This window comes from Nocardia sp. NPDC056952, assembly GCF_042674185.1.
GTDB lineage: Bacteria > Actinomycetota > Actinomycetes > Mycobacteriales > Mycobacteriaceae > Nocardia.
Map to the genome: position 1 here is coordinate 281,503 of NZ_JBHURA010000004.1, position 112,539 is coordinate 394,041.

Here is a 112,539-nt window from a genome sequence, read left to right on the forward strand (position 1 = left end):
CACGCCGAACACAAAGCGCCCTTACCGGACCACTATCGCGCCGCCGACTATCATTCGGCGACTGTTGGAAGCGCTCGACTGGTGGGACACGACCAGCAAGCGGGCGTCATGAGCGGCGCGATACAGCCCGACCTATGCGAGCTCACCAAGCGGGCCGCGCTGCGGTCGATGGCGATTCGGAAGGCGCACGAACCGCCGTACGGGTGGGAGCTCTACAGCCCGTTCCGGGTGGTCGTAACCGGTTCGCTCGATAACGTCGCCGATTGGCTCACGGCCGCCGAAGCGCGCGACGACGAACCGCACTCGATCCGCCTCGCGGGCGTGAGGGCCGACGGGTGATCGCGCTCGGTTTCGCGCTGGCGGTCGGCCTGCCGCTGTTCGTGCTGTTCGCGTCGATCGTTTGGCCGGAACCGATCCCGCCGGACCAGACGGTGGCCGCGATTCGCGAGCGCGTCGAGGCCGAACGCCGCCGGGAGATCGACCGACTCGGCCGACGCCGTCTCGACTACTAGTGAGATCGAAATATCAACGGCTACAGCCGATCTCGCCTAGCGGTGGTTGTCGGGACAGGATCTACGCCGACGGCATAGGTACGGCGACAGGCTCGGCCTGTCCCTCCCATGTCAGATACAACTCGGTCGGTAGCGGCCCCGAGCCCATCTCGATAAACAGCATGAAATCGTGGCCGCCGTTTCTAGGGACGGTCAGGCCGTCAGGCAGGTTTTCGTTGGTGCACAGAACCCGCGACGAGTCGGCACACACATTGGCCGCTGTCTGAGTGCCGATGTTCCGCAGGCGAAACCGGTACTCATTCACCCCCTCGATTTTCCAGTCGACGTCGGCGGGCCGACTGGCCGCAAGCGCTTCTTCGGCTATCCGGTTCGACTCCTCGGCCGCGTCCGCACTGCGCTTCGCCTCGATGGCGGCCTTGTCGGCGGCATCGGCCGATTTCTCGCCAGCGGCGGCGGCGCGGCGTGACTCGGCGAGAGCTTGCTTAGCCGTCTCGGCCTGACTACGGGCGTATTTCAACGCCCACCCTGCTACGCCGGTGCTGCCGAACGCCATCACGGCGGCGACGGTGGCGATGATGTCGGATGTGTCCACGACGCAGAGAATAGGGACGGGCCCCGACACGTCCCGTTTCCACACCTAGGTGTGGAAGCCGAAGCGCGGCCGAGGGTTAGCAGTCCGCGTAACACCAGGTCGGAGGTGGCGATAGGTAGGAACGCGGTGAGAAACCGGCCCGAATGGAGTAACCGACATGGTCTCTGATCAGAGTGACGCCCGTGGTCAGCGCGCACTCAGCCGACGCCGCCGGACAACGGTAATCGTTGTCGTCCTTGTCGCTGCATTGGCCGCAGCTGCCGTCATTTGGTACCGGATTCAGTCCGACGAGACGAGATTGCGCGATGACCGCGTTCCGCGATCACTCGACTGTGCAACGGTGGCCGGTGGCCGGTTCAAAACCCCACCGATCGAGATGGAAGCGTTCGAGATCGCCCAGAACAGCACTGACTACGTAGAGTTTCGCGCCACGTTCTCATCGCCACCTGCTCAGCACGCGGTACCGAACAAGGATGTGGTCAGTCAGCCGCGCACCACCCTGGAAATCAGGATGCACAAGAAGTCGGCGGTGATACCGGTGGAGAATGAGCGCTTCGCGCCGCGAAGTGACGACACCTACTCACTTGCGTTTGCGCTGGAAGACAGGTACGACCTCACGGTGTACAACGAAGGAAATTCGCCGGTAGTCCCTCCCCGGCATGTTTCTGTGGAGCAGCGCGGCGATGAAGTCATCGTCCGTATTGATCCCGACGAATTTCCTGGCCTGCCAGCCGGAAAATCCTTCGGACTCTGGGCAGGTGCTTACTACGACGCCCACACCTTTGGAGGCCCCTACAACAGGGTCGCCTGTCGCTAACTGTCCTTAGTTCTGCTCTGGCGATCTCCACGTTCTACAGCGACGCCGACCAGCACAGAGCTCCAGGACAGGCACTAGGCATGGAAGCCGAAGCGGGGCCGACGGTTCGACAGTGTCACCTCATGGCGGCCGGGGTAGTAGTCGGCGAGTTCGTAGGTCCCGCCGGTGAGGTCGGCGGCCCCGGTGGCGTCGCCGTCCTCACGTCCGATGGCGAACACCTCGCGGCCGAACACTCGCACGACGATCACGCCCCGGCGCCGAACCGTGCTCGACGATATGCCCGGTACGCCTGCGTCTGTCGCCACCCCTCCCATCCGAGCGCCTCGGCCTCGGCCCGCTCGGTGTCGGTCGCGGGTCGCCGGTGCGGGTCGTAGTGCGCGCGCCATCCCATTGCGACACTGACGGTTTCGCGCTCGACAGCGGAGAGGGCTACGCGCGCCGTCGGGTCCGATCCGCTGGTACCCCACTTGCGGCTCACGCGCTCACCACCGACCCCAGGTCGGCCGCGAACCGCTCGCGCAACCGGAGCGGTCGCGGTCCGGGGGTTTGGGTAGTCCGGCCCGCCGACGAGCCTGTTCAGCGCGACAGGTTCGGCAGAACTGGCGGCCGTCGCTCGCGACATAGACACGGTCGGGGAGTTGACGGTGTCCGTTGGCGCACACCTCATCACGCGCGACAGCGGCTCGGAGTTCGGCGACCCGTGCGGCGCGTAGGTCGGGGGTCGGGTCCGGGTCGGCGTACTACCACCCCGACCGGAACTCGACGCGGTGTGTCCAGCCGGCGGGACGGCCGTCCATGGTCGCGCTTGTTCGACATGGCGGGGTTGGATGACGCGCTGGAGGTGAACTCGTTCGATCGGACGACGCAGAGCACCCGAAGCGCACCCCGGCCGCGAGCGTTCGCCGTGGAGCAGTACGCGCAGTATCGCCAGCTCGAAACCGGCTACTTCGCGCGTCCTCGGTGCCGGACCGACCGCCGGTTTCTGGACATCACCGAACTGACCTACGAACTCGCCGGGCGCTCGGCGAGGCGCTCGCGGTGCGGTGGGAAGACATCGACTTCGACGCGGGAACGGTCGAGAATACCGGGACGATCGTCGACAAGGACGACACCGGCAAGAAGAAAGTCCGTCGCCAGGACTACCCGAAGACCGACGAGTCGGCCAGGGTGGTCAAGGTGTCGGCGGCGTGCCTGTCGATGCTGCGTAAGCGCAAGCTCGCGGCTCGGCCGGGCGCGGTCCTGGTGTTCGAGGACCGCCAGGCGGGCCGATCAACCCTGACGATATCCGGGGTGTGGACCGGAAGATTGTCGCCGGGACCGAGCTCGATTGGTCGACCCCCGGAGACTTTGCGGAAGACCGCTGTTACCCGCGTATTCGCCGCGCACGGCCTCGGCGCGGCCCAGGAGATGGCGCGGCACAAGCCGGGCAGCAAAGTCACGCAGACGCACTACATCGACCGGGACGGGACCGTGGTCGACTACTCCGCCGCACTGTCGCCTAGGTCTGGCCATAAGTCGCGGAGAGGCGGATCAGCGCCTTCTTGTCGATCTTGCCGACCGCGGTGATCGGCAGCGCGTCCGCCTGCCGGACCAGGTCGGGGAGCTTGTAGGTGGCCAGGCCGCGTTCGGTGAGGAAGGTCTTGATCTCCCCGAGGGCGGGCAGTTCGCCGGTGACTACCAGGACCACACAGGCCTTTTCGCCCAGCGAGGCGTCGGGCAGGCCCACCGCGGCGGCATGGCGGACGGCGGGGTGGGCGAGCAGGTGCTCCTCGAGTTCGTCGCAGGAGATGTTCTCGCCACCGCGGTTGATCACATCTTTGATCCGGCCGCTCACGACGAGGTGGCCGCTGGGCAGCTGGCGGACGAGGTCGCCGCTGCGGTAGAAGCCGTCGGGAGTGAAGGCGCGCGCGTTGTGTTCGGGCGCACGGTAGTACCCGCGCAGCGTGTAGGGGCCACGGGTGAGCAGTTCGCCCTCTTCGCCCTGGGCGACGTCGTTGCCGTCGGCGTCGACGACGCGCAGTTCGTCGGCGGGGGAGAGCGGGCGGCCCTGGGTGGTGTACACCAGTTCTTTGTCGTCGTCGAGACGGGTGTAGTTGAGCAGCCCCTCGGCCATCCCGAACACCTGCTGCAAGGTGCAGCCCAGCGCGGGCTCGACCTCGCGGGCGTTCACCTCGGCCAGTCGCGCGCCGCCCACCTGCAGCAACCGCAGCGAGCTCAGTTCGGCGTCTTCCCAATCCACTGCCGCGCTCCACAATTGGGCCAGCGGCGGTACGACGCCGGTGACGCTCACCCGGTGCTTCTCGATCGCGGCGAAGGCGGCCTCGGGGCTCGGGTCGAGGGTGAAGGCGACGGCGCCGCCGGTCGCGACGGTGCCGAGGATGCCGGGGCAGGCCAGCGGAAAGTTGTGCGCCGCAGGCAGTGTCGTGAGGTAGACGTCGTCGGGGGTGAGCTCGCAGATCTGCGCGCTGGCGGTCGCGTTGTAGACGTAGTCGTCGTGGGTACGCGCGATCAGCTTCGGCAGGCCCGTGGTGCCGCCGGAGACCAGCATCACCGCGATATCGGACGGATCGATCTCGGGCAGCGAATCACCGTCGCGAGCAACCGAATCCAGGGCGAGGAATCCGGATGTGGTGCCGTCCCCGGTGTTCGGATCTCCCGCTACCAGTACGTGGCGCAGGCTCGGCACCGCCTGCTGCACGGTGGTGGCCAGTTCGCGGTAGTCGAAGTCGCCGACGTGGTCGGGGATGAGGTAGGCGACCGCTTCTGACAGCGCGGCCAGGTGCTCGATCTCGGCGCGGCGGTGCGCGGGCAGGGTGAGGACGGGGATGATCCCCGCGCGCAGCACACCGAACAGGGCCGTCGCGAACTCGGGGATGTTCGGCAGCTGCACGATCACGCGGTCGCCGGGATTGATGCCGAGGGCCAGCAATCCGTGCGCCATCCGATCGGCGGCGGCATCGAGTTCGGCGTAGGTCTGCGCACCGGCGTCGCTGAGCACCGCGGGTCGCTGCGGCTGGGTCCGCGCGGTGTCGCGGAGGAGGTCGCCGAGCGTTCGCCCGGTCCAATAGCCCGCGGCCCGGTACTCGTGCGCGGCGGCCTCGGGAAATGGGACGTAGCCCTCGCGGTGGCCGGTTGCCGATGTCGACGTCACGTACTGCCTCACTCGAGTCTCGCTACACTTGCAAAGGTTAGGCAACCCTATCTCAATGGAGTAGGCTGCCGCCGGGCAGTACCGAATCCGTCCCGGCTGGGCGGCGAGCAAGGAGTGATCGGCAGATGGAGACAGCACCCGCAGGCGGCGCCGGGATCGACCGCGCCGAGATCCGTGCCGCGATCGCCCGCCATCTCGACATCACTCCCGAGGCCGTCGCCGAGGCCGACGACCTGATCCAGCTCGGCCTCGACTCCATCCGCACCATGAAGCTCGCGGGCGCCTGGCGCAAGCGTGGCATCGCCGTGAACTTCGCCCTCTTAGCCGCCCATCCCACGGTCGACGCCTGGCACGCCCTGCTCAACGGGGCGGACCCCGAGGACCTCGCGGCACGTGGCGGCGTCCCGGACGCCGTCGATCCGGCCGCCGGGGAATCCGCCCACGCGGTCGACACGTCCGCGAGCGAACCCCTGATCGTTCCCGACGCCGGCACGCCGTTCGCGCTCGCGCCCATGCAGCACGCGTACTGGATCGGGCGCTCCGACGCGCAGGAACTCGGCGGTGTCGCGGCACATCTCTACGTCGAATTCGACGGTGCCGATGTGTATCCCGAGCGGCTCGAGCAGGCGGTCGAGCAACTGCTGTCTCGCCATCCCATGCTGCGCACCAGGTTCCTGCCCGACGGCACCCAGCAGACTCTCGACCGGCCCGGCCGCGCGGTGTTCGGCGTGACCGACCTGCGCGAAGCCTCCGCCGACGAAGCCGAGCGGCGGCTGGCGCAGTTGCGCAGCGCGCGGACGCATCAGCGGATGGCGGTGGAGGACGGCCAGGTGATCGATATCGCGCTCACCCGCCTCGCCGACGGCCGCACCCGCCTGCACCTCGATGTCGACATGCTCGCCGCCGACGCGATGAGCTACCGCATCCTCATCACCGACCTCGCCCGGCTCTACCACGGCGAACAGCTTCCGCCGCAGGACTACACCTTCCGTCAGTACCTGGCCGAGCACCGGCAGCCCGACGCGGCCGCCGGCCCCGGGCAGGGCGCGAGCGCCCTCGCCGACGAGCGGGCCCGTGACCGTGCCTGGTGGCAGGATCGCCTGAGCGAGCTGCCGGGTGCGCCGGAACTGCCACTGGCCCAGCACATCTCGGAACCCAACCGGACGATCCGCCTGCACCGCTGGCTCTCCCCGCAGGCCAAAGCGCAGGTCTTCGACGCCGCCCACGCCCGCGGCATCACCCCGGCGATGGCCCTGGCCTCGGTGTTCGCCGAAACCATCGGCGGCTGGTCGGCCCAGCGCCGCTTCCTGCTGAATCTGCCGCTGTTCCACCGTGAACCGGTGCACCCGCAGGTCGACGGTGTCGTCGGCGACTTCACCTCCTCGGTCCTGCTGGAAGTCGATGTCACCGCGCCCGCCACCGTCGCCGACCGTGCCCGCGCCCTGCAGCAACGCCTGCACGAGGCGGGCGCGCACTCCGCGTACTCGGGCCTGGAGGTCCTGCGCGACCTCGGCCGTCACCGCGGCGAACCGGTCCTGGCTCCCATCGTCTACACCAGCGCCCTCAACCTCGGCGAACTCTTCCCCGACACCGTCACCGACACCTTCGGCGACCCCGTCTGGATCATCTCCCAGGGCCCGCAGGTCCTCCTCGACGCCCAGATCACCGAGGTCCGCGGCGGTCTGCTGCTGAACTGGGACATTCGTGAATCCGCGTTCCCCGAGGGCGTGGTCGACGCCATGTTCGCCCGCTACATCGAAGCGATCGAACGTCTCGGCGGCCAGCCTGCCGAACTCGCCGAGGCGTCGGCCGATTCATCGGAGTCCGGCGGGGCGCAGCCGACAGCAGTCGAGCCCACTGGGACCGAGGAGACCTCGCCGGTGGTGCCCGCTGACGCTGCCGGGGCTGCGGCCGGGCGCACTCGATTCGCGGGGGGAGCGGGGTGGCAGGCCGAGGCCGGTGTGCGAATTCCGGTGGAGCAGGCCGCTACTCGGGCGCGCGTGAACGCCACCGCGGGGCCGGTGAGCGGCGGGCTGCTGCACACGGGGTTCTTCGCGAACGCGGCCACGAATCCGTCCGCGCCCGCCGTGCTGTGGGAGCCGACCGGGCAGCTGACCTATGGCGAGCTGGCCGCCGACGCGCTGGCGGTGGCCGGTGCGTTGCGGGAAGCCGGTGTGACGCCTGGTGATTCGGTCGCGGTGCAGCTTCCGAAGGGTCCCGACCAGGTCGTCGCGGTGCTCGGTGTGCTCGCGGCGGGTGCGGTGTACGTGCCGATCGGGTTCGATCAGCCTGCCGCTCGTCGCGCCGAAATCCTCAGCACCGCAGACGCTGTCGCCGTGCTCACGGTCGGCGGTGCGCGGATTCCCGACGCGCGCGCGATCGACCTCGCCGAGGCACGCACGCACGCGGAACCGTTGGCGCGCCCCGTCTTCGGCGATCCGGAGAACATCGCCTATGTGCTGTTCACCTCCGGCTCCACCGGCAAGCCCAAGGGCGTCGAGGTGCCGCATCGCGCCGCGATGAACACGATCGACGACCTCAACGAGCGCTTCGGCCTCGGGCCGGCCGACCGGGCTCTCGCCCTCTCGGCGCTCGAATTCGACCTCTCCGTCTACGACATCTTCGGTCTGCTCGCCGCGGGTGGTGCGGTGGTCACCGTCGACGACGCGCAGCGAACCGACCCGGCCGTCTGGGTCGAACTCGTTCGCCGCCACCAGGTTTCGCTGCTCAACTGTGTTCCGAGCCTGCTCGACATGCTGCTCACCGCCGCCCCGGCGTCGCAGCCCGACCCGCGCATCGGGTCCACTACCGCCACGCCGGCCGAGCCCCTCACCTCACTGCGCACGGTGATCCTCGGCGGTGACTGGGTTGACGTCGCCCTCCCCGCACGTCTGGCCGCAGTGGCCCCGAACAGCCGTTTCGCCGGTCTCGGCGGCGCCACCGAAACCGCGATCCACTCCACCATCTGCGAGGTCGTCGACGCGCGGGTCCCAGTCGAATGGACCGCCGTCCCCTACGGCACCCCGTTGCGCAACGTGCAGTGCCGCGTCGTCGGCCCGGCGGGCAACGACTGCCCCGATTGGGTCAGCGGCGAACTGTGGATCGGTGGGGACGGTGTGGCCACCGGTTATCGCGGCGACCCGGAACGCACCGCCGACCGTTTCGTCACCCACGAGGGTCTGCGCTGGTACCGCACCGGCGACCTGGCCCGCTACCTGCCCGACGGCGGTCTCGAGTTCCTCGGCCGCGCCGATCACCAGGTCAAGATCCGGGGCTACCGGGTGGAGCTGGGTGAGGTGGAGAGCGCACTGCGTGCCGTGCCCGGTGTTCGCCACGCGGTCGCCGCGGTGGTCGGAACGGCCGCCCCGAAGCTCGTCGCGCTGGTGGTGCCGACCCCGGGCACGGTCCTCGACGTCGACACGGTGCTCGCCGCGACCGCCGAGCTGGTGCCGGTCTACATGGTGCCGACCCGGCTCGAACTGCTGGCCGAGCTGCCGCTCACCTCGAACGCCAAGCCGGATCGCAAGGCCATCCGCGCGGTCCTCGACAAGGGCGAGGGCAGCGAGGAGTTCGTCGCGCCGCGCACTGATCTCGAACGTGCGCTCGCCGCGGTCGTCGCCGAGGTACTGGTCACCGAGCAGCTCGGTGTCACCGACGATTTCTTCGCGCTCGGTGGCGATTCGGTGCTCGCCACCACCGCGGTGGCCCGCATCCGCGAATGGCTCGATGCCCCCGACACCATCGTCGCCGACCTGTTCACCGCCCGCACCATCGAAGGTCTCGCGGCGCGGATGCTGTGGCGGGAAGCGGAATCCGGTGACAGCGGCAGGCTCGACACGGTCGCCACGATGTACCTGGAGGTCGCCGCGATGACCGACGACGAGATCCTCGCGCAGTCCTGATGACGGCACGCGACGCTGGGGCGAACCCCGCACCGGCACTTTCCGATTCGCGCATTTCCCCAGCGTCGCTAGACTTTCGCCAGTGAGCAAGTGGACTACCGCGAACCTGCCGGACCAGACCGGCCGCACGATCATCGTCACCGGTGCCAACAGCGGTCTCGGCGCCGCCACCGCGCGGGCGCTGTCCGAGGCGGGTGCGCGCGTGATCCTGGCCTGTCGCGACACCGCCAAGGCCGAGCGGGTGGCGGCGGGGCTGCGCGGTGCGACCGAAGTCCGTGAACTCGACCTGGCGAACCTGAACTCGGTGCGCGCCTTCGCCGATTCGATCGAGCGCGTGGACGTGCTGATCAACAACGCCGGTGTCATGGCTCTGCCGTTGCGTCGTACCGCCGACGGTTTCGAAATGCAGTTCGGCACCAACCATCTCGGCCACTTCGCGCTCACCAACCTGTTGCTGGATCGCCTCACCGATCGTGTGGTGACGGTGTCGAGCGTCGCGCACCGGATCGGCAGGATCGATCTGGCCGATCCCAACTGGGAGCAGCGCCGATACGACCGCTGGCTCGCGTACGGCCAGTCCAAGCTGGCCAATCTGATGTTCGCCTTCGAGCTCCAGCGCCGCCTCGCGGGTGAGGGCGCCGCGGTGATCTCGGTGGCCGCCCATCCCGGCTACGCCGCGACCGAACTCATGTCGCACACCGAGTCCATCCAGGACGCGATCATGTGGCTGGGTAACCGCACGCTCGCTCCCACGGCGGCCGAGGGTGCGCTGCCAACGCTGTTCGCCGCCACCGCCGATGTAGTGCCCGGCGCGTTCTACGGCCCCGACGGCTTCCTCGGGCTGCGCGGCAACCCCGCCCTCGCGGGCAGTGCGCGGTCGGCGAAGGATCGTAAGGTCGCCACCGAATTGTGGGAGCTCTCCGAGAAGCTCTGCGGCCTGATCTGATTCGGTGATCGGCGTCACACGCGCCGATGTCACACCGCGCGCGGCTGCCTCGTCGTCTCTGTGAACCCCACGACGAAGGAGTCATCATGGAAGCGCGCTTCAACCTCTACGGCAACGCCATCGCCGCGAGCTTCAGCAAGCGAATGGTCATGGCGGGCAAGGTCATCGACGATTCACCGCTGCCCAAGGCCACCTACGAACTGGTGAAGATCCGGGCTTCGCAGATCAACGGCTGCAGCTACTGCGTGGACATGCACACCAAGGACGCCGCCCACGCGGGCGAGACCGCGGTGCGGATCAACCTGGTCGCCGCCTGGCGGGAGGCCAATGTCTTCACCGAGGCGGAGCGGGCCGCCCTCGCCCTCACCGAGGAAGCGACCCGCACCGCCGACGGCGGTCACGTCTCCGACGACACCTTCGACCAGGTCCGCAAGCACTACGACGACGACCAGATCGCGGGTCTGATCGCCGCCATCGCGATGATCAACGCCTGGAACCGGCTCAACGCGATCGCCCACACCCCCGCCGGTGACTACGTCCCCGGTCAGTGGAGCTGATCAACCGAACAGGTGCCCGTGCTCGGCCGCCCACTGCGCGAAGGTGCGCGCGGGTCGGCCGAGCACCTGTTCCACTGTCGGGTCGACCGTGTACGACTCGGGACTCGACTCGGCGTACCAGCCGATCACGTAGTCGGCGTCGGCCTGTGAGACACCCGTCGCCATCAGCCGCTCGACCGCCTGCTGGTGGCTGATCGTGGTGAAGCCGATCTCGCGGCCCGCGGCCTTCGACAGGATCGCCAACCGTTCGTGCGGGGTGAGCGCCTGTGGGCCGGTGAGGTTGTACGCGCGGCCCGCGTGCCCGTCTTCCAGCAGTGCGACGGCGGCCACCGCGCCGATATCGGCCTCGTGCACCAGCGCGCTCGGATGGGCGTACGGCTCACGCACCACGCCGTCGGTGCGGATCGGATCGAGCCAGGTCAGCGTGTTCGACATGAATTCCTGTGGCTCGAGCCGCGTCCACTCCACGCCGGACTCCGCGATCGCCCGCTCGACCGGGCCGACCCCGCCACCCCAGACGACGGTGATGCGGCGTACGCCGGCGTCGATCGCCTTGCCGATCAGCTCGGTCCCCACGTCGGCGAGACCGTTGGTCACCGTCACATGCAACCGGTCGACGCCGTGCCACGCATCGTCGAGCGTCGACGGCACGGTGTGCGTCCCGGTGAACAGTTCCACCCCCGGGCCGAGCAGCACGCGTGCGGCGTCGGCGTCGCGGGTCACTGCCCTGACCTTCTCGCCCCGGCTGACGAGTTCCCGTACCACCTGGCGGCCGGTGTTGCCGGTCGCGCCCGTAACCAGTGTTGTCACAGTCGTTTTCCTTTCCTCGACCACCGACCCTAGAAGCTCGAGCAAGGTAGAGGTCAAGGACTTCGCGCCGGTTCGGCGGAGGGGCGCGATGTGACGGTCCACACTTCGGGCAACCATGGCTCACCTTTCGGCGTTTTACCGGTGGTACAGTCCACGGCATGCAGCGCGCATATTTCTGGTTTAGCTATCCGGCCCTGGGTGGGCCGGTCTGCGACCCTGCGCGCTGACTTCCTCCACCTCGAGCCGGATAACGCCCGGCTCGACGGTAGCGATTTCCGTGGGTCGGCCTCTTAACGCAAAGGACCCACATCTCATGACCACCGCAGCCGATGTCGACTCGCGGCATTCCGATCTCGACGACCAGCGCACCCTCAGCGTGAGCCCTCTGCGCTCGCCCGCCGAGGTCCGCATGGTCCACCAGATCACCGACGCCCTCGCCGACACCGTCCGTTCGGGCCGCAAGGCCACCGTCGACGTGCTCAACGGCGACGACGACCGCCTCATGGTGATCGTCGGCCCGTGCTCGGTGCACGACCCCGCCGCCGCGCTGGAATACGCCCGTAAGCTGGCCGAGAAGGCCGCCGAGTTGAGCGACCGGCTGCACATCGTGATGCGGGTGTACTTCGAGAAGCCGCGCACCACGCTGGGCTGGAAGGGTCTGATCAACGATCCCCACCTGGACGGCTCGTTCGACGTGAACACCGGCCTCGGCATCGGCCGCAAGGTGCTCGTCGACATCACCGCCCTCGGCCTGCCGGTCGCGTGTGAGTTCCTCGACCCGATCACCCCGCAGTACATCGCCGACCTGGTCTCCTACGGCGCGATCGGTGCCCGCACCGCTGCCAGCCAGGTGCACCGGCAGCTGTCCTCGGCGCTGTCCATGCCGGTCGGCATCAAGAACGGCACCGACGGTGACGTGCAGGTCGCGGTCGACGGTGTGCGCGCCGCCGCCGCCAGCCACGTCTTCCCCGGCACCGACCTCGACGGCCGCTCCGCGCTGATCCGCACCTCGGGCAACCCCGACTGCCACGTCATCCTGCGCGGTGGCAGCAACGGCACCAACTTCGACGCCGCGTCCTGCGCCGAGGCCAAGCTGCGCCTGGAGAAGTCGTCGCTGGCTCAGCGCCTGGTCGTCGATGCCAGCCACGGCAACAGCAACAAGGACCACAACAAGCAGGTCGACGTCGTCACCGACATCGCCGACCGGATCGCCGCGGGCGAGCAGGGCGTGGTCGGCGTGATGCTGGAGTCGTTCCTCGTCGCGGGTCGCCAGGACCTGACTCTCGGCAAGGCAGGCGACCTGACCTACGGCCAGTCCATCACCGACGCGTGCATCGACTGGAACACCACCGCTACCCAGCTCGACCGTCTGGCCGACGCGGTGGCCACCCGCCGCGGGTAATACCGTCGATCGACAGTGCGGGCCTCGGATTCCGGGGCCCGCACTGCTGTGTCTACTGGTTCTGTACCGCGAGGCGTCCCGCGAGGGCGACGAAGGAGACACCGAACACCCGCCGCATCCACCGGACCACCACCGGTCGCGACAGCACGTAGGTGCGCATCGCGGCCGCGACTGCCCCGTAGCCCGCGAACACCACGAACGTGGCCAGCATGAACAGTCCGCTGAGCTCGAGCATGCGGCCCAGCGCGTTCGGTGCGCCGGTCGGCACGAACTGCGGCAGGAACGCGAAGAAGAAGATCGTCAGCTTCGGGTTCAGGATATTGAGCAACACCGCCGAGGTGACGACCTGCCGCGCCGAGGGCTCCACCGCGGTGCGCTCCTCCGGAATCGCCAGTGCGCCCTTGTCCCGCAACGTATTCCACGCCATGTACAGCAGATACGCGACACCCAGGTACTTCAATGTCTGGAACGCGACCGCGCTGGTGTTCAACAGCGCGGCCAGTCCCGTGACCGCCGCGATCATGTGCGGAACGATCCCCAACGTGCACCCGAAGGCAGCGATCACGCTCGCCCTCGTCCCTCGGGAAAGCCCCGCCGCCAGGGTGAACAGAACGCCGGTACCGGGCGTGGCGACGATGACAAGCGTGGTCAACGCGAACTCGATGCTCATCTCCCGCAGGGTAACCAGCGATCGCCGATCGGGACACACCTTCCGGCAGACTGGTCGGTGATGAAGCTTCCCGAACTTCCTGACCTTCCGGTGCGGCCGGCGCTGGACCGGATCACCGCGACGCTGGCCGAGCGCGGTGTCGCGGTGCTGGTCGCGCCGCCCGGCACCGGCAAGACCACGTTGGTGCCGTTGGCGCTGGCAGCCGGGTCGGCGGGGCGGATCGTGGTGGCCGAGCCGCGGCGGTTGGCGGCGCGGGCGGCGGCGGCGCGAATGGCGGCATTGCTGGGGGAGCGGGTGGGAGAGACCGTGGGGTACGCGGTCCGCGGGGATCGGAAGATCGGCGCGCGGACGCGGATCGAAGTGGTGACCTCGGGGTTGCTGGTGCGTCGGTTGCAGAGCGATCCGGAATTGGCGGGGGTCGGCACGGTGGTGCTCGACGAATGTCACGAGCGGCATCTGGACGCCGATCTGCTGTTGGCGCTGCTGCTCGACGCGCGGTCGGGGTTGCGACCGGATCTGCGGGTGCTGGCAACGTCGGCGACAGTGGCCGCGGATCGTCTGGCACAGCTGCTCGGCACCGGGGAGACCGGGCCTGGAGATCGGCGTGCCCCGGTTCTGGAAGTACACGGGCGGACCTATCCGGTCGAGGTCGATTACCTGCCCGCCCTGCCCCGCGAGCGGATCGAAGCGCAGGTCGCGAGGGCTACCCGCACGGCGCTGGCCACTGTCGACGGTGATGTGCTCGTCTTCCTGCCCGGTGTCGGCGAGATCAACCGCACGGCAGGACTGTTGCGCGAGCTCGACGGGGTCGACGTAGTCCCGCTGCACGGCAGACTCGCGGGCGCGGCCCAGGACCTCGCGCTCCGGCCGGGATCGCGGCGGCGCGTCGTCTTGTCCACCGCCGTAGCCGAATCCAGCCTCACCGTTCCTGGCGTGCGCGCTGTCGTCGACTCGGGACTGTCCCGTGTCTCCCGTGTCGATCACCGGCGCGGGCTTTCCGGCCTTGCGACAGTACGTGTTTCGGCTGCCGCGGCCGAGCAGCGGGCGGGCCGCGCGGGCCGCGAAGCGCCCGGCCACGCGTGGCGTTGCTGGCCCGAATACGAACACCAAACCCTGCCCGCCTATCCCGAACCCGAGATCCGGACCGCCGAACTCACCCGTCTCGCACTGGAATTGGCTTGCTGGGGCACCCCCGACGGCACCGGCCTCGCCTGGTGGGACGCACCGCCCGAAGGTGGCCTCGCGGCCGCCCGCACCGTCCTGCGCGCCCTCGGCGCCCTCGACGATGCCGACCACATCACCCCGCGCGGCAAGGCCATGGCCGAGCTCGGCCTCCACCCCCGCCTCGCCCGCGCGCTCCTCGACGGCGCCGCCCGCGTCGGTGCGAAAGCCGCCGCCGAGATGGTCGTCCTGATGGACGACGACTCCCTCGCCGGCACCGCCGACGCGGCGGCAGCCTTGCGTACCCTTCGCATCGAACGCCCACCCCGCTGGACCCGCGAAGTCCAGCGCCTGACACGACTCATCACGAACACGTCATCGGGCGACGAGCCCGGCCAACCGGTTGCCGGCGGCACACCGGCTGACGTCTCGCGGGGGGCAGGTCGGCGCGCGGGGTCGAGCTCCGGCGGGCCGCGGGTCGATGCCTCGTCAGGTGGGTCGAACTCGGGCTCGGTGGCCGGTCGGCCGGGTGATGGTGACGAAAGTGCTGGTTCCGGAACGGATGTCGCGGCGCTGTTGATCGCGCTGGCGCAGCCGGAGCGGCTGGCTCGACGTCGGGCGAGCGGGTCGTCCACCTATCTCATGGCGGGTGGTACCGCGGTGACGCTGCCGCCGGGGTCGGGGCTGGCGGCGGCGGAGTGGCTCGCGGTGGCGGTCGCCGATCGTGACCCCGGTCGGGCCGAGGGGCGAATTCGGTTGGCGGCCGTCGCCGATGAAGATCTCGCTCGGGAAGCCGCGCCGGGGTTGGTGGTCGTGGCCGATGAGGTGCGGTGGGACGGCGGTGATGTGGTGGCCCGGCGGGTGGAGCGATTGGGCGCGATCATCCTGTCGGAGAAGCCGTTACGTCAGCCCCCGAAGGCACTGATGGAACAGGCTGTGCGGCAAGGACTTCAGTCGGAGGGAGTGGGCCTGCTGCGCTGGAGCGATGACGCGCGGAGCCTGCGTCACCGTCTCGGCTTCCTGCATCGCACCCTCGGCGCGCCATGGCCCGCCGTCGACGACGACGCACTCCTCGCCGACCTCGACACCTGGCTCGGCCCCGAACTGTCCACCGCCCGCCGCCGTGCCGACCTCGCCCGCGTCGACGCGGGCACCGCGCTGCGCCGCCTGCTCCCGTGGCCCGCCGCCGCACGCCTGGACGAACTGGCCCCCGAACGCCTGGAAGTCCCCTCCGGCAGTCGCGTCCGCCTCGACTACTCCGCCGATCAGCCGATCCTCGCCGTCAAGGTCCAGGAGATCTTCGGCTGGACCGACCCGCCCACCCTCGCCGACGGCCGAGCCCCCATCCTGCTGCACCTGCTGTCCCCAGCTCAGCGCCCCGTCGCCGTCACCGCCGACCTGGCCTCCTTCTGGAAGAACGGCTGGCCCCAGGTCCGCGCCGACCTACGCGGCCGCTACCCCAAACACGCCTGGCCCGAAGACCCCACCACGATCTCCGCGCACCGGGGAACGGCCCGCCGAGCCACCAACCGCCCGACCTGACCGTTCACCGCAGGGTTTCGCCGAGGCCGCCACTGCCGCCGGACGCGAGCCACGCGAGAGGGCTGCTTCGCCGCTGGGCGATCGATCACCACGCATTGGCGCAAGCATTGCCCGGGTGGGGTTTCCGCGAATGGTGCTGTTGATCTTGATCGTCAAGAGAGCGGCGTGGCTCGGGCGGCCAGGAGGGTGTCGGTGGTGACCGTTGTGCACTGGTAGCCGGCGGCGGCGAGGCGTTCGGTGAGTTTCGCGGTGGGTGGGGTGGGGCTGTCGGTGGTGCCGTAGCCGTAGCAGAGCCAGATGCGGCCGCTGGGGGCGAGGCATTCGCGGATCGTCGACCAGGCGGCGGTGGCGGGGCCGGTCCAGAACAGGTTGACGTTGACGGCGAAGATCAGATCGAATCGCCGGCCGGGGTCGAGCTGGTCCAGTAGCCGGTCTGCCCTGACCTTTCCGATCTCACCGTCGACCAGGCGGACGCGTCCGTCGGCGATCTCCGTGGCGCAGCGGCGCCCGGCCTGCGTGAGCGCGGTCGCCGAACGGTCGACGCCGACGATCCGCCCGCTTCCCAGCCGGGCCGCGATCCGTGTCAGCGAGGCGCCGGAACCCGGCCCCAACTCGAGCACATGCTCGCCCGCCCGCACGCCCATGGTGTCGGCGAACCAGTCGAACCGCGCGTCATCGGCCATCAGCGCCGACCTCGGTCGGCCACCCGCCGACCGGCACGGCGGGGTCGGTGGGCAGGCGCGCCGCGACCCATTCGTCGACCCGCGCTCCGCGCTGCACCCCGCCCGATCGAGCCACGCCCTCGTAGTGGAAGCCGTTGCGGCGGACGGCGGCGGCCGAGGCGATGTTGCCCACGATCGCGCGCCACATGATCCGGTCGAGAGCGAGACCGTCGGCGGCGAAACCGAAGTCGCAGACCAGGTTGATCGTCCGCGACATCAGCCCGCGCCCACGGTGCGCCGGGGTGAGCCAGAAGCCGATCTCGCAGGCGCCGGGCCCGCGCGTATGCAGGCCGACCATGCCCTCGACCCGGCCGTCCTCGGCGGTGCGGATCGCCCAGACCGGCGCGTTGTCCGCCCAGCCGGGGGCCACGACCCGGTCGAGGAATTCCTCGGTATCGGAGCGGTGGTACGGGACGGGGACCGTGGTCCAGCGCTGCACATCAGGGTCCTGACAGCACTCGACGATGCGGTCGATATCGGCCCCGGTCGGGCGGGTGAGCCAGACGGTTCCGTCGGTGAGCGTGTGCTCGTACATCCGGCCATCCTGACAGTCGACGCCGAAATTCTCGCCGGATTTTCACGGCCTGCCCGCACCGGGCGCGGGCGCGGGAAAGACGATGACCTGTCCGGTGGGGCCGGTCGCTTCGGCATCACCCCAGCTCTGCCCGACGACGTACAACCGAGGATCCCCGTCCCGGCTCAGCGTGCACGAGAACGCACCACGGTCGAGCCGGACCCGCGCCGACACCTCGCCACCTTCCCGAACCCGCACGCAGTGCTGGTTGCCCACATCCGCGTACCAGATCTGCCCCTCGGTATCGAGGCAGATCCCGTCGGGGTGGTCACCCGGAGTCGCCGCCCACACCCGGCGATCGCTCAGCCCACCGTCGGCCGCGATGGCGTAAGCGGTGAGCTGATTCGCGTACGACTCGGCCACGATCAGCGTCGCGCCGTCCGGGGTGATCGCCATGCCGTTGGGAAAGGCGAGCCCGTCGGCGACCCGCCGCACCTCACCGGCAGGCGTGACGCGCGCGATGAAGCCGGGCACGAACTCCCCGCCGGGGAAGTCGAAGCCGATGTTGTCGACGTAGGCGTTGCCCCGATCGTCGATGACGATGTCGTTCCACGGCTTGTCCGACACCGGTGAGAGATCGGCGTAGGCCACCAGCGATCCGCCGGGGTCGCGGCGCAGGAGTCTGCGGGCCGCGGAGTCGACGATCACCAATCGCCCGTCGGGGAGAAAATCGATGCACATCGGAAACGACGGGATCTGGGCGACGACCTCGGGTCGGCGATCCTCGTCGAGGACGATCACCTGGTTCGCGCCCCAGTCCGAGAACCACAGTCGACCGTCGTGCCAGCGCGGTGACTCGCCGAACACGATTCCCTCCAGCACAACCTCGGGTGTAGTCACGCAGCGCCGTCCTTCGCGTAGGCAGTAGTAGTTGTACAGACGAGATGACGTGTGCGAAATCACCGGTGCCGACCCGTGGGGCCGAGCGCGAGTGGGTACTCCGTAGGATCTGACCCGATGGTTTCCCCGTTTCTCGCCGACCTGTTCGAATCGCATCGAACGCACTTGCTTTCGGTCGCCTACCGGCTCACCGGAAGCGTCGGCGACGCCGAGGACGCGGTGCAGGAGAGCTGGCTGCGGATGGCGGGGGTGCACCAGTCCGAGATCGACGATCTGCGTGCCTGGCTGACGACCGTCGTCAGCCGAATCTGCCTCGACCACTTGCGAAGCGCCGCCGTGCGCCGCGAAACCTATGTGGGGCAGTGGCTTCCGGAACCGATCGTCTCGGCGGCCTCGTCTTCGCGCACACCCGATCCCCTGGACGTGGTGGTGCGCGATCAGGACAGCCGGATGGCGGCGATGGTGGTGCTCGACGCGTTGACGCCGCAGCAGCGGGTGGCGCTGGTGCTCCACGAGGGATTGGGTGTGCCCTTCGGCGAGATCGCCGAGGTCCTCGGCGTCTCCGCCGATGCCGCAAGACAATTGGCGGTCCGCGCGCGCCGGGCGGTGGCCAAGGCGCCGGAACCGGTCGCCGACGATGTGCACGATCGGGCGGTGCAGCGGTTCCTCGCCGCACTGGCCACCGGTGATGTGGCCGCGGTAGCCGCGACGCTGCATCCGGACACGACATTCACCGCCGACGCGGGCGGCACCACCAAGACCGCGCTGAATATTGTTGCCGGACAGGAGAAGGTCGCCCGATTGGCGCTCGGTCTCTGGCGCAAGCATCAGGAAGAACCCGGCCTGGAGTTGGGCGCGGCCACGGTGAACGGGCAATCAGGGCTGGTGCTCACCGATCCCAACTCCCCGTTCGGGCGACCGGTGCGGGTGCTCGCCTTCTCGGTTCGAGACGGAAAGATCTGGGCGGCTTACGATTTCGCCAACGTGACGAAACTGTCCGGCGCCCGCCTCCGCTGACCCCGCAGCACCGTCGAGGCGTGCGAGGTCAGCGGTTCACTTCACAGCGCTGAGCTGATCGGCGTAGCGATGCGGACCAGCGTGCATCGCGGACTTTCTACGGGTAAGTGGAGCCCCAGTTGTGATCGCCGGTCGACGACCCGAGGTTGAAGTCCCCCGTCGAGGAACCCATGTTGTTGTCCGGCGTCGCCGAACCGGTGAACCAGTCGACGATCGGACTGGCGACGTGATCGTGGATGAATCGCAGGGCCGAACCGGCTACCTCCGACGCAGCCGGTTGCAGGATGAAGTCGAGCAGAGGTGAGGCCATGTGAGCCCCTTTCGATATACCACCACGCAGTGGTGTGTGAGGTAGAACACGGCGAGGCTAGCTGAGGTTGGGGAAACGCACAATAGCGCAGGTCAAAGCAGGAAAACGTTTGTGAAACATGCGTGTTCGCTATCGCTGGGCAACGTCGGCGAATAGTGGGATACGCTGCGGAGATGCCGCCTGTGCCGCCCACCGTCGCCCGCCTGCGCCCCTTCGGATCGACCATCTTCGCCGAGATGACCGAACTGGCCGTCCGCCACGACGCGGTGAATCTGGGCCAGGGCTTTCCCGATACCGACGGACCCGCACGCATGCTCGAGGTGGCCCGCGCGGCCATCGCCGACGGGCTCAACCAGTACCCGCCCGGCCGCGGGATGCCGGTGCTGCGTCGAGCGATCGCCGATGACCGCGCCCGCCGCTACGGCACCGCCTACGACCCGGCCACCGAAATTCTGGTGACCGTCGGCGCGACCGAGGCGATCAGCGCCGCCGTACTCGGTCTGGTGGAGCCCGACCAGGAAGTGGTGCTGATCGAGCCGTATTACGACTCCTACGCCGCCGCGATCGCCCTCGCCGGGGCGCGGCGACGAACGGCTCGCCTGGTGCCCGACGGCGACCGGTTCGTGCTCGACCTGGACAGTTTGCGTGCCGCGATCACACCGAAAACCCGCATGCTGATGGTCAATTCGCCGCACAATCCCACCGGAGCCGTACTCGACCGCGCCGACCTCACCGCGATCGCCGAGCTGGCTGTCGAACACGATCTGCTCGTGCTGACCGACGAGGTGTACGAGCATCTCGTCTACGACGGCGCCGAGCACATCAGCATCTCCACGCTGCCCGGGATGCGTGAGCGCACCGTCGTGGTGTCCAGCGCGGCGAAGACGTTCAATGTCGCCGGGTGGAAGATCGGGTGGGCCTGTGCGCCCGCGCCGCTGCTCGACGGTGTGCTCGCGGCCAAGCAGTTCCTCACGTTCGTCGGCGGCGGGCCGTTCCAGCCTGCTGTCGCCCAGGCGATCGATGAGGAACTGGACTGGGTGCATGCCCAGCGGGACGGTCTGGCGGACAAGCGAACACGGCTCTCGGCGGCGTTGCGCGACACCGGTTTCACGGTCTCGGCCAGCGATGGCGGCTACTTCGTCTGCGCCGACATCCGGCCGCTCGGCGCGCAGGACGGGCTGACGTTCTGCCGTGAACTACCGGCGCGACTCGGCGTTGCCGCGGTACCGGTCAGCGTCTTCGCCGATCACCCCGCTGACTGGAAACACCTGGTGCGCTTCACCTTCAGCAAACGCGACGAAACGATCGACGAAGGGGTACGGCGGCTTCGGGCCGGAATGATGGTGCGCTGACAGCTGATCGGCGCTGGGTCGCCGGTGCCGGTCAGTCGCGGGCGTGGCGGGCCAGCGGCGCGTGCCACTGGTAATGGCGGGCGAGCAGGCGAAAACCCACAACGCCCGCGGCGGCGAGAAGTCCCGTCCAGGCCTGGTACAGGTCGAACGAGAGCAGTGCGGCGGTCGCGGCCGCGCCGAACAGGGCCGGGATCGCGTAGAGGTCCTGGTCCGGGCGCAGGACGGTGGGCACCTCGCCACTGAGCACATCGCGGATGACGCCGCCACCGATGGCGGTCGTCATGCCGAGCAGGGCGGCCGTGGGTGCGCCGAGCCCGGCCGAGTCGGCGATCACGGTCCCGGTGACGCAGAACAGTCCGAGCCCGATCGCGTCGGCGATTTCGAGCGGTCCCTTGGTGAGCCGGCGCGAAGGCGCGATGAAGTACAGGACCAGTGCGGTGACTATCGACGCGGACAGGTAGGTCAGGTCGGTGAACGCGGCCGGGGGAGTTCGCCCGATCAGCAGGTCACGCACGATGCCGCCGCCGAGCGCGGTCGCACACGCCAGCACCACCATCCCGAACAGATCGAGCCGCTTGCGCACCGCGACCAGCGCACCCGACGCGGCGAAGGAGATGACCCCCATCATCTCGCCGCCCCGATGCACCGCGTTCACGGCCGAGTCCAGCTCGCTGACCGAAGGCCCGGCCAACGCCGCCACCAGCACACCAACGCTCACTGCGCAATCCTTCCGCCTCGCTACTCCGAAGCAGCGTGACACGCAGGCGCGCGGCGACGGCGACCGGCCCACACGCTGGTGGCGATCCGATTCCGCGGGCGACCGCGACGGCGGCACGTTTCTCAGGCGGGGGTGGGGCGGGCCTTGTCGGTGGCGAGCAGGACGGCGATGGTGCCGAGAGCGGTGCCCATGAGGTAGCGCTGGGTGCGCAGCCACAGGGGGCGGGCGGTGAGGAAGGTGGCCAGGCCCGCGGCGCCGAGGACGATCATGGCGTTGACGGTGAGCGCGACCGTGATCTGGATGGCGCCCAGCGACAGGCTCTGCAACCAGAGGGCGCCGCGAGCGGGGTCGACGAACTGGGGGATCAACGCCATGTACATGATCGCGATCTTCGGATTGAGCAGGTTGGTGGCCAACCCCATCGTGAACAGGCGCCGCGCGGGGTCGTGCGGCAGGTCGGCGGGCGCGAACACCGACACCCCACCCGGCCGGATCGCCTGCCAGGCCAGCCACAGCAGATACGCCGCACCCGCCAGCTTCACCGTCAGATACAACCCGGGAACAACAGCGAACACCGCCGTGATCCCCGCCGCGGCCGCCATCAGGTACACACCGAAGCCCGCGGCGACCCCCATCAGCGAGATCATCCCCGCCCGGCGGCCCTGCGCGACGGTGCGCGAGACCAGATACATCATGTTCGGTCCCGGCGTCAGCACCATGCCGAGCGCCGCCGCCGCGACCCCGAGAACCGCCGTTGTCTGAAGCATGCACCGAGTTTGCCCCGGTCAGGAACGCCTTGTCGCGGTCCAGTCGACACCTGCTGGACCGGCCGACCATCGCTGTCGCTGTTTGTCCGCCCAGGTCATGTCGGTCCTGGTCCGTACAATCGACAAAAGCCACGTTTCCTCACCCGGGATCCGGGGTTCCCGCACGAGTGAAACGCCGCACCCGACGAGCCCACCTACGGACTCCCAACTCGCCCACCACGTTTTCGGCCGCCCCGGATCCGCGGGGGCGAGACGTAACGGCGAAGCCGGAGTATCGCCCCTCGGATCCTGGGTTACGAGGCCGAAAACCCGCGGCGCCCGCCGCCGACAATCACAGGAGCAACGTGTGACCGACGGTCCGCTGATCGTGCAAAGTGACAAGACTCTGCTGCTCGAGGTCGACCACGAGCTGGCAGGTAACGCCCGGCAGGCCATTGCCCCGTTCGCGGAGCTGGAACGCGCCCCCGAGCATGTGCACACCTATCGGATCACGCCGCTGGCGCTCTGGAATGCCCGCGCGGCGGGCCACGATGCCGAGCAGGTCGTCGACGCGCTGGTGAACTTCTCGCGGTACGCCGTACCGCAGCCGCTGCTGGTCGACATCGTCGACACGATGGGCCGCTACGGCCGGTTGCAGCTGGTCAAACATCCCGCGCACGGGTTGTGCCTGGTGAGCCTGGATCGCGCGGTCCTCGCGGAAGTGCTGCGGCACAAGAAGATCGCGCCCATGCTCGGCGCCCGCATCGACGACGACACCGTGATCGTGCATCCGTCCGAGCGCGGCCACATCAAGCAGATGCTGTTGAAGATCGGCTGGCCCGCGGAGGACCTGGCCGGTTATGTCGACGGCGAGGCGCACGACATCGGCCTCGACTACACCGAGGGCAAGTGGCACCTGCGCGACTACCAGGAGATGGCCGCCGATTCGTTCTGGGCGGGCGGTTCCGGTGTGGTCGTGCTGCCGTGTGGCGCGGGCAAGACGATGGTCGGCGCGGCCGCGATGGCCAAGGCCAAGGCGACGACGTTGATCCTGGTCACCAATACCGTGGCGGGCAGGCAGTGGCGGCGCGAGCTGCTGGCGCGGACCACCCTCACCGAGGAGGAGATCGGTGAGTACTCCGGCGAGCGCAAGGAGATCCGCCCGGTCACCATCGCCACCTATCAGGTCATCACGCGCAAGTCGAAGGGCGAGTACAAGCACCTCGAGCTGTTCGACAGCCGCGACTGGGGCCTGGTGATCTACGACGAGGTGCACCTGCTGCCCGCGCCGGTCTTCCGGATGACCGCCGACCTCCAGTCGCGCCGCAGGCTCGGTCTCACCGCCACGCTCGTGCGTGAGGACGGTCGCGAGGGCGATGTGTTCTCGCTGATCGGCCCGAAGCGCTACGACGCGCCGTGGAAGGACATCGAGGCGCAGGGCTGGATCGCGCCTGCCGACTGCGTCGAGGTGCGGGTGACGCTCACCGACGCGGAGCGGATGGCCTACGCCACCGCCGAGCCGGAGGAACGCTACAAGCTGTGTTCCACCGCGCGCACCAAGATCCCGGTGGTCGAGTCCATCCTGGCCCGGCACCCGGGTGCGCCGACCCTGGTGATCGGCGCCTACCTGGATCAGCTCGACGAGCTCGGTGTCGACCTGAACGCCCCGGTCATCACCGGCGCCACCAAGAACCGGGAACGTGAGGCGCTGTTCGACGCCTTCCGCTCCGGTGAGATCCCCGTGCTGGTGGTGAGCAAGGTCGCCAACTTCTCCATCGATCTGCCGGAAGCCTCGGTGGCGGTGCAGGTTTCGGGAACCTTCGGTTCCCGGCAGGAAGAGGCCCAGCGCCTCGGCCGGCTGTTGCGGCCGAAACAGGATGGGGGACAGGCGCATTTCTATTCGGTGGTCGCGCGCGACACGCTCGACGCCGAATACGCCGCGCACCGGCAGCGCTTCCTGGCCGAGCAGGGCTATGCCTACCGCATCGTCGATGCCGACGACCTGCTCGGTCCGCCGATCGGGGACGGCGTGTAGCACTGTTCGCCAGGTCAAAGGGGGGTAGCGTGCGGTGTGTGAACCCCTCGGCAGATAAGTGGAGGCAATTCCTCCGCAACTTGTGCTAGGAAGGAAGGCGTGCGCCGCTTCGAATTCGTGGTCGACCGTGAACACGCTCATGCGGTGAACGAGACGTTCACCGGATTACGCAGGTTGCGCCTGGTGGCCCTGCTGGTCGCCGGTCTCGCCATCGCGGCCACGGCGGCGCTGGTGTGGAGCGGGCAGGCGTGGGGATTTCTGCTCGCGGTGGTGTGCGTGCTCATCGCGGGCATCGCGCTGTGGGTGGCGTTGTGGACGCCGCATCGCTCCAGCATCGAAAAGCTCTACCACGACGGGGTGCTCGTCCCCGCCGTCGTCAGCGATGCCGAGCCGGGCGCGATCGTCTTGCTCGCCCTGGTCGATATCGCCGAACCCGCTGCGCCGGAGCGCAGTTGGGCTCTGATCACCCGCAAGGTGCGCACGCTGCCCGGACACACGCCGCAGCGCGGTGAGCGGGTGCCCGCCGTCGCGGTGCGCACCGACCGTGCTCCGCGTCAGGTCGGCGAACGCTGGCAGCTGGTCACCGCCATGCCGATCGCCTGGGGCACGCGCGACGACGCGGTGATCGAGCGCGCGTGCGACGCCATCAACGAGGTCGAATGGCGGCTGCTCGCGCAGAACCTGGCACTGGCATCGCGGGTGAAACGCACCGCGACCAAGCGCCTGCTGCTCGACCCACAGCACCTGCCCTCCGACCTGGGCTAGGGGCGCACCTGCGACGATGGTTCGGTTCGTGCGATCCGGTCGACGAAAGGTGTCCTCGACATGCGCTGGTCGGCCGGGTTGTGCGTGGTGTTCGCGCTGGTGGCGCTGGGAGTTCCTCCGGTAGCGGCGGATTCGGCCTTGATCGGGGCTCCGGGGCTGGGTGATCCCTACTATCCGCTGGACGGGAACGGCGGCTACGACGTCACCCACTACGACGTGTCGATCGACTACGAACCCGGTGCTCACCACCTGCGCGGCACGGCCCGCATCGACGGCCGCGTCACCCAGCCGCTGGCACAGTTCAACCTCGACTACAGCGGACCCGAGGTGCTGATGGTGACCGTCAACGGTCAGCCCGCGGGGTTCGCCCACGACGGTGAGCACGAGCTCGTGGTCACGCCACTGCTACCGCTGCCGCCGGGGCTGCCGATGCGGGTCATCGTCGACTACGCCGGCGCGGCAGCCGACACCGAGGGCGAAGGCTGGACGCACGCGCCCAACGGTGGTGCGTTCGCCGTCGGTGAGCCGCACAGCGCGAGCACCTGGTACCCGCTCAACGACACCCCCTTGGACAAGGCGACTTTCACGCTGCACGCCACGGTGCCCGCCGACTGGGAGATCATGTCGATCGGCGACCGCACCGAGCACGTGGTGCGCGACGGCCGGTTGCACACCACGTGGGAGACCCGACAGCCCACGATCGGCTATCTGACCACGGTCGCGGTGGACCACTTCACCTTCCTCGAACAGCGGCGCGCGAACGGCACCGCGGTGCTGAGCGCGTTCGCGCCGGAATCCGGCGACAATCGCGAAGACGAGCAGCGGCTGCCCGAGATCCTCGACTTCCTCGAAAGTCTGTACGGTCCTTACCCGTTCGATGTGGCCGGTGGGATCTATGTGGATACCGAGCTGCCGTTCTCGCTGGAGACCCAGACCCGGCCGACCTACGCGCCGTGGACCGATCTGAACACCGTGGTGCACGAGCTGGCCCATCAATGGTGGGGCGACACCATGTCGGTGCGGCAATGGTCCGACATCTGTCTCAACGAATGCTTCGCCAGCTATACCGCCGATTACCTGTGGCCGGAGCGGATCGACCAGGCCGACGTGGACACCGAGTATCGCGAGACCATCGCGAAATACCTGGACGATCCCAGGTTCTGGAAGATCGCGCTGGCCGCGCCGGGCGCGGGCGACGAGTTCACGTCCGTCTACTATCGCGGGCCGCTGTTCCTGCACGCCCTTCGCAAGTTGCTCGGTGAGGACGTGTTCTTCGCCGCGGTCAAGGATTTCGTGAACGCGCATCGCGACGGTCACGCCTCGATGCCGGAGTTCCGGGAATTCCTGCAGAGCAGGACCTCGATGCCGCTGGGCGAGTTCCTGGCCGAATGGCTGGACGGGACGAGACCACCGCGCGACGCGTTCCTCTACCCGGGCACCCTGCATCCCTAGTCGTCGGTGAGCCGAGCGCGGGCGCGCTCGACCCAGCGCTGCATGCGATCGAATTGACTGCGCGCAGCCGTGAATTCGCCGCGCGCTCGATGTTCGGCGGTGTGGGCGAAGTGGCGTTGCTGCTCCGCGTGCTCGAGTTCGGCGCGGAGGTCGGCGATGCGGGTTTCGACCTCGTCGAGGTCGGACTTCGCCCGCGCGGCAGCGGCTTCGGCCTCATCGCGATCGGTGCGGGCGGCTGCCAGACCGGATTCGGCGTCGTCGAGTTCCTGCTGGGCCTGCGCGCGACGCTCGGCTTCGGTGTCCTTCGGTGCGGTGCGGGGTGTGCTCGCGCGCTTGGGGGTGGCCTTGCCACCGGTGATCGCGACCAGACCGGCCGGGCCGAAGCCGTCGTAGGTGACCGTGGTGGGCAGCACTCCGGCGCGAACCAGATCGGCGACATCGGGGTCGGCCAGCGCCGCGGTGAGAGTTTGACCGACCTCGCGCAGCACCTGCTCACTCGCCGGGCGATCGTGCTCGGCGGCCAGTTCGGCGGCGCGCTTGGTCATCGCGTTCACGACCTGTTGACGCTGGGTGCCCAGCGCGCGCAGCTTGTCGCCGGAGAGCTGACGCTGGGCCGACCGCAGGGCGTCGCCCAGATCGAGCAGGGCGGCGATCTCCTGCGGTGCGTGCCGGGCCAGCAGGTTGACCGTCCAGGCCGCGACCGTGGGTTTGCGCAGGGCGGTGATGGCCTTGGCCAGGTCGCGGTCACCGTCGGCGCGGGCCTGGGCGGCGCGTTCGGCGCGGGTCGACACGAAGTCGCCGGGGTCGAGGGTGTACAGCTCGCCTGCGACGTCGTCGAGGGTCATCTTTGTGATGGTAGACAGGTTGCGCTAGGGGGGAGCGCGGGCGCGGGGCACTTGGGTATCGTCACCGGCGGTTGTGTTCACCCTGAACCGTTCGGTGAGTGAGGTTTTCAGTGATTTTCCCGGAGAAGCGGCTGTTGGCGCGGATCGTGCTCGGGCCGGTGGCCGCGATGGCCCTGGTCGGAGCGGTGGTTTCGTGCTCCTCCGATGATTCGTCGTCGGCCGGTGCTGTCGCGGTGGGGTCGTGCGTGGAGGTCAGTGACAACGCTGCCGACGCGATGAAGGCGACGGTCGGTGACTGCTCGTCGGCGAAGTCGAACTACCGGATCGTGAAGGTCGGGGCGGACTGCGCCGCCGACAACGCCGCGTTCAACGGCACGGTCGGGGACGCGAAGAGCACGCTGTGCTTGGCGCCGAATTTCGCCGAGGGCAGCTGCTACGCGGAGGCGGGGAAGCGGCCCGCGGAGTCGGTCGACTGTACGGCGGCCGAGGCTTCGTTCAAGGTGGTCAAGCGGATCGACGGGCAGACCGACGAACTGCTGTGTGGCGCGGACGCCACGCAGTTCCGGACGGTTCCCGACCCGAAGACGACCTTCTGCATGGCCAAGCCCTAATCGAGCAGGGCCACCGACGCGATGCGGTGGAGGGTGAAATGGCGGGTTGCCCCGCTCACCGGGTCCACCGCGTCCAGTTGGCCGTTGCCGACCCGCAGCGGCTCGACCACCCGCTGGGTGGCCACGCCCTGGGCGTCCACGTAGCCGATGTTCACCGGGCGGCCGACTCTCGCCGCCAGCTGGAGCAGCGCGAGGGTGGCCGCGGTGCCGGTGCGGGTGCCGTCGGTGCGCACCGAGCGACCGGTGCGGGCACCCGCGGCGCGTTCGCCCGCGCGGAGTTCGGTGACCAGCTGGGCGAGCTGGTCGTCGTTCGGCGGGGTGGGGCGGTAGGGCCTGCGGGCCAGCGGGCGGACCGAAATCCGCGCGCCGCGAGGACGCAGGTCGACGATGGCGCCGCCGGAATCCTCGCCCGCGGGGGCGAAGCCCGCTTTGCGGAGCTGGTCGAGCATTTCGGCCAGGGGCGCCAGCGCAATCGCCACGGTGGGGGCGATTGCGCGCAGCGCCAGGGTTTCGGCCACGGGAGCGGCGAGGACCTGGGCCAGCAGCGCCGGGTCGTCGCTGCGCAGGAACGACTGGGCCATGCCGACCCGGAGCTGGCCGTGGCGGCGGGCCACGTCGTCGATGAGGTAGGTCAGCGACTGTGGCACGGGGGTGCGGGAGTGGGTGGCGAACAACGCGTGCAGTTCGGCGGCGGTGAGGCCGGCGTCGAGCGCGCGGCGGACCGTGGCGTCGCTGACCCGGTACACCGTTGCCGCGCCCGCTGATTCGACATCGGCGACCAGGCCGATCTTGGCGCGCAGTTCCGGTACCAGCGGGCCGGGGGCGATCACCGTGAGATCGGCTTGGACCAGGACGTGGTCGACCGGTTTCGGCAGCGCCGCGGCCATTTCCGATTCGGCGTCGGCGACAGAACCGTGCAGCAGGGCCCGGCCCGCCGAGTCGAGGGCACCACGGCCGAGCAGGCCGACGACCGCCGCCTCGGCGAGGGTCGCGGTGACGGCATCGAGGCGGAAGTGCCTGCGCCGGCGCGGCATTCGCCAAGCCAGCAGTTTGCCGATATCGGCGGGAGTCACCGCGGTGCCGGTCGGATACTCGGCGAGCAGGCCGAGGATCGCCGCACGATCGCGCACCGCGTGGGGCACGCGCAGCTCCGCCGACAGGGCCGCGATCGGCTTGTCCGCGGCATCGCGCAGGCCGATCATCCACGGCATCCGATCCAGCTCCAGCCACGCCTGCGCGAGTGTCACCCAGCGGGTCGCGGGCGGGGCGTCGAGCCAGGAATCCGCGGCGGGCGTCGGGGCCCAGAAGTCGTCGGTGGAGTCGAGGTCGGGGGTCGGTTCTGGCAGGCCCTTCTCGACGAGTTTCGCGGCGGCCAGCAATTCGAGCAGCAGGCCGGTGCGTTGCTCGTCGATGCCGGTCTGCTTGGCCAGCCTGCGCAGTTCGCGCACGCCGAGTCCGCCCGCGCGCAGGGCGGGGGCGGGCAGCGCGCCGAGCGCGTCGATCAGGTCGCCCGCGTCGCGCAGCAGTTCGCCGACCTCACCCGCGCCGACGGCGTTCACCTCGGTGGCGGCGTTCTTGCCGAGGGCGGGTTTGGGTGGGGCGAGCGCGTGCGGGTCGGTGACGGGTTCGCCGCGCAGGATCTGGCCCACGGTGACGGGCAACTCCACGGTCTCGTCGTCGATCCGGTGCAGCAGCCGGGCGGCGAGCAGGCGCGGCACGGGCCGGTCGGGATCGGTGCCGGGGGCGGCGTCCCTGGTACGGCCTCGGGGCCCGGTGGTGGCGAGTTTGTCCAGCAGCGCGCGTTCGGGCGGGCTCACCCTGGCCAGCGCGGCCGATACCTCGGGCTCGGTGAGCGCGTCGGGGAGCGCTGTCGTCGCGCCAAGCGGCCAGGGCAGGGCTTCGGCGGCGCTGGGTGTCAGGTCGAGGTGGTCGCCGACCTGCCACACGAGGGCGCGGTCGAGCAGGCGGGTCAGCGCGGTGGTGAACGCGGTCTTGGTGACGCGATCCTTGAGCTGCGCGTGCAGGGTGGTGCGAGTCAGCGGCGTGAGTTCGGCGCCGATCGTGCGGGCGTCCTCATTGGCCGTCAGCGCCTCGATGATCGCGAACTCGAGGGTGTCCAGATCGTCGGCGGCACGCAACACCGATGCGCGCTGCTGAGCGCGCACGGCGAGCACCGACATCGACGCGGGCAGCGGTACCGCCAGGTCCGGCCGCAACTGCAGCAATTTCACCAGCTGGGCATCGGTGCGCGCACCGAGCCAATCGGCGAGAGAGTCTGTCGCGATCACCGATCGAGCCTACGTGGTTGGGTATGCCAGAATGAGCCGGTGGTGAACAAATCGAAGAAACCCTACGTCGACAACGGCTGGCCCGAGGTGGCCGACGGCGAGCACGCCGTGACCGAACTGTCGTCGACCCGCGCCGGTAATCTCTCGCCTTTCGGTGAGGACACCGAGTTTCCCGTCCCGGCCGCGACGCTGCCGTACGTACACCCTCAGACCACCATCAACCGGGTGTAATTCGGACGAGAAAAACAAGAGCCCGCATCCTCGAGGATGCGGGCTCTTGTTGTGTATGCGGGCGATCAGGAGGGCAGCAGACCCTTGTTCGCCTGGAAGAAGTCGATCACGGCCGGGTCCAGCTGAGAACCCTTGGCGGAGTTGACGAAGTCGAGAGCCTGCTGCGGCACGGCGATGCCCTGCTGCTGCACGACGGTGAGTGCGCGGTCGACGGCCGAGAACACTTCCTGGCTCGGATCCTGGACCTGCGGCACGTTGACCTGCGGAGCCCAGCTCGGCGCCGAGGGAGCGACACGCTCGGACGGTCCGCTGCTCAGACCCAGCTGCGAGGAGCAGGACGGCCAAGCGCCCCAGCCCTGGGAAGCGAGAACCTTTTCGGCGACCACGATCTGCTGTTCGCGGGTGGCCTGGTTGGCGGAGGCGGCGTACTCGCCACCGCCGTGTGCGGTCCAGGTGGAGGGCGAGAACTGCAGCCCACCCTGAAAACCGTTGCCGGTGTTGATGCCCCAGTTGCCGCCGGCTTCACACTGTGCGAGGCGATCCCAGTCGGAGTCAGGGGCCGCGCTGGCGTTTCCTGCGAGGGCAGCGGCTGCGGTGCCGAAGATCGCGCCGGTGACGGCGACCTTGGCAGCAGTGCGCCCGGTGGAAGTCGGCTTGCGGTGGCGTCCACTCATATCGGGTTTCTTCCTCTCGTTCGCACCTGCATGTGGCCCGGACTGAGAGGTCTCCCGGTCCGCCCTCATCCCTTGTTTCCAATCGGGGTCCGGTACCCGCGGGGTGAGGTTCGGTGCGGCGGGCCGGTGGTTCCGGGGGTTACCCCGGCTGAGAGAAACGGTACGACGGTCAGCGGCGAATGTCACTATTTGGTAACCGGCGGGTCCCGGTGGGTCTCGGGGTCGTCTCAGGGTGATCCCTGATGTGTCCGCGCAGGTAGTCGCGGTGCCGAATGTGCGCGACAGCTGTGCGCTCACTTCGTGACCGCGCCGTTATGTGACGAAGGTCACATGTTTGGCTGGATGATATTCGGTGGGGTATTCGGTTGACGCGTCAACGCGCGCGTCGGCCCGACCACAACGCGAAAACCAGCGCGAGCAGGAAGCCGACGGGTGCGAGCATCGCCAGGCTGTAGAGCCACAGCCCCGGATCGCTGTCGGACACGATCGGCGTCACGAAGATCGCGACCACCGCCAGAATTCCGATACCGAACAGGACGAGGGCCACGTGCAGCAGGCGATCGCCGGAGCGTCGCGGACCGGGCGAGGCCGGATCTGGTGAGTTCGTCACCGATGAACCGTAAAACTGATGTGCTCGCGATATAGCCACCGGGGTAGACTCGCAGCACATCGCGTCCCGCCTTGTTGGGGGGCGCGTTCTTTTCGCGACAAGCAAGATTGTGTAACCCGGGCCACAAGGGTTCGGGTGCCGAATGATGAACGGGTGAGCGCAGTGCCGACCGGCCGGGTGAAGTGGTACGACGTCGAGAAGGGCTTCGGCTTCCTGTCTCAAGACGAGGGCGAGGACGTCTATGTCCGCTCGTCCGCGCTGCCCGAGGGCGTCGAGGGACTCAAGCCCGGACAGCGTGTCGAATTCGGCATGGCCGCCGGTCGCCGTGGGCCGCAGGCGCTCAGCGTGACGGTGCTCGAGGCGCCGCCGACCGTCGCCCGCGATCGTGACCGTGGGCAGGCGCCCGCGCGCAAGGACGCCGGGCCGCGCAAGTCGCCCGACGAACTGCACGGCCTGGTCGAGGACATGATCACGCTGCTGGAGAGCACTGTGCAGCCGGATCTGCGGCGGGGTAAGTACCCGGATCGCAAGATGTCCCAGCGTATTTCCGAGGTCGTGCGGGCCGTGGCTCGCGAACTCGATCACTGAGGTTTTCGCGCAACCGGCCCCGAACGAATGTCGTTCGGGGCCGGTCGCGTTTCTGGCTCAGGACTCGCGAGGTTCGGGCTCGGGCGTGACGATCGACCAGGCGGCGTGCGGGATGTAGCTTTCCTGCCCGGTGGCGATGTCACGGGCCAAAATCGGCAGCTGCACCTCGATGCCGATCAGGCGCAGGTCCGGTTCCGGCTTCGACTCGATGGTGAGAGCCCTGGCGCGGTCCGGGTAGTCGGCGAAGCTGAGCACCCGGTCCAGCTGCTCGCCGCTGGGGCGCTGGTAGATCAGCTGGATGAGCCAGGGAGATTCGGCGACCGCGTCGGGCAGCGAGAGCTGTACGGGGTCACCGGCGGGGACCTCCAGCGGCGTGGTCTCGCCGTACCGGCAATTCTCCATCCGCACCGTGCAGTACATGAACGGGTCGACCGTGATGGTCGTGCCGTGCGCGTACGCGGTGAGCTGCGGGGTGTGCGCGGGCGCCTTCGATACCGCCACCCCCACCCACACCGCGGTCACCGCGATGACCGCGAACAGTCCGGCCGCGACCAGCGCGACGATCGTTCGAGCGTTGAGCTTGCTCACCAGGTGGGGTCTCCTGTCCCTCTCGGATGGGTGTTGGGCACTTCCTGCTCGACGTGCTGGGGGCGATTGCCGCCAAGGCCCGGCAGCAGCGAGTGCCCGGTATAGCTGACGAACGTCTGGAGCAGTCCGGCCAGCAGGATCACGCTGATCAAGGCGAAACCCTTCCAGTATTCGATCGGCATCAGCACACCGGCCGCCCCGCCGACGACCCAGCTCAGTTGCAGCACGGTCTCCGAGCGGCCGAACCCGGACGCGATCGATTCCGGTGGGAGGTCGTCCTGGATGGCGGCATCGAGGGAGACCTTCGCGAGCGCGCTGGCCGCGGAGGCCACCAGTGCGGCTACGGCGGCGCCGAACAGATTCCCGGTGAACGCTGCGAACAGCGCGACCACCGCGCACGCGCCGGTGCAGCCGAGGACCACCGGCGACGGCCTGCCCAATTGCAGCCGGGCGCCGGTCGCGTTGCCGCCGAAGTTGCCGATGGCCGCCGCGGCGCCGACCAGACCGAGCATCGCCGCCTGTTCGCTGGGACTGCCGCCCGAACCCTTGGCGACGAAGGCGATGTAGAAGGTGAGGAAGCCGGTGAGCACGCGAATCGAACTGTTGCCCCACAGGCCGGTCACTACGGCTCGGCCCAGCGGCTGACGCCGTTTGCGCGGCGGCACCGCGGACTGCTCGCCGCGGTGGATGACCTCGGTGTGCGCGTCGGGGCCGTGGTAGGTCAGCGTCGCGGGGACCTCTCCCTCGGTCACCTCGACCCAGCGCGGAATCCGCAAGCTGAGGAACACCCCCGCGACGGCGATGCCGGTGGCGAAGATCAACGCGCCGGTGGAACCCGCGATCAGGGCGGTGAGCGCGGCCAGGGCGCCCGCGCCGATGGTGCCGCCGACCAGACCGAACACGGTCAGCCGGGAATTGGTGCGCACCAGGTCGATATCCGGTGGGAGCACGCGTGGCGTCACCGCGCTCTTGAGCACGGCGAAGGATTTCGAACCGACCATCATGCACAGCGCCAGCGGATACAGGCCCCAGGTGTCGATGTTGAAGATCAACAGCAGCGCGAAGCCCGCGCGCAGGCCGAAGGTCGTCGCCAGCGCGAGCCTGCGACCGCGTTGCAGCCGGTCGAGCAGCGGGCCGATCAGCGGCGCGATCAGCGCGAACGGCGCGATGGTGATCAGCAGGTACAGAGCGACCTTGGTTTTGGATTCGGCGGTGGCGCTGGCGAAGAACAGGGTGTTGGCCAGGGCCACCGCGATCGCGGCGTCGAGCGCGAAGTTCGCCATGGTGGCGTAGGTGAGCGCGGTCAGGCCGGACTGGTCGGCGCCGTCGGCCTTGGCGGCGCGCTGGAAGGTGGCGATGCCGCGTTCGGTGAGTTCGCGGCTGCGCATGGCGGCTACGCGGGTGACGGTGAGTTTCCGGGGGACGCGCTGGTCGACCTGGTCGTCGACGCCTTCGTCGCGAGGAAAGGGACGGGTCCCCGCCGGGCCGGAGTCGTCCCCGGGGTGGTCGGCGCGCCATTGCTCGGCGCGTGGTGCGGCCGGTCGGCCCCGGTCGTCGAAGGGTGGCCGGCGCTGCGGATAGTCGTCCGGTGTGCGCCCGGCGGGTGCCGCGTTCGGCACGGGCGTGGTCGGGGCAGCCGGGTCGACGGGGCGGTGGCGCCGGAACAGGCTTTTCGACCGGACCGTCGGCGGCTCGGCGGGCAGCGGCCGTTCGGGCCGGGGGAAGACCTTGCGCGGTGCGCGCGGCGGGTACTGCCCGTAGCCGGGGTGTGGGTCGGCGGCAGTACCGTCCCGGCGACCACGGTCAGGACCGGATGGATCGCGGGGCGTAGTCACAAGTCCAATTCTGTCGCACTCGGGCGGCGCGTGTTCACTCGCGCCGCGGCAATGTCGGCCACATCGGGGTTATTTCCCGACGAAACGCACTTCGAACATGCGCGGCCAGTACTTGCCGGTCAGCAGGAACCGATCGGTGCCGGGCAGGTGAGCGATGCCGTTGAGCACATCGGTGCCCGCCCGTTCGGCGGGGGTGAGCAGTCCGCCCGCCTCGATGACGGCGAGAATCCGGCCGGTCTCGGGATCGATGCGCAGAATCTCGTCCGTCGGGTAGTTGTTCGCGTAGACCGTGCCGTCGTCCGCGCAGTCCAATTCGTTCGGCTTCGGATCGCGGTAGCCCGACAGCGTCACCGAACCGGTCTGCGCGAAGGTCACCGGGTCGCGGAAGGTGAGCGTGCCGGTGCCGTCGCTCATCACCAGCCGCTGTGGCTGTGCGCACAATCCCCAGCCCTCACCCTGATAGTCGGCGCGACCGGTCTCGGCCAGGGTGACCGGGTCGCGGGCGATGGCGAAACCGTCCTGCCAGGTCAGCTGCCACACGATCGCGCCCGCCCTGGTGATGCCCTCGCCGAACACGCGACCGGGCAGCTCGACGCGCGCTGTTTCGGCGCCCGTGCGCTGGTCGGCGGCCCGCGCGGACGACACGCCCCACATTCCGGTGCTCTCGTAGCGGACGCCGTCGACCACTTCCAGGCCCTGGGTGAAGGCCTGCGGATCGTGCGGTGACGAGCCGATCACCTCGACTCGCAACCGCGTCGGTCCGGGCTCCTCGGGACCGCTACAGGCCCCCGCGCCGAGCACACTGACCAGCACTGCGACGGCCAACGAACTGCGATTGCACTTCATACGGCAAAATGTATGCCGTGAGCGCAGTATCTGTTTCGGAGTCCGGCGTGCGTCCCGTTCTGGCCGACGCGGCCGAGGTCGCACGTCGTGCGCTCGTCGCGTTGGAACCCGACGGGGTAGGAGTCCATCTGGGGGTGAGCGCCGAGGACGACACCGCGGCCACCCACCGGTTCGAGGCGACCCTGCCCGGCTACCGCGGCTGGCAGTGGGCCGTCGTGGTCGCCGCGCCTCCCGGCGCCGACCACGCGACGGTGAGCGAGTCGGCGTTGCTGCCTGCCCTCGACGCCCTGATCGCCCCCGATTTCGTCCCGTGGGAGCAGCGGGTCCGCCCCGGCGACCTCGGCCCCGGCGACCTGCTCGCCGCCCCCGCCGACGACCCCCGTCTCGTTCCCGGCTACGTCGCCACCGGCGATCCGGTGATCGACGAGGTGGCCCGCGAGGTCGGCCTCGGCCGTGTCCAGGTGCTCAGCCTCGAAGGCCGCGCCGACGCCGCCCAGCGCTGGTTCACCGAGTTCGGCCCCGACACCGAGATGGCGAAGGCCGCCCCCGGCACCTGCGGCATGTGCGGCTTCTACCTGCCGCTGGCCGGCGCCCTGCGCGAGTCCTTCGGTGTCTGCGGCAACGCGATGGGTGCCGACGGCCACGTCGTCCACATCGAATACGGCTGCGGCGCCCACTCCGACGTGGTGGCCCCCAGCGGCAACGGATCCCCGCTGTACGAGGCATTCGACGACCACGCGGTGGATTTCGTCGAGATCGTCCGCCCGGCTGTCGAGGACGCGATCGACAAGGCCACGTCCCAGACCGCTACCGCGGACTCGGCAACAGAGGCCGCGACCGAGCCTGCTGACGCCGACTCCACGACGGCGGTCGTGGAGGTTGTCGCCGAGACGTCCGCCGACCCGGCGATCGAGGTCGTGGAGGTCGCGGCCGTAACGGTCGCCGCTGTCCCGCCGACCTCGGACACCGAGACCGAGCCGAGTTCCGCGGACTCGTTGACCGAGGTCGGCGAGGCCGCGGCGGAGCGGGCAGGCGACCGGCAGGAAACCGCCGAGGCCGAAGCCGTCGCCGCCGCGGACGCTGAGCGTTCCGCGCTCGCCGAGGGCGCCCTGCCGGAGTCGGCCGATGAGGTCGTCACCGCCGAAATCGCCTCGGATACCGGGGTCCCCGCCGAGACTGCTTCGGCCGAACCCGTCGTCGAGGCCGAACTCACCGTCGGCGACGAATCGGCCACCGCTGAGACCTCGGCCGCTGCGGATGTCGAGAGCTCTTCGGGCGCGTCGGACGAGGTAGCGACTGCTGCCGACGCGGACGCGGAGGCTGCAGCTGCCGCCGAGGTTGTGTCGGGCGCTGAGGGTTCCGTCGAGGGCGAGGCCGCGGTGTCGGGCCCGGAGGCTCCCGCTGAAGGCGAGGCCGCGGTGTCGGGCGATGCGGGTTCCGGCGAAGCGGCGGAGTCGGCTGATCTGAGCGAGCACGGATCGTCGGTGTCGCGCTGAACGGAGCGGGTGACCCGTTCGGTACCGCGGAGCTGCGGGCCGGAGTGCTTGCCGCGTGGCGGGATTCGCCGACGCGGTTACGCGAGGACAGTGCCAGCGAGGCGGATCTGGTGGCCGCGGGCTACCGGGATCGGCTGCTCACCGAGCTCGCGCAGAACGCGGCCGACGCCGCGGCGAAGGCCGGTGTCGCGGGCGAGCTGATCGTGCGGGTACTGGACGGTCGGCTCCACGTCGCGAATACCGGTGCGCCGCTGAGTGTTTCCGGTGTGCACGCGCTGACGGCACTGCGTGCCTCGGGAAAGGCGGGCGCCGCCCAGGTCGGTCGTTTCGGTGTCGGCTTCACCGCGGTGCGGTCCGTCGGTGACGAGATCGAGGTCCGATCGACGACCGGATCGCTGCGCTTCTCCCGTGTCGCCACGCTGAACGCCTTGCACGACACCGGCATCGGCATCCCCGACGACCTCACCACGATCGCGCCCCCGGTCCTGCGCCTGGCCTGGCCGGTGCCGACCACCCCACTCGCAGGCACCGACACCGAAATCGTCGTACACCTGCGCGACGACATCGACCCCGAAGCCCTCCTCGACGCCATGCGAGCCGAGGCTCCCGACCTCCTCCTGGAACTACCGGCCCTCCAGCGCATCCGAATCGATACCGACCAATTCACCAGCGCGGTACAGATTCTCGCCAACACTCGAGCCACCGACGCCGTTCGTCCCGATGCCGCCCGGGCCGCTGTTCCCGCCACCGTCGGCACAGCCGCAGCCGACGGACCGGACGCCGCGGACGAGCTCGACGCGAACCTGTCCGCCGCCGACCACCCCGGCACGCTCTCCCAGCTGACGATCACCCTCCCGTCCGGCGCACGCCGAGCGTGGTGGCAGTACCGCACTCCCAGAGCCCGCTGGCTACTCCCACTCCGCCACGGCCGCCCCGTCGCGACTGCCCCGGATGTCCTGCGCGCCCCCACTCGATCCGACGAGGAACTCTCGCTCCCCGCGATCCTGGTCGCCGATATCCCGATGCAGCCCGACCGCCGCCGCCTCCTTCCCGGCGCCCGCATCACCGAATTGGCCTCCGGATACGCGGATTTCGCCCGCGCGCTGCCGCCCCGGGACCGCCTCGTCCTGGTCCCCACGCCCGGCTTCGCCCGCAGCGAAGCGGACGCGATCCTGCGCGAAGCCGTCATCGCCGAGCTTCGTACCAACTCCTGGCTCCCGGTGTGCGCCACGCGCGACCACACCACAGCCGATCCGTCGGACTTCACGGGGTCCGACTCACCGACTTCGTCCGAGAATCTGCACCTGCCCGGACAATTCGGCACCTATGACGCCGCACAGAACAGTGCTCCCGACCTCGGGGACCTCTTCGCATCGGAGGAGTCCGGCACATCCGGCCACAGCGTCGCGCCGCGATCAGGGCCCGGCACGTCGGCCTCGAACGACCTCCCGGATCTAGCGGCTCTCTTCGCATCCGAGGATGCCGAAGCGACCGGCGACGACGGATCCCATCTCACCTCGGGCGAATCCGCACCGCACAGCGATCCTTTCGCGCCGGAGGAGTCCACCTACGAACCGGTCGCAGCGGACTCGCCGTGCAGCACGCCGACCCGCGCGAGCGTATTTCCCGACCTCACGCCGGAATTGGCCGCGTTCCTCGCCGAGATCACCGGACCGCTGGTGATTCCGGAGCTGTCGGGCCGTGCCGGTCAGGACAAGCTGGCGGTCCTCGATGTCCATCGGCTCGGCCCGGCCGCGGTGGCCGAGCGGTCGAGCGGACTGGAACGTGAACCACGCTGGTGGCGGCGGTTCTACGCCGCCCTGGAACCGTTCGTCGTCGATACCCGAACCGCCGAGGAATTCGGCGCGCTGGCCGTGCCGCTGACCGACGGGCGGCTGGTCACCGGGCCACGGACCGTAGTGCTCGACGATCAGCTCACGGTGGCCGTACCGGTGCACTGGGCGCGCCTGGTGCACCCGGACGCCACGCACCCGCTCCTCGGTCGGCTGGGGGCCCGCAGCGCGAGTTCGGATGACCTGCTCACCGATCCGGCCCTGCGCGACCTGCTCGAGCACGATCCGGCCGACCCGGACACGGTCGCCGCGGTGCTCCAGCTGGCTCCCTTCGCCTCCCATGGCTCGCTGCCCGACTGGCTCGGCCTGCTCGAATTGCCCGACGAAACAGGTGAGCTGAGCCCCGCCGACGAACTGCTGCTGCCCGGCGCCCCGCTCGCCGAAGTGCTGGCATCCGACGCCCCCTTCGGCACCATCGCCGACGCTGCCGTCGCCGAGTACGGCGAGCAAGCCTTGCGCGCGATCGGTGTCGGCTGGGGTTTCGCGGTGCTCACCGATCCGGAACCGATCGGTCCCGACCACGACCTCGACGACGAACAGTCCTGGTGGGACAGCCTTTCCGAAGATCCCCGCGAGCTCGTCGCGGTCCGCGACCTCGACCTGGTCGACGAAGACCGCTGGCCGGAAGCGCTGCGCCACTTGCTGTCCGAGCCGCGTACCCGCGCCCTGCTAGCCGATCGCGACGGCTACACCACCTGGTGGTTACACCGCCACGCCCATATCGACGGCATTCCGCTGGGTCGGCTCCACCACCCCGACGACAACGAATTCGACGGACTTCTGCCGGTATTCGCGGCTGTCGGCATCGAAGGTCCCGACCTCGATGCGCTGCGCCCCGCTCTCGTGCGCCCGGACATCATGTCCGCCGCGCTGGCCGAGGAACTCCTCGACGCACTGGCCGATCCGTCGAAATCCCCTGCCCCCGAGGTGATCGCCCGAACCAATGCCCGTCTGGCCGCCGCGGTCGCCTCCGGCGCCCTCGATCCGCGCGAACTGGATCTCCCCGAGCGGATCCGCGCACTGTCCGGCGACGTCGTCGACGCGAGTACCGCCATGGTTCTCGACCAGCCGTGCTTCGGATTGGTGGTTCCGCCGCAACGCCTCGTCGTCGGCGACACCGCGCACGCGGGGGCGTTGGCCACCCTGCTCGACCTTCCGCTGGTCTCGGAGGAGGTCAGCGCCGAGGTGCTCGGCACCGGGCGCCGAAGTACCTGGGCGGCGGAGCCTTTGGGCGTGGTGCTGCGTCAGCTGTGGTCGCGGCAGGATGTCACCGGCGAGCTGGTGCTGCACGAAACCCTCGAAGTGCATCTGCGCGGGGCGATCTCGGGCACTGTCCACGTCCCCTGGTGGTGCGAGGGCGACGTGACCCACGTGCAGGCGCCGCGCGGCTGATCTATTCCGCGTGCGTGGCGACCATCTCGGCGAGCAGATCGAGCTGAACCTGCACGGACTCGCTGTCGTCGTCGACCAGCCACCGCAGCACGATCCCGTCGATCACATTGAGGATGAACCGGCTCAGCGTCGCCACCGGCGTGTGCCACCGCGTCTCGGTCGCCTCGCTGCAATGGTTGATCACATCGGCGACGGTGCTGTCGTTGAACCCGTACTGCTCGCGGGCGATCGCCAGCTTGGCCGGCGTCGATTCGCCTTCGCGCAGCGCGTAGGTGGTGGTCTCGTAGGTCAGCAACTGCCGTTCGGGAGTGGCTTCGATGTTGCGCCACATCAGTTCCAAACCGCGGCGCACCAATTTCTGAAGTGCTTCTTTTCCTGTTCCGGCGTCTTCCCATACCGTTTCATCGGCATCGACGGAATCGCGCAATTCCATCGAGAGCGCTTTGACCAGCTCGGTCATCAGCGCGTCCTTGTTTTCGAAACAGTAATGCACCACACCTAGCGAGACGCCTGCCGCTTGGGCGACATCGCGCGTGGTCACGCCCGCCACGCCCTTTTTCTCGGCGAGACCGATCGCTGCCTCGATCAGGTGGGCTCGTCGTTCTTCGACGCTCAATCGGGAGGACACTGTGCGAGTTAAGCGCTCACGCCACGAACAGTCAATTCGCCGGTCCGCCAGAAAATCCTGGACATTTGACCAGTTGATGTGGTTGTCTCCGAAATGGAAGTTGCGAAGGAGTCGCCCGATGTCCCTGTCCCGCCGCACCATGCTCGCTGCCTCGGCACTGGGTGCCACGGCACTGCCCATCATCTCGAAGAGGGGAATGCCGGTCGCGCACGCGAATCCCGAGGGATTCGAATTCGGGCTCGGCAGTGCCGATCTCACGGGCCCGGCCGCGGAATGCGGCATGATGGGCTACTCCCAACTCGAACAGACAACAGCGGGAATTCATCTGCGCCCACGCGCGCGTGCGTTCGTGATCGGTGCGCGCGGATTTCGGATCGCGTTCGTCGCGGTGGAGAACGGCGCGGTGTTCGCCTCGGTACACGGCGCGGTTCTGCTCGCGCTCGCCCGCCGTTTCGGTGACCGGTATTCCGAGCGGAATGTCGTTCTCACCTCCACGCACACCCACGCCAGTTGTGGCGGTTCCGCGCACGACTACGCCTACACGCTGGCGACGCTGGGATTTCAGCAGCAGGTCTTCGACGCCGAGGTCGACGGAATCGTCGAGGCGATCGTGGCGGCCGACGCGGACTTCGCGCCGGGCGCCATCAGCCTGGGGCGCGCAGAACTCCACGATGCCAGCGTCAACCGCTCGCGCGTGGCCTTCGAGCGCAATCCGGCCGCCGATCGCGCGGTCTTCCCCGACGCGATCGACCCCGCGGTGACCACGTTGGTGTTCGCCAGACAGGGTCGTCAGGTCGGCGCGCTCACCTGGTTCGCCACCCACAACACCTCGATGACCAACGCGAACCGCCTGATCAGCTCCGATAACAAGGGCTATGCGAGCTACGCCGCCGAGCACCTCGAGCACGGGGTCCGCCACCTCGACGGCGCCGGCTTCCTCGCCGCGTTCGCACAGACCAATGCCGGTGATATGTCGCCCAATCTCGGCCTCACGCCCGGCAACGGCCCGACCACCGACGAGTTCGACAACACCAGGATTCTGGGCGAACGCCAGCATCACGCGGCGAAGGAGGCGGCGGCGCGGGCCGCCGCACAGCAGGCCGAGGTCGCCTCGATGCTGTGCTACATCGATCTCGCCGCACTCACGATCGACGGCCGCTTCACCCCCGACGGCGCCCCGCGACGCACCTCCCCGGCCGCGGCGGGCGTCTCCCTGGCGGCGGGCAGCGTCGAGGACGGCCCGGGCCTGCCCGGCGGCCCGATCCCCGAAGGGGTGCGCAATCCGATGGTCGACTTCCTCGGCGGCATCGACCACCCGCACCCCGCCTGGCTCGCCGATGCCCAGGCCCCCAAGGCGATCTTCGCCCCGCTCGGGCTGATGCCGCCCGTACCGTGGGTCCCGAATGTGGTGCCGATCCAGCTGATCCGCATCGGCGACCTGTATCTGGCCGCCGCGGGCGCGGAATTCACGATCGTCGCCGGGCTGCGCGTGCGCCGCGCGGTGGCGGCGGTGCTCGGCGTCGAGCTGGAACAGGTGCTGCTACAGGGCTATTCGAACAGCTACCACGAGTACGTCACCACCCCCGAGGAGTACGACTCGCAACAGTACGAGGGCGCTTCGACGCTGTTCGGCCGCTACACGCTGTGCGGGTATGTGCAGGAATTCACCAGACTGGCAGCGGCGTTCGCCGCGGGTCAGCCGGTCGGGCGCGGGCCGGCGCCACGCGATGTCTCCGCGCTGCAACCGAACTTCGCCGCCGCGCCAGGGCCCGACGCGACCCCGCCCGGCCGTAATTTCGGTGACGTCCTGATCCAGCCGTCAGCCTGCCGACGCGGCGAACAGGCGGCTGTCGAGTTCGTCTCGGCCCACCCGAAACACAATCCGCGCCGCGGTGACACCTTCTTGCACGTGCAGCGAAAGACCGCGGCGGGCTGGGAGCGGGTGGCCAACGAAGGTGAATGGGACGTCCGTTTCCACTGGCGCGTAGCGGGCGCCTCGGTCTCGATCGCCCGCTTCACCTGGGACATCCCCGCGACGGCCGAACCCGGTGCGCACCGATTCGTGCACTACGCCGACGCGCTGGGCGCCGACGGCACGCTTCGCCCGGTTGTCGGGACCAGCGACGAATTCGCGGTGAGCTAGTCGGTGTCGAGGCCCACCTGGGCGCCCTTGTCACCGCGCCGCGCGGAACGCCGCTGCAACAGGAAGATCGACGACCCCAGCACGCCCACCACGAGCCCCATCAGGCACACCGGGCGGGCATCTGCCCAGCTCGCGTTCATCCACACGACCACGGTCGCGATGACCCACAGGGCGAAGCCACCCAGCACCACGGGGCGTGGGTCGACCAGGATTCTGGGCAGTTGAGGTATCTCGGGACTGACAGGTCCGGCGTCCATACCCAAACAGTAGCCGTGTGAAACCCGTCAGCCCAGCCGGATTTACCGTAGAGTTCTGCACTGTGACAACGCCATCGGACGTCCGTGCCCTGGCCGGTGACCTATCACTGGCCGTCGTGCGGCTCACGAGACACCTGCGCGGACGCCGTTCCGATGCGCAGATCTCGCTTACTCAGCTGTCGGCTCTGGCGACGCTGGCTCGTGATGGCGCGATGACGCCCGGCGCGCTGGCAGGCAAAGAACGCGTTCAACCGCCGTCGATGACCCGTGTCATCGCCTCGCTCGCCGACCTCGCCCTGGTCCAGCGCCGCCCGCACCCGACCGACGGCAGGCAGATCATCGTCTCGCTCTCGCCCGCCGGTCGCGCGCTGATCGCCGACGAGACCACTGCGCGCGAGGTATGGATGACCGGTCAGCTCGCCGGACTGCGCCCCGAGCAGATCGCGGTGCTCGGGGAAGCCGTCGGCATCATGAACCAGATCGTCGCCGAATCGGAGTGATCAGCTCGATTGGCGCGCCGCGTCGGCCGACACCACGTCATGGCCGAGCGGGAACAGTGACAGCGGCACCAGCTTGAGATTCGCCCAGGCGAACGGCAGACCGATGATCGTCACCGCCAGCGCGATGCTGGTGAACACATGGCCCAGCGCCAGCCACCAGCCCGCGAAGACGAACCAGATCACATTGCCGATCAGCGAGCCCGCGCCCGCACCGGGTTTGTCGACGACGGTGCGGCCGAACGGCCACAGCACGTACCCGGCCAGGCGTAGCGAGGCGATCCCGAACGGGATGGTGACGATCAGGATGAAACAGATCAGTGCCGCGAGTAGGTACCCCAGCGCCATCCAGAACCCGCACAGCACCACCCAGAGCACGTTCAAGATCAACTGGACAATCTTCATGCTTCCAGCATGCCAGGATTAGCCGGTGGCCGAAGTGATCGATATCGACGACCCCACCGACCCGCGCGTCGACGACTTCCGTGACCTGTCCAATGCCGACCGCAGGCCGGACCTGCCGGGCCGGAAAGGCCTGGTCATCGCCGAGGGCGTAGTGGTCGTGCAGCGGATGCTCGACTCGCGTTTCACGCCCAGCGCCCTGCTCGGCGTCGGGAAGCGTTTCGAGACCCTCGCGGGCGATCTGGCCGATCGCGATCTGCCGTACTACCGTGCGAGCGCGGAGGTGATGGCCGAGGTGGTCGGCTTCCATCTCAATCGCGGCGTACTCGCCGTGGCGCCGCGTCCGGCGGAGCTCACCGTCGACGAGGTGCTCGACGGCGCCCGCACGGTGGCGGTCCTGGAGGGCGTCAACGACCACGAGAACCTGGGTTCGATGTTCCGCAACGCCGCCGGGCTCGGCGCGGACGCGGTGCTGTTCGGCGACCGGTGCGCCGATCCGCTCTATCGGCGAGCGGTACGGGTGTCGATGGGGCATGTCCTGCGGGTGCCCTTCGCGCAACTGCCGCAGTGGCCGGCGAGTCTGGACCTCGTACGGAACAAGGGTTTCCAGATCATCGCGTTGACGCCGAACCCCGCGGCGGCGAATCTGGCGACGGCGATGACGGGGGAGAAGGTGGCGCTGCTGCTCGGCGCCGAAGGGCCCGGCCTGACCGAAGAAGCCATGCGCGCCACCGATGTTCGCGCGCGCATCCCGATGTCACCCGGAACCGATTCGCTCAACGTCGCGACCGCGGCGGCGATGGCGTTCTACGAACGAGTGCGCACGTCATGAGCAAGGAATGCGAGGGACCGTATCGCGCGCAAGCGGATTCGGTGCCATGGGCGGCCGGCGGCACCGTTGTCGTACTGGTCGCGCTGCTCGGCGGGGTCGCGGTCTACGCCTTCGGATGCGCGCTGGCCGCGGTCAATCCGCTGCTGGCGATCGGGGTGAACGTGGTGGCGGCGGTCGGGGTGGCGCCGACCGCATGGCGGTGGCGGTTCACACCGGTGGTGCGGTGGGTGCTGGCCGGTGCGGCCGCGGCGGTGGTGCTCGGCTGGATCGCCGTGATCGTCTACCAGCTCAGCTGACGCTCACAGCACCCGATCGGCACCGCGCAACCACCCGAAGAGTCCGCGCTTGCGGCGCGTCGCCGCACCGGGACGACCGACCGGCACGCGCTTCTGCTCTGGTGCCTGGCCTTTCGGATACAGCGTGAAACCGCAGACCGGCAGATCGCCGGGAGCGAGCCGGCCGGAAGCGGCCGGGGTCAGGTAGCGGAAACCGAGCCATTCGTCATTGGCGGCGTCGGCGAAATCCGGTGGATCGAACGGCAGTGACTGTGGTTCGGGACGGTCCGGCACCGGATGCTCACCCGCCCAGAAGGTGCGCTCCCACACCATCGGGAGCCCTTCGTTCTCGAGAATGTCCACCCGGGTGGAACTGAACGACCGCCGGAATTCACCACGCTCCCAATGCGCGAACGCACCCCAGTGCAGTGTCGTGTCGTAGGACACGAGATAGGTGTGTTCGGAAGCGAGCGGGCGCACCAGCAGATCGGGCAGCTTCGTCGGATGTACCAGCGCGGCCTCGGCCGTACACACGACGGTCAGCCCGGGATAGCAGCCGATATAGACCTCGTCCCGATCCGGTGCGGCGCACCCGGCGAGCGTCCCGACCATGTGCGGCCGAACGTCGTGGTCGCTGTACAACTGCCCGGCCAGCGCCGCCGCCGCGACAGGATCGGATTCGACGGTTCCGGTCAGCACCGCCACCGGATCAGGCGTGTCGACATACCAGAGCGTAGAAGCCACTGTCCCGCCTCTCTGTCCCGCCTCTCCGGGTATTCGAGCCAGACTCAGGTGGGTGGCTCGACGGCGTCGGCGGCTGGCGGACGTGGTACGTCAGTTCGTTCCCGACGAGTTACCCATGTACTTGCGCGATATGGCGACCGGGCCCCGGACCGTCCGCATCTTTCAGTTGCCGGAGCTGCGGACGCCGAGCAGAACGTCTTCCCATGACGGCATGGGCGCTTTGCCGCGCTTGGTCCGCGCGGGCTTCGGTGCCGGCTTCTCGGCCACCGGCTCCTCGGCGGGCTTCTCCGCTTGCGCCGCGGGCTGGCTCGGCGTGGCGGGAACAGCGGGCTTCGGGGCGGCGGGCTTGGGCGCGGCGGGGATCGGTGCCGCGGGGATGGGCGCGGCCGGAATCGCCGCCGTGCCACCGCCTGCCGCGACCTGACGCTGCTCGTAGTACTCGTCCACGTTCGGCGCCGGCCGGCTCTGCGGGCGCGCGGCGGGTGCGGCGATCTGCTCGCGCGGACGCGGCTCCACCGGGGTCGGCGGTTCGAGCGCCGGCGAGGCGGCCGGAACCGGCGTGGGCAGGATCGTCGCCAGCCCACGCAGCGCGCGGCCGAAGTCGGGATCGATCAGGTCGTTGGCCGGGTCGTCGAGCGGGGACACCGAGCCGCCGTGCGCGTCGGGCTGGTAGCGCCAGTGCGCGGCGATCTCGGAGTGACCGTGGCGCCACTGCAATTGGGCGACCCAGAAACCCTTTTCGTCTTTCCAGGCATCCCACTCGGCCTGCTCGATGGTGTGGCCGCGCTCGGTGAAGGCCGCCGTGACGATCTCGTGCAGCGTTTCCACCGAGGGGCCGTCGGGACGCACCGGGTGCGCCTTCTGCGCCAATTCGGCGGCGCGCGCACGCTCGAGCAATACGGGGTAGGCGAATCGTTCGACTTTGGATTCCGGCATACCGGACTCTGCCGTGACCTGCTCGACGGACGCTCCAGCGCGAATACGGGCCTGGATATCGCGAGGACGCATAGTCGCCTCCGTTTCGATCTCGATCTGGCCGAATCGTGCGAGGTCGCCGCGCGCCGCCGCGCGGAGCTTGTCGTCGGCGGGCAACCGGAACTTGGTACCGGACTCGGTGTCGCTGCACACGATGTGCGTGGAGTCGGGCGTCACCCCGATCACTCGAAGTTCACGCACCGTTACCTCCCTATCGCGTCGGCTACGACACCGCCCACTTTCCTAGACAGTAGTGCACATTACTTGGCCGCGGCAGCAGACACGCACGACTTAAATCGCGCACCAGCCGTGCCCAGGGGGCTAATCTGAGCGGCTCACCACCCGAATTCGGCTTGTGTGCAGGGGTTTTGGTGATAGATCAACATCAAATATCGATACCGAGATCTGTCGAAACTCGGCGAATATTGCGAATGTGTGCAGTCCGAACAAGAAGGGCCGGTGCGCGGCGAACCGAATGGGTTCACCGGGCACCGGCCCTATCGCGGTCTTATCTCAGAGCTGGCCGACGACCCAGTCGATCGAACGGGTCAGCTGCGAAACATCTTCCGGGTCGATCGCCGGGAACATGCCGACGCGCAGCTGGTTACGGCCCAGCTTGCGGTAGGGCTCGGTGTCGACGATGCCGTTGGCGCGCAGGATCTTGGCCACCTTGGCCGCGTCGACCGCGTCGTCGAAGTCGATGGTGCCCACGACCTGCGAGCGGTGCGCCGGGTCCGACACGTACGGGGTGGCGAAGGAGCTCGACTCGGCCCACGAGTACAGCCGCGAGGACGAATCCAGGGTGCGCTTCACGGTCCAATCGAGGCCGCCGTTGGCGTTCATCCACTCGATCTGGTCGGCGAACAGCAGCAGGGTGGCCAGCGCCGGGGTGTTGTAGGTCTGGTCCTTGGAGGAGTTGTCGACCGCGATCGGCAGCGACAGGAACTCCGGGGTCCAGCGACCCGATTCCTTGATCTCGGCGACGCGGGCCAGCGCGGCCGGGCTCATGATCGCGATCCACAGGCCACCGTCGGCGGCGAAGCACTTCTGCGGGGCGAAGTAGTAGACGTCGGAGTCGGCGATGTTCACCGGCAGACCGCCTGCGCCCGAGGTGGCGTCGATGGCGATGAGGGCGTTCTCCGAACCGACCGGACGCGACACGGGGATCGACACACCGGTGGAGGTCTCGTTGTGGGCCCAGCCGATGAGGTCGACCGAGGGGTCCGACACGGGCTCGGGCGCGCTGCCCGGCTCGGCCTTGACGACGATCGGGTCGCCGATGAAGGGGTTGCCCTTGGCCACCGAGGCGAACTTCGAGGAGAACTCGCCGTTGGTCAGGTGCAGCGAACGCTCGCGGATCAGGCCGAAGGCGGCGGCATCCCAGAACGCGGTGGTGCCACCGTTGCCGAGCACGACCTCGTAACCGTCGGGCAGGGAGAACAGCTCACGCAGGCCGTTGCGCACGCGCGCGACGACGTCCTTGACCGGCTTCTGGCGGTGCGAGGTACCGAACACCGAGGCGCCGACAGTCACCAGGGACTGCAGCTGCTCCGGGCGGACCTTGGACGGGCCGCAGCCGAACCGTCCGTCGGCGGGCTTGAGGTCGGCGGGAATGGTCGGGAACGCACTGGTCATGGGGGCGAGTTTAGTGGTCGGCCGAAGCCCGTACGCGCACGGGGGCGGGTCGGGAACCGGCTGTGAGACGGCCCACTCGCGTTCGCCGGAGGATCTTCAGGACACGCCGGTCATGAAGTCGACCAGCCCGAACGGCGCGCTGTCGCCGATGCACAGGTCGAGGATGCGGTGCGCGTCCGAGGCCGCCTTCGCGCTGCGGGGGAACAGTGCCGCTTCGTAGGCGGCGAGTGCCGCTTCGCTGTCGCCGGGGTGCGCGGCGATCGCCGCGGCGAGTTCGGCACCGGTGATTCCCGTTCGACTTCTGGAACGGTATTCCACCGACCTAGTTTGGAACGATGTTCCAGAAGTGTCAAGATGGTGTGCATGGCGACACGTCCCCAACGGACCACCCGACGCGGCGACGCGCTGTCGAAGCAGCGGATCGTGGACGCCGCGATCGAGATCCTCGACGCCGACGGCGAGCGCGCGCTCACGTTCCGTGCCTTGGCTTCGCGCCTGGAGACCGGCAGCGGGGCGATCTACTGGCATGTCGAGAACAAGAGCGATCTGCTCGCCGCCGCGTCCGGCGGCGTCATCGCCCGTGTCCTCGCGAGCTCGGACGACAGCGCGGAACCTTTCGCCGCGATCCGTGCCGTCGCGCTCGGGATGTTCGACGCGATCGACGCCCATCCGTGGGTGGGCGCCCAGCTCGTCCGGGAGCCGTGGCAGCTGGCGATGGTGCAGATCTACGAGCGCATCGGCGCGCAGCTGCGGCTACTCGGCGTCCCCCAGCGGTCGCTGTTCTCCGCCGCGTCCGCGCTGGTGAACTACATCCTCGGCGTCGCCGGGCAGAACGCGGCGAACGCTCGGCTCGAGGTGCACGAGGGCGACCGCTCGGCTTTCCTCGGGGCCGTCGCCGCCCGCTGGACACAGCACGACCCGGCGGAATTCCCGTTCGCCCATCAGATCGCCGAGCAGCTGCGCGAGCACGACGACCGCGAACAATTCCTCGCCGGAATCGACTTCGTTCTCGCCGGGATCGCCGCCCTCGGCTGACCGCGTGGATGCGGTGAGTGCGAGGAATTTGCCCTTGTGTGAAGGACGTTCGCATTACCCTTCTGCCATGAGCCTCGTTGTGGCCGACTCGGGTCGGACCCTGCTCGACCGGTGTGTGTGGGCTTTCGGGCGGCGGCCGGGGTTGCTGTCCGAGGGAGCGCGGCGGGAACTGCTGATCAGGGGGCTGCCCGCGATGGCGAGCGTGCTGTCGGTACGGACACGCCGGGGGGAGGGCGGCTATCGGTTCAGCGTGCGGGTGTCGGTGCCGGGGGAGCTGGCCTACGACGCGCGGGTCCGGCAGCGGGTGCGTAGCCAGGACCTGGAGTGGATGCAGACCGGCGACGTGGTCGGCTGCCGGGTGGACCCGGGGGACCGGGAGCGAGTGGTGCTGTTCGTGCCCGAGGTGCCGGAGTCGGGGCGCAAGGCCGCGGCCAAGATTCTGGCCAACAGGCGGCGGGCGGAGGCGATCGTGCTCGCGGTGGCGCCGATCGCGGCGGACTACACCGGACGCGACGATCCGGTGCTCCGGCTCGATCTCGAGATGCGGGCCTGGGACGAGCCGTTGCCGTGGCGGGTGCGGTTGATTCAGCCGGTGCCGCTCTCGGCGGTCGGCCAGATCGAACTCGGAACGCGGTTGGAGGCGGCGTTCTTCACTGTCGACCGAGGGGCCTCGGTCGCGATCGATTTCGCGGCGTTGACGCGCTGAGCGCGCCTGCCGCGCGGGGCGTCCGCTACAAGTGGACGAACGTGAAACCCGCTGCGCGCAGAGCCGGTAGCACCGCGGCCATTCCGGCCGCGGTCCCCGAACGGGGACGGTGCAGATGCGCGAGCGCGATACCGCCGGGAGTGGCCGCGCTCATCGCCCGCTGCACCTGTGCCGCCGACGCGGTCGCCCCGAAGTCGGCATTGACGGTGAAACCCAGTGGGGTCTCGCCCAATTCGCGCACGATCGCGACCGCCACCTCGTCGTAGTGCGCGGTGCCCGCGCGAAAGAATCGGGGCGCGCGCCCGGTGAGCTCGATGATCCGCTGATGGTTGTCCCAGACCTCGTACGCGGCCTCCTCGGCGGAGGCGGTGCCCGGGACCTTGTAGGCGGACCGGCCCGACACCGAGAGCGGCTTGTGCGCGCCACCGTGATTGGCCAGTTCGAACAGCGGATTCGCCGCCAGGCGCTGTACCCGGGCCGGGTCGGCGTCGACCCAGCGTTTGTTGAGGAACAGCGTGGCCGGGATCTGTTCGGCGATCAGCAGGTCGATCAGGGCCTGGTCGATGTCACTGTTGCCGGGACCGCCACACGCGTCGAACGTGAGCGCGAACTGCTTGCCGCCCGTGGGGAAGCCGCTGGTGATGCCGGGCAGGTCGACGCCCCACTGATGCGGGACGGCGCCCGCGTGCCGGGCGGCCACCTGGGCGGGAAAGGGGGCCGGCATCGCCCCCGGGGTGGCGATCGGGTGCGCGCTCACCGGCGCGACAGGCTGTTCAGCGGTGCGGCCGGTTGCCGCGGGCGCGGCCGAATCACCTTGTGCGACAGCGCATCCTGTGGCAACTGCGGTGGTGAGAGCAGCGCAGGCGCCGAACAGCCGACGCCGCGACAAACCATTGCTGTGCACGATCCACCCCTCACGAACATGTTCGCTGGGATGTTATCGCCGAACCTGTACCGGTGCTCGTCGAACACGTTCTAGCAGGTGAATCATTAGACACCGCAAGTAGCTGAGAATGAACCGGACGCCGCGATCGCGGCGCCCGGTTCGACGACTCAGTGCTGCGAGATGGTGGACCAGCCCGGGACCTCGTCCGGGGTGCGCGGGCCGGGCCCGGTGTAGATCGCGGCGGGGCGGACCAGCTTGCCCAGCTGCTTCTGCTCGAGGATGTGGGCACACCAACCGGCGGTCCGGCCACAGGTGAACATCGCGGGCATCATGTGCGCCGGAACCTCGGCGAAGTCGAGGATGACCGCGGCCCAGAACTCGACATTGGTCTCGATGGCGCGATCCGGCCGACGCTCGCGCAGCTCGGCCAGCGCGGCCTGCTCCAGCGCCGCGGCCACCTCGAAGCGCGGGGCGTCGAGGCGCTGGGCGGTGGCGCGGAGCACGCGGGCGCGCGGGTCCTCGGCACGGTAGACCCGGTGGCCGAAGCCCATCAGCTTCTCTTTGCGGTCCAGAATGCCCTTGACCAGCGCACGGGCGTCACCGGACTTCTCGACGGCCTCGATCATCGGCAGCACGCGAGCCGGGGCACCGCCGTGCAGCGGGCCGGACATGGCGCCGATCGCGCCGGACAGCGACGCCGCCACATCGGCGCCGGTGGAGGCGATGACGCGGGCGGTGAAGGTGGAGGCGTTCATGCCGTGCTCGGCCGCCGACACCCAGTAGGCGTCGATCGCCTCGGTGTGGCGCGGGTCGGGGTCACCCTTCCAGCGGGTCATGAACCGCTCGGTGACGGTGTCGCACTCGTCGATCTTGCGCTGCGGAACGGCGGGCTGATAGATGCCGCGGGCGGACTGCGCCACGTACGACAGCGCCATCACCGAGGCGCGGGCGAGGTTCTCGCGGGCGGTCTCGTCGTCGATGTCGAGCAGCGGCTCGTAGCCCCAGATCGGGGCGAGCATGGCCAGGCCCGCCTGCACGTCGACGCGCACATCACCGGTGTGCACCGGCAGCGGGAAGGGCTCGGCGGGCGGCAGGCCGCGACCGAACTCACCGTCGACCAGCAGGGCCCACACGTCGCCGAACGTCACCTGATCGGTGACCAGATCCTGGATGTCGACGCCGCGATATCGCAGGGCGCCACCGTCCTTGTCCGGCTCGGCGATGTCGGTGGTGAAGGCCACCACGCCTTCCAATCCGCTGACGAAATCCTGTGGTACCGAGCTGGTAGTCATGGTGACTCTCCTTGCAGGGGCATGCCGATATTTCTGAACCCTAGACCCGGACATACCGCGGAGTAATCTCGCCCCTATGCGTGACCTGGACCCCGCCACGACCACCGCGCCCGACCTCGCCGCGATGCGTGTCGACTACGGCAATCCCCTGATCGTCGCTGCCACCGAACCCGATCTCGACGAGACCTGGGTGGCCGGTGGCTGGGAACCGTTGCTGCGCAGCTGGATCGAGCAGGCACGAGGTGCCGGAGTCGCCGAACCCAACGCGATGGTGCTGGCCACGGTCTCGCTGACCGGCCCCGCGCCGCGACCGGTGGCGCGCACGGTCCTGTGCAAGGGACTCTCGCCCGAGGGCGTCACCTTCTATACGAACTACGACTCGGCCAAGGGCGCCCAGCTCGCCGCCGACCCGTACGCGGCGGCGAGTTTCGTCTGGCCCGCGCTCGCCAGGCAGGTGCACGTGCGCGGCGTGACCGAGCGGGTGTCCGCCGCGGTGACCGCGGCTTACTGGGCGGCGCGGCCGCGGGACTCGCGGCTGGGCGCGTGGGCTTCGCAGCAGTCACGGCCGGTGGCCACGCGGGCCGAACTCGATCGCGTGCTGGCCGAGACGACGGCCCGTTTCGCCGATGTCGACGACATTCCCGTGCCCCCGTTCTGGGGCGGTTACCTGCTGCGCCCCGACGAGGTGGAGTTCTGGCAGGGCAGGCGCGGCAGGCTGCACAACCGCATCGTGGTGCGGATCGACGGGCAGACCACAACGGTCGAACGTTTGCAGCCGTAACGAGCGGTGGCCTATGTCACTGCGCCTAAACATGGGATGACCGGGCGGCAGTGGCTAATCTGCGCTGAGTGAAGCTGCTCGCCGACACCGAACCCCTGCGTAATCGCGACTATCGCAGACTGTGGACGACCAATATCGTCACCGTCATCGGCGCTCAGCTCTCGGTGGTCGCGGTACCGCAGCAGATCTTCCAGATCACCGGCAGTTCCGGCTACGTCGGGCTGGCCGGTTTGTTCGGGCTGGTTCCGCTGGTGCTGTTCGGGCTCTGGGGCGGCGCGCTCGCCGATGTGATGGACCGGCGCACCCTGCTCGTCATCACCACGGCGGGCACGGGCCTGACCGCGGTCGCGTTCTGGGTGCAGGCCGCGCTCGGGGTGAACAATGTGTGGCTCGTCCTCGGGCTGTTCGCCACCCAGCAGGCGTTCTTCGCGGTCAACCAGCCCACTCGCAGCGCGCTGATCGCCCGGTTGCTGCCGCCGGAGCAGATGGCCTCGGCCAGTTCGCTGAGCATGACCGTGCAGAACGTCGGCATGATCGCGGGGCCGGTGCTGGCCGGTGTGCTGATCCCCGTGATCGGCCTGTCGATGCTGTATCTGATCGACTCGATCGCCCTGCTCGCGACGCTGTGGGCGGTGTGGCGACTGCCCGCCTTCCCGCCGACCGGCGAGCAGCGTCGCGCCGGGCTGCGCGCCGTACTCGACGGTTTCCGCTATCTCGCGGGCCAGCGCATCCTGCTCGCGTCGTTCGTCGTCGACATCATCGCCATGGTGTTCGGCATGCCGCGCGCGCTGTTCCCGCAGATAGCGCACGAGACGTTCCACGATCCGGCCGAAGGTGGGGTGGCGCTGGGCCTGCTGTTCGCGGCCATCGCGGCGGGTTCGGTGATCGGCGGCGTGTTCTCCGGGTGGATCCCGAGGGTGCGCAGGCAAGGGCTGGCGGTGATCGTGTGCATCGCGCTCTGGGGTGTGGCGATGGTCGGCTTCGGGCTCGCGGTGGGGCTGGCCGGGCACTGGTTCGGGCTGGGCGTGTGGCTGTGGATCGCGGTGGCCTTCCTGGCGTTCGGCGGCGCGGTCGACATGGTCTCGGCGGCGTTCCGCACGGCCATGTTGCTCAACGTGTCCACCGACGAGATGCGGGGCCGGTTGCAGGGCGTGTTCATCGTGGTCGTCGCAGGTGGGCCGCGGATCGGTGACGTTGCCCACGGTTTCGCCGCGGCGAGCATGGGTACTGCTGTAGCGGCTGCCGGTGGCGGCGTACTGGTGGTGATCGGCGTGGTGGTCGCCGCGCTGGCCTTCCCCGCCTTCGTGCGCTACCGGGTCACCCGCGCGCATTCCACCGTGGCCGTGAATTGACTTGTGCGGCAATCGGATTCGGGAATCGGGTCCGCGTGCTGGGCAATCGCCGGGCACCGCCGCGCTGATGGTGTGGAAAACGGGATCGGCGCAGGTCCCCGCCCCTGCGCCGACCTCACCGCGGCACGTGACCGGTGTGAGAACGGGACAGGACAACCCTGATTGCTCGTCCTGACCGAACAACAGCTAGCGTTAGCGCAAGCGCACCTGTGCCGACCGCACCGGTGCCTACGGTTCTAGCCTGAGAGGGATCCTTCCGTGCCCGCTGAGAACATCACCAACGTCACCGAAGACGCCAAGGCGGTACTCCAGTACCCCGGTGGCGAGTTCCCGATCTCGGTCACCAAGGCCGCGGAGGGTAACGACGGGCTCGACTTGGGCAAGCTGCTGGCCAGCACCGGTTACGTCACCTATGACCCCGGTTTCATGAACACCGCGTCGACCAAGTCGGCCATCACCTACATCGACGGTGAAGCGGGCATCCTGCGCTACCGCGGCTACCCGATCGACCAGCTGGCGGGCCGCTCGACCTTCATCGAGGTCAGCTACCTGCTCATCTACGGCGAGCTGCCGACCCAGGCCCAGCTCGACGACTTCACCGATCGCATCCGCCGCCACACCCTGCTGCACGAGGACCTGAAGCGGTTCTTCGACGGCTTCCCGCGCAACGCGCACCCCATGCCGGTGCTGTCGTCCGCGGTGAACGCGCTGTCGGCGTACTACCAGGACTCGCTGGACCCGCGCGATCCCGAGCAGGTCGAGCTGTCGACCATCCGCCTGCTGGCGAAGCTGCCGACCATCGCGGCGTACTCGTACAAGAAGTCGGTCGGTCAGCCGTTCCTCTACCCCGACAACTCGCTGTCGCTGGTCGAGAACTTCCTGCGGATGACCTTCGGCTTCCCGGCCGAGCCCTACGAGGTCGACCCCGAGGTCGCCGCCGCGCTCGACATGCTGCTGATCCTGCACGCCGACCACGAGCAGAACTGCTCCACCTCGACCGTGCGCCTCGTCGGCTCCTCCGACGCCAACCTGTTCACCTCGGTGTCCGGTGGCATCAACGCGCTGTGGGGCCCGCTGCACGGCGGCGCGAACCAGGCCGTGCTCGAGATGCTCGACGAGATCAAGGCCAACGGCGGCGACGTCAAGGAATTCATCCGCAAGGTCAAGAACAAGGAAGACGGCGTGAAGCTCATGGGCTTCGGGCACCGCGTCTACCGCAACTACGACCCGCGCGCCACGCTGGTCAAGCAGGCCGCCGACAAGATCCTGTCGAAGATCGGCGGCGACGACCAGCTGCTCGACATCGCCAAGCAGCTCGAAGAGGCCGCCCTCACCGACGACTACTTCGTGTCGCGTCGCCTGTACCCGAACGTCGACTTCTACACCGGCGTCATCTACCGGGCCATGGGCTTCCCGACCCGCATGTTCACCGTGCTGTTCGCGATGGGTCGTCTGCCCGGCTGGATCGCGCACTGGCGTGAGATGCACTCCGAGCCGCTGAAGATCGGCCGCCCGCGCCAGATCTACACCGGTTACGGTGAACGCGACTACCGCGCGATCGACAACCGCTAGTTTCGATCCGCCGTTGTCGGAAACTTTGTTGGGTACAGCAATCTATCGAAGGGGATAGCCCGCATGACCAAGCCGGAGATCGAATTCCAGGAGGGCCCCGCGCCCACCGAGCTCGTCATTACCGACCTCATCGAGGGCGAAGGCAAAGAAGCGGTGGCCGGTGGCACCGTCGAGGTGCACTACGTCGGCGTCGAGTTCGACAACGGTGAGCAGTTCGACTCCTCCTGGGATCGCGGCGAGTCCCTCACCTTCCCGCTGCGCGGCCTGATCCAGGGCTGGCAGGACGGCATCCCCGGCATGAAGGTCGGCGGCCGTCGTCAGCTGGTCATCCCGCCGGACCTCGCCTACGGTGCCGCGGGCTCGGGCCACGCGCTCTCCGGCAAGACCCTGGTCTTCGTGATCGACCTGCTCAACGCGAACTGATCGCACCGCATTTCGGCCCGTGCCTCCGCAGGGAGGCACGGGCCGTTGCTGTTTCAGGGGTAAGGCTCCCGCCTCGCGAGCCGCGGGGTAATGTGCCCCGCGTATGACGGAGCCCTACGGCTCCCGTGTGATTCGTTTCCAATGCGTTGTCCATGACAGTGACTTGTTCGATTCGCCCGGGGCCGGGTTCTTCGGGAGTTTCGGGAGGGAGATTCTCGATCATGTTCCAACACAAGGTTGTTCGCCGTGCGCTGGCCGTGGCACTGCCCATCGCCGTGGCGGTGAGCGTGGCCGGGGTCGCGTCTGCGGAGGTCGACCAGCAGACGCAGTACGCGGCGGGATTGTCGAGTGCGGGGCAGGGCTACCGCACCACGGTCGCGCCGGACCTGCGCACCGTAGCCGCCTCGGTGGAGGAGGGCCGGTTCCTGCTCGCACCCGACCGGGCCCGGGTCATCGTCGAGTCCGCGACCGGCGATCCGATCGGGGAGGTCCCCACCTCGTTCACCACGGTCAGCGGCAACGTGATCGCCCTGGCGACCGAGATCGCGTCCGACGGGCGAAGCATGACGGTGACACCGCGGCCCACCGCGGAGGCGAGCGACGAACTGAAGACCATCGCGACCACCCCCACCGCGCAATTCCCCGACCCGGTCCAGAACGCCGCCGCCATCGGCGCCGGCATCGGCGCGCTCGTCGCCGCGGTCGTGTGCATCCCGATGATCACCACGATGATCCTCTACCTGCCGTGCGTCGGCCTGGTAGGTCTCCCGAACGCGTTGATCGGCGCGCTGATCGGCGCCGTGGTCGGCGTGGCCGCACCGCACATCATCCCGCAGGTCCTGCCCTGACCCTGAAAACCCCTGCGGCCCGGTCGAAATCGACCGGGCCGCAGTGCTGTCACTCCCGGACGACTTCGACGGGGTCGGTGAGGGCGAGGGCGAGGGCGGATTGCTGGGACTGGCCTCGTGGGGGGAGGGCTTCGAGGGCCTTGCCGGTTTGGGTGTTGAGATTGCCGACGATGTTCTGCAGGGCGCCGACGCCGCCGGTGAGCTGTTCGACGGCCGAGAGGAGTTGGGCGCCGCCCTGTTCGGCGAGGGTGGGCAGGCCCTTGGCGAGTTCGGCGCCCTGGGTGAGCTGGTCGCGGGCGCCGTTGAGGCGGGCCACGACGGTGCGCAGGAGGGTGCCGAGATCGGTGTTGGGATCCACTGCGGCGCCGGTCAATTCGCTGAGGCCGTCGAGTTGGGTGCCTGCCTGGGTCGACACTGCGCGCAGCGCTTCGAGTTTGGTGATGATGTCGGCGAGCTGCGGGTCGCCCGCGAAGGGGAGGGCTTCGAGCAGGGGCAGGATCTGGTCGAGACCGGAGCCCATGGCGGCCGCGCTGGATTGGACGCCGGCGATGGTGACGCCGGTGGCGCCGAGGGCATCGGCCAGCTGATTCGCCTGCTTCGCTGCGCCGTCGACGGTTTGGTTCAGCAGCTCGATCGCCGAAGTGAGTTGGCCCGCACCCTCTTTCGCGTAGTCGAGGAAGCCGAGCATCTGCTCCGCGCCGCCGCTGAACTGGCTCGCACCGTCGGCGGCGGCGTTCACGCCCGCGCTGAGTAGCTGGGCGGTGAACTGGACCGAGGTCATCTGGTTGCGTGCCTGCGAGACCGCGGCCAGCGCCGCGTCGACGCCGGACGCGCCGATCCGATGCGTTACCACATCGACCGCGCCGTTCACCGTGTTCGTGTCGGCGCCGTCGTGGGTGGTGACGGTCACCTTGGCGCGCTTGGGTTCCGGGGTGGCGAGGGTGGCCATCGACGCGGTGAGGTCGGCGGGCAGGGTGATCACGGCGGCGTAGTCGCCCGCGTCGATCTCGCCGGGCTTCGCGAGGGTCCATTCGTAGCCGCCCGCATCCTGCACAGCCTTGGCCACGCGCTCGCCGGTCGGCCCGGAATCGGCGTTGACGAGCGCGATCCCGGTCGGTGCGGCATCCTTGCCGGTACAGGCGACAGCACCGCCCGCCAGCACGAGGGCGGTGGCGAAGCAGAGCAGACGAGCGCGTTTGTCGATCACATCGGCGACGGTATCCCGGAGTTCGGTGCCGGACGTGGGAGATGTCTGAGAGTTCGTTGAGGAAGGGCGGATCGAGGGTAGCTGCCGGTATGCCGTTCGGGTACCACGAGCGATCGCCGATCGATAGCTACCTGGTCAAACTATGCCTTGTGTCACAACATATTCCGCAAACCCCTGGTGATTCGGTACAACTCTCGAGTCAATCGACATCGAGATTTTTTCGATTCGTCCGGGGGGTTCGGGGATTCTTCGGAAGCATCGGGAGGGAGAACCGAACATGTTCAGCCACAACATCACTCGCGCGGGTCGCCGTGCGGTCTTCGCCGCACTGCCGCTGGTCGTCGCGGCGTCGCTCGTCACCACGGGCACCGCGGCCGCTGACGTCACCGTCGCGCGTCAGGCCGAGATCGCCGCCGGGCTGGCAGGCGAAGGCGCCGCCGACGGTGTCGGCTACAAGACCACCGTCTCGCCGGACCTGCGCACCGTCTCCGCGACCGTCGACAACGGCCGCTTCGTGCTCTCGCCCGACTCCACCAACGTCGCCGTCATCTCGGCCACCGGAGACAAGGTCAGCGAGCTGCCGCTGACGTTGACCACCGTCGGTGGCAACAACATCGCGCTGGCTTCGGTCGTCTCCGAGGACGGCCGCACGCTGCAGATCGCCCCGCAGCTGTCCGCCGCCACCACCGACGAGCTGAAGAGCATCGCCACCAACCCCGAGGCCGGTAACCACGACCCCGTCCAGAACGGTGCGGCCGCCGGCGCCACCATCGGCTTCCTGACCGCGGCGATCCTGTGCATCCCGGGCCTGGCCGCGTTCATCATCGGCTACTTCCTGTGCGCGTTCACCTCGGGCGTCTCCTTCGCGATCACCGGCGCGGTGCTCGGCGCGGTGATCGGCCTGGTCATCCCGGAGTCGATCCCGCAGGTTCTCCCCTGATTTCCGCTTCAGTCGCTGCGCGTTAACTGTGCGGTATTCTCGCGAGTGTCTTCACCCCGTGCCGATCAGGCGCGGAACTCACGAGAGTGGAGGTTCGATGTCCGACACCGACGATGTCAAGGCCAAGGCCAAGGCCGAGGGCGAGAAGATCGAGGCGGAAGCGAAGAAGGCAGCGGCCAACGTGAAGGAAGCTGCCGAGCGCGCGGCGGGCAGAGTGAAGGGCGCTTTCAAGAGCGACAAGTAGTAGCGAGCTCGGCCCCGCACCCACATCACCGTGGGTGCGGGGCTTTCGTGTTTCTACCGGGCCGGTCGCACGGGCAGGTCGATGACGAGGCGGGCGCCGCCGAGTGGACTGTCCTCGAAGTACGTCAGCCCGCCGTGCAGCTGGGCCTGCTGGGCCACCAGCGCGAGGCCGAGGCCCGAACCGCCCTTGGTGGCGTTGGCGCCGCGGGCGAACCGCGCGAAGACCGCCGCGCGTTCGCCGGGCGCGACACCGGTGCCGTTGTCGTCGACGGCGATGACGATCCGGCCGTGCGCGGTGCGATGTGCCGACACGACAGCGGTGGTGGCGCCGCCGTGCTTCACCGAATTGGTGAGCGCGTTGTCGACGGCCAGCCGCAGGCCCGCGGGCAGGCCCCGGGTCACCAGCTCGGCGTCGGTGTCGATGCGCACCGACAGGCCGGGGTTGTGGCGCATGGCGTCGTGGGCGGCTTGGTCGCACAGGTCGGCGACATCGGTGGGGACGTGGTCGGTCTCGGCGGTGAGATCGCCGCGGGCGAGCCGTTCCAGCGCGGACAGGGTGGTTTCCACCCTGGTCTCGTTGCGGGCGAGGTCGTCGAGGATCTCGCGACGCTGGTCGTCGGTGAGGTCGAGGGTGCGCAGGACCTCGAGGTCGGTGCGGATCGCGGTGAGCGGGGTGCGCAGTTCGTGGGCGGAGACGGCGGCGAAGTCGCGGGCGGTTTCCAGCGCGGCGGCGGTCTCGGCCTGGGCCTGGTCGACGCGGGCCAGCATGGTGTTCACCGCGTCGGCCAGCTTCACCGCTTCGTCGACACCGGAACCGTCGACCGGGCGGTCGTGTTCGTCCGGCTCGCCGCCCGCGCTGCGGGCCGACACCTGCCTGGTCAGCTTCACGATCGGGCCGACCGCACGCCCGGCGAGCAGCCAGCCCAGCGCCGCCGCGGCCGCCACCGCGATCGCCGCGCCCGCGAGGACCCAGCGTTGCTGGTCGTCGGTGGCCTTGGTGGCCTCGGTGGTCGGAATGGCCAGGGAGACAGTGCGGCCCGCGGGCTGGTTTTCGGTGGTGGTGAGCACCCGGTAGGGCTGGTCGTTCAGCTCGACGGTCTGCGAGCCGGGGGGCAGATCCGGCAGCTGGGTCGAGCTCGACGCGGTCACCTGGCCGTCGTCGCGCACCGTGAGCGCCATGGTGTTCTGCAATCCGGTCAGGTTGACGAACCCGGTTGCCAGCACCGGCTCGATCAGCACGATGCGCGAAGCGATTTCCAGTTGTTGATCGGTTTGGGTGACATTATTGCGTTCGATTGCTTGAAAACCCACGAAAGCGGCGATCGTGACGATGATGACAGCACCCGCCGCGGCCGCTCCCGCGACTCTTGTCCGGAGCGAAAACGATTGTCTGCGACGACGTTTCAGCGGTCGTTCGGAGATCATTTCGATTCCCGGAGTACGAAACCCACCCCGCGAATCGTATGCAAAATCCTTGGCGTGTCATCTATTTCGAGTTTCCTGCGCAGGTATCCGACGAACACGTCCACCACATTCGTATCGGCTATGAAATCGTAACCCCACACCAATTCCAGCAGCCGTTCTCGCGTCAACACCACACCAGCATTCCGGGCGAGCGTCGACAGCAATTCGAATTCCCTTTTGGTGAGCTCGATTTCGCGCCCGTGCAGTAGCGCGCGATACCCCGCCACATCGACCAGCAGCGGCCCGACCGTCAGCGCGCCGGGCGCCACGGGTTCGGGTGTGTCGGTGCGGCGGCGCAGCAGGGCCTTGATCCTGGCCACCAGCTCGGCCAGCTCGAACGGTTTCACCAGGTAGTCGTCGGCGCCCGACTCGAGGCCCGCGATCCGGTCGTCCACCGAAGCACGGGCGCTGAGCACGCAGATGGGCACGTCATTGCCCATCGCCCGCAAGGCCGTGACCACCCCGGCACCGTCGAGGACCGGCATGTTCATGTCGAGGACCACCGCGTCGGGCGCCTGCTCGGCGACGGCCCGCAGCGCGGCACCACCGTCGCGCGCGACCAGCACCCGGAACCCGGACAGCCGCAGGCCGCGTTCGACCGAGGCGAGAACGTCCTCGTCGTCATCGACGACGAGAACGGTAGAGGAAGTCACGTGGTGAGCTTATATTTCTGGCGGCGCGGGCGCCGCGGGGTCTCGGCCTGGTGGCCTCGATCTTCCCTCCCGGCGGGCACTCCTTCGTCGCACCCTCTGGTCAGTCCAGATCGAGGCGGCCGAGACGCCCCTGCGGGGCTGCGAAGACCTCGGAGGTCTACGGGGCAGGGGAGACCGGGTCGTTGTCCTGTTCGGGGGTGGCGGCCGGCGTGATGCTGCCCAGTGGTGGGTTGGCGAGGATGCGGTCCGCCAAGGCGGTGAGGACGTGGGGGTCTTCGATGGTGGCGGGGGTTTCGACGTGTTCACCGGCGGTGAGCTGGCGGATCGTCTTGCGCAGGATCTTGCCGGAACGGGTCTTGGGCAGGCCGGTGACGATGATCGAGTCGTGCAGGGTGGCAATCGCGCCGATCTGGGCACGTACCCGGTCGTCGAGTTCGGCGCGCAACTGCTGCTGGTCGATCTCGACACCCTGCTTGAGCACCACATATGCCAGCGGCAGGCTGCCCTTGAGCTCGTCGGGCATGCCGATCACCGCGCATTCGGCGACGGCCTCGTGCCCGGCGATGGCGGCCTCGATGCTGCCCGCCGACAGGCGATGCCCGGCGATGTTGATCACGTCGTCGCTGCGGCCGAGGACGTAGAGATAGCCGTCCTCGTCGAAGTAGCCGGAGTCGCCGGTGAGGTAGTGGCCGGGGAAGGCCGACAGATACGAGCGGATGAAGCGATCCCGGTCGCGCCACAAGCCGGTCAGGCAGCCGGGGGGCAGCGGCAACCCGATGACGATGTTGCCCTCGGTTCCGGCGGGTACCGCGTTGCCGTTCGCGTCGAGCACACGCAGCCGGTAGCCGGGCACCGGCACACTCGCCGAACCAGGCTTGACCGGCAGTTCCTGCAGGCCGAGCGGGTCGGCGCAGATCGGCCAGCCGGTCTCGGTCTGCCACCAGTGATCGACCACCGGGGTGTCGGGGTGATCGGCCAGCAGGGTGTTCGTCGCCCAGTCGAAGGTGGCCGGATCCAGGCGCTCGCCCGCGCAGAACAGCGCGCGCAGCCGGGACAGGTCGTGGCGGTGGGCCGCGGTGGCGTCGGGGTCGGCGCGGCGGATCGCGCGCAACGCGGTCGGCGCGGTGAACAGCACCCGCACGTCGTGCTCGTCGACGATCCGCCAGAACGCGCCCGCGTCGGGGGTGCCGACCGGTTTGCCCTCGTAGAGCACCGTCGTCGCGCCGACCAGCAGGGGTGCGTAGACGATGTAGGAGTGGCCGACGACCCAGCCCACATCGGAGGCGGCCCAGAACACCTGACCAGGGCCGACGTCGTAGATATTGCGCATCGACCAGGCCAGCGCCACCGCGTGCCCGCCGTTGTCGCGCACCACGCCCTTCGGCTTACCGGTGGTACCGGAGGTGTAGAGGATGTAGAGCGGATCGGTGGCGGCCACCGAGACCGGATCGGCGGGCGCCACCCCGTCGACGCAGTCGTCCCAATCGACCCAGCGGGCGGCGACGGTCTGCTCCGAGGACGGCAGCACGTCGGTGGCGGGCAGGGCGGCGGGGAACTCGATCGTCGTGAACTGGGGCCGCTGCTTCACGATCACGGTGCGCACCGACGCGGTCTCGGCGAGATCGAGCGCGGCCATCACGATCGGCGGGTAGTCGATGCGGCGGTTGGGTTCCAGGCCGCCCGAGGCGGTGATGATCAGGACCGGCTCGGCGTCGTCGATGCGGGCGGCCAGCTCGGGTGCGGCGAACCCGCCGAACACCACCGAGTGCACCGCGCCGATGCGGGCACAGGCCAGCATCGCGATCACCGCCTCGGGGATCATCGGCAGATAGATCACCACCCGATCACCGGCCACCACACCGAGATCGCGCATGGCTCCCGCGAACTCGGCCACCGCGTCGAGCAATTCGGCGTAGGTGTAAATCGTGGTGGTGTCCGTCATAGCGGAGGCATATATGAGGGCGGGTTGATCGGCGTGTCCACCCTGGTCGACAGTGCCCGCCCTGACGTGGCGGTCGAGGGCGTTCACGCAGGTATTCAGGCGGGCATCGGGGAACCACCGGGCCGACCGCTTATCGGCGGCATCGACGATCTGCTGCGGTTCGACATCCCACTCGATGCCCTGAGCTGCGGCGGACCAGAAGTCGGCTGGGTCGACCAGGCTGGTCTGATAGACCGGCCGGTACTCGTGTTCGGTGTCCAACCCCGTGACTCCCTAGCCTCGCTTCGATGCCCGCTCGATAGATCCAGATGATTGTGGCAGACTTCACGCGACACCCGAGGGGGTGCCGCGACCTTTGGTTTTGCCTACAACGGGCTGGTCATGGAGCGGACCTCTACCGGGAGTCAGCCAAGAAGTTATTGATCCGTTAGAATCCGATGTCACTTATTCGGGCAGTCGTAGACGCAATTTCTCGGCCAGCCGTAGTTCTCGGCCAGCAGCCACTGGCGAGCCACCATCGCGCCTGTGGAGGTTCGCCTCAGGCGCACGGTACGAGGCCAGTTTGGAAAGTGAGTGGGAGATGCGTGACGCCGCTAGGTCCGGCAGCAAACGCTGGGCGCTCGGCAACTGGGACCTGCGTTGGAAGGTTACGGCCGTACTTGCCGTGCCACTCGCGGTCGCGGTCGGGCTCGGCGTGTCGAGAATTACCTCCGAGTTCTCGGAGGCCAACCGGCTCTCCAGTATCAACGAGCAGGTAGACACGATTCCGACGGTCACCGCGCTGAGTGCAGGCACGGCGAAGGTGGCCGGCAGCCAGTTGGTGCCGGCCGGTCCGGGGGTCACCCTGGTCACCGACAAGGACCTCGCCGATCTCGACGCCGCGGTCGCCGCGGCCGAGACCTCGCTCGGTCGGCTGACCGATCTGCCTGCCGCGCACGGCGCGCTCGAGCGGATGGTCAAGCAGGCCAAGAACGTGCGCGCGCAGGGTAAGGCGCTGTCGACGTCCGCCGAGCCGGTGCTTTCCGGGGTCGAGCAGATGACCCAGGACAGCGTCAGCATCGTGGAGACCACCATCGCTCAGGTGAGCGATCCGGTGATGGACACGGCCAAGCTGCGTCTGGTCGACTCGCTCAACACGCGTTCGGTGCTCGTCGACGAGCTCGCCGGTCTGGCCGGGATGCTGCGTGGGCAGGACACGGGGGCGCAGACCTTCCTCACCGGTGTCGCGACCGAGAGCCATCTGCTCGACGTGCTGTCCAACCGCTTCCCCGACGGCGATCGGGTGATCGCCGACCTCAAGGCTCAGGCCGATGTCCGGGCGAACCTGATCAGCAGTCCCGAGGTGTCCGCGGGCAAGCTGCCCGTCGGCGACTTGCGTACCTCGCTCTACTCGAGCTTGCAGGCCTACGAAGGCGTCGTGAACGAGGCCACCAAGGCCATCGAGGTCTCGATGGACGAGCTCACCGATGCGGCCGCCACCGGTGCCTGGACCTATACCGCTGTCGTCATCGCGACGATCCTGGCCGCGCTGCTGCTCGCCGTGTTCGTCGCCCGCTCGATGATCGTGCCGCTGCACCGCCTCCGCCTGGCCGCGCTGCGCGTCGCCGAGTCCGATCTGCCGCACGAGGTCGCCCAGCTCCGTAACGGTGCCGCGCCCGAGGACGTCCCGCTCGAGCCGATGCCGGTGCGCTCCGACGAGGAGATCGGCCAGCTCGCCCGCGCCGTCGACGATATCCACGGTCAGGCGCTGCGCCTGGCCAGCGACCAGGCGCAGATGCGTTCGCAGGTCAACGACATGTTCGAGACGCTGGCCCGCCGGTCCAAGTCGCTCGTCGACCATCAGCTCACCCTCATCGAGGCGATGGAGTACGACGAGAAGGACCCGCGCCTGCTCGAGAACCTCTTCCGGCTCGACCACCTCGCCGCGCGCATGCGCCGTAACGGTGACAACCTGCTGATTCTCGCGGGTACCAAGCAGCGCCGTACCAAGTCGGCCCCGGTCGAGATCGCTGACGTGCTGCGTGCCGCGATCTCCGAGGTCGAGGACTACGAGCGGGTCAAGCTCGGCGCCACGCCGCGCGGCTCGCTGGTGGAACCGGCCGCCTCCGATATGGCGCACCTGTTCGCCGAGCTGCTCGACAACGCGCTGCGGGCCTCCCCGCCGGAGACCGACGTCAAGTTCACCTTCGCCCAGGCGCACGACCAGGGCCTGCTGATCGAGGTCGCCGACCGCGGTATCGGTATGCCGCCCGCGGAGATGTCGGAGATCAACCACCGGCTCGGGCAGACCGCCGAGCCCGGTCCCGACACCGCCCGTCACATGGGTCTGTTCGTGGTCGGCCGGCTGGCCGAGCGCCACGGGCTCACCGTGCGCCTTCGCCCGACCTTCGATACCGCGCGCGATCCCGGCGTCACCGTCACCGTGCACGTGCCGGTCGGCCTCATCGTCGCCGGTGCCGGTGGCCCGGTGGTGGCGCCGCAGACTTTGCAGCAGCAGCAGAACGCGCCCGCACCGCAGCAGCAGCGGCCGAACCCGCAGCAGCAGCCGAGCAGCACCATGCAGACCCGCGCGATCACCCGCACCCCGGGTGGCAACGTGATGGTCACCGTCGATCCCGGCACCAGCGGGCCCCCGGCGGGTGCCGGTGGTGGCTTGCCGCAACGTCAACCGGGCAACTCGATGGCGTCGGGCGCGGCCCAGGACGCGAACGAGCAGTCGTCGCCGTCGCTGCGTCCGCCCACCCCGGGGCAGGGCAACGTGCCTCAGCGCGGCAAGCTCGCCGCGGCGAGCCTGCCCAAGCGCACCCTGGCACCGGGTGGACCGCAGCGTCCGCCCGCCGGGCCGGGTCAGCAGGGTCCGGGTGAGCAGAAGCCCGGTGGGCTGCCGCAGGCCGGTGGTGGGCTGCCGCAACGTCAGCCGGGTGCGAACGGCGCGCCGTCGCGGGAGTCCGCGCAGCCGCCCGTGCAGTCGCCGCGTGACTCGGCGCCGCCTCAGCGCGATTCGGCACAGACGCAGCGGGGGAGCACCCCCGGTGGGTTGCCGCAGCGTTCGCCGGGCGCCAATGGCGCCCCGCAGCGCGATCCTTCGGTCGGTCTGCCGCAGCGCGATCCGTCGCCGCGGCTACCGCAGCGGGAGCAGACCGGCGGTCTGCCGCAGCGTGACCCGGCAACGGGTCTGCCGCAGCGCGATCCGTCGACCGGCCTCCCGCAGCGTGAACAGACCGGTGGCCTGCCGCAGCGTGACCCGGCAACGGGTCTGCCGCAGCGCGATGCCGCGAACGCCCAGCGTGATCCGGCGCAGTCGACCGGGTTGCCGCAGCGTGGTCAGGGAAGCGCTGCGCCGCAGCGTGATTCCGAGCCCGTGCAGCGTGACCCGTCGACCGGCCTCCCGCAGCGGGGCAACGCCTCCGGCGGTCTGCCGCAGCGTGATCCCGCGCCGCGGCTGCCGCATCGGGATCAGTCCGGTGGTTTGCCGAGGCTCGATCAGACCGGTGGTCTCCCGCAGCGTGAGCAGACCGGTGGTCTGCCGCAGCGTGATCCGGCCAACGGTCTACCGCAGCGGGACCAGACGGGCGGTCTGCCGCAGCGCGACCCGTCCAACGGCCTCCCGCCGCGCGATCCGTCCAATGGATTGCCGCAGCCTGAGCAGACCGGTGGTCTGCCGCAGCGTGATCCGGCCAACGGACTTCCGCAGCGTGCCCAGCCCGCCCGTCCGGCCAATGGTCTGCCGCAGCGCGCTACCCCAGCGCCGCAGCAGGATTCGGCCGCCAACGGTCTGCCCCAGCGCGCTCCGGCCGCGGGTCAACCGCAGCGGGACGCGCCCAACGGCCTGCCCCAACGTGCGGCTGCGCCGAATGGGCTGCCGCAGCGCGATCCCGGGGCTAGTGTTGTACCGCAGGCGAACGCCGGGCCAGGAGTGGCTCTGCCGCAACGGGATCGGGACCCTGCGGGGCCGGATAACGCTGCGTCGGCAGGGCGTGATCCGGGTCGGCACAGCTTCCGGTCCAATCCGGTCAAGGCTGCGTCGTTCTTCCAGACCAGGTTGCAGCCGGCACCGGAAGGTGATTCCGTGATGGGCGGAACGCCGATCTTCGCCGAGATGATGTCGGCGTGGCTCACGGACGAGAATTCCGACCGGAACCAGATGGCTGCCGCTTTCGAATCACCGGGTGACGAGGGTTGGCAGGCCGCACGTGCGGCCAGCGAAGCTCAGTCCGAGGTGCGTACCGCCGCCGGCTTGCCTCAGCGCAGTCCGGGCGGAAGGCTTGTGCCGGGTGGTGTGAGCGGCACCGCTGATCGCACCCCGCAGCAACGCGATCCCGCCACGATCCGGAACAGCCTGAGTCGTCACCAGCAGGGTGTCCGGGATGGCCGCGCAATGAAGGCAATGAACCTAACCGGAGATAAAGGAGACCGATGAACCCCGATCTAGGTGGTACGAACCGTCAGCTGGATTGGCTGGTTTCGAACTTCGCCAACGAGGTTCCTGGCGTAGCCCATGCCGTCCTGGTCTCGGCTGACGGACTGTTGATGGCCGCGAGCGCTCAGCTCCCGGTCGACCGCGCGGAGCAGCTCTCCGCGGTGACCGCCGGACTGGCAAGCCTTTCCGTCGGCGTGTCGAATCTGTTCGAAGGCGGTACGGTACTCCAGTCCGTCGTCGAGATGGAGCACGGATACCTGCTGCTCATGGCAGTCGGCGACGGCTCCTACCTAGCGGTCCTGACCAACACCTCGTGTGACATCGGTCAGGTCGGCTACGAAATGGCACTTCTGGTCGAGCGCGTTGGCCAGACGGTCCAGGCCACGCCGCGCGTCACGATGGGTTCCTGATGGTGGGATGGACATAGACGATCACCGCATGGGGAGCGCCGAGCCCAGCCTCGTCCGCCCGTACTCCTTGACTGCCGGCCGCACCAGGCCGGCGGTCGAGTTGGCGCTGGAGGCACTCGTCGCATCGCATCCGGTCGCCATGGAGCGGCAGTACGAACTGAACAACCTCGAAACGTCCATCGTGGAGTTGTGCAGGCAATCGCCGTCCGTTGCCGAGATAGCTGCCCAGCTGTACATCCCGATCGGGGTGGCCCGGGTACTCGTAGCCGATCTGATCGAGGCCGGCCACGTCCGGGTTTCGGCAACTTTGAAAGACGATTCCAGCGACGATGAACGTCGCGAGCTGATCGAAAGGGTTCTCAGTGGACTCCGGCGTATTTGATTCGACGGCGCAGGTCGATACCCGCACGGCCAAGCCGACTTCGGCGAAGATTGTGGTCGCCGGCGGCTTCGGTGTGGGTAAGACCACGATGGTCGGCGCGGTGTCGGAGATCGTTCCGCTGCGCACCGAGGCGTTGGTCACCAACGCCAGTACCGGAATCGACAACCTGACCGGTATTCCGCAGAAGTCCACCACCACGGTGGCGATGGACTTCGGCCGTATCAGCCTCGCCGACGACCTGGTCCTGTACCTGTTCGGTACGCCGGGCCAGTACCGGTTCTGGTTCATGTGGGACGACCTGATCCGCGGCGCCATCGGCGCCGTGGTGCTGGTCGACACCCGCAGGCTCGAAGACAGCTTCGCCGCTGTCGACTACTTCGAGGCCCGCGGGCTGCCGTTCCTGGTGGCGCTCAACGAGTTCGACGACGCGCCGAAGTACCCGCTCGAGGACATCCGCCAGGCCCTGGCGGTTCCCGCCGACGTGCCGATCATGTCGATCGACGCCCGTCGTCGGGAACCGGCCAAGCAGGCCCTGGTCGCCTTGACCGAGTACGCGCTGCGCAAGGTCATGCAGGGTTACTGAGCTGAGTCTCTGCGCTGATGGACGGGGCTGCTGCGATGAAGGCCGCAGCCCCGCTCTTCGTTCGGGACCAGTTCAGGACTCCGGTTCGGGATCGGGCCGGGTCCAGCCGAGGATCATCGCCGGCGCACAGCCGCCGGCCATGATCGTGGCCAGCATCATCAATCCGCCCGCGTAGGCGATGCGATAGGCGTCGGCCTCCGGTGAGAACGCGCTGCCGAAGATCAGGTACGCCAACGGTGCCATGGTCAGCGACTGGGTGAGCGCGAGTCCCGCCGAGCGGGCCTTGTTGCGCTCGGAGATCTCCAGTTCGTCGAGCATCTGGTCGGGCGCGTGATCCTGGCCGCCCGAAGCGATCCGCAGCATCGTCCAGCTCGGCAGGAACACCAGTGCCGAGACGATTGCGACTCCTGGCGCCCCGAACAGGTCGAGCGCGCGCATCACTCCGGCGACCGCGATCCCGAGCAGCGCGATCGTCACGATCACCACGAGAATCCGCCGTCGGTGCAGCGACCGCCAGCTCTTCAGCATCCCCGCTGTCCGTTGTTCCTGCACGAGCCAGCGCCGGACCCGATAGTTCTGGTAGCGGTCGATGAGCGTACTGGTCATGGCGTCTCGCCTTTCGTGCGTGGGTAGAGCTCGGCCGACAGCGGCCCGAATTCCTTGCGGGAGAACACGACTTCGATCGGTAGCGCGAACACATCGCAGATGCGCATCGCCAGATCGAGGCTCGGATAGTGATCGCCACGCTCGAGCGCGCCGATCGTCTGGACGTTCACGTTGACGGCCTCGGCAAGCGCCGCCCGGCTCATCCGATGCTCTGCACGCAACACCGCGATGCGATTGAAGATCGGCAGGGTTTCCCCTCTTCTGACTGGGCTCACCTAATGAAGTGTTGTAAAAACACAACATATTGTCAAGATATCCCAATGTTCCGCTGTGATCTCGTGACCGTGGCCGAACCTGTCCGGCTACGCTCGGAGCGTGCGGATGTCGGCGGATGACTTACTCGGCCAGTTGCTCGACGCGGGCTCTTTCGTGAGCTGGGACCGGGCGCCGATCGAGCCTGCCGTGTCACCGCGGTATCGCCAGGACCTCATCGCGGCGGCCGATCGGGCAGGGACCGATGAGGCGGTGCTGACGGGGGAGGGGTTGTTGCGCGGGCGGCGAGTCGCCGTGATCGCCTGCGAGTTCGCGTTTCTGGCCGGATCGATCGGGGTGGCAGCGGCCGAGCGGATCGTGTGTGCCGTCGAGCGCGCCACCGAACTCGGGCTGCCGCTGATCGCCTCGCCGACCTCCGGCGGCACTCGGATGCAGGAGGGGACAGTCGCTTTCGTGCAGATGGTGAAGATCGCGGGTGCGGTGGCCGTGCACAAGTCGGCGGGGCATCCGTATCTGGTGTATCTGCGTGATCCGACGATGGGTGGAGTGTTCGCGTCGTGGGGGTCGCTGGGACACATCACCTTCGCCGCGCCCGGCGCGCTCATCGGGTTTCTGGGCCCTCGCGTGTACGAAGCCTTGTACGGCAGGCCGTTTCCGCCCGGCGTGCAGACGGCGGAGAACCTCTATCGCAACGGTGTGATCGACGGTGTGGTGACGGTGGAGGTGTTCCGGCGGATCGCACACCGGGCGATGAGCGTCGCCGCCGGCGCTGTCGTCCCGATGACGACCGAGCCGGGTTGGGCTGCGCCGGTGCGTAGTCCGTCGACCCCGGCGAATCCTACTGCCGGCGCCTGGGATTCGGTGCTCAGTTCGCGGCGGCCCGGCCGTCCGGGCATTCGGGACCTGCTTCGCCATACGACACAACGGGTTCCGCTCAGCGGGACCGGTCGTGGTGAGTCCGATCGCACCGTCCTGCTCGCCCTGGCCCGGTTCGCCGGTCAACCGTGTGTTGTGTTCGGGCACGACCGATCCGGTCAGGAGGGCGAGCACACCATGGGCCCGGCCGCCCTGCGCGAGGCGCGGCGTGCGATGGTCCTGGCGCGAGAACTGCGGCTGCCGCTGGTGCTGGTCATCGACACCGTCGGCGCAGCCCTGTCCAAGGAGGCCGAGGAACGCGGGCTCGCCCCCGAAATAGCGCGCTGCCTGGCCGATCTCGTCACCCTCGACACCCCGACCGTCTCCGTGCTGCTCGGCCAGGGCACCGGCGGTGGCGCGCTCGCGCTGTTGCCCGCCGACCGGGTGCTCGCCGCCAGGCACGGCTGGCTGGCCCCGCTGCCGCCGGAAGGGGCGAGCGCCATCGTCTTCCGCGATATCGCGCACGCACCGGAAATGGCTGCCGCACAAGGCATCAGATCGGCTGACCTGCTCGAAGACGGCGTGGTGGACCGGATCGTCGAGGAGTACCCCGATGCCGCCGACGAACCGGTGGCCTTCGCTCGTCGCACGGTCCTGGCGATCGCCGCCGAACTGGCGGCGCTGCGCACCTACGAGCCCGCCGAACTGCGCACGCTGAGGCAGCGCCGATACCGGCGAATCGGACTGGCCGGAGCTGTGTACTGAATCGCGGGCAATCCCCTGACCAGCTCCCCGCTTCTCGGTACGGGGAAACACGCGACGCGCCGTCGTTGACGCCACACCCAACCACTTCTACCTTCGAGAGGGTGACCTTCCGCAGCGAGAGCAGCCCTGTCCCCACCATCGTGCTCAATGACGGGAACGTGATCCCACAGCTCGGCTTCGGTGTGTTCCAGGTGCCCGCGGAAGACGTCACCGGGGTGGTGGCCGAGGCGTTGAAGGTCGGCTACCGCAGTATCGACACGGCCGCGGTCTACGGCAACGAGGAAGGCGTAGGCCGCGCCATCCGTGAATCGGGGATCCCCCGCGACGAACTCTTCATCACCACCAAGCTGTGGAACGCCGACCAGGGCTACGACAGCACCCTGCGCGCCTTCGACACCAGCATGCGGCGCCTCGGCCTGGACTATCTGGACCTGTATCTGATCCACTGGCCGGTGCCCTCGGCCGGCCGCTACGTCGACACGTTCCGCGCGTTCCAGGCGCTGAAGTCGCAGGGCCGGATCGGCTCGATCGGTGTCTCCAACTTCCGGGTGATCGATCTGGAGACCCTGATCGCCGACGCGGGCGAGATCCCGACGGTGAACCAGATCGAACTACATCCCACGCTGTCCCAGCGTGACCTGCGGCAATACGACGCCAATCACGCGATCGCCACCGAAGCGTGGAGCCCGCTGGGACAGGGCACGCTGCTGGGCAACCCCACCATCGTCGACATCGCGAAGCAACTCGACCGCACCCCCGCGCAGGTCATCATCCGGTGGCACCTGCAGCTGGGCAACATCGTCATTCCGAAGTCGGTCACGCCGTCGCGGATCGCCGAGAATTTCGACGTGTTCACCTTCGAACTCGATGCCGAGGCGATGGAGTCGATCAGCCGCCTCGACTCGGGCAAGCGGGTCGGCGCCGATCCGTCGACGTTCAGTGCCGGTCTGGACTGAGCCCTAGGAAGCCGGTCAGCTCGCGGGCTGCCGCCCGGCCCGCCCGGTTGGCGCCGATCGTGCTGGCCGAGGGCCCGTAGCCGATGAGATGGATGCGCGGGTCGACGGCCACCTGCGTCGCCAACCGCCCGGTCATGGTGATCCCGCCGCCGGGTCCGCGCAGCCGCAAGGGCGCCAGATGATCCAGTGAGCTCCGGAAACCGGTGGCCCACAGGATCACGTCGGCGGCCTGGAAACTGCCGTCGGCCCAGCGCACACCGGTGGGCTCGATCCGCTCGAACATCGGCAGCCGTCGCAGCACACCCCGCTCGCGGGCGGCTCGCAAGCGGTTGTCGAGCGGCAGTCCCGTCACCGAGACGACCGATCCCGGCGGCAGGCCCGCCCGGACGCGGTCCTCCACCAGTGCCACCGCGTCGCGCCCGTCCTGCTCGGCGAATGGCGTTTCCCGCCAGCGCGGCTCCGACCTGGTGACCCATGTGGTGGAGGTCACGAGCGAGATTTCGTCGAGTAACTGCACCGCCGAGATGCCCCCGCCGACTATGACGACATGTTTGCCCGCGAACTCGTCGGCCGTGCGGTAGTCGCGGGTGTGCAACTGGCGGCCCGCGAAGGTGCCGGCGCCCGGATATCGGGGGACGAACGGGTGCTCCCAGGTGCCGGTGCCGTTGATCAGACCTCGCGTGCGAAGAGTGCCCGCGCCCTCGGTTTCGACCTGTAGTACCTCGCCTCGGCCCGCGCAGCTCTGCCCGTCGGCGGTCCGATCGCAGACGACTTTCACCGTCACCTGCCGTTGAACCTGCAGGTCGAAGCGCTTTTCGTAGAGCTCGTAGTAGTGCGGCACCGCGCTGGCGGCTCGCGCCGACTCCGATCCCGCCGGCAGTGTCTCGGCGAAGGACATCCCCGGCAGGTCGTGCACCCGGTTCACGGTGGTCAGGGTCAGCGACGGCCACCGGAACTGCCAGGCGCCACCGGGGCCCGGTGCGTGGTCGACGATGCGGAAATCGCGTTCGGGCACCAGCCCGAGCTTGCGCAGGTGATAACCGGCGGAAAGCCCTGCCTGACCCGCGCCGATCACCAGGATTCCGAAATCCGTCCTCGCCACAGCCGTCGATGCTATCGCCTTGCCCGGCGTTGCCGACGGGCTGTGGCAGAGTGTGAACATCCACGAAATCTGGGAGATTCTGGGGAGGATGCATGCTCGGCGTGACCCGCGATGGTGATGTGATCACCATCGAATTGCAGCGCGAGGAACGGCGCAACGCGCTCAACGAGGACCTGGTCGGGCAACTGCGCGCCGCCGTGCTCGACGCGGTGGCGCAGGGTGCGCGTGCCATCGTGCTCACCGGCCGCGGGCCGATCTTCAGCGCGGGCGCCGATCTGTCGGGGGTGTACTCCGAGTCGTTCCTGAGCGGTCTGCTCGACATGCTGCACACGATCGAATCCGTGCCGGTCCCGGTGATCTCGGCGATCAACGGTGGTGCGCTCGGTGCGGGCGTGCAGCTGGCGCTGGCCTCGGACCTGCGGGTGATCGAGCCCGACGCCTACATCGCGGTGCCGGCCGCCAAGCTCGGCATCTCGGTCGATCGCTGGACGGTGTCGCGGCTGGCGGCCCTGATCGGTGGCGGCCCGGCCCGGACGATCCTGCTCGGCGCCGAATCCGTCTCCGCCGCAGACGCGTACGCCTACGGCTTCGCCAACAAGCTCGGCACCCTCGCCGACGCCAAGGACTGGGCCAAGTCCATCGCCGCGCTGGCGCCGCTGTCGCTGCAAGCGATGAAACTGATGCTCAACGACGACGGCACCGGTGATCCGGCGAGCGCGCAGCAGCAGGCCGCGCTGGCGGCCGCGTGGAGCAGCGACGACGCGAAAGAGGGCCGCCTGGCCCGGCAGGAGAAGCGCCCGGCGAAGTTCGTGGGGCGCTGATGCGGATCACACGTCTGGCAGGTTCGCTGGCGAGCACCTTCGGTCTCGCCTGGATGGCCCGCGCGGTGTGGGGCCTGCCCACCTCGATCGGTGCGGGCCCGTCGGCGATCGCGCCGACCGCGATCGGCAAGTCCTCCTATCGCGACGGCCGTTTCCACAACACCGAGCCGAGCTCGATGCTCGCCGCCGGTGCCGCGCCGTCGCTGATCTGGTCGGGGCTCACCAAGGGACGCCTCGGCCGCCCTGCCAATCCCGTCCCGCTGGTCACCCCCGCGGTTCCCGAGCAGGCCGCCGAGCTCGCGGTGACCTGGTACGGGCACGCCAGCGCGCTGGTGGAACTCGACGGTTACCGAGTGCTGGCAGACCCGGTGTGGAGCGAACGGGTCTCCCCGTCCCCGGTGGTCGGCCCGGCCCGCCTGCACCCGGTCCCCGGCGAGCTGGCGCAGGTGCCGCAGGTCGACGCCGTGATCATCTCCCACGATCACTACGACCACCTCGACAAGGCCACCGTCGACGAACTCGTCCGCACCCAGCTCGCGCCGTTCGTCGTGCCCACCGGCATCGGCGCGCACCTGCGGCAGTGGGGCGTGCCCGAATACCGGATCATCGAGCTCGACTGGGGTGGCTCGGTCTCGCTCGGTCGTGACGCCGAGGACCGCGGCCTCACCATCACCTGCGCCGAGGCCAGGCACTTCTCCGGCCGCGGGCTCGTCCGCAACACCACGCTGTGGGCGTCGTGGGCGCTGTCCGGCCCGACCAAGCGGGTCTACTTCGGCGGCGACACCGGCTACACCAAGGCGTTCTCCCAGGCGGGCGCGGTGCTCGGCCCCTTCGACCTCACGCTGCTGCCCATCGGCGCCTACGACGAGCGCTGGACCGATGTGCACATGAATCCCGAAGAGGCGGTGCGTGCCCACGCCGACCTGTGCCTCGGCGACGCAAGCTACGGCCTGCTGGTCCCGATCCACTGGGCAACGTTCAACCTGGCCTTCCACGGTTGGTCCGAACCCGTCCGGCGCCTGGTGTCGGCGGCCGCGGATGCGGGTACTCCGGTCGTAGTGCCCAAGCCGGGCCAGAGGGTGGTTCCGAATGACCTCCCACCACGGGTTTCGTGGTGGGAAGATGTGGAGTGACCGTTGCCGTGGTGCGCGAATGTCAGACGCTCCATCAGGCAGCCTCACCTTGCGGTGATGCGGTCCCCGTCGAACCCAGCTCACGCTGCGACGGGGTAGACGTTTCACAGCCTCCTGCCTCGCCCGCTCGCGCGGGCTCGGACTTGCGGATGGCTCCACGTCCTGGCACCGACCCACTGTCGGCACAACCCTGTTCACCCACCTTGGACAGGCGGGTCTCGCCGAGTCGGGCGAGGTTGATCGCGGCATTACGGTCACGATCAATCGACAAACCACAGAACTCACAGCGATAGACGCGGTCGGCGAGGGTCAGGTTTGGCTTTCGCCCACCACACCCCGAACAGGTCTTCGAGCTCGGAAACCACCGATCAGCTTCCACCAACACCGACCCGTACCAGCGAGTTTTGTACGCCAGCAGTTGTCGGATTTGGGCCAGCGCCGCGTCAGCGAGCGCTCGGTTCAGCCCTTTCTTCCGGACGCCACCGGCAGACCGCATCCCGGCTGCGTTCAGTGTTTCCACTGTGATCACCTGGTACTGCTGGGCCAGGTGGGTGGTGGTCTTGTGTAAAACGTCACGGCGGATCGCGGCAGCCTGTCCGCGCGTTCGGCAGATCCGAGCGGTGGTGGTCTGCCACCGCTTCGACGGCCGCCGCCGGGCTTTCGCAACCGGGTCATACGGACCCTGCTGACGCGCCGCCCGCCGTTGCAATACCCGCAACCGGGCCTGTGCGGCAGTCAAGGGTTTCGGCGCCTGAACACGGGCTACCTCACAGCCGTCGGGGGTCGCGATCACCAGAAGCGCGTCGGCTTTGACCCCGACATCGACCCCGGCCACCGGGCGCGGTGACCGGTGGACATGCCCGGGACGGGTTTTAGCGGCGACAAGTGTTTGGAATGAGACGTACCAGCGGTCACGCGAGTCCTGGGCGAGTGTGGCGGAGAGGATGCGAGCGGTTCCCGCCTCGACTCGGCGCGCGAGTTTGCGGGTCGACTCATGTGTCTTGATCCGCCCGACCCGCGGGAGGACGATGTGATGGCGATCGGGCTCGACCCGGATCGCCCCCGTCGTGAACCGAACGCACCGCCGAGCCCGACCCGCGGTTTTGAATCTCGGGAACCCGGCCGGTTTACCGGCTCTCAGACCGGTCCGGGATGTAGCCCAGTTTTCCAGTGACCGGGCGAGGGCATCGAGTCCGGAGTTGTAGGCCTCCTTCGAGTTCTGCGCCCACCACGGCGCGTGCTCGTGTTTGCGCTGGTTCCAGACCTTGCGGAGTCCGGGTAGCGACCAACCGACAGGCGGGGTCAGTTCGGTCTCGGAGATCTCGTAGCTGCGTTCCGCGGTGCGTTGATCCATCACGGCTTTGATCAAGGCGAGCATGTGATTGAACGCGAACCTGGATGCACCGCAATGCGATCGGAGCACCGGTTGTTGCTGCGAGGTGGGGTCGAGCGCGAATCGGTAGGCTTGCATCGTCCATCCGTCCGGGATGTCGAACCTCGCCATCCGCGATCAACTCCTTCCTTCTGGGTCTCGTTGCTGCTCGCCAACAGCGGTTACGATGCCATAGCGGTGAGACATATTTCGGTCCATGCCAGCGCTCGGGCCGCGACAGTGGTGATGTGTGCTCAGTACCTTCCTCTCGAAAGGAACACGGTCAGATGAGTCTCGTGGATACGCTCAAGGGCTTGCTCGGTAAGGGCAAGGTAGCGGTCGAACAGAACGCCGACAAGATCAATGAGGCGGTCGACAAGGCCGGCACCTTCATCGATGACAAGACCAAGGGCAAGTACAGCGACAAGATCGAGAAGGGCAAGGACGCGGCCAAGAAGGTCGTGCCCCCGCAGGCAGGCCCCGGCACTGCCCCCGGCGGCCCCGCTCCGACAGATCCGGGACCCAAGGCCTGATTCGGTGCGCGGGGACCGGTAGACGGTCCCCGCCGTCCGATCGCGTCGATGGTCCGCCGGGAATTTCGGGGCGCGCCGGGTGAACCGGACATCGAGGTTGAGCTCAGCAACCTCGACAAAGTGCTGTACCCGGAGACCGGCACGACGAAGGGCGAAGTGATCGCCTACTATTCGGCGATCACCGAGGCGGCACTGCCCCATCTCGCCGGCCGCCCGGTCACCAGGAAGCGGTGGCCGAACGGGGTCGACCATTCCGATTTCTTCGAGAAGAACCTGCCCGAGCACGCGCCCGCGTGGATCCGCCGGTCCGCGATCGAGCATTCCAGCCGCCGGGTGGTCTACCCGCTGATCGATTCCGAGGCCGGAATGGCCTGGCTCGCGCAGCAGGCGGCGCTGGAAATCCATGTGCCGCAATGGCGTTTCGACGCGGACGAGCGCGGCCCGGCCACCAGGATCGTGTTCGATCTCGACCCCGGCCCCGGCGCGGGTCTGGCGGACTGCGCGCGAGTGGCGCTCGCGGTGCGCGACATGGTCGCCGATATCGGCATGCGGGCATTCCCGGTCACCAGTGGCAGCAAGGGAATTCACGTCTATGTGCCGCTGGATCGGCCGGTGAGTTCACGTGGCGCGTCCACTGTCGCCAAGCAGGTGGCCACCAATCTCGAAGCGCTGCACCCGGATCTGGTGACGGCGACCATGGCGAAGGCGGCTCGCAAGGGCAAGGTGTTCCTGGACTGGAGTCAGAACAACGCCGCCAAGACCACCATTGCCCCCTATTCGCTGCGCGGTCGCGCCGAACCCAATGCCGCCGCCCCACGAGCCTGGGCCGAGATCGAGGACTCGGACACGCTGCGCCAGTTACGTTTCGACGAGGTGCTCGCCCGCTGGAAGGCCGACGGCGACCTGCTGGCCGAACTCGATCCGCCGCTTCCCACCGACTCCGAGGCCGGTCGGCCGACTACCCGCCACGATTCCCTGACCAAGTACCGCAGCATGCGTGACCCGCAGCGGACCCCCGAGCCCGTCCCCGAGGCGACCCCTGAGCCCGGACCCGGCAACCGCTTCGTCATCCAGGAACATCACGCGCGCCGCCTGCACTGGGACGTGCGGCTCGAGCACGACGGCGTCCTCGCCTCCTGGGCGGTGCCCAAAGGTCCGCCGACCGAGCCGAAACACAATCGCCTGGCGGTGCGCACCGAGGATCATCCCCTCGAATACCTGCACTTCCACGGCACCATTCCCCAGGGCGAATACGGTGCGGGGGAGATGACGATCTGGGATTCGGGCACTTACGTCATCGAGAAATGGCGCTCCGACGAGGTGATCGTCGAACTCGACGGCGAGCGGGTGTCCGGCCGCTACGCCCTCATCCAGACCAAGGGCGACCAGTGGCTGATGCACTACATGCGCGACCAGACCCGTCGAGAACCTGTGGTGGACAGCGGTTTCCCGAGCGGACTGTCGCCCATGCTGGCCACCGCGGGCGAAGTCGAATCGCTGTCCCCCGTGGACTGGGGCTTCGAAACCAAGTGGGACGGCTTCCGGGTGATCGTCGAGATCCACGACGGCACCGTCACCGTCCGCAGCCGCGCCGGCAACACGGTGACCGCCCGCTATCCGCGCCTGGCCGCCCTCGGCGAGGAGCTGGCCGGGCATCAGGTGGTCCTGGACGGCGAAGCCGTGGTCCTCGACGACGCCGGGCTCTCGGATATCTCGGCGCTGCAAGCGGATTCGGCCCGCGCGGTGTTCATCGCCTTCGACGTGCTCTACCTCGACGGCACCTCGCTGCTGCGCAAGAAGTACACCGACCGCCGGGCGGTGCTCGAGGCGCTGGGCAGATTGTCGCCGTCGATGAATGTCACCGCGCTGCTGGATGGTTCGGGCGCCGAGGCGATGAGGGCCAGTCGCGAGCAGGGGCAGGAGGGGGTGGTGGCCAAGCGGCTGGAATCGGTGTATCAGCCGGGCAAACGCAGCCAGACCTGGCTCAAGCAGCGCAACTGGCGCTCGCGCGAAGTGGTGGTCGGCGGGTGGCGGCGCAGCGACAAACGACCGTTCAAGTCGCTGCTGCTCGGCATGCCGCACGAAGACGGCCTCATCTACGTCGGGCGGGTGGGTACCGGATTCGGAGACGAACAGTCGCGTCGGATCGCGGCCGAGCTCGACGGATTGCGGCGCGAGACGTCCCCGTTCACCAACGAGATGACCGCCGACGAACGCCACGACGCGCAATGGGTTACCCCGAAGCTCACCGGCACCGTCCGGTTCCAGGCGTGGACCGACACCGGACGGCTCTGGCATCCCGTATGGGACGGTGTGACGAGCTCGCCACGATGATGCCCACCGTGAAAGCTGCGATGTTGCTACGGTAATCGCGTTGTACCCGGTGTCGAATCAACGAGGAGTGCGCGGTGGATTTCAAGAACCTGGCGGGCAAGGCGATGGACCTGGCTGCCCAGCATGCGGACAAGGTCGACGGCGTCATCGACAAGGCGGGTGACGTGGTCGACGAGAAGACCGGCGGCAAGTTCAGCGGCCAGGTCGACTCCGCCCAGGACGCCGCCAAGAACGCCATCCGAGACTGAGTCTTCTGGCGGCTGGCGCCGCGGGGTTTTCGGCCCTGTGGGCCTCGGATCCGAGGGACGATACTGCGCCTTCGGCGTTCCGTCTCGTCCCTCGGATCCGAGGCGGCCGAAAATCCAGTGCTGAGAGATTGCCGGGTTGTCAGTTTCCGGTCATCAGGGCGGAGATCGTCTCGACATCGGTGACCAGCGCATTGCCCTGGAACGCGAAGTCGTCGTAGGCGCGCGCCATCGCTTCTTTGTCGCGGCCGCCGCAGGCGTCACCGATCACCACGGGCACGAAACCCAGGTCGGTGGAGTGGGTCACGGTGGGCGCGATCCCGATTTCGAGTGCCACACCGGCGATGGCGTAGGAGCCGATCCGCAGATCACGCAGCAGAGTGGCGAGGGGTGTGCCCTCGAAGGCCGACATCGACATCTTGTCGAAGACCAACTCGTCTTCGCGCGGCACCAGTTCGGGCACCAGCTCGAACGAGGGCGTATCGCGTTGCAGAATGAAGGCCACATCGTCGACGGATTCGGCGTTCTGCCAGCTCATCAGCAACCGCATCCCGTACACACCGGTCAGTCGCCGTGGCGGGAAGAAGTGCCGGAGGAAGATCACCGGAAAGCCGCCGCGCCGGGCGGCGTCGACCACCCGCACGACGCGTTCGGTGATCTCCTGGCCGTCGGGCAGCTGGCCGAGAACCCCGACCTGCATGTCGTAGACGATCAGCGCCATCCGGTCGGGCGCGCACAGATCGCCGAGGCTATCGGGAATGTCGAGTCCGTTTCCTTGTCGCACCGACGCCAGTGTAGGCGCCGGTGCGAGGGAGGAATCGAACTGTGGCGCAGACTATTTGGTCTGCTGGGCCCACTGTGTGGTACCTGCCGGCGCCTGGAGGGTGTTGATCAGATCCATGCCCGCGATGACCAGCGCGGGTCCACCGACAATGATCGTGCCGATGATGCCGCCGACGCTGGCACCGGTGACGAAGCCCGGGATCGCGCCGACACCGGGAATGAGGACACCGCCGACGATCAGGCCGATCACCGCGCCCAGGCCCATGCCGACGAAGCTGCCGACGGCGGTGGCCAGGCCGAAGGTGGAAGCGAAGTTCGCCTGTGCCGCATAGTTTTCGGCGGGTGAGGCGACCGGCGTGAGGTTGGGCTTGGCCGCGGCGACGTCCTTGACCGCGGTCAGCTCGAGTACGTGGCCGTCGTCGCGAACCGCGTGCGGCAGCGGGTACTCGAACTTGCCGTCGCGGACCGAGAGTGGCATCGACACCAGGGTGGCGCCTGCTTCGTCGCGGATCTCGACCGCACCGCCGGTGACGGCGAAGGTGCCGTGGGTGAGGGTGGTGATGAGGGTGTTGCCGACGACCTCGGTGCGGTAATCGACATTCGGCGTCACCGGGTCGGCCCCGGCGACTCCGGTTCCCATCAGCGCGACGGCGAGCACCGGAACAGCGGCCGCGGCGATTTTGCGGATGATCATGTGAACATTTCCCATCTGGACTTCATCAGGTGTGAGTTGCTCGAACAGGCGCCGTGGTGATGACTTCCCCCGAGAAAGTTTCGTGACCGGCGCGTGAAGCTGCCTAGCTCGATTTCTGTGACGAACCATAGCTTGCACCAGGGTTTCGGGACAGTGAATTCGGGGTATTGCGCTCAGCCGATAATGTTGCTCAGCGCCACGGCGCCCGCGCAGACCACGACGACCACGCCGAGTGCGATGGCGTCGCGGCGGTGCGGCGCGCTCGGATGCGCTGTGAGCATGCCGGTGCCGCCACGGGCGGTGATCGCCTCGCCGAGTTCGCCCGCGCGCCGCGACGATACCGCCATGCACGCGGTGAGGATGTCGATGAGCGGGTTGTCGGCGGCGCGGTGCATGAGGTTGTCCTTGGGGCGCAGTCGGCGTGCGGCGCGCAGCACCCGGATCTCGTCGAACAGCAGCGGCAATCCGCGCAGGGTGAGCGCCACGACCACGGCCCATTCGTCGACCGGCAGACGCAACTTACGCAGCGGCGCACCGAGTTTCGCGAGGGCAGGGGCGATCTCGCCCATCGGCGTGGTGAAGGCGATCAGGAACGAGGCGGCCACCAGGACCATTCCGAAGACGAAGATCTGGGTGTAGCCGAGCACCGCCTTCATTCCGATCGGCGCGTTGATCAGGCCGCCGAGCACGACGAGTCCCCAGAACCACCACGGCAGCCGGGGGATCGCACCGAGTGGCAGCCGCGCGAGTACCCAGATCAACACCAGGAAGGCGGTGATCACGCCGAGCACCGGCCAGGACGGCAGGAACATCAGCAGCAGGCTGATCAGGAACGCGGCGATCATCTTCGTGCCTGCCCACAGGCGGTGCACGACACTGTCGACCGGGACTTCACGCAGCAGCACTGTGCTCATGGGGTGGTGCCTTTCGGTGCGCTGGTGTGTGCCGTCGCGCCCTCGTCACCGCGACGGCCGAGGGGCAGGCCGGCGACGAAGGCCGGCTTGTCGAGTGCGCGTTCGGTTCTCGGGATCGCGTGGCCGTCGGCCGAGACCACCACACCGTCGTCCAGGTGCACCGTGCGGTCGCAGACCATCGCCATCTCCGCGACATCGTGAGAGATGATGATCAACGTCAGCCCCGAATCCCGCAGCCGGGCGAGCAGTTCCACGATCTCGGCGCGGCCCTGTGGATCCAGGCCCGCCAGCGGTTCGTCGAGGACGACAACCTGCGGCCTGCTCGCCACCATCGCGGCGAGGACCACCCGCTTGGCCTGTCCGCCACTGAGTTCCTCCACCGAACGGGCGGCGAGGCGGCGGTCGAGCCCCACCGCGTCCAGCGCTTGCCCGACCGCGCCGGACCCGGTCGCCCGCCCACCCCAGTCGGCGATCTCCGCGCCGACTGTCTGCTTCTGTAGTTGCAAGCGGGAATGCTGGAAGGCCAGCGCCACCCCGCCGACCTGCTTGTCGACCGCGGTGCCGCGCAGTTCGCAGCGTCCCGAGCTCGGCGCGATCAGCCCGGCGATGATCCAGGCGAGCGTCGATTTGCCCGATCCGTTGCCACCGACGATCAGCAGCGCCTCGCCCTTGCGGACCGACAGGTCGACACCGTGCAGGGCCGGTGCTTCCCACGGCGTGCCGCGGTTGTAGGTGTGGCGCACGTCGGCGAGTTCGAGGACGGGGGCGCCCATCGCCCTGCGGCGCTGGTCGCGGGCCGGGTGGGGCCAGCTCGCGAGGTGGTCGACCATCCGGCCGTCGGCGAGGTGGATCACCCGGTCGGCGGCGGTCGCGTCGGCTTCGTGGTGGGTCACCAGGACCACGGCGGTGCCGTGCCGGCGCGGGAGTTCGGCCAGGAGGGCGACGAGCTCGTGACGGCCGTCGGGGTCGATCATCGAGGTGGCTTCGTCGGCGATGAGCAGCGCCGGGCGGCGGGCGAGCGCGGCTGCCACGGCGAGGCGCTGTTGCTGGCCGCCGGAGAGGGTGGCGGTCTCACGGGCGCCCATGTCCGCGAGGCCGACCTCGGCGAGGAGCGCGTCGACGTCGACCGCGGCGGCGGATTCCGCCGACAGGCCCCACACCACATCGTCGGCGACCGAGACGCCGAGAGTTTGGCTCTCGGGTCGCTGCAGGACCAGCGCCGTCCCGCCGAGCGCGCCCAAGCCCGCGGAACCGGGACGGTCCACCGCACCCGTCGTCGGCGGCCTGCCTGCCAGGACCCGGGTGAGGGTCGACTTGCCGGAGCCGTTGTGGCCGACGACGGCGACGAACTCGCCCGGGCGAATGGTGAGGTCGATGTCGGCCAGCGCGTCGACATTCGTGCCCTCGTAGCGATAGCCGACTCCGTGCAGGGATACCGGCAGCGGACCGACCGGCCGATCGTCGAGCGGCGCGTCGAGTCGATCGCTGCCCGGCAACCACGCGAGGCGATCGAGTACCGCCCCGAGCACGAACCAGGAGATCACCGTGCTGACCAGCACGCCGAGCGCCACCGTGCCGCCGACGTAGATCCACCACCAGCGCAGCACCACGTCGACGGCGTCGGCGGCCATCCGGCCGAGCGGCTCCAGCGCGGGCAACCGGCCCGCCAGATTCTCGATGCCCTTCGCGGTATTGCGGATCGCGTCGAAGAACAGGTCGCGTGTTCGTGAGAAGACCAGCAGACTGCCGACGGAGAACAGGCCCCAGCCCACGCCGGCGACGATTCCGAGCGCGAACACCGTGGGGAATCCGCCGCCTCGGCGCTTCACCGTCCCGATGATTCCCGCCAGGGTGGCCGCGCCCATGACGCCGAGTGCGGGCATCACACCGGCGGCCACGAAGGTGACCAGCGTGGCCGCGACAGTCGCCGTGACCAGTGCTCGTAACCGGTACCGCTGGGCGAGCAGGCCCAACGGCACTGCTGCGACGAGCTGCAACGCGGCCGCCATGGGAACCAGTGAGCCGACGGTGATGAGGCCGACGGTGAGTCCGGCCATCACCGCGCCGCTCGCCAGTTCGATCGGGCGCAGGGGACCGCTGGGCAGACCCGCGGGCTTGTCTCTCACGTGTCCAGTCTGCCAGGGGCCGGGTGTGTGGGTGTGGGGCTGATGTGGAGGTTGTGTGGGGCTGCCTGCGGGCGTGTCGGCTACCGGAGCGCCGGGGCGGCGCCGTCCTGGTGCACGGGGGCGGACTGGGGGCGTCGATGGAACATGCTCGGCCGCAAGCGCGCGATCGCGACGCCGGTCAGGCACAGGGTGCCGCCGAGGAGTGCGGTGGCGGTGGGGACCTCGGCGAGGAAGATCCAGGACATGACGATGGCGAGGGCTGGAACGGCGTAGCTCGAGGACGCGGTGACTCCCGCGGGGGTGTGGGCCAGGGCGTAGGCCCACAGAAGGAAGGCGAGTGCGGTCGAGACCACGCCCAGGTATACGACGCCGATGGTGGCGGAGAGTGGGGCTTCGGCCAGCTCGTGTGCCATTTTCGGTGCCCACGGCAGGAGGACGACGGCTCCGGCGACCGCGCCGAGGGCGGTCGCGGTCAGCGGGTCGGTGGACCGCAGCACCAGCTTTTGCGCCACCACGCTGATGCCGTAGAGCAGGGCGGCCGCCACTGCGAGCAGCACGCCGATGCGGTCGCGCTGTCCTGGTCCGGTGAACGCGATGATCGCGGCGCCGGTGAAGCTGACCGCGATGCCGGCGACCAGCAGCGGCGGGAAGCCCTCGTTCAGGAACAACCCGGCCAGCACGGCGACCACGATGGGTGCGATGTTCACCAGCAGGGCGGTGGTGCCCGCGTCGAGATGCTGTTCGGCGGCGTTCACCAGCACGGTGTAGAGCCCGAACCAGAGTGCGCCGTAGGCCATCGTGAGCCACAGCGCCGTACCGCGCGGCATCCGGCCGCCGCGAAACGCCAGCACCAGCACCAGCACGACGGCGCCGACGAGCAGCCGCCCGGATGCCATCGCCGCGGGCGAGACGTAGGGCGCGATGCCGCGGATGATCACGAACGACGATGCCCAGGCGAGCATCACGGCGACCAGGGCGAGAGCGGGCAGACGTGACTTCATGCCTCTACGGTGGACCCGTGAAGAGGTAAGCACAAGCGGGTATTCGCCATCTAATATTCAGTAGAACTGAATCGAGGAGTTCGCATGATCGACACACACCGCTTGATGATCTTCCGATCCGTGGTCGCCACCGGCTCGGTGGCCGCGGCGGCCTCGACCCTCGGCTACTCACCGTCGGCGATCTCCCAGCACCTGACCGCACTCCAGCGCGAGACCGGCTTGCAGCTGCTGGAACGGGTCGGTCGCGGCGTGGTGCCGACCCCGGCGGGCCGGGTGATCGCCGGGGAGGCCGCCAAGGTGCTCGACGAGTTGACCGCGCTCGGGTCGACGGTGTCGGACCTGCGCGCGGGCAAGGCCACCCGGATCACGATCAACTCGTTCAGCTCGGCGGGCACCAACTGGATGCCCGACGTGGTCGCCACCCTCACCCACGAATTCCCCGACACCAGGGTTCGCCTGCGCATCGTCGACGAACTGGCCGCGGTGTCGGGCAACCGTCCCGACATCGCCCTCACGGTGCGCTTGGGCAAACCGGCCCAGATCTCCGGCTACACCCACCGCGACCTGATGACCGAGCCCTACGTAGCCGTCGTCCCCGCCGACCACGAACTCGCGACACGCACCACCGTCGACGTCGCCGAACTCGAGCGATACCGCTGGATCGACAACGACACCAGCCACGGCCCCTGCCGGCAGGCAATGCTGAACGCTTGCGCCGCAGCGGGTTTCACTCCCCGGTTCGTGGTGGAGACCACCGACTACCCGTCGGCCCTGCGATTCGTGGCGCGCGGAGTCGGCATCACCGTCGTCCCCCGCCTCGGCGCCACGGACCTGCCGCCCGGTTCGCGTGCGCTGGAGCTGACCAACCCGACGCCGCGCCGCACGATCTGCGCGCACATCAAGGACTCCGAGTCGTACAACCCGGTCGTCACCCGGACGATGGAGTTGCTTCGGGCGGCCGCGGATCGGCCGGGCGGTCAGGCGGGTGGGGGTTCGGACAGCCAGCCGCCCATCGCGACTGTGCGGAAATGAGTTGTCAGGCCGAAGTTCTCGTCGATGACATGCAGCGCGATGGCCGGGTCGGGTGCGTAGTCCATGACGCGGTGGGGCGGCGTCACTTCCCATTCGCCGCCGAGGACGGAAGCTGTACTGGGACCAGTGATCATGGGTTTGCCGGCGAAGATCGTCGCGATGGGGGCGTGGGCGTGGCCGGTGAGAATGCCGACGATGCGTGGATCGCCCGCCACCACGGCGGCCAGCCGGCCGGGATCGGCGAGCGCGATGACATCGACCACGGGACTGAACACGTGCTTGGGCGGATGGTGCAGGGCCACCAGGATCGGTCCGTCCGGCGCCTCGGCGAGCGTCGCGCGCAGCCAGTCGAAGGTGTCCTCGCCCAGCAGGCCCGCGGGTTCACCGGGGATGCTCGAGTCGAGCATGACGACGGTGAGCGCCCCGACGCGGTGGACGCTGTTGACGGGAGTGGTCGAGGCCGGCTCGCCCAGCAGTGCGGTGCGGAAGTTCGCGCGGTCGTCGTGGTTACCGGGCAGCAGGTACACGGGGATGTCCGCTTGCAGGGCAAGGCGCGCTTGCGCGTACTGCTCCGGCGTGCCGGAATCGGTGATGTCGCCGGTCACCAGGATGACGTCGGGCCTGCGTGGCAGGTCCGCCAGGTAGCCCATCACCGCCTCCACCCGTTCGGTGTTGCGCGCGCTGAGGTCGAAGTGGGTATCGCTGAGCTGAGCCGCCAGGATCATCGGCAGTCGCTTTCTTCTCTGGGATCGCTCCGTTGCGTCAGAGTGCGCCGGTATGACTCATCGGCACCTCTCCAGGCTAGATGACCTGCGCTTATTCGTCTTCATGAGCCGTGCCACGGACCGAAACCCACGAGGTGGTCTGTGTCGCCGCTCACCCGGGTGATTCCGCGGTTCGGGTGCGGTCGGCGAGCAGCTGTAGTACGCGCAGGAAGGTATGGCGATCGGCGGCGGGTAGGTCGGCCAGTAGTCGCTTCTCCTGTTCCTGGATGTCGTGCTGGGCGCGGTCGCGCAGCTTCGCGCCGTCGGCGGTGAGCCGGACCAGGTTGACGCGCCGGTCGGCCGGATCGGGCTCACGCAGGATCAGGCCGCGCTGCTGGAGGTCGTCGAGGACCGGGATGATCCGGGTCTTGTCCGCCCGGATCGTCTTGGCGAGCGCGGCCTGGGTGTGGACGGGCCCTTCGTCGAGTCCGAGCAGTACCACGTAGGCCCACATGGTGAGCCCGTGCCGGTCGAGGACGGGCCGCTCCGCCTCCGTCAGCGCACGGCCGAGCGGGACGAGCATGGCCGCGAGATCCGGCCGGGTCGCTTTCGGCATGGTCGAAATCTACCGCCGGACGGTTCGGTCGATAACCCTTGGCATATCGTAAGCATGAGCGTACGGTCAGCATATGCGTACTATCTCCAAGGAAGATCGACTTCTCCTGGTCCGGCACGAGCGCGCGGTGCGGCTGAGCATCGACGCGGTCGAGGCGGCGTCCGATGCCGCACTGTCGAACGAAACACCTTGTGCGGGTTGGGATCTGCGCGCTCTGCTGGACCACATGGGCACCCAGAATCGTGGTTTCGCCGCAGCCGCTCGCGGTGCGAACGACCCGGCGGTCTGGGCGGTGCGCCCCGCAACCGATCCGATCGGCGACTATGTCCGGTCCGCCCACGACGTCGTCGCGGCCTTCGCCGCCTGCCAGGCCCGCACCCTGTTTCTGCCCGAAATCCCACCGGGCGAGTTCCCGGTCGCGACCGCCCTCGGCTTCCATCTCATCGACAGCGTCGTCCATGCCTGGGATGTCGCCCGGTCGGTAGGCCGAGCGATCGACCTGGACCCCGACCTGGCCCCGACCGCCCTGCGTATCGCCGAAGCGGTCCCCACCGGCACGGCTCGCCATCGTCCCGGCGCCGCGTTCGGCCCGGCGCTCGAGGTCACGGACACGACCGCGACTCTGGACCGCATCTTGCGCGTTCTCGGCCGCGCACCCGAGTGGTTGCCGAGCCGGGTATGAGGGTGACAGTCAGCCGGAAATCAGTTGTGCGGCGGTGTGGAGAAGTCGCGCGCTCTCGTCCGGGTCGGACGTGAACGGCTCCCAGAAATCGGGTCCGGGGGTGGCCTCCAGATCGAGGAGCGGCGGGGTGAGCCAGTCGGCGTCGAGGCCGAGTCGCCAGGAGTGCAGGTGGGTGCGGGGCAGCGCGGCGCTGCGGTCGAACAGCGGGTCGCCCAGGATCGGATGGCCGATCCAGGCCAGCTGCACGCGGATCTGATGGCGACGCCCGGTTACCGGCCGCAGGGCCAGCAGTGCGTGCTCGCCGTGCCGGGCGACCGTGCTGAACAAGGTGCGCGACGGATAGTTCTTCGCGGGCAGCAGATCCGCCTCGTCGACGAACCACCGGTCACCCTCGCGCTTGATCGCCTCGCGTGGCGCCGCGATCCGCACCCGATTCTTGCGTCCCACACTCAACGGCAGATCGAGCTCACCGCCATCGGGCAGGTCGGCGCCCGACACGATCGCCAGATACGCCTTACGTGCGGTTTGATTGTTGAACTGCCTGGTCAACGGTCCGTGCGCGGCCAGATCGGTAGCCAGCAGCACCAGTCCCGAGGTCACCTTGTCGATACGGTGCACCGGATACAGCTGCGTCCCCGCCGCCTGCGCCAACTCCACCAGATCGGTGTCGTGTCGCTCCCCGGTCACCGAGATCCCCGACGGTTTGTTCAACGCGAGGACCGCGTCATCGGCGAACACGGTGTACTCCTCGCGCACGCTGCGCCAATCCAAGTCCACTACAACACCCTAGGCAACGGTGTGCCGACGCCGCTCGACGGCTGGTCAGCGGGCCGCCGCGCCGGAGCTGTGCACTTCGAAGCTGTGCACGTCGCGATCATGCCTGCCGCAGGCGGTGGGGGCGTAGGCGGTTGAAACCGCGAACGCGGACGCTGCGCAGATGGCGGATGGCGAATTCGGGGTTGTCGTCGAGGGCCGAGGCCGCGGCGTCGTCGATGAGGATGTTGCCCGGCCGGGCGACGCCGGTCAGGCGGGCGGCGATATTGACCACCGAGCCGTAGAGGTCGCCGAAGCGTTGCAGCACCTCGCCGTAGGCGAACGCCACGCGCAGTTCCGGCGTGCCGCCGACGAGCATGGTCGACTCCTGGATGGCCAGCGCGATGCGGGCGGCCGCGGCCGCGGTCTCGGCGGCGAACATCACCTCGTCGCCGACGTTCTTGATCACCCAGCCGCCGTTGTCGGTGATCGCCGAGGTAGTGGTCGACTCGAAAGCTTCGAGGAGCGTGGACAGTTCGTCGGGGTGCAGGTGCCTGGTGAGCCGGGTGAAACCGACCATGTCGGCGAATCCCACCGCCAGCGTCCGCATCGAACCTTCGCCCTGCGCCTCGCTCGACCTGGCGACCGCGGCCGCCAGGTGCCTGCGCCACACATACGACTGCAACTGGTCGATGCTCGCCATGGTGGATTCCGTTGCGGCACTGATCCGTTCCGCCAGCGGAATCGCGGGATCGGCCGCGGCGACGCGCGCCTTGATCTCGGCCAGCACCAGGTCGGCCTGCCACTCCGCCAGCCGCGCCATGCCCTGGCCGATCGTCCGCGCGGCCGCGGCCTGTTGCCGAATATCGGACGAGGCAACAACTCTCATACTCCGAAAGTTGGTGACCGCGGTGATATCGGTCTGCGTGAAGTCGACCTCGTCGTCCTCATTGGCCGGAAAGCCCAGCGCTGTCCACAGCCGCCGCGACTCCGACTCCGGCACCCCCGACTGCTCGGCCACCTGCGTGCGCGTATATCGACGCGGCCCACCGAGCAGCGCTTCCTCGACACTGCGCTGCACCAATTCGGTCATCTCGGGCTCCGACATACTCAGACTCTACGACTGTGCCGCGCGAGTGACAGGCATCCTCGTCTCCACATTGGCAACGTTCATAAATCCGGGCCGGTGACACCTGGCACAGCGCCGTCATGCCTGGTAACCCGTGACCTGGTTGCTTACCTGCCGGTGCGCAACGGATGGCGCAAGTGCGTACTTGTCCGCGTGCGGACCCGAATCGACACTCGGTCCAGGCAGGTCGTCCGATCGACCTCGTGGACAGGAGTGGACATGATCGAGAAATCGGTGACGGTGCTCGGCACCGGGTCGATGGGCAGCGCGCTGGCCGCCGCCTTCCTCGCCGCGGGCTACCGCACCCAGGTGTGGAACCGCAGCCACGAACGAACGACGGCCCTGGTGGACGCGGGCGCGACCGCGCACGCCGACATCGCCGATGCCGTCGCCGCGAGCCCGGTGATCATCTCCTGCCTCACCACCTTCGCCGCTACCCGCGAGAGCCTGCTCGGCGTCGACGCGCTGGCGGGCCGCGACCTCATCACCCTGAACAGCGGAACACCCGACCAGGCAAGGGAATTCGCGCACTTCGCGCACTGCTCAGGTGCGCGCTTTCTCGGCGGTGCGATCAAGAATGTGCCTGCGGCCGTGGGTGATCCGCAGACGCTGCTGTATTTCGGTGGCGATCGCGAGGTGTTCGACACGCACGCCGCTACCCTGCGGGTACTGGGTGGCGATCTCGAATTCCTCGGTGCCGAAACGGATCTGGCCGCGCTCTACGAATCCGCCGTCGGCGCGACCCTGCTCCCCGCGCTGCTCGGCTTCCTCGAAGGGGCGGCGGTATTGGCCTCGCGCGGACTGCCCGCGTCGACGATGGTGCCCTATTCGGTGAAGTGGTTGCAGATGATCGAGTCGCTGCTCCCGGTGCTGGCGGGCGAGATCGACGACAGGGACTACACCCGCCTCGGCTCCTCGGTCGAGCTGTTCCACACCGCCGTCGCCGACGATGTGCGGCTCGGCGCCGAAACGGGCGTCGACCTGTCCTGGCACGCCCCGATGCACGAGCTACTGGACCGCGCGGTCACCGCGGGGCACGGCGCGCAGAGCATCACCGCGGTGATCGAGCTGCTGAAGGCGCGTCAGCGCAGCACGCTGTAGGTGGCCGACAGGGTGAAGCCGTGCTCGCCGACCTCGCAGCTCACCGTCCCCTGATAGCCGATGCCGCAGGTGGTGTTCTCCCGCGTGATCCGGTGACCTTCGGGGAGCACCTTCGCGGCCGGGTGGGTGAAGATCGGGCTGTCGGCGTCGACGAAGTGCGCCGCTTCGAGGATCCCGACCCGGAGCTGGTCGGTGCCCGCGGGCGCGTCGATCGGGACCGCGTCACACCCGGCCGGGCCGTTGTTCCAGTAGATGGCGCAGTGCCGTCCATCAGGGGTGGTGAAGAAGACGCTGCCCGCGTATTCGGGTTCGGGAACCTGGTAGTCGACGGGGTCGACCGGCGTGTAATCACCGAGTCCCGACTGCGCGGCGGCCGGTCCCGCGGCCAGGAAACCGGCGGCCAGCGCGGCCCCGGACAGAACGGTGAGTGCGGATCGGATCAACATGGACGTCCTCCCTCGACTTGTTGTACCCGGTATTTCGCCGCCCCGACGCACCTCGTTAACCAACCGAACAATTCCCTTCGCATGATGCGATGCACGCGTACCCGCCGCTACCTTCTACGCTGGCTGCCATGTCGTCACCCGCTCTCGGCGAGTTCCTTCGCACCCGGCGCGCCCGCATCCAACCCGCCGCCGTCGGACTGAGCGAATACGGTCGCCGCAGGATGGTCGGATTGCGTCGCGAGGAAGTGGCGCAGCTGGCCGGCATGAGTGTGGATTACTACACCCGGTTGGAGCGGGGGCGCGATGAGGATTACCCCGATTCGGTGCTCGACTCCGTTGCCCGCGCCCTGCGTCTCGACGCCGCCGAGCGCGACCACTTCTACACGCTGGTCCGTCCCGCCGACCCCGACTACAACTACGCTCCGACCGTTCGCCCCGGCACCCGGCTGCTGCTCCACTCGATCACGACGCCCGCGTTCGTGCTCGGGCGCCACATGGAAGTGCTGGCCTGGAACGACATGGGCGACAAGGTCTTCGGCTTCGACGCGGTCACCGACTCCGAACGTAACCTGGCCCGCTTCACAGTGCTGAACCCCGCGGCGGGCGTGTTCTATCCCGATTGGGAACCCGTTGCCGCGGAGACCGCCGCCTATCTCCGTCGCCAGGTGGACCGCTGCCCGCGCGATCGCAGGCTGACCTCACTCATCGACGAACTCACCGCCGGCAACCCGGTGTTCCATCGCATCTGGTCGATCCACACCCCAGCGGGCAATACGCACGGCGACCGGCTGATCCAGCATCCGGTGGTCGGCCGGATCGAATTCGGTTACGAGACATTGGCTTTGCCGGGCGATCTGGATCAGCTGCTGGTGGTGTACACCGTGCACCCGGATTCGGCGGCGAGCCAGGCGGTTGCCGCGTTGGGTAGGCGGGAACTGGTCGGCGCTCGCTGACCGGACAGTTCACACCGGGGTTGGAACAGCTCGCATGCGGATGAGACGCTCGACGCATGACGATCGAGGAAGTAACCGACTACGTGACCGGCCTCGGTGGAGTGCTGGTGCTGCGGCCGACCGAGGGGAGTGAGGCTCCCGAGATCAGCTGGGGCGACACCTTCTTCTACTACGCCCCCGACGGCGTCGTGCCTGCCGGTCAGCCCTTCGCCACCATCGTGACCAAGGACTACCCCGGCGACGAGACGTCCGACCTGAACCGCCCCGGCAGCTTTCGCGTCAATATCGCCGTGAGCAAGACGACCTTCGCCGCAGCGGCCGCCCCGACCGACGCGAGCATCGAGGACACCGTTGTCGCCCACCCCCTTTACGCGGCCGCGAACTGGCTCGCGGTCGTGAATCCCTCGACTGCCACCGAAACGACGGTCCGCGAGTTGTTGCGCGAGGCCCACGACCGGGCACGCACCCGATCCGAGCGACGCGCGGCCGAATAGCCCGACTAAGCAGTCGCTCTTCGTTTGCTGGCGACATGGCGACGACGGCCCGGTCGCGTGGTCGCGGTTTATTCCGTCCGGCGCGGTACCTTTCAGATACCAACGAAAGGGGAGGTCATGTCAGTACATTCCCGGCCTGTGCGTTCGTTATCCAGCGCCAGGCTCGGACCCGTCGAATGGATCACCGGCGGATTGCTGTCGACAGCCGCGGCGCTGACGATGGTCGGCCCCCTGATCGCCGCCCTGCTGATCCGCCGCAGCGGCGCGGGCCGAACCGACCCCACCGCCCCCCTGATCCTGCTGACCCTCGCCATCACCCTCGCGATCGCCGCCGCCCTCACCATGTTCGCCATCGCTCGTCGTCGCCGACGTTCCGGTTCGTCCTAGCGACCTGCGGAAACCGGTGGGGCGTAACCGGATCGGCTATCCTGGTGGCGATCAGGGAGGCTGCTCATGCCCATCAAGTTCCGTCAGCGCAAATCCTTCGGACCGCTGAAGTTCAATTTCACCCAATCGGGCCTGTCGTCCTGGGGCATCAAGATCGGCCCCTGGTCCTGGAACTCCCGCACTCGCAAGAACAGCGTCGACCTCCCCGGCCCCCTGAGCTGGCGCCAACGCTGATCGGGCGCCACCCGCCGCAACGCTGTTCACCCACAGCGCGCGCAGGTCGAGGGCTAGGCGCCTCCGGCGTCGGGTCGCACACGCATATCAAATCGCCGGTTCGGCGCGAAGGCGATCGAATGCTCGGTGTGTAGGGGCACGGTCGAGGAACGCGGTGATCTGAGCCGAGCAGTTCTCGACGGTGCCGGTGCTGGTGTCGAGTTCCAGGTCGTAGATTCTGTGGGCGTGGACCGCGTGGATCTGCCCGGCCGCGGTGCCGAGGGGACGGTCGCCGCGTTGCTGTTCTCGGCGTTGCAGTTCGACGAGTGAACAGTGCACGCCGACGAAGACGACGTCGATGCCGTGCATGACCGACAGACAATCGCGCAGCCGCCACGGCTCGCTCAGGACGTGGTCCATGACGATGTCGTTGCCCGCCGAGGCCATCGCGGCGACGGCGCGGTGGAACCCCGCTCGGGTCCGTCGCAGGACATCGGCGAGTTCGGCTGGATCCAGCTCATGGGTCCGCGATTCCGACCGCATCGCGCCGATCATGTCGACGCCCATGTGAAAGAAGGGCCGTTCGAGGTCGGCCAGCAACTGCCGCGCGATGCTCGACTTGCCCGAACTGACCGGGCTGCTGCGCACGACCCCATGAATCCCGCATCCATCCAGCCAAGCAGAACGGCACAGGAAACTGGCGACTTCGTCGGCCTCGCGCCGGTTAGGCCCTCCGGACGCACGTGTCGGTTTCGTCCAAGACAGTGTGGGGGAGCGTTCCCTAGGCTGGCCGCAGGCAGTTTCCGACGCTCGTACTCAGGAGGATTGTGATGGCACGCGAACTGGTTTACACGGGATTCATGTCGCTCGACGGCGTGGTGGACTCGCCCGGTGGGAAGGTCGAGGGGCATCGCAGTGGCGGGTGGGTGATAGAGACCGAGTTCGTGCCGGAGGCGTATTCGCTCAAGGGTGAGGAACTCGCCGACACCACCGCGCTGATGTTCGGCCGCCGCAGCTACGAGGCGTTCGCCCCGATCTGGCGCGATTCCGAGGATCACGCTGCCTACAAGGAGCTGCCCAAATATGTTGTCTCCTCCTCGCTTACCGACGACGCGCTGATCGAGGGCTGGGGCGAGATCACCATCCTGCGCTCGACCGAGGACATCGAGAAGCTGAAGCAGACCGACGGCGGCCCGATCTACATCCACGGCAGCGCCGAACTGGCACAGCGGCTTTCGGACGCCGACCTGATCGATCGATACAATCTGCTCGTTTTCCCGGTGCTGCTCGGCGCGGGCAAGAGCCTGTTCGGCCGGGCCGACCGGCCCAAACAGCAGCTGCGCCTGCGCGACTCGGCGACCTACTCCAACGGCGTCGCCAAGATGGTCTACGACGTGGTGCGCTGAGTGAGGTCGAGCGCGATCGCACCACTGGCACCCTCGCGCAGCTGCCCCGCCGTCCGGCCGACGAAGCGGCGCAGCGCGCGGGCCAGGTGGGGCTCGTCGTAATAGCCGAGCTTGTCGATGACATCGCCCGGCGCCTCGCCCGCGCTCAGCAGCACCGCCGCGGCGCGGGCCCGCTCGATCTGACGGACCGCGCCCTGGGTGAGGCCCGTCGCCGCCCGGAATCGACGCTCGAGCGTGCGCTCGGTGATCGCGGGCGTCAGCCCACGCAGGGTGTCGGCGACCAGGGCATCGCGTACCACGACGCCCTGGCCGACCAGCCGCTCGACCAGCGCTTCCGCGTCGTCGACGCGCGGTGTTTCCCATCGGTCGCCGTCCAGCCAGAACCCCCGTGCGGTCACATCGGGCAGGACGATCCCACTGTCGACCAGGGTTGTCGCGGTCACCGCGCGCAGCGAGGTGCCGACCGCGAACTGGATGCCGACAAAGTCGGCCCCCTCGGGAACGGGTGCGGTGCTGGTGGCGACTTCCGGCCCGGTGACCGCCGCGAACGGCACACCCCGCTGCTCCCAGAACACCAATCCCCAGGTCTCGGTCGCCACGGATGTCATCTCCGCGACCTGCTCACTGCGGCAGGTCCAGACCGACTCCACCCATGGCGAGTCCGATAGTCGGGTCTCGAACACCAATCCCACCGTCGCGATCCTAATCGCGACGGTTGCCGGATTTCGGGGGAGTCGGCCCGGCCTGTGGTTCTACGGGAGCGGCAGGCAGGAGCTCCCGGTGTTCAGACCGCGGCCTACGACCTCGACCGTGATGTAGTCCGTAGAGGTGTATTGCCCCGGCTTGAACTGCTGGGCGACAAGATTTTGACGACCGGTGTACTCGGGTGTCCAGTCGAAGGTCGCGGTGCCGTTCTCCGGATGGTAGACGGCGACCCCGAGCTGCTTGCCGTTCCCGGGCACCGAACCACCGCTGATGCCGATGGTCACCTCCCCGGCCTCGGAAACCGGTGCGTCGACACCGACTGTGACCGTGTAAGTGCAGCCGGTGCGCAGGCCCTCGGCAGGCTGCTCCACACTCACTGCGGTCACGGCCGCGGTCGCATTCGGTGCGGTGAGCACGGCGGGCACGGCGCCGAGCATCACAGCGAAGCCGAATCGGCGAATTGGAAGATTCATCGGATTTCCCTTCTGCGCGTGGTTCAACATTCGCATGATCAGGCCGGCCGCAGTGGGCCGATGAAGGTACCCGCGTGGGTGGCGGCGTCTTGACGGGCGACGCTGCCGACCTGAGGCCACGGCACCTGCAACTGGGTGGTGGTGTCGGGTGGGGTCAGGACGATCGTGGTGGGTGTCCAGCCTTCGGGTCCGTCCGAGAGATAAGTGAGTTCGCTGCTCACGGCCGCGCCGGGGGCGACTGTCACGGGGGCGAAACCGGTTTCCTGGCGTGGCAGCGAGTAGTTCGGCCCGTAGGTCGGATGGTGGGGCCCGGCCAGGTCGACGCCCGGGTAGCCCTGGACCAGGCAGCTCTGCTGGGACGTGTTGGTGAGCACGATCCGCAGGGTGTTCTGCTGGGTCGAGGGCGCCGAGTCGTGCTGGGTGGTCGCGGTCAACATCTCGGCCGAACAGATCGGCAGCTGTGCGGAACTGACGGCCGGGACCATGAACATCGCCGGAACTGCCACTGCCACAACCGCTATCGCTCGCTTCGTTCTCACCGTGAAGTTTCCTTTCGTGCAGATTTCGATTCGGGACGTGGGTAGATCGAGACGTCGAGCTTGTCCGTTAACCTCGCTAACGATGTTCCCTGTACGCGGTGTGGACAACCCGGAGTGTGACTCGGTCATACACCGAATCCGCCGTCACCCAGGTGTGTCAGCGATGTGCGGATAGCGACGATGCGGACCGGACGTCGCCAATCTCGCCGACGCGCGCCGTGACTCGACCGGCGCGCGAATGCCGAGTCGATACCGCGGGGTGAGTGCGTTGCCGTACCGCAGTGGGATGTCGAGGGGTGTTCGGCATCGATAGGTTCCCGGTGATGCGAAAGGGGAACGATGCGATACACGATCCTGGCCGCGGTGCTCGCGCTGGCCTCGACGGTCTGCGGGTGCGACGCCGAACCCCGCGCGGACACTCTGCGACGGGACGTCGACGTGATCGCGGCACTGGGAACCACGGGAGTACAGGCCAGGGTCGTGGGCGTCGGGACCGATCGGACAGCGGTAGCGGGTCACTCGGATGCTGTTGCCCTGAATGAGGTTTCGCCCGATGGGTATTTCCGGATCGGGAGCTTGACCAAGACGATGGTCGCCACGGTGGTCCTCATGCTGGTCGGCGAAGGTCGGCTCTCGTTGGAGGACACCGTTCAGCGCCGGCTGCCGGATATGGTGCGCGGTAACGGAAATGACGGGGCGGGAATCACCGTCCGGCAACTACTTCAGCACACCAGCGGTATTCACGAAAATCCGCCCGAAATGGCCACTGCCGAGGACTACTACCGGCTCCGCTATGAAGTGCGCGATCCGCGCGACACGGTGGCGACCGCCATGCGGCATGCGCCAGATTTCGCGCCGGGCGCGGGGTGGTCGTACTCCAATGTCGGCTATGTCCTGCTCGGCCTGATCATCGAGCAGGTGGCAAACCGGCCCTGGTACGACGAGATCTCCGCACGGATCCTCGAACCACTCGGACTGCGTGACACTCGCTGGCCCGGCGACGCGCCGACGCTGCCCGACCCGCACGCGAACGGGTATCAGCAATTCGAGGCCGGCGGTCCGCTGATCGACGTCACCGAACTGGTGGACGCCGACGCCTCCGCCGGCTACCTCTCCACCACCGCCGATATCGGCACCTTCTACCGAAGCCTGCTCGGCGGACAACTGTTGCGACCCGAAGAGCTGGCCCAGATGCGTACCACGGTGCCGGTCGACGGCGTCACCGGACTGGTCTGGCCCGGCGCGAGCTACGGCCTCGGCCTGTTCGCGGTGCCGCTGTCCTGCGGCGGCACCTATTGGATGCACAACGGCGGTCAGACGGGATTCCTCACCAACGCCGGAGTGACCGATGACGGCGGCCGAAGCGCCGTCGTCTCATTGTCGGCCACTCTCGCTGTCGGTGAGGATGTCACGCAGAGCAAAGGATTCGCGCAACTGCGGACGGTCGGCGAGCTGGTGGACCACGCCCTCTGCGAGAAATAGACCGGCCGCTTCTGGCCGATTATCCGGCCGTGCAGGGCACCGGGCGAGAGTGTTGCGGATCGAGGGCGTCGAGCATGTAGGCTGCGCGGGGATCGGCGACGATGCCGAGGTGATCGGCGATGGCTTGCGAACAGCCGTCTTGCAGAACGATATTCGTCACCCCGGTCATCCCGCCGAGCGCCGAAACCGGCCATGGCAGGTCCAGCACGCCGTAGGTCGGCGCGGAGACGCAGTAGCCTTCGTTCACCAGCAGCGGAACGAGGGTGCCCCCATTGGTTTGGGCGCAGCGTGGAATCAGGATCATGCCTGGGGTTTGCCCCAGCACAGCTTGGCGGTCGGTAGGTCGTCCGAAACCCAGTTCTTCCATTGCTCGTCGCTGGGATTCGAGGTGAGTTTGTCGCAGAGCGCGTCTCGCCACGCGGCGGGCGCCGGAAGCTGCCAGATCCCGCCGCCCACGAACGGAGGCTTGCCGTCCAAGGAGACCCCCTGGGCAACAATGAAAACGCGACGACCGTCCTTGCTGAATTCAAGAAGCGGGGTTTGGCCGACCGGGGCGGTGACGATCGGTTGTCCGATCTGACCTCCGGTGTAGGCGTCCCAGAACCGCAGCGTGTGGTCTGTCGAGGCGGAGACGAGATACTTGCCGTCGGGGCTGTAACCGACGGAATCGATGGGATCGTCGTGGCCTTTGAAGGGCTCGCCGACGGCGTCACCGCTTTCGGCGTCCCATTGGCGGATCGTCTCGTCGTCTGCGACCGCGATGCGCCGGCCGTCATGACTGAGCGTCATGCCCGTGAAGAAGTCGCTCTCCATTGCTTTACCGACCGGTTGCCTTGTGGCGGTATCCCAGATACGGACGGAATCGCTGCTGAGGGAATACAGGCGACGGCCGTCCTGGCTGAATGCGATTTTGTGGACGAAGTTTTTGTGACCTGTCAATGGTTCGCCGATCTGCCGCCCCTCGGCCCAGTCCCAGAGTCGAACCGTATTGTCACTGCTTCCAGTTGCGAGTGTCTTCCCGTCCGGGCTGAACTCCACTGTGTTCAACGTGTCGTTGTGCCCTGTCATCGGCGCGCCACGCTGCCGCCCATTCGCTACGTCCAGGACTCGGATATCGTTGTCCCGGCCTACAACCGCGAGCCAGCGTTCATCCGGGCTGAACGAGATCTGGGTTCCTCCTCGGAGTGCCTCGGAATCGATCACGTTCCCGATCTGTTCACCGGTGTCGACGTCCAGCCGTCGCAGTACATCATCACGAAGGACGAGAATTCGCGGACGATCCGTGCGGCTGTCCACGCCGTGCCTGGTATCCACCGACACCGGCCCGATCGCCGTGCTACCGCCTACCTTGGTGGTCAACGCCGCAGCGGGATCGGCGTGAAATACTTGGCCGGTATCGTCGGCCACCGCGACGATCCGGTCGCCGTCACGGGTGAAGGCGACGTGCCGGACGGCCGCATTGAGTCCGAGCGGATTGCCCACCGGCTGACCGGTTTTCGAGTCCCACAGTCGTACGGCCTTGTCGCTGCCGCCTGTGACGATCCGGCCGCCGTCCGGACTGAATGCCACCGATTGGACGTTGCCGAAATTGCCCGTGACCGGGTTCCCGACTGCGGCGCCGGTATCGGCGTTCCAGATCCGCAACGGTGTGCCCGCGCCCAGCAATGTACCGAGGCCGATGGTGTTACCGCCGGCGGCGATGAAGTGTCCATCGGGACTGAAGCTCAGACTCCGTATCGCTTCGCTGCGGCTGATGCGCGGGTCGCCGGCAGCTACCGTTTCGCCGAGTGTCGCGCCGCTGCGCGCATCCCAAAGCTTTACCGTCTTCTCGGTACCTGCTGAAGCCAGGCGATTCCCATCGGGGCTGAACGCCAGCGCCAGCACCTGTGTGGCGCGCCCACCCAGCGATGGTCCTATCCTGCGCCCGGTCCGGGCGTCCCACAGACCTGTGTGATCGCCGTAGCTCGCGGCGACCCGGTTACCGTCAGGGCTGACGGCAGCGGCTCGCAGTGAGTTCTTGCCGCCCGTCACCGGCGGCCCGATCGGCTCGCCCGTGGCCGAGTCCCATACTCGAATGATGTCGTCCCCGTGACTCAGCGCGAGATACCGCCCGTCCGGGCTTGTCGCCACGAGCGTGCCGTCGGCATCGAGCGGCTCTCCGAGCGGCTTCGCCGTCTCCGTGTCCACCAGCTTGATTCCGGACGGTGTGCGCGTGGCAATCCGCCGGCCGTCGGCACTGAGCACACCACCTTGCCCAACCAGGTCGATGACCTTGTGCAAGCGCGCCTCGTTCCGCAACGTCGTCCCCAGCGCGCCGAGGTCCGGATTCGTCGAGATATCTTGCGCTGCAAGCAATTTATCGAGTGCCTCCAATTTGCCACCGGGCCGGTCGCCGGCCAGCATCGCCTGCGCCTGCGAGGTCAGGCGCCCGGCGAAAACCTCTCTGCTTCGGGCCGCGGCATCCTCGCGGGCGACGTCTGCCGATCGCCAATTGATCGCGGCCAAGACCGCGAGCACGACCGATACGACGCACACCATTGCCAGGACAGTCGACAGCCGCCTGAGTCGCCGTCCCGCCCGCCGCTCATCGTCGAGTTCGGCCTCACGCCGGGCGGCAGCGTCGAGCAGGGCTTGCTTCTCCTTTTCCGCATGGGCCGCCTGCGCCGCGCGCACTTCCTCCGCGCGTCGCCGGTCGCGGTGGTCGCGTACGACGCCCGTGAGCACATCGTGGGTCAGTTCGATCCGTTGCGCCCCGTGGTATTCCTCGAGCCGCACCAGGCGCGAGCCGATCAGCCGGGCGAGTTCGTCGTCGGTCAGCCGTGACGGCACCGCGTCCTCACGGGCGTAGCTGTCGCGAAAACCCTTCTCGGTGATCAGTTCCGACTCGATGAACGCCGCGACTCGCGGGGACAGATCACGCACGCACGACGCGTAGTAGTTCGACAGGATGTCGCGCTTGGCATCCTCGACCAGCTGCTCGTCGAAGCGCGCCCGCCCACGCCGTTTCCGCTCTTCGTTGAGCTCGCGGCAGAACAGGCTCAGCAGCGCGGGCTCCACGTCCGAGGCCGTCAGATTGTCATCGACGTCGACCCATGAGGCATCCCGGCCGAGGTGGAGGTCTTCGCCGGCGATGATGCTCACCACCCGGTGCGCGAGCGCATCGTCGATCAGGTGCCCGGCCGGCTTGTAGACCGCGTCGAACGCCGCGTCGGCACGAAAGGGAAGCAGCCGCATCCGTGAGCGTCCCAGTGCGGGAATGAGCGGGCACCATTCCTCGAGGTTGGGCAGAAAGTCCTCCCGCAACGTGATCAGCAACTTGAAATTCTGCGACCGGAGCCGGAACCGGCCTGCCTCGGCCTCGTCGCTGTCGATCCGCGCGGCCACCTCGTCGGAGATCCGGTTCTCGGCAAGGTCGCCGAGGTCGTGCATGAATTCCCGGACGAGATCTGGAACGCGCTCACCGAGGGTGAACAGTTCCTCGAACTGGTCGAGAACGATCACCGGTGTGAGCGGGTAGTTCTGTGCGCTCCAGAGTTCGAAGTCCTTGCGATGCAGGTACTCCCACAACGATTCGTCGTCGGCGGGCAACATTGCGTCGGGCGCCTCGGTCCGGATCGAGTCGCGCACCGATCGGTGTAGCTGGCGAGACAGTGCCGTCGCATTCTGCGTGAGATCCAAGCGTATGTAGATCGGCAGGAAGTGTTCGTCGCGCAGTGCGGGAAAGAGGCCGGCTCGCAGCAGCGAGGTCTTCCCGAGGCCGGACCGCCCGTACAAGATCGTGACCGGAGCATCGCGTACGTGGTTCAGTAAGGACTCCGCTTCACGGTCGCGCCCGAAGAAGAACGCCTGCCCGTTCTCCTCGAAGGATTCCAGGCCCGGCCACGGGTTCTCGCTGTCGAGTTGCCCGGCTCGCGTGATGGTAGTCATGCCGCTGTCCGCCGCATCGCACGGATCTCGTCCTTCAGCATCGCGATGAGCCCCGGATCCGGCTCACCGCCGGGTGCCCTGCCGAAGTGCAAGCGCCCGAAGCTGTCCGGCATCTGCCGGTAACGGCTCGGGCTGCGATCGTCGTTGTCGTCGATAACCACGGGCACGATGAAACGGCGGCTCGGGATGGAACGTGCGCGATCTGCCGCCTCGTACCATTCTTTGAAAACGTAACCTTCCTCCGCGTGCTCGGTGTTCGCGGAGATGATCGGGACGAACAAACGGACGGTTCGGCGGATACTGCTCAGAATCTCGTGTTCCCACGCATCTCCCGGGCTGAGCCGCCGCTCGTCGAGCCACACGTCACCGCCGAGACTCGTGATGGCGTCGCAGACCCGCCTGGCCGCGTCGGCGTCCTCGCGCATGTAGCTGATGAAGATCGTCGGAGCGTCCGGCAGCGGACGAACGGCGCCGCCCACCGCGTCATGGCGCCTCGGAGCGGTCTGCTGCACCCAGCGCGCGCGTAATTCCGCGACAAAGGTCGCCGGGTCGATGTCGAGTTGCTGGACCAGCGTCTTGCGGCAGTACGTCGCGAAAAAGCTCGAGAGGGATGGTTCTCGTGACGTCGAGCAGCCTGCGATAAAAAATGGAATACGTTCCAGCGAAAGCCGGGTATTGCTGGACATCCGCAGGAGGAACCGTCCGAGCCAGTCGGGGATCTCGCAGCCGATGAAGAGCAGGGGATGTTCCTTCAGTTGATAACTGACCCAGTCGGGAAGGCTCGCCTTTTCGCTGAGTAATGCGTGCAGCCACTCCAGCCGGTCCTCCTCGTGGATCGCGTATTGAGGCGTGGAGGCTGCTTGACCGTACAAATTCAGAATGACGGTATCGGTGGCCGTGGCCGGTTGGGCATTTCGCGACTGTTCGCTGGTGGACTGATTGGGAGAGAACGAAATCTCTCGTGCCCCTTGCCTTCCCTGGAAACGGACGGCGTTCACCGCTTTCGCGAGCACTCGGTCGGGCGTCGTGCTCACGAACAAACGCAGGTCATCGATCGCGGCGAGGTCACGGAGTGCGTCACCGGGCTCTGGATCGACCTCCACGATGATGTCGTTGATGACGCGATACAACCGCTCTATCTCGTCTTGGCCGCGCTCGCGCACGAACGCCGCCACCGCCGCATCCATGGTGGTTTGTCCGGGCGGCACGGAGAGGTTCCAGCGTTCGGCCAGGCGTTGGCCGATGAGTGTGGTGAATGATTGATCGGCGTCGCCGATATCGACCCTGGTTACGTCGGGCCCCACAACCGGCACCAGAACCCGCTGCCGGATATGCGCGAGAAGATCGTCCCAGAAATCGTCGTTCATGCCCAAACACTCGATCCGGATTGCGCCACACAATGCTCGGCCACGCTGGGGTGGCGCAGCACCAGTGTGGAATGACCCGAGAAGGCGTCCAGTACCGAATCAACAATAGGGTCCGGCGTAGTCGCGGCGTAGAGTAGTCGACTACTCGAACTTCGCCGATCAGCTCGGCATACCGCGCAATCAGCCGGCTCGGAAGTAGGGGAATTGCGACAGCGCTCGCTCGAAGCGGGGGCAGCTGATTCCGGTACTCAGCCGCTGTGGTGCCCTCGGCAGGATTCGAACCTGCGACCTACCCTTTAGGAGAGGGTTGCTCTATCCCCTGAGCTACGAAGGCGTGGCCAGGCTGGGCTGGCCGAGCTGAGTATAGCGTGGGGTCGGGTTCGGTGGCAGAGGCCCGTTGGGCGGGGTCAGAAGGCGCCGAAATCGCCGCCGCCACCGCTGTCGAAACCTCCGCCGGTGTCATAACCCCCGCTGCCGCCGAAGTCGCCGCCGGTGTCGCCGGGGTCGAATCCGCCCTGGTCGTTGCCGGGATCGACGGCCGCTTCGCCGGTGCCGTCCTCGAAGGCTTGCGCGCCGTAGCCGACCCCGCCCATTCCGGCGAACATCGTCGTGAACAACAGCGCCGAGCCCGCGCCCCACGCTCCGGCGATGAGCGCGGGCTTCCACCACGGCTCGGAATACCAACCGGCGGGGACGGGGCGACCTGCCACGCGGCCGCCGGGGAAGTAGTTCGGTGTGCCCGCGGAGGGGGCGGGGGAGGCGGTGATCGAGCGGCCGTTGTGGGCGATGGTGCGCTGCTCGTCGACCTGACCGGCGATGTCCTGGCCATCGATGGCCGGGATCGCAGGACCGGGGTCCATGTCCATCGCGGTGCGGGCGGCGCGAATGTAATACAGGCCCTCCAGCGCGGACTGCTTGGCCAGCCGGGCCTGGGCGGGGGAGCCGGCGCGGTCGATCTGACCGCCTGCGGCGTTGTAGCGTTCGGACGCGTCGGCCAGGGCCTGTCGTGCGGCTTCGTTGCGCGGAGTCAGCTGGTAGACCTGTCCGCCGAGCCGCTCGATGGTCACTCGCGCGTCGGCCTGCGCCTCCTCGAGCTCGCGCGCGTTGCGCTTGTTCTGTTCGGCACGCAGGTACAGCAGAGCACCGACGCACACGATCACGATCACGATCAGCCACCACAGCATCGCGCGCCTCATTTCGTCGAGGTGTCGAGATGCCGTCCAGTTTACTGATCGGTTGCCCGAACGCGCTGACCGCTGTTGATCAGCGCGTTGCCTATTAGCTACCGGCGAGGTGGCGGGCGATGACCAGGCGCTGGATCTGGTTGGTTCCCTCGAAGATCTGCATGACCTTCGCTTCGCGCATATAGCGCTCGACGGGGAAGTCCTGGGTGTAGCCGTAGCCACCGAAGACCTGGACCGCGTCGGTGGTCACCTTCATGGCCGCGTCGGTGGCGACCAGTTTGGCGACCGAAGCCTGGCGCGAATACGGCAGACCCCCGTCGCGGCGGCGGGCGGCGTCGAGGTAGGTGGCGCGGGCGGTGTCGACGGCGGCGGCCATGTCGGCCAGGACGAACCCGAGGCCCTGGTGGTCGATGATCTTGCGGCCGAAGGCTTCTCGTTCCTTGGCGTAGGCGACGGCCTCGTCGAGCGCGCGCTGGGCGACACCGGTGGCGACGGCGGCGATGCCGAGGCGGCCCGCGTCGAGCGCGCTGAACGCGATCGAAAGTCCTTGCCCCTCTTCGCCGATGCGGCGTTCGGCGGGCAGGAACGCGTCGTCGTAGGCGGCGGTGGTGGTGGGGATGCCGCGCAGGCCCATCTTCTCCTCGGGCTTGCCGAAGCTCAGGCCCTCGGTGCCCGCGGGGACGAGGAAACAGGAGATGCCGCGCGAACCCTCGCCGGTGCGGGCGAACAGGGTGTAGAAGTCGGCGCGGCCGCCGTTGGTGATCCAGGCCTTGGTGCCGTTGAGGTTGTAGCCGCCGTCGACGGGGGTGGCCCGGCATCGCAGGGCGGCCGCGTCGGAACCGGCGTGCGCCTCGGAAAGGCTGTAGGCGCCGATGGTTTCGCCCGACAGCATGCCCTCGAGCCACTGCTGTTTCTGCTCGTCGGTGCCGTAGGTGAACAGCGGATGGCACGACAGGCCGTGCACGCTCACCGCGACGGCGACGGCGGCCCAGCGGCTCGCGATCTCCTCGAGGACCTGGAGGTACACCTCGTAGGGCTGTGCGCCGCCGCCGAATTCCTCCGGGTACGGCAGGCTGAGCAACCCGGCCGCGCCGAGCGCGGGGAAGACGCCGTCGGGGAAGACCCCGGTCTTCTCGCTCTCGGCGACCCTCGGCTCCAGCACCTTGTCGGCGATATCGCGGGTCAGTTCGATCAGGTCGCGCGCCTCGTCGGTGGGCAGCATCCGGTCAACAGCCATGCTCGTCACAGTATCCGTCGTTCACTTCGTCGACCCTGGCGAGGCGAGCCCGCGTGGCTCTATTATCTGCGCATGAATGCAGATGCTCGTTCACCCCTGGCCGAGGATCAGGTGGGGTTGGTGGTCGAGGTGTTCCGAATGCTGGCCGACCCGACGAGGGTTCAGGTCCTCTGGGCGCTGGCCGATCAAGAACTCTCGGTGAACGAATTGGCGAGCCGGGTCGGCAAGCCGGGGCCCTCGGTGTCCCAGCATCTGGCGAAACTGCGGATGGCCAGGCTCGTGCGCACCCGTCGCGAGGGGACCACCATCTACTACAGCCTCGACAACGACCACGTCCGCAGCCTGGTCGTCGACGCGGTACACAACGCCGAACATGCCGGCCCTGGAGTGCCGTCGCACCATAGGGGTCCCGATGGTCAGCCGCCGCACGCGCGGCCGCCCGGTGTGTGACGACGAGCCGACCTGCAGGAATGTTGTCGGAGGAAACGATTGCGAGCCCCAAACCTTTCGGTAGCATCCGTTGTGACGTGGCTCATGCCACGGCAGGGACTTGAAGGAGCACCGATGCTGAGCACCATGCAGGACGACCAGCTCTCGCTGGCCAAACTGCTCAACTATGCCGCAACTTTCCAGGGCGATTCGACTGTGTCCACATGGACCGGTGACGGTGTTCGCACCATGACCTACCGTGAGCTCGGCGCCGATTCGGCCCGGCTGGCCAACGCGCTGCGGGGTCTCGGCATCGAAGAGGGTGACCGCGTCGGCACCTTCATGTGGAACAACAACGAGCACATGGTCGCTTACATCGCGGTGCCCGCGATGGGCTCGGTGCTGCACGCGCTCAACATCCGGCTGTTCCCCGAGCAGTTGGTCTTCGTCGCCAACCACGCCGAGGACAAGGTCGTGCTCGTCGACGGCACGCTGGTGCCGCTGTTCGCGCAGTACCTACCGAACCTGAAGACCGTGCAGCACGTGATCGTCGTCAACGGCGATCCGGCCGCGCTCACCGCGCCCGAGGGTGTCACCGTGCACTCCTACCGCGAGCTGCTCGATGCCCAGTCCGCCGACTTCGACTTCCCGGTCGTCGACGAACGGTCCGCCGCGGCGATGTGTTACACCTCCGGCACCACCGGCGACCCGAAGGGCGTCGTCTACTCGCACCGCTCCAACTGGCTGCACGCGATGCAGGTGAACTCGCCCAACGGCATGGGTTTCCAGGGCTCGGACTACGTGCTGGCGATCGTGCCGCTGTTCCACGCCAACGCCTGGGGCCTGCCGTACGCGGCACTGATGTCGGGCGCCAACGTCCTGATGCCGGACCGCTTCCTGCAGCCCGGCCCGCTGCTGGAGATGATGGCGGCCGAGAAGCCGACCTTCGCCGCCGCGGTGCCCACCATCTGGGGCGGCGTGCTGGCCGCGCTGGCCGCCGCGCCGCAGGACATCTCGCACCTGCGTACCGCGGTCGTCGGTGGCTCCGCGGTACCGCCCGCGATGATGCGCGCGTTCGAGGAGAAGCACGGCGTGCGCATCCTGCACGCGTGGGGCATGACCGAGACCTCCCCGCTGGGCAGCGTCGCGCACGCGCCCGCGGGCGTCAGCGATGACGATGCCTGGGAGTACCGCTACACGCAGGGTCGCTTCCCGGCCAACGTCGAGGCCCGGCTGGTCGGCGACGACGGCAAGGTCGTCCCGAACGACGGTGAGTCGCTCGGCGAGCTCGAGGTCCGCGGCGCGTGGATCACCGGCTCCTACTACTCGCCCACCGGCGCGGAGATCGACCCGGACAAGTTCGACGACGGCTGGCTGCGTACCGGTGATGTCGGCAAGATCAGCGCCAACGGCTACCTCACCCTGGTGGACCGCTCCAAGGACGTCATCAAGTCCGGCGGTGAGTGGATCTCCTCGGTGGATCTGGAGAACGCGGTGATGGGCCACGCGGCCGTCGCCGAGGCCGCGGTCATCGGTGTGCCCGACGAGAAGTGGGACGAGCGCCCGCTGGTCGCCATCGTGCTGGCCGAGGGCGCTGCCGCCGAGGCGGGCGAGCTGCGCGACTACCTGGCCGACAAGTTCGCCAAGTGGCAGCTGCCCGAGCGCTGGACCTTCATCGCCGAGGTGCCGAAGACCAGCGTCGGCAAGTTCGACAAGAAGCGCCTGCGCGCCCAGTACGCCGAGGGCGAGCTGGACGTCGTCACGGTGTAGACGAACGACAAGGCGGGCGTGGAATTGCTTCCACGCCCGCCTTTTTCGTCGATCAGCAGTTGCGCAGCTCGGGGCTCTGGTTCAACAGCTGAGCACGCGGGCTGATGTAGGTGGTGTAGGTCTCCCCGCCGACGGCCGACAGCGGGAACGCCGCGACCCGATGGCAGTTCTGGAAGGCCAGCTTCACACCGAAATGCCGTTCCAGGCCGCCGCGGATGGCGTCGGAGGCCAGGGCGCGCAGCAGCTGCCCGCGCGCCACCTCGTCCGGCGGCGGGATCCGGTTGTCGGCGTATTCGTCGGTGCCGGTGCGCAGGTCTTCGGCCACCCGGCTCACCACCTCCCACGCGTAAGGCAGTGAGGTACGGACACATTCGACGAATTCGGCGTCGTCGATATTGCCTTGTTCTGCGCGTTCGAGTAATGCGGCGGGAACATCGAGGGACATGGCTCTCCTCCTGCTTGGGGGTGGTCGGCGGGACGCGATGCCAGGTCCGAGTCTAAACGAAATCCGTTGTCAATAACCCTGGATTCGTTCCGAAAGTGCTTTCCGGAGTGCGCTTTTCGCGTCGGCGGCGAGGTCGGTGACCAGTTCGCTTGCCGGTTGCCCGGTGCTCAGCGAGTGCGCTTGCCCCGCCCACAGATTCACTTCGTCGGTGTTGCCGCCCGCCCGCGCGGCGGCCCGCAAGGGGGCGGTGGCGTAATGGATTTCGGGGTAGGCGGCGGGCGCGTCGGCGGTGTGGTCGACGAGGAAACGGTTGCGGATCCCGCGAGCGCGACGTCCGGTGAACGCGCGCGTGAGCATCGTCGGTTCCGGCGTCCCGATCGCACCCCGATGCACGGCGTTGGTGCCGGCTTCCGGGCAGCGCAGCAGCGCGGTGCCGATCTGCGCCGCCGACGCACCAGCCGCCAGCACCCCGGCCACGCCGGCGCCGGTGGCGATCCCGCCCGCCGCGACGAGCGGGCGGGAGGTGACGGCGGTGAGCAGCTGGATCAGGGTCAGCAGACCGGGTGGGTCGATCGGGTCGTCGGCGGGATCGTCGAGGAAGCTCGCGCGGTGCCCACCGGCCTCGGCGCCCTGGGCGATCAATACGTCGGCGCCCGCGTCGACGGCGATCAGTGCCTCGGCGGGGGAGGTGACCGTGACCCACACCTCCGAGCCGACCGCGTGCAGCCGGTCCACCTCCACCGCACTGGGGCAGCCGAAGGTCGTCGAGACCACGGCGACCGGATCGGCCACCAGCAGATCGAGCTTGTCGTCCCATCCGTCGGTGTCGTGCTCAGGGGTGCCGATCGGGAATTCGGCGCCGAGTTCGGCGAGGTAGGTCGCGTAGCCGGCTGGATCGGCCACCACGCCGGGCGCGAACAGGTTCACCCCGAACGGCGCCGTGGTGGCGGCTCTCGTCGCCTCGATCTGCGCTGCCACCGCCTCGGTGCCGAGGTATCCGGCGGCGAGCTGGCCGAAACCGCCCGCGGCCGCGACGGCGACCACCAACTCGGGTGTGGACGGGCCGCCCGCCATGGGCGCGGCGACGATGGGGACGGTCAAGGTCTCGATCACCATGGGTCGAGTCTGGTCGGTCGGGACCGTGTTCAGGCCCGGTGACAGCGCGTGTGGTGGATCGGACACTGTGATCGTTACTGTGCGGCACGTCATTTACCTGCGATTTCGTGACAGAAGGTTGCGGAATGGTCACGGCCGAGTAGAGTTCGCGTCACAACGTATGCCGAACCGTTACACATAGTTCGGCATCGGAGAACACCCAGGTGGTCTCCGGGCCGGTCGCAGACCGGTTTCGTTTCCTTGTTGTCGGACGCTAGGACGAGATCTTGTCGCAGCACCGTGTGGGTCCCGAATCCATCTCCGTGCAGGCCCTGCTTGCGCACGCGGATGGCCGGAGCCCGAGCAGGAGCAGGCACCGCGCCGAGGCGTCGCGTTCCGATCGTGTCCGGGTCGCCGCCAGTGCCGCGGTCGCCGCGGGCGCGTTGGTCGGCGTCACCGCTCAGATCGCCCCGGCCCTGGCCTTCGCCGCGCCGCTGCTGCCGACCCACGACGACAGCGTCGAGGAATCGGTCGTTCCCGAGTCGGCCCGCCAGGATGTCGACCTCGTCGCCGCGCAGGAAGTCGCCGCGCACGTCGAGACCCCCGCGCCGGTGACCGCGGTCGCCGCGCCGATCGCCGCCCCCGTGGCCGCGCCCTTCGGAATCGGCAACCTGCCCCCCGAGATCTCCGGCCCGCTGTCGCAGGTCGAGGACATCCTCCAGGGCATCCAGCACCAGGTCGCGCCGCCGCAGGCCACCCGCCCGGTCGCGGGCCCGATCAGCTCCGGCTTCGGCTCGCGCTGGGGTGCCATGCACTACGGCCTCGACTTCGCCGACTCGATCGGCGCCCCGATCAAGTCCGTGTCCAACGGCACCGTCATCGAGGCGGGCCCGGCGTCGGGCTTCGGCCTGTGGGTGCGGGTGCTGCACGACGACGGCACCACCGGCGTCTACGGCCACGTCAACGAAATGCTGGTCAGCGAAGGCCAGCGGGTCAACGCGGGCCAGGTCATCGCGACCGTCGGCAACCGTGGCCAGTCCACCGGCCCGCACCTGCACCTCGAGATCTGGGATCAGGGCGGCGCCAAGATGGACCCGATTCCGTATCTCGCTTCCAAGGGCGTGCCGCTGGAATGGGGCCCTTCCGCGCACTGAGTTTCTGGAGCGCTGGCGCGCCCCTCCCTAAGGGGCGGTGTACGCGGTGTGCTTTGACAGCGTTAGCGAGTGACGGTGGTTCTTATGAGCCCCGTCACTTTGCCGTTCGTGGGGGCAACACGTTCCAGGGCCGGGCCGATAGTCCTCTGGGCCCCGAGCACCGGGGGCACGCTGACTCGGACATTGTGTGACCGGTCTATATGATGACTCGATCTGCACGGTGCGGGGCAGCCGCACGTGCAGACGCGATGAGAGGTGAATGAACTCGAATGGAAACTGCCCGTCGTTCTGCCCGCGGTAATCGCCGTCGCCGGTCGAGCAGTCCG

The 112,539-nt window shown here is 68.4% G+C and carries 112 protein-coding genes and 1 tRNA gene (1 of these 113 only partly in view); 56 read left to right on the forward strand and 57 right to left on the reverse strand.

Features of this window, described 5'->3' with window-relative positions:
- Window positions 1–108 precede the first annotated feature (108 nt).
- Together ACFTS5_RS17445 and ACFTS5_RS17450 are read left to right on the forward strand one after the other, a co-directional pair.
- Window positions 109–339, forward strand: coding sequence for a hypothetical protein (locus tag ACFTS5_RS17445; RefSeq protein WP_378631894.1), 231 nt, complete (start codon window positions 109–111; stop codon window positions 337–339).
- Window positions 336–512: a hypothetical protein gene (locus ACFTS5_RS17450; protein ID WP_378631896.1), complete on the forward strand. Its 177-nt coding sequence runs from the start codon at window positions 336–338 to the stop codon at window positions 510–512. Before ACFTS5_RS17445 ends, ACFTS5_RS17450 begins: the two co-directional genes overlap by 4 nt.
- Before the next feature lie 61 nt (window positions 513–573).
- Here the strand turns inward: ACFTS5_RS17450 and ACFTS5_RS17455 are convergent, their stop codons facing one another.
- On the reverse strand, window positions 574–1,104 hold the full coding sequence (locus tag ACFTS5_RS17455; RefSeq protein WP_378631899.1) for a hypothetical protein: 531 nt from the start codon (window positions 1,102–1,104) through the stop codon (window positions 574–576).
- 157 nt (window positions 1,105–1,261) lie between these two features.
- Here ACFTS5_RS17455 and ACFTS5_RS17460 point away from each other — a divergent pair, with 157 nt between their 5' ends.
- Entirely contained in the window at window positions 1,262–1,921 is a 660-nt protein-coding gene (locus tag ACFTS5_RS17460; protein WP_378631901.1) for a hypothetical protein, read from the forward strand.
- Between the two features lie 74 nt (window positions 1,922–1,995).
- On the opposite strand, the gene ACFTS5_RS17465 is transcribed toward ACFTS5_RS17460, so the two are convergent.
- A complete protein-coding gene (locus tag ACFTS5_RS17465; protein ID WP_378631904.1) occupies window positions 1,996–2,226 on the reverse strand; it encodes a hypothetical protein in 231 nt (76 codons plus the stop codon).
- Between the two features lie 733 nt (window positions 2,227–2,959).
- Between ACFTS5_RS17465 and ACFTS5_RS17470 the strand changes: the two genes are divergently transcribed.
- Entirely contained in the window at window positions 2,960–3,487 is a 528-nt protein-coding gene (locus tag ACFTS5_RS17470; RefSeq protein WP_378631906.1) for a hypothetical protein, read from the forward strand.
- Here ACFTS5_RS17470 and ACFTS5_RS17475 read toward each other — a convergent pair.
- Window positions 3,420–5,072 (reverse strand): (2,3-dihydroxybenzoyl)adenylate synthase, encoded by a 1,653-nt coding sequence (locus ACFTS5_RS17475; RefSeq protein WP_378631909.1) that lies wholly within the window; start codon window positions 5,070–5,072, stop codon window positions 3,420–3,422. The two genes, ACFTS5_RS17470 and ACFTS5_RS17475, sit on opposite strands and share 68 nt — an antisense overlap.
- Window positions 5,073–5,197: 125 nt before the next feature.
- Here ACFTS5_RS17475 and ACFTS5_RS17480 point away from each other — a divergent pair, with 125 nt between their 5' ends.
- The 3 genes from ACFTS5_RS17480 (at window position 5,198) to ACFTS5_RS17490 (ending at window position 10,477) form a co-directional block, all read left to right on the forward strand.
- The gene (locus ACFTS5_RS17480; RefSeq protein ID WP_378631911.1) at window positions 5,198–8,974 is read left to right on the forward strand and encodes an amino acid adenylation domain-containing protein; all 3,777 of its coding nucleotides are present in this window, start codon (window positions 5,198–5,200) and stop codon (window positions 8,972–8,974) included.
- 82 nt (window positions 8,975–9,056) lie between these two features.
- Window positions 9,057–9,920: an oxidoreductase gene (locus ACFTS5_RS17485; RefSeq protein ID WP_378631914.1), complete on the forward strand. Its 864-nt coding sequence runs from the start codon at window positions 9,057–9,059 to the stop codon at window positions 9,918–9,920.
- A gap of 86 nt (window positions 9,921–10,006) precedes the next feature.
- Window positions 10,007–10,477, forward strand: coding sequence for a carboxymuconolactone decarboxylase family protein (locus tag ACFTS5_RS17490; RefSeq protein WP_378631916.1), 471 nt, complete (start codon window positions 10,007–10,009; stop codon window positions 10,475–10,477).
- Here ACFTS5_RS17490 and ACFTS5_RS17495 read toward each other — a convergent pair whose 3' ends face one another.
- The gene (locus ACFTS5_RS17495; protein ID WP_378631919.1) at window positions 10,478–11,287 is read right to left on the reverse strand and encodes an NmrA family NAD(P)-binding protein; all 810 of its coding nucleotides are present in this window, start codon (window positions 11,285–11,287) and stop codon (window positions 10,478–10,480) included. It abuts the gene before it with no gap.
- 313 nt (window positions 11,288–11,600) lie between these two features.
- On the opposite strand from ACFTS5_RS17495, the gene ACFTS5_RS17500 reads away from it, so the two are divergent.
- A complete protein-coding gene (locus ACFTS5_RS17500; RefSeq protein ID WP_378631921.1) occupies window positions 11,601–12,689 on the forward strand; it encodes a 3-deoxy-7-phosphoheptulonate synthase in 1,089 nt (362 codons plus the stop codon).
- Window positions 12,690–12,741: 52 nt separating this feature from the next.
- On the opposite strand, the gene ACFTS5_RS17505 is transcribed toward ACFTS5_RS17500, so the two are convergent.
- The gene (locus ACFTS5_RS17505) at window positions 12,742–13,359 is read right to left on the reverse strand and encodes a LysE family translocator (RefSeq protein ID WP_378631923.1); all 618 of its coding nucleotides are present in this window, start codon (window positions 13,357–13,359) and stop codon (window positions 12,742–12,744) included.
- Between the two features lie 60 nt (window positions 13,360–13,419).
- On the opposite strand from ACFTS5_RS17505, the gene ACFTS5_RS17510 reads away from it, so the two are divergent.
- Entirely contained in the window at window positions 13,420–16,062 is a 2,643-nt protein-coding gene (locus ACFTS5_RS17510; protein ID WP_378631926.1) for an ATP-dependent RNA helicase, read from the forward strand.
- A gap of 152 nt (window positions 16,063–16,214) precedes the next feature.
- Here ACFTS5_RS17510 and ACFTS5_RS17515 read toward each other — a convergent pair whose 3' ends face one another.
- From ACFTS5_RS17515 to ACFTS5_RS17525, 3 genes are read right to left on the reverse strand one after another with little or no spacing between them, the layout of a single operon-like run.
- Window positions 16,215–16,745 (reverse strand): class I SAM-dependent methyltransferase, encoded by a 531-nt coding sequence (locus ACFTS5_RS17515; protein ID WP_378631928.1) that lies wholly within the window; start codon window positions 16,743–16,745, stop codon window positions 16,215–16,217.
- Window positions 16,735–17,319 (reverse strand): GNAT family N-acetyltransferase, encoded by a 585-nt coding sequence (locus ACFTS5_RS17520; RefSeq protein WP_378631931.1) that lies wholly within the window; start codon window positions 17,317–17,319, stop codon window positions 16,735–16,737. Before ACFTS5_RS17520 ends, ACFTS5_RS17515 begins: the two co-directional genes overlap by 11 nt.
- A gap of 42 nt (window positions 17,320–17,361) precedes the next feature.
- Window positions 17,362–18,198, reverse strand: coding sequence for an SMP-30/gluconolactonase/LRE family protein (locus ACFTS5_RS17525; protein ID WP_378631933.1), 837 nt, complete (start codon window positions 18,196–18,198; stop codon window positions 17,362–17,364).
- Window positions 18,199–18,315: 117 nt separating this feature from the next.
- Here ACFTS5_RS17525 and sigJ point away from each other — a divergent pair, with 117 nt between their 5' ends.
- A complete protein-coding gene (gene sigJ / locus ACFTS5_RS17530) occupies window positions 18,316–19,215 on the forward strand; it encodes an RNA polymerase sigma factor SigJ (RefSeq protein WP_378631936.1) in 900 nt (299 codons plus the stop codon).
- Window positions 19,216–19,312: 97 nt separating this feature from the next.
- Here the strand turns inward: sigJ and ACFTS5_RS17535 are convergent, their stop codons facing one another.
- Window positions 19,313–19,525 carry a hypothetical protein gene (locus ACFTS5_RS17535; protein ID WP_056818652.1) on the reverse strand — a complete coding sequence of 71 codons (213 nt, stop codon included), beginning with the start codon at window positions 19,523–19,525 and terminating at the stop codon, window positions 19,313–19,315.
- Window positions 19,526–19,698: 173 nt separating this feature from the next.
- On the opposite strand from ACFTS5_RS17535, the gene ACFTS5_RS17540 reads away from it, so the two are divergent.
- Window positions 19,699–20,877, forward strand: coding sequence for a pyridoxal phosphate-dependent aminotransferase (locus ACFTS5_RS17540; RefSeq protein WP_378631938.1), 1,179 nt, complete (start codon window positions 19,699–19,701; stop codon window positions 20,875–20,877).
- Window positions 20,878–20,908: 31 nt separating this feature from the next.
- Here the strand turns inward: ACFTS5_RS17540 and ACFTS5_RS17545 are convergent, their stop codons facing one another.
- Both ACFTS5_RS17545 and ACFTS5_RS17550 read right to left on the reverse strand, forming a co-directional pair.
- Window positions 20,909–21,505: a trimeric intracellular cation channel family protein gene (locus ACFTS5_RS17545; RefSeq protein WP_378632458.1), complete on the reverse strand. Its 597-nt coding sequence runs from the start codon at window positions 21,503–21,505 to the stop codon at window positions 20,909–20,911.
- A gap of 212 nt (window positions 21,506–21,717) precedes the next feature.
- Window positions 21,718–22,362, reverse strand: coding sequence for a LysE family translocator (locus ACFTS5_RS17550; RefSeq protein WP_378631941.1), 645 nt, complete (start codon window positions 22,360–22,362; stop codon window positions 21,718–21,720).
- Between the two features lie 346 nt (window positions 22,363–22,708).
- On the opposite strand from ACFTS5_RS17550, the gene ACFTS5_RS17555 reads away from it, so the two are divergent.
- From ACFTS5_RS17555 to ACFTS5_RS17565, 3 genes are all read left to right on the forward strand, one after another.
- Window positions 22,709–24,376: a DNA repair helicase XPB gene (locus ACFTS5_RS17555; RefSeq protein WP_101464529.1), complete on the forward strand. Its 1,668-nt coding sequence runs from the start codon at window positions 22,709–22,711 to the stop codon at window positions 24,374–24,376.
- Window positions 24,377–24,475: 99 nt separating this feature from the next.
- On the forward strand, window positions 24,476–25,141 hold the full coding sequence (locus ACFTS5_RS17560; protein WP_378631943.1) for a DUF3239 domain-containing protein: 666 nt from the start codon (window positions 24,476–24,478) through the stop codon (window positions 25,139–25,141).
- 60 nt (window positions 25,142–25,201) lie between these two features.
- The gene (locus ACFTS5_RS17565) at window positions 25,202–26,593 is read left to right on the forward strand and encodes a M1 family metallopeptidase (protein WP_378631945.1); all 1,392 of its coding nucleotides are present in this window, start codon (window positions 25,202–25,204) and stop codon (window positions 26,591–26,593) included.
- On the opposite strand, the gene ACFTS5_RS17570 is transcribed toward ACFTS5_RS17565, so the two are convergent.
- A complete protein-coding gene (locus ACFTS5_RS17570; protein WP_378631947.1) occupies window positions 26,590–27,438 on the reverse strand; it encodes a hypothetical protein in 849 nt (282 codons plus the stop codon). The genes ACFTS5_RS17565 and ACFTS5_RS17570 overlap by 4 nt on opposite strands.
- A 110-nt stretch (window positions 27,439–27,548) precedes the next feature.
- On the opposite strand from ACFTS5_RS17570, the gene ACFTS5_RS17575 reads away from it, so the two are divergent.
- On the forward strand, window positions 27,549–28,049 hold the full coding sequence (locus ACFTS5_RS17575) for a hypothetical protein (protein ID WP_378631949.1): 501 nt from the start codon (window positions 27,549–27,551) through the stop codon (window positions 28,047–28,049).
- Here ACFTS5_RS17575 and ACFTS5_RS17580 read toward each other — a convergent pair.
- Window positions 28,046–30,337, reverse strand: coding sequence for a helicase-associated domain-containing protein (locus tag ACFTS5_RS17580; RefSeq protein WP_378631951.1), 2,292 nt, complete (start codon window positions 30,335–30,337; stop codon window positions 28,046–28,048). The genes ACFTS5_RS17575 and ACFTS5_RS17580 overlap by 4 nt on opposite strands.
- 39 nt (window positions 30,338–30,376) lie before the next feature.
- Between ACFTS5_RS17580 and ACFTS5_RS17585 the strand changes: the two genes are divergently transcribed.
- Window positions 30,377–30,568: a hypothetical protein gene (locus tag ACFTS5_RS17585; protein ID WP_056818634.1), complete on the forward strand. Its 192-nt coding sequence runs from the start codon at window positions 30,377–30,379 to the stop codon at window positions 30,566–30,568.
- A gap of 65 nt (window positions 30,569–30,633) precedes the next feature.
- Here the strand turns inward: ACFTS5_RS17585 and ACFTS5_RS17590 are convergent, their stop codons facing one another.
- Together ACFTS5_RS17590 and ACFTS5_RS17595 are read right to left on the reverse strand one after the other, a co-directional pair.
- Window positions 30,634–31,242, reverse strand: a complete 609-nt coding sequence (locus ACFTS5_RS17590; protein ID WP_378631954.1) for a transglycosylase family protein — start codon at window positions 31,240–31,242, stop codon at window positions 30,634–30,636.
- Between the two features lie 373 nt (window positions 31,243–31,615).
- Window positions 31,616–31,852, reverse strand: coding sequence for a hypothetical protein (locus ACFTS5_RS17595; protein WP_378631956.1), 237 nt, complete (start codon window positions 31,850–31,852; stop codon window positions 31,616–31,618).
- Window positions 31,853–32,014: 162 nt separating this feature from the next.
- Between ACFTS5_RS17595 and ACFTS5_RS17600 the strand changes: the two genes are divergently transcribed.
- Window positions 32,015–32,440 (forward strand): cold-shock protein, encoded by a 426-nt coding sequence (locus ACFTS5_RS17600; RefSeq protein ID WP_358071059.1) that lies wholly within the window; start codon window positions 32,015–32,017, stop codon window positions 32,438–32,440.
- A 57-nt stretch (window positions 32,441–32,497) separates the two neighbouring features.
- Here ACFTS5_RS17600 and ACFTS5_RS17605 read toward each other — a convergent pair whose 3' ends face one another.
- The 3 genes from ACFTS5_RS17605 to ACFTS5_RS17615 form a co-directional block, all read right to left on the reverse strand.
- On the reverse strand, window positions 32,498–33,028 hold the full coding sequence (locus tag ACFTS5_RS17605; RefSeq protein ID WP_378631959.1) for a DUF2771 domain-containing protein: 531 nt from the start codon (window positions 33,026–33,028) through the stop codon (window positions 32,498–32,500).
- Complete coding sequence (locus ACFTS5_RS17610; protein WP_378631961.1) at window positions 33,025–34,863, reverse strand: MFS transporter; 1,839 nt, start codon at window positions 34,861–34,863, stop codon at window positions 33,025–33,027. The genes ACFTS5_RS17605 and ACFTS5_RS17610 overlap by 4 nt, the downstream gene beginning before the upstream one ends.
- A gap of 69 nt (window positions 34,864–34,932) precedes the next feature.
- Entirely contained in the window at window positions 34,933–35,709 is a 777-nt protein-coding gene (locus tag ACFTS5_RS17615; RefSeq protein ID WP_378631964.1) for a glutaminyl-peptide cyclotransferase, read from the reverse strand.
- A 17-nt stretch (window positions 35,710–35,726) separates the two neighbouring features.
- Here ACFTS5_RS17615 and ACFTS5_RS17620 point away from each other — a divergent pair, with 17 nt between their 5' ends.
- Window positions 35,727–37,205 (forward strand): DUF3027 domain-containing protein, encoded by a 1,479-nt coding sequence (locus ACFTS5_RS17620; RefSeq protein WP_378631966.1) that lies wholly within the window; start codon window positions 35,727–35,729, stop codon window positions 37,203–37,205.
- A gap of 44 nt (window positions 37,206–37,249) precedes the next feature.
- Window positions 37,250–40,450 carry a sacsin N-terminal ATP-binding-like domain-containing protein gene (locus ACFTS5_RS17625; RefSeq protein ID WP_378631969.1) on the forward strand — a complete coding sequence of 1,067 codons (3,201 nt, stop codon included), beginning with the start codon at window positions 37,250–37,252 and terminating at the stop codon, window positions 40,448–40,450.
- A gap of 1 nt (window position 40,451) precedes the next feature.
- Here ACFTS5_RS17625 and ACFTS5_RS17630 read toward each other — a convergent pair whose 3' ends face one another.
- Complete coding sequence (locus tag ACFTS5_RS17630; protein WP_378631972.1) at window positions 40,452–41,219, reverse strand: TetR/AcrR family transcriptional regulator; 768 nt, start codon at window positions 41,217–41,219, stop codon at window positions 40,452–40,454.
- Here ACFTS5_RS17630 and ACFTS5_RS17635 point away from each other — a divergent pair.
- Entirely contained in the window at window positions 41,197–43,221 is a 2,025-nt protein-coding gene (locus ACFTS5_RS17635) for a neutral/alkaline non-lysosomal ceramidase N-terminal domain-containing protein (protein ID WP_378631974.1), read from the forward strand. The two genes, ACFTS5_RS17630 and ACFTS5_RS17635, sit on opposite strands and share 23 nt — an antisense overlap.
- Here ACFTS5_RS17635 and ACFTS5_RS17640 read toward each other — a convergent pair.
- Window positions 43,218–43,478, reverse strand: coding sequence for a DUF2530 domain-containing protein (locus tag ACFTS5_RS17640; protein WP_378631977.1), 261 nt, complete (start codon window positions 43,476–43,478; stop codon window positions 43,218–43,220). The genes ACFTS5_RS17635 and ACFTS5_RS17640 overlap by 4 nt on opposite strands.
- A 62-nt stretch (window positions 43,479–43,540) precedes the next feature.
- On the opposite strand from ACFTS5_RS17640, the gene ACFTS5_RS17645 reads away from it, so the two are divergent.
- Entirely contained in the window at window positions 43,541–43,978 is a 438-nt protein-coding gene (locus ACFTS5_RS17645; protein WP_378631979.1) for a MarR family winged helix-turn-helix transcriptional regulator, read from the forward strand.
- On the opposite strand, the gene ACFTS5_RS17650 is transcribed toward ACFTS5_RS17645, so the two are convergent.
- The gene (locus ACFTS5_RS17650) at window positions 43,979–44,380 is read right to left on the reverse strand and encodes a YccF domain-containing protein (RefSeq protein WP_378631982.1); all 402 of its coding nucleotides are present in this window, start codon (window positions 44,378–44,380) and stop codon (window positions 43,979–43,981) included.
- A gap of 25 nt (window positions 44,381–44,405) precedes the next feature.
- Between ACFTS5_RS17650 and ACFTS5_RS17655 the strand changes: the two genes are divergently transcribed.
- Window positions 44,406–45,209 carry a TrmH family RNA methyltransferase gene (locus ACFTS5_RS17655; RefSeq protein WP_378631984.1) on the forward strand — a complete coding sequence of 268 codons (804 nt, stop codon included), beginning with the start codon at window positions 44,406–44,408 and terminating at the stop codon, window positions 45,207–45,209.
- A complete protein-coding gene (locus ACFTS5_RS17660) occupies window positions 45,206–45,505 on the forward strand; it encodes a DUF2537 domain-containing protein (RefSeq protein WP_378631985.1) in 300 nt (99 codons plus the stop codon). Before ACFTS5_RS17655 ends, ACFTS5_RS17660 begins: the two co-directional genes overlap by 4 nt.
- A gap of 3 nt (window positions 45,506–45,508) precedes the next feature.
- Here the strand turns inward: ACFTS5_RS17660 and ACFTS5_RS17665 are convergent, their stop codons facing one another.
- The 4 genes from ACFTS5_RS17665 to ACFTS5_RS17680 form a co-directional block, all read right to left on the reverse strand.
- A complete protein-coding gene (locus ACFTS5_RS17665; RefSeq protein WP_378631988.1) occupies window positions 45,509–46,228 on the reverse strand; it encodes a DUF6928 family protein in 720 nt (239 codons plus the stop codon).
- A gap of 162 nt (window positions 46,229–46,390) precedes the next feature.
- Complete coding sequence (sepH, locus tag ACFTS5_RS17670) at window positions 46,391–47,404, reverse strand: septation protein SepH (protein ID WP_378631990.1); 1,014 nt, start codon at window positions 47,402–47,404, stop codon at window positions 46,391–46,393.
- A 312-nt stretch (window positions 47,405–47,716) separates the two neighbouring features.
- On the reverse strand, window positions 47,717–48,838 hold the full coding sequence (serC, locus tag ACFTS5_RS17675) for a phosphoserine transaminase (protein ID WP_378631993.1): 1,122 nt from the start codon (window positions 48,836–48,838) through the stop codon (window positions 47,717–47,719).
- Window positions 48,839–48,934: 96 nt separating this feature from the next.
- On the reverse strand, window positions 48,935–49,156 hold the full coding sequence (locus tag ACFTS5_RS17680) for a hypothetical protein (protein WP_378631996.1): 222 nt from the start codon (window positions 49,154–49,156) through the stop codon (window positions 48,935–48,937).
- 45 nt (window positions 49,157–49,201) lie between these two features.
- Between ACFTS5_RS17680 and ACFTS5_RS17685 the strand changes: the two genes are divergently transcribed.
- The gene (locus ACFTS5_RS17685; RefSeq protein ID WP_378631998.1) at window positions 49,202–49,873 is read left to right on the forward strand and encodes a TetR/AcrR family transcriptional regulator; all 672 of its coding nucleotides are present in this window, start codon (window positions 49,202–49,204) and stop codon (window positions 49,871–49,873) included.
- Between the two features lie 67 nt (window positions 49,874–49,940).
- Window positions 49,941–50,579, forward strand: a complete 639-nt coding sequence (locus ACFTS5_RS17690; protein ID WP_378632001.1) for a hypothetical protein — start codon at window positions 49,941–49,943, stop codon at window positions 50,577–50,579.
- Between the two features lie 25 nt (window positions 50,580–50,604).
- Here ACFTS5_RS17690 and ACFTS5_RS17695 read toward each other — a convergent pair whose 3' ends face one another.
- Complete coding sequence (locus ACFTS5_RS17695) at window positions 50,605–51,336, reverse strand: polysaccharide deacetylase family protein (protein ID WP_378632002.1); 732 nt, start codon at window positions 51,334–51,336, stop codon at window positions 50,605–50,607.
- A 296-nt stretch (window positions 51,337–51,632) separates the two neighbouring features.
- A complete protein-coding gene (locus ACFTS5_RS17700) occupies window positions 51,633–52,757 on the reverse strand; it encodes a citrate synthase 2 (RefSeq protein ID WP_101464507.1) in 1,125 nt (374 codons plus the stop codon).
- A gap of 76 nt (window positions 52,758–52,833) precedes the next feature.
- Between ACFTS5_RS17700 and pdxH the strand changes: the two genes are divergently transcribed.
- The 5 genes from pdxH to ACFTS5_RS17725 all read left to right on the forward strand — a co-directional run bounded on the left by pdxH (window position 52,834) and on the right by ACFTS5_RS17725 (window position 57,733).
- Window positions 52,834–53,538, forward strand: a complete 705-nt coding sequence (gene pdxH / locus ACFTS5_RS17705) for a pyridoxamine 5'-phosphate oxidase (protein WP_378632006.1) — start codon at window positions 52,834–52,836, stop codon at window positions 53,536–53,538.
- 68 nt (window positions 53,539–53,606) lie between these two features.
- On the forward strand, window positions 53,607–54,890 hold the full coding sequence (locus ACFTS5_RS17710; protein ID WP_378632009.1) for an MFS transporter: 1,284 nt from the start codon (window positions 53,607–53,609) through the stop codon (window positions 54,888–54,890).
- A gap of 258 nt (window positions 54,891–55,148) precedes the next feature.
- A complete protein-coding gene (locus tag ACFTS5_RS17715; RefSeq protein ID WP_101464504.1) occupies window positions 55,149–56,462 on the forward strand; it encodes a citrate synthase in 1,314 nt (437 codons plus the stop codon).
- A 63-nt stretch (window positions 56,463–56,525) separates the two neighbouring features.
- Window positions 56,526–56,885: an FKBP-type peptidyl-prolyl cis-trans isomerase gene (locus ACFTS5_RS17720; protein WP_378632011.1), complete on the forward strand. Its 360-nt coding sequence runs from the start codon at window positions 56,526–56,528 to the stop codon at window positions 56,883–56,885.
- Between the two features lie 221 nt (window positions 56,886–57,106).
- Window positions 57,107–57,733, forward strand: coding sequence for a hypothetical protein (locus ACFTS5_RS17725; RefSeq protein ID WP_378632013.1), 627 nt, complete (start codon window positions 57,107–57,109; stop codon window positions 57,731–57,733).
- Between the two features lie 49 nt (window positions 57,734–57,782).
- Here the strand turns inward: ACFTS5_RS17725 and ACFTS5_RS17730 are convergent, their stop codons facing one another.
- On the reverse strand, window positions 57,783–58,940 hold the full coding sequence (locus ACFTS5_RS17730) for a hypothetical protein (RefSeq protein WP_378632015.1): 1,158 nt from the start codon (window positions 58,938–58,940) through the stop codon (window positions 57,783–57,785).
- A gap of 277 nt (window positions 58,941–59,217) precedes the next feature.
- Between ACFTS5_RS17730 and ACFTS5_RS17735 the strand changes: the two genes are divergently transcribed.
- Together ACFTS5_RS17735 and ACFTS5_RS17740 are read left to right on the forward strand one after the other, a co-directional pair.
- Complete coding sequence (locus tag ACFTS5_RS17735) at window positions 59,218–59,880, forward strand: hypothetical protein (protein ID WP_378632017.1); 663 nt, start codon at window positions 59,218–59,220, stop codon at window positions 59,878–59,880.
- Between the two features lie 97 nt (window positions 59,881–59,977).
- On the forward strand, window positions 59,978–60,124 hold the full coding sequence (locus ACFTS5_RS17740; protein WP_378632020.1) for a hypothetical protein: 147 nt from the start codon (window positions 59,978–59,980) through the stop codon (window positions 60,122–60,124).
- Between the two features lie 53 nt (window positions 60,125–60,177).
- On the opposite strand, the gene ACFTS5_RS17745 is transcribed toward ACFTS5_RS17740, so the two are convergent.
- The 3 genes from ACFTS5_RS17745 to ACFTS5_RS17755 form a co-directional block, all read right to left on the reverse strand.
- Window positions 60,178–61,434, reverse strand: a complete 1,257-nt coding sequence (locus ACFTS5_RS17745) for a sensor histidine kinase (protein WP_378632022.1) — start codon at window positions 61,432–61,434, stop codon at window positions 60,178–60,180.
- A gap of 110 nt (window positions 61,435–61,544) precedes the next feature.
- The gene (locus tag ACFTS5_RS17750; RefSeq protein ID WP_101464499.1) at window positions 61,545–62,240 is read right to left on the reverse strand and encodes a response regulator transcription factor; all 696 of its coding nucleotides are present in this window, start codon (window positions 62,238–62,240) and stop codon (window positions 61,545–61,547) included.
- Window positions 62,241–62,397: 157 nt separating this feature from the next.
- On the reverse strand, window positions 62,398–64,443 hold the full coding sequence (locus ACFTS5_RS17755; protein ID WP_378632025.1) for an AMP-binding protein: 2,046 nt from the start codon (window positions 64,441–64,443) through the stop codon (window positions 62,398–62,400).
- 319 nt (window positions 64,444–64,762) lie between these two features.
- Here ACFTS5_RS17755 and ACFTS5_RS17760 point away from each other — a divergent pair, with 319 nt between their 5' ends.
- Genes ACFTS5_RS17760 through ACFTS5_RS17775 form a run of 4 tightly spaced genes read left to right on the forward strand, consistent with a single transcriptional unit; the run spans window position 64,763 to window position 69,977 of the window.
- Window positions 64,763–68,602, forward strand: a complete 3,840-nt coding sequence (locus tag ACFTS5_RS17760; protein WP_378632028.1) for an ATP-binding protein — start codon at window positions 64,763–64,765, stop codon at window positions 68,600–68,602.
- Entirely contained in the window at window positions 68,599–69,012 is a 414-nt protein-coding gene (locus tag ACFTS5_RS17765) for a roadblock/LC7 domain-containing protein (RefSeq protein WP_011207200.1), read from the forward strand. Before ACFTS5_RS17760 ends, ACFTS5_RS17765 begins: the two co-directional genes overlap by 4 nt.
- Before the next feature lie 7 nt (window positions 69,013–69,019).
- Window positions 69,020–69,394 carry a DUF742 domain-containing protein gene (locus ACFTS5_RS17770; RefSeq protein ID WP_056818578.1) on the forward strand — a complete coding sequence of 125 codons (375 nt, stop codon included), beginning with the start codon at window positions 69,020–69,022 and terminating at the stop codon, window positions 69,392–69,394.
- Window positions 69,375–69,977 carry an ATP/GTP-binding protein gene (locus ACFTS5_RS17775; RefSeq protein ID WP_174551063.1) on the forward strand — a complete coding sequence of 201 codons (603 nt, stop codon included), beginning with the start codon at window positions 69,375–69,377 and terminating at the stop codon, window positions 69,975–69,977. The genes ACFTS5_RS17770 and ACFTS5_RS17775 overlap by 20 nt, the downstream gene beginning before the upstream one ends.
- 72 nt (window positions 69,978–70,049) lie before the next feature.
- Here the strand turns inward: ACFTS5_RS17775 and ACFTS5_RS17780 are convergent, their stop codons facing one another.
- Together ACFTS5_RS17780 and ACFTS5_RS17785 are read right to left on the reverse strand one after the other, a co-directional pair.
- Window positions 70,050–70,583 carry a hypothetical protein gene (locus ACFTS5_RS17780; RefSeq protein ID WP_378632030.1) on the reverse strand — a complete coding sequence of 178 codons (534 nt, stop codon included), beginning with the start codon at window positions 70,581–70,583 and terminating at the stop codon, window positions 70,050–70,052.
- The gene (locus ACFTS5_RS17785; protein WP_364578900.1) at window positions 70,580–70,858 is read right to left on the reverse strand and encodes a helix-turn-helix transcriptional regulator; all 279 of its coding nucleotides are present in this window, start codon (window positions 70,856–70,858) and stop codon (window positions 70,580–70,582) included. Before ACFTS5_RS17785 ends, ACFTS5_RS17780 begins: the two co-directional genes overlap by 4 nt.
- Window positions 70,859–70,964: 106 nt before the next feature.
- Here ACFTS5_RS17785 and ACFTS5_RS17790 point away from each other — a divergent pair, with 106 nt between their 5' ends.
- A complete protein-coding gene (locus ACFTS5_RS17790) occupies window positions 70,965–72,476 on the forward strand; it encodes a carboxyl transferase domain-containing protein (protein WP_378632033.1) in 1,512 nt (503 codons plus the stop codon).
- 101 nt (window positions 72,477–72,577) lie between these two features.
- Window positions 72,578–73,432: an aldo/keto reductase gene (locus ACFTS5_RS17795; protein ID WP_378632035.1), complete on the forward strand. Its 855-nt coding sequence runs from the start codon at window positions 72,578–72,580 to the stop codon at window positions 73,430–73,432.
- Here ACFTS5_RS17795 and ACFTS5_RS17800 read toward each other — a convergent pair.
- The gene (locus tag ACFTS5_RS17800; protein ID WP_378632037.1) at window positions 73,413–74,594 is read right to left on the reverse strand and encodes an NAD(P)-binding domain-containing protein; all 1,182 of its coding nucleotides are present in this window, start codon (window positions 74,592–74,594) and stop codon (window positions 73,413–73,415) included. The genes ACFTS5_RS17795 and ACFTS5_RS17800 overlap by 20 nt on opposite strands.
- 32 nt (window positions 74,595–74,626) lie before the next feature.
- Between ACFTS5_RS17800 and ACFTS5_RS17805 the strand changes: the two genes are divergently transcribed.
- Entirely contained in the window at window positions 74,627–75,355 is a 729-nt protein-coding gene (locus ACFTS5_RS17805) for an enoyl-CoA hydratase (RefSeq protein ID WP_378632040.1), read from the forward strand.
- Window positions 75,355–76,488 carry an MBL fold metallo-hydrolase gene (locus ACFTS5_RS17810; protein WP_378632042.1) on the forward strand — a complete coding sequence of 378 codons (1,134 nt, stop codon included), beginning with the start codon at window positions 75,355–75,357 and terminating at the stop codon, window positions 76,486–76,488. The genes ACFTS5_RS17805 and ACFTS5_RS17810 overlap by 1 nt, the downstream gene beginning before the upstream one ends.
- 34 nt (window positions 76,489–76,522) lie before the next feature.
- On the opposite strand, the gene tnpB is transcribed toward ACFTS5_RS17810, so the two are convergent.
- On the reverse strand, window positions 76,523–77,992 hold the full coding sequence (gene tnpB / locus ACFTS5_RS17815) for an IS607 family element RNA-guided endonuclease TnpB (protein ID WP_378632043.1): 1,470 nt from the start codon (window positions 77,990–77,992) through the stop codon (window positions 76,523–76,525).
- Between the two features lie 155 nt (window positions 77,993–78,147).
- Here tnpB and ACFTS5_RS17820 point away from each other — a divergent pair, with 155 nt between their 5' ends.
- From ACFTS5_RS17820 to ACFTS5_RS17830, 3 genes are all read left to right on the forward strand, one after another.
- Window positions 78,148–78,393: an antitoxin gene (locus ACFTS5_RS17820; RefSeq protein ID WP_301904870.1), complete on the forward strand. Its 246-nt coding sequence runs from the start codon at window positions 78,148–78,150 to the stop codon at window positions 78,391–78,393.
- 48 nt (window positions 78,394–78,441) lie between these two features.
- Window positions 78,442–80,727 carry an ATP-dependent DNA ligase gene (locus ACFTS5_RS17825; RefSeq protein WP_378632046.1) on the forward strand — a complete coding sequence of 762 codons (2,286 nt, stop codon included), beginning with the start codon at window positions 78,442–78,444 and terminating at the stop codon, window positions 80,725–80,727.
- A 74-nt stretch (window positions 80,728–80,801) separates the two neighbouring features.
- Window positions 80,802–80,975 carry an antitoxin gene (locus tag ACFTS5_RS17830; protein ID WP_101464487.1) on the forward strand — a complete coding sequence of 58 codons (174 nt, stop codon included), beginning with the start codon at window positions 80,802–80,804 and terminating at the stop codon, window positions 80,973–80,975.
- 139 nt (window positions 80,976–81,114) lie between these two features.
- Here ACFTS5_RS17830 and ACFTS5_RS17835 read toward each other — a convergent pair whose 3' ends face one another.
- The 5 genes from ACFTS5_RS17835 to ACFTS5_RS17855 all read right to left on the reverse strand — a co-directional run bounded on the left by ACFTS5_RS17835 (window position 81,115) and on the right by ACFTS5_RS17855 (window position 86,490).
- Window positions 81,115–81,756, reverse strand: coding sequence for a cysteine hydrolase family protein (locus tag ACFTS5_RS17835; protein WP_378632048.1), 642 nt, complete (start codon window positions 81,754–81,756; stop codon window positions 81,115–81,117).
- A 51-nt stretch (window positions 81,757–81,807) separates the two neighbouring features.
- Window positions 81,808–82,449, reverse strand: coding sequence for an ammonium transporter (locus ACFTS5_RS17840; protein ID WP_378632050.1), 642 nt, complete (start codon window positions 82,447–82,449; stop codon window positions 81,808–81,810).
- Between the two features lie 173 nt (window positions 82,450–82,622).
- A complete protein-coding gene (locus tag ACFTS5_RS17845) occupies window positions 82,623–83,363 on the reverse strand; it encodes an energy-coupling factor transporter transmembrane component T family protein (RefSeq protein ID WP_378632053.1) in 741 nt (246 codons plus the stop codon).
- Window positions 83,360–85,489: an ABC transporter ATP-binding protein gene (locus tag ACFTS5_RS17850; protein ID WP_378632055.1), complete on the reverse strand. Its 2,130-nt coding sequence runs from the start codon at window positions 85,487–85,489 to the stop codon at window positions 83,360–83,362. Before ACFTS5_RS17850 ends, ACFTS5_RS17845 begins: the two co-directional genes overlap by 4 nt.
- An 80-nt stretch (window positions 85,490–85,569) precedes the next feature.
- Entirely contained in the window at window positions 85,570–86,490 is a 921-nt protein-coding gene (locus ACFTS5_RS17855; RefSeq protein ID WP_378632057.1) for a DMT family transporter, read from the reverse strand.
- An 84-nt stretch (window positions 86,491–86,574) separates the two neighbouring features.
- Between ACFTS5_RS17855 and ACFTS5_RS17860 the strand changes: the two genes are divergently transcribed.
- Window positions 86,575–87,522, forward strand: a complete 948-nt coding sequence (locus ACFTS5_RS17860; protein ID WP_378632060.1) for a LysR family transcriptional regulator — start codon at window positions 86,575–86,577, stop codon at window positions 87,520–87,522.
- Here ACFTS5_RS17860 and ACFTS5_RS17865 read toward each other — a convergent pair.
- Both ACFTS5_RS17865 and ACFTS5_RS17870 read right to left on the reverse strand, forming a co-directional pair.
- Window positions 87,468–88,247, reverse strand: a complete 780-nt coding sequence (locus ACFTS5_RS17865; protein ID WP_378632062.1) for a metallophosphoesterase — start codon at window positions 88,245–88,247, stop codon at window positions 87,468–87,470. The genes ACFTS5_RS17860 and ACFTS5_RS17865 overlap by 55 nt on opposite strands.
- Before the next feature lie 151 nt (window positions 88,248–88,398).
- Complete coding sequence (locus ACFTS5_RS17870; protein ID WP_378632065.1) at window positions 88,399–88,842, reverse strand: MarR family winged helix-turn-helix transcriptional regulator; 444 nt, start codon at window positions 88,840–88,842, stop codon at window positions 88,399–88,401.
- 73 nt (window positions 88,843–88,915) lie between these two features.
- On the opposite strand from ACFTS5_RS17870, the gene ACFTS5_RS17875 reads away from it, so the two are divergent.
- Complete coding sequence (locus tag ACFTS5_RS17875; protein WP_378632068.1) at window positions 88,916–89,524, forward strand: TIGR03086 family metal-binding protein; 609 nt, start codon at window positions 88,916–88,918, stop codon at window positions 89,522–89,524.
- A 9-nt stretch (window positions 89,525–89,533) separates the two neighbouring features.
- On the opposite strand, the gene ACFTS5_RS17880 is transcribed toward ACFTS5_RS17875, so the two are convergent.
- Together ACFTS5_RS17880 and ACFTS5_RS17885 are read right to left on the reverse strand one after the other, a co-directional pair.
- The gene (locus ACFTS5_RS17880; RefSeq protein ID WP_378632069.1) at window positions 89,534–90,301 is read right to left on the reverse strand and encodes an RluA family pseudouridine synthase; all 768 of its coding nucleotides are present in this window, start codon (window positions 90,299–90,301) and stop codon (window positions 89,534–89,536) included.
- A 97-nt stretch (window positions 90,302–90,398) separates the two neighbouring features.
- Entirely contained in the window at window positions 90,399–91,385 is a 987-nt protein-coding gene (locus tag ACFTS5_RS17885; RefSeq protein WP_378632072.1) for an adenylate/guanylate cyclase domain-containing protein, read from the reverse strand.
- A 174-nt stretch (window positions 91,386–91,559) separates the two neighbouring features.
- Here ACFTS5_RS17885 and ACFTS5_RS17890 point away from each other — a divergent pair, with 174 nt between their 5' ends.
- Complete coding sequence (locus ACFTS5_RS17890) at window positions 91,560–92,507, forward strand: NAD(P)-dependent oxidoreductase (RefSeq protein WP_378632074.1); 948 nt, start codon at window positions 91,560–91,562, stop codon at window positions 92,505–92,507.
- Here the strand turns inward: ACFTS5_RS17890 and ACFTS5_RS17895 are convergent.
- Window positions 92,489–92,953 carry a hypothetical protein gene (locus ACFTS5_RS17895; protein WP_378632076.1) on the reverse strand — a complete coding sequence of 155 codons (465 nt, stop codon included), beginning with the start codon at window positions 92,951–92,953 and terminating at the stop codon, window positions 92,489–92,491. The genes ACFTS5_RS17890 and ACFTS5_RS17895 overlap by 19 nt on opposite strands.
- Before the next feature lie 128 nt (window positions 92,954–93,081).
- On the opposite strand from ACFTS5_RS17895, the gene ACFTS5_RS17900 reads away from it, so the two are divergent.
- The 4 genes from ACFTS5_RS17900 to ACFTS5_RS17915 all read left to right on the forward strand — a co-directional run bounded on the left by ACFTS5_RS17900 (window position 93,082) and on the right by ACFTS5_RS17915 (window position 95,021).
- Window positions 93,082–93,906: a helix-turn-helix transcriptional regulator gene (locus tag ACFTS5_RS17900; protein ID WP_378632078.1), complete on the forward strand. Its 825-nt coding sequence runs from the start codon at window positions 93,082–93,084 to the stop codon at window positions 93,904–93,906.
- 56 nt (window positions 93,907–93,962) lie between these two features.
- Window positions 93,963–94,400, forward strand: coding sequence for a DUF6194 family protein (locus tag ACFTS5_RS17905; RefSeq protein ID WP_378632081.1), 438 nt, complete (start codon window positions 93,963–93,965; stop codon window positions 94,398–94,400).
- Between the two features lie 138 nt (window positions 94,401–94,538).
- Complete coding sequence (locus tag ACFTS5_RS17910) at window positions 94,539–94,787, forward strand: hypothetical protein (protein WP_378632084.1); 249 nt, start codon at window positions 94,539–94,541, stop codon at window positions 94,785–94,787.
- 66 nt (window positions 94,788–94,853) lie between these two features.
- Window positions 94,854–95,021: a DUF4236 domain-containing protein gene (locus tag ACFTS5_RS17915; RefSeq protein ID WP_084472559.1), complete on the forward strand. Its 168-nt coding sequence runs from the start codon at window positions 94,854–94,856 to the stop codon at window positions 95,019–95,021.
- A gap of 87 nt (window positions 95,022–95,108) precedes the next feature.
- Here ACFTS5_RS17915 and ACFTS5_RS17920 read toward each other — a convergent pair whose 3' ends face one another.
- Entirely contained in the window at window positions 95,109–95,648 is a 540-nt protein-coding gene (locus ACFTS5_RS17920) for a chloramphenicol phosphotransferase CPT family protein (protein ID WP_378632087.1), read from the reverse strand.
- Window positions 95,649–95,830: 182 nt separating this feature from the next.
- On the opposite strand from ACFTS5_RS17920, the gene ACFTS5_RS17925 reads away from it, so the two are divergent.
- The gene (locus ACFTS5_RS17925; RefSeq protein ID WP_378632090.1) at window positions 95,831–96,406 is read left to right on the forward strand and encodes a dihydrofolate reductase family protein; all 576 of its coding nucleotides are present in this window, start codon (window positions 95,831–95,833) and stop codon (window positions 96,404–96,406) included.
- On the opposite strand, the gene ACFTS5_RS17930 is transcribed toward ACFTS5_RS17925, so the two are convergent.
- From ACFTS5_RS17930 to ACFTS5_RS17940, 3 genes are read right to left on the reverse strand one after another with little or no spacing between them, the layout of a single operon-like run.
- Window positions 96,388–97,098: a helix-turn-helix domain-containing protein gene (locus ACFTS5_RS17930; RefSeq protein WP_378632093.1), complete on the reverse strand. Its 711-nt coding sequence runs from the start codon at window positions 97,096–97,098 to the stop codon at window positions 96,388–96,390. The genes ACFTS5_RS17925 and ACFTS5_RS17930 overlap by 19 nt on opposite strands.
- Before the next feature lie 60 nt (window positions 97,099–97,158).
- Window positions 97,159–97,584, reverse strand: a complete 426-nt coding sequence (locus tag ACFTS5_RS17935) for a hypothetical protein (protein WP_378632095.1) — start codon at window positions 97,582–97,584, stop codon at window positions 97,159–97,161.
- Between the two features lie 38 nt (window positions 97,585–97,622).
- Window positions 97,623–98,090, reverse strand: coding sequence for a DUF4232 domain-containing protein (locus ACFTS5_RS17940; RefSeq protein WP_378632098.1), 468 nt, complete (start codon window positions 98,088–98,090; stop codon window positions 97,623–97,625).
- A 372-nt stretch (window positions 98,091–98,462) separates the two neighbouring features.
- Between ACFTS5_RS17940 and ACFTS5_RS17945 the strand changes: the two genes are divergently transcribed.
- A complete protein-coding gene (locus ACFTS5_RS17945; RefSeq protein WP_378632101.1) occupies window positions 98,463–99,605 on the forward strand; it encodes a serine hydrolase domain-containing protein in 1,143 nt (380 codons plus the stop codon).
- 19 nt (window positions 99,606–99,624) lie between these two features.
- On the opposite strand, the gene ACFTS5_RS17950 is transcribed toward ACFTS5_RS17945, so the two are convergent.
- From ACFTS5_RS17950 to ACFTS5_RS17975, 6 genes are all read right to left on the reverse strand, one after another.
- The gene (locus tag ACFTS5_RS17950; RefSeq protein WP_378632104.1) at window positions 99,625–99,909 is read right to left on the reverse strand and encodes a hypothetical protein; all 285 of its coding nucleotides are present in this window, start codon (window positions 99,907–99,909) and stop codon (window positions 99,625–99,627) included.
- Window positions 99,906–103,532, reverse strand: coding sequence for a hypothetical protein (locus tag ACFTS5_RS17955; protein WP_378632107.1), 3,627 nt, complete (start codon window positions 103,530–103,532; stop codon window positions 99,906–99,908). Before ACFTS5_RS17955 ends, ACFTS5_RS17950 begins: the two co-directional genes overlap by 4 nt.
- Window positions 103,529–104,899 (reverse strand): toll/interleukin-1 receptor domain-containing protein, encoded by a 1,371-nt coding sequence (locus tag ACFTS5_RS17960; protein WP_378632110.1) that lies wholly within the window; start codon window positions 104,897–104,899, stop codon window positions 103,529–103,531. The genes ACFTS5_RS17955 and ACFTS5_RS17960 overlap by 4 nt, the downstream gene beginning before the upstream one ends.
- Before the next feature lie 258 nt (window positions 104,900–105,157).
- Window positions 105,158–105,233: transfer RNA gene (locus tag ACFTS5_RS17965), tRNA-Arg, on the reverse strand.
- Between the two features lie 73 nt (window positions 105,234–105,306).
- Complete coding sequence (locus ACFTS5_RS17970) at window positions 105,307–106,083, reverse strand: DUF1542 domain-containing protein (RefSeq protein ID WP_378632113.1); 777 nt, start codon at window positions 106,081–106,083, stop codon at window positions 105,307–105,309.
- 94 nt (window positions 106,084–106,177) lie between these two features.
- On the reverse strand, window positions 106,178–107,320 hold the full coding sequence (locus tag ACFTS5_RS17975; protein WP_378632116.1) for an acyl-CoA dehydrogenase family protein: 1,143 nt from the start codon (window positions 107,318–107,320) through the stop codon (window positions 106,178–106,180).
- Window positions 107,321–107,392: 72 nt separating this feature from the next.
- Here ACFTS5_RS17975 and ACFTS5_RS17980 point away from each other — a divergent pair, with 72 nt between their 5' ends.
- Complete coding sequence (locus ACFTS5_RS17980) at window positions 107,393–107,770, forward strand: ArsR/SmtB family transcription factor (protein ID WP_378632118.1); 378 nt, start codon at window positions 107,393–107,395, stop codon at window positions 107,768–107,770.
- Between the two features lie 114 nt (window positions 107,771–107,884).
- Window positions 107,885–109,519: a long-chain fatty acid--CoA ligase gene (locus ACFTS5_RS17985; protein WP_378632120.1), complete on the forward strand. Its 1,635-nt coding sequence runs from the start codon at window positions 107,885–107,887 to the stop codon at window positions 109,517–109,519.
- A gap of 52 nt (window positions 109,520–109,571) precedes the next feature.
- On the opposite strand, the gene ACFTS5_RS17990 is transcribed toward ACFTS5_RS17985, so the two are convergent.
- Both ACFTS5_RS17990 and ACFTS5_RS17995 read right to left on the reverse strand, forming a co-directional pair.
- A complete protein-coding gene (locus ACFTS5_RS17990) occupies window positions 109,572–109,964 on the reverse strand; it encodes an SCO5389 family protein (RefSeq protein WP_378632123.1) in 393 nt (130 codons plus the stop codon).
- Window positions 109,965–110,033: 69 nt separating this feature from the next.
- Window positions 110,034–111,080: an NAD(P)H-dependent flavin oxidoreductase gene (locus tag ACFTS5_RS17995; protein ID WP_378632126.1), complete on the reverse strand. Its 1,047-nt coding sequence runs from the start codon at window positions 111,078–111,080 to the stop codon at window positions 110,034–110,036.
- A 266-nt stretch (window positions 111,081–111,346) separates the two neighbouring features.
- Here ACFTS5_RS17995 and ACFTS5_RS18000 point away from each other — a divergent pair, with 266 nt between their 5' ends.
- Both ACFTS5_RS18000 and ACFTS5_RS18005 read left to right on the forward strand, forming a co-directional pair.
- On the forward strand, window positions 111,347–112,213 hold the full coding sequence (locus tag ACFTS5_RS18000) for a M23 family metallopeptidase (protein ID WP_378632128.1): 867 nt from the start codon (window positions 111,347–111,349) through the stop codon (window positions 112,211–112,213).
- Between the two features lie 269 nt (window positions 112,214–112,482).
- Window positions 112,483–112,539: the start of an amino acid adenylation domain-containing protein gene (locus tag ACFTS5_RS18005; RefSeq protein ID WP_378632131.1), read on the forward strand. Its footprint extends 7,236 nt past the window's final position; 57 of the gene's 7,293 nt are visible here — the first part of the coding sequence; the start codon lies at window positions 112,483–112,485; its stop codon lies off the right edge, out of view.

Coding starts and splice junctions, on each gene's coding strand:
- ACFTS5_RS17445 (WP_378631894.1), top strand. CDS start 109: ATGAGCGGCGCGATACAGCCCGACCTATGCGAGCTCACCAAGCGGGCC.
- ACFTS5_RS17460 (WP_378631901.1), top strand. CDS start 1,262: ATGGTCTCTGATCAGAGTGACGCCCGTGGTCAGCGCGCACTCAGCCGA.
- ACFTS5_RS17480 (WP_378631911.1), top strand. CDS start 5,198: ATGGAGACAGCACCCGCAGGCGGCGCCGGGATCGACCGCGCCGAGATC.
- ACFTS5_RS17490 (WP_378631916.1), top strand. CDS start 10,007: ATGGAAGCGCGCTTCAACCTCTACGGCAACGCCATCGCCGCGAGCTTC.
- ACFTS5_RS17500 (WP_378631921.1), top strand. CDS start 11,601: ATGACCACCGCAGCCGATGTCGACTCGCGGCATTCCGATCTCGACGAC.
- ACFTS5_RS17505 (WP_378631923.1), bottom strand. CDS start 13,359: ATGAGCATCGAGTTCGCGTTGACCACGCTTGTCATCGTCGCCACGCCC.
- ACFTS5_RS17510 (WP_378631926.1), top strand. CDS start 13,420: ATGAAGCTTCCCGAACTTCCTGACCTTCCGGTGCGGCCGGCGCTGGAC.
- ACFTS5_RS17515 (WP_378631928.1), bottom strand. CDS start 16,745: ATGGCCGATGACGCGCGGTTCGACTGGTTCGCCGACACCATGGGCGTG.
- ACFTS5_RS17520 (WP_378631931.1), bottom strand. CDS start 17,319: ATGTACGAGCACACGCTCACCGACGGAACCGTCTGGCTCACCCGCCCG.
- sigJ (WP_378631936.1), top strand. CDS start 18,316: ATGGTTTCCCCGTTTCTCGCCGACCTGTTCGAATCGCATCGAACGCAC.
- ACFTS5_RS17535 (WP_056818652.1), bottom strand. CDS start 19,525: ATGGCCTCACCTCTGCTCGACTTCATCCTGCAACCGGCTGCGTCGGAG.
- ACFTS5_RS17540 (WP_378631938.1), top strand. CDS start 19,699: ATGCCGCCTGTGCCGCCCACCGTCGCCCGCCTGCGCCCCTTCGGATCG.
- ACFTS5_RS17545 (WP_378632458.1), bottom strand. CDS start 21,505: ATGATGGGGGTCATCTCCTTCGCCGCGTCGGGTGCGCTGGTCGCGGTG.
- ACFTS5_RS17550 (WP_378631941.1), bottom strand. CDS start 22,362: ATGCTTCAGACAACGGCGGTTCTCGGGGTCGCGGCGGCGGCGCTCGGC.
- ACFTS5_RS17565 (WP_378631945.1), top strand. CDS start 25,202: ATGCGCTGGTCGGCCGGGTTGTGCGTGGTGTTCGCGCTGGTGGCGCTG.
- ACFTS5_RS17570 (WP_378631947.1), bottom strand. CDS start 27,438: ATGACCCTCGACGACGTCGCAGGCGAGCTGTACACCCTCGACCCCGGC.
- ACFTS5_RS17590 (WP_378631954.1), bottom strand. CDS start 31,242: ATGAGTGGACGCCACCGCAAGCCGACTTCCACCGGGCGCACTGCTGCC.
- ACFTS5_RS17615 (WP_378631964.1), bottom strand. CDS start 35,709: ATGAAGTGCAATCGCAGTTCGTTGGCCGTCGCAGTGCTGGTCAGTGTG.
- ACFTS5_RS17635 (WP_378631974.1), top strand. CDS start 41,197: ATGTCCCTGTCCCGCCGCACCATGCTCGCTGCCTCGGCACTGGGTGCC.
- ACFTS5_RS17630 (WP_378631972.1), bottom strand. CDS start 41,219: ATGGTGCGGCGGGACAGGGACATCGGGCGACTCCTTCGCAACTTCCAT.
- ACFTS5_RS17640 (WP_378631977.1), bottom strand. CDS start 43,478: ATGGACGCCGGACCTGTCAGTCCCGAGATACCTCAACTGCCCAGAATC.
- ACFTS5_RS17650 (WP_378631982.1), bottom strand. CDS start 44,380: ATGAAGATTGTCCAGTTGATCTTGAACGTGCTCTGGGTGGTGCTGTGC.
- ACFTS5_RS17660 (WP_378631985.1), top strand. CDS start 45,206: ATGAGCAAGGAATGCGAGGGACCGTATCGCGCGCAAGCGGATTCGGTG.
- serC (WP_378631993.1), bottom strand. CDS start 48,838: ATGACCAGTGCGTTCCCGACCATTCCCGCCGACCTCAAGCCCGCCGAC.
- ACFTS5_RS17685 (WP_378631998.1), top strand. CDS start 49,202: ATGGCGACACGTCCCCAACGGACCACCCGACGCGGCGACGCGCTGTCG.
- ACFTS5_RS17690 (WP_378632001.1), top strand. CDS start 49,941: ATGAGCCTCGTTGTGGCCGACTCGGGTCGGACCCTGCTCGACCGGTGT.
- ACFTS5_RS17700 (WP_101464507.1), bottom strand. CDS start 52,757: ATGACTACCAGCTCGGTACCACAGGATTTCGTCAGCGGATTGGAAGGC.
- pdxH (WP_378632006.1), top strand. CDS start 52,834: ATGCGTGACCTGGACCCCGCCACGACCACCGCGCCCGACCTCGCCGCG.
- ACFTS5_RS17720 (WP_378632011.1), top strand. CDS start 56,526: ATGACCAAGCCGGAGATCGAATTCCAGGAGGGCCCCGCGCCCACCGAG.
- ACFTS5_RS17725 (WP_378632013.1), top strand. CDS start 57,107: ATGTTCCAACACAAGGTTGTTCGCCGTGCGCTGGCCGTGGCACTGCCC.
- ACFTS5_RS17735 (WP_378632017.1), top strand. CDS start 59,218: ATGTTCAGCCACAACATCACTCGCGCGGGTCGCCGTGCGGTCTTCGCC.
- ACFTS5_RS17740 (WP_378632020.1), top strand. CDS start 59,978: ATGTCCGACACCGACGATGTCAAGGCCAAGGCCAAGGCCGAGGGCGAG.
- ACFTS5_RS17760 (WP_378632028.1), top strand. CDS start 64,763: ATGCGTGACGCCGCTAGGTCCGGCAGCAAACGCTGGGCGCTCGGCAAC.
- ACFTS5_RS17765 (WP_011207200.1), top strand. CDS start 68,599: ATGAACCCCGATCTAGGTGGTACGAACCGTCAGCTGGATTGGCTGGTT.
- ACFTS5_RS17770 (WP_056818578.1), top strand. CDS start 69,020: ATGGACATAGACGATCACCGCATGGGGAGCGCCGAGCCCAGCCTCGTC.
- ACFTS5_RS17780 (WP_378632030.1), bottom strand. CDS start 70,583: ATGACCAGTACGCTCATCGACCGCTACCAGAACTATCGGGTCCGGCGC.
- ACFTS5_RS17790 (WP_378632033.1), top strand. CDS start 70,965: ATGTCGGCGGATGACTTACTCGGCCAGTTGCTCGACGCGGGCTCTTTC.
- ACFTS5_RS17800 (WP_378632037.1), bottom strand. CDS start 74,594: ATGTTCACACTCTGCCACAGCCCGTCGGCAACGCCGGGCAAGGCGATA.
- ACFTS5_RS17805 (WP_378632040.1), top strand. CDS start 74,627: ATGCTCGGCGTGACCCGCGATGGTGATGTGATCACCATCGAATTGCAG.
- ACFTS5_RS17810 (WP_378632042.1), top strand. CDS start 75,355: ATGCGGATCACACGTCTGGCAGGTTCGCTGGCGAGCACCTTCGGTCTC.
- tnpB (WP_378632043.1), bottom strand. CDS start 77,992: ATGGCGAGGTTCGACATCCCGGACGGATGGACGATGCAAGCCTACCGA.
- ACFTS5_RS17820 (WP_301904870.1), top strand. CDS start 78,148: ATGAGTCTCGTGGATACGCTCAAGGGCTTGCTCGGTAAGGGCAAGGTA.
- ACFTS5_RS17825 (WP_378632046.1), top strand. CDS start 78,442: ATGGTCCGCCGGGAATTTCGGGGCGCGCCGGGTGAACCGGACATCGAG.
- ACFTS5_RS17840 (WP_378632050.1), bottom strand. CDS start 82,449: ATGATCATCCGCAAAATCGCCGCGGCCGCTGTTCCGGTGCTCGCCGTC.
- ACFTS5_RS17845 (WP_378632053.1), bottom strand. CDS start 83,363: ATGAGCACAGTGCTGCTGCGTGAAGTCCCGGTCGACAGTGTCGTGCAC.
- ACFTS5_RS17855 (WP_378632057.1), bottom strand. CDS start 86,490: ATGAAGTCACGTCTGCCCGCTCTCGCCCTGGTCGCCGTGATGCTCGCC.
- ACFTS5_RS17860 (WP_378632060.1), top strand. CDS start 86,575: ATGATCGACACACACCGCTTGATGATCTTCCGATCCGTGGTCGCCACC.
- ACFTS5_RS17865 (WP_378632062.1), bottom strand. CDS start 88,247: ATGATCCTGGCGGCTCAGCTCAGCGATACCCACTTCGACCTCAGCGCG.
- ACFTS5_RS17870 (WP_378632065.1), bottom strand. CDS start 88,842: ATGCCGAAAGCGACCCGGCCGGATCTCGCGGCCATGCTCGTCCCGCTC.
- ACFTS5_RS17875 (WP_378632068.1), top strand. CDS start 88,916: ATGCGTACTATCTCCAAGGAAGATCGACTTCTCCTGGTCCGGCACGAG.
- ACFTS5_RS17885 (WP_378632072.1), bottom strand. CDS start 91,385: ATGTCGGAGCCCGAGATGACCGAATTGGTGCAGCGCAGTGTCGAGGAA.
- ACFTS5_RS17895 (WP_378632076.1), bottom strand. CDS start 92,953: ATGTTGATCCGATCCGCACTCACCGTTCTGTCCGGGGCCGCGCTGGCC.
- ACFTS5_RS17900 (WP_378632078.1), top strand. CDS start 93,082: ATGTCGTCACCCGCTCTCGGCGAGTTCCTTCGCACCCGGCGCGCCCGC.
- ACFTS5_RS17905 (WP_378632081.1), top strand. CDS start 93,963: ATGACGATCGAGGAAGTAACCGACTACGTGACCGGCCTCGGTGGAGTG.
- ACFTS5_RS17915 (WP_084472559.1), top strand. CDS start 94,854: ATGCCCATCAAGTTCCGTCAGCGCAAATCCTTCGGACCGCTGAAGTTC.
- ACFTS5_RS17925 (WP_378632090.1), top strand. CDS start 95,831: ATGGCACGCGAACTGGTTTACACGGGATTCATGTCGCTCGACGGCGTG.
- ACFTS5_RS17935 (WP_378632095.1), bottom strand. CDS start 97,584: ATGAATCTTCCAATTCGCCGATTCGGCTTCGCTGTGATGCTCGGCGCC.
- ACFTS5_RS17945 (WP_378632101.1), top strand. CDS start 98,463: ATGCGATACACGATCCTGGCCGCGGTGCTCGCGCTGGCCTCGACGGTC.
- ACFTS5_RS17950 (WP_378632104.1), bottom strand. CDS start 99,909: ATGATCCTGATTCCACGCTGCGCCCAAACCAATGGGGGCACCCTCGTT.
- ACFTS5_RS17955 (WP_378632107.1), bottom strand. CDS start 103,532: ATGACTACCATCACGCGAGCCGGGCAACTCGACAGCGAGAACCCGTGG.
- ACFTS5_RS17960 (WP_378632110.1), bottom strand. CDS start 104,899: ATGAACGACGATTTCTGGGACGATCTTCTCGCGCATATCCGGCAGCGG.
- ACFTS5_RS17970 (WP_378632113.1), bottom strand. CDS start 106,083: ATGCTGTGGTGGCTGATCGTGATCGTGATCGTGTGCGTCGGTGCTCTG.
- ACFTS5_RS17975 (WP_378632116.1), bottom strand. CDS start 107,320: ATGGCTGTTGACCGGATGCTGCCCACCGACGAGGCGCGCGACCTGATC.
- ACFTS5_RS17980 (WP_378632118.1), top strand. CDS start 107,393: ATGAATGCAGATGCTCGTTCACCCCTGGCCGAGGATCAGGTGGGGTTG.
- ACFTS5_RS17985 (WP_378632120.1), top strand. CDS start 107,885: ATGCTGAGCACCATGCAGGACGACCAGCTCTCGCTGGCCAAACTGCTC.
- ACFTS5_RS17990 (WP_378632123.1), bottom strand. CDS start 109,964: ATGTCCCTCGATGTTCCCGCCGCATTACTCGAACGCGCAGAACAAGGC.
- ACFTS5_RS17995 (WP_378632126.1), bottom strand. CDS start 111,080: ATGGTGATCGAGACCTTGACCGTCCCCATCGTCGCCGCGCCCATGGCG.